Raw genomic sequence first — 115343 nt, 5'->3', positions numbered from 1 at the left:
TCGATCCGCCAGCATGGACCGGGACGCATCCCGGCCCTGTCGACGTCTCAGCCCTTCTTCGCCGCACGAGGGAGGCACGGGCGGTCTGGAACCATGCCCTTGAGGAGGCGGCCCAACTCGCGGACGGGACAGACTTGGGCCTTTCCTCGCGGATACGGTCCCTGAACCAAGCGGAGCCAGATAATGGCTGACACGTTGTCCGTGACCATAGCCAGAAGGATTCGGACGAATGCACCTCAGCGAGATCGCCTGCGAGATCCTGGACCTGTTTCGCGAGACCCACCGGCGGCCCGGTGCCCGGATCATGATTACCACGCTCGATTACCGCTTCGGCACGGACCCCGCGGTCGCGGTGGCCATCGCGGAGCTGAGGGACGCAGGCTTTCTCATAACCCCTGACGCCGAGACGGTCGAACTGACCGCCAAGGGCTTTGATGCGATCCAGGGCCGTAGTTACCACCTGGAAGACGACTGACCACCTGCATCGGCTGCTCTGTTATGTAAGGGTGGGCTGATCGAGGTCGGCCCACGCTGTTTGGTTCCAGCCACGTACCTTCCCTCAGGGATCGACCGGTATGCTTACAGGCCCTCGCAACTGTTACCCTCCACAAATCGCGCCGAAGCGGTGTGCCGCGGCGAGCGTCTGCTGAAATGACAGAACGCCCGTCCGCGACGTGGGATAGCCAGCATGGAGGCATGCCATGGCAGACGGATTGTGTGACATCTGTGGTGTCCGGCCTGCGACCGTTCGAGCGCAGGTGATCAGCAACGGCCAGCGCGAGACCATGGAGCTCTGTGACGTCGATTACCGGCGTTTGGCGCGGCAGCAGCGGCCGAGTTCGCCGCTGGAGTCCCTCTTCGGCGGGCGCGGCAGCCTGTTCGACGACTTCTTCGGTGGCGACGTCGTCGGCGAGAGCCCGCGCGGCAGCGTGGGGAGACTGGCCGATGAGCCTTCCGACACCGGGGATGGCGGCACGCCCATTCCGGTCCGGTCCGGGCGTGGACGCACCCGCGGCCGCGGCGCGGCAGCAGGCATGGCGGACCGTCTGAGCGAGCATGCTGAGGAGATCCTCCAATCAGCCGCACGACGGGCTGGCGACTTCGGCCGCCGCGAGGTCGACACCGAACATCTCCTGCTCGCTCTGACCGAAAGTGACGTCGTCCGCACCATCCTCGACCAGTTCAAGGTCTCGCTCGATGACCTGCGCAACCAGATCGTCCAGGAAAGCCCCCGGGGCGACTTCAACCCAGAGGAAGGCGGCGAGATCGGCGTCTCGCCCCGGGTGAAGAGCGCTCTCTCCCGGGCCTTCTCCGTCTCCGGCGAGTTCGGCCACTCCTATGTCGGACCCGAGCACCTGCTCATCGGCTTGGCCGAGGAGGGGGAAGGCATCGGACCCGATGTCCTTAACCGCTATGGCCTCACCCCTCAGGCCATCCGCCAGCAGGTCGTCAAGGTCGTCGGCCGCGGCGCCGAGGAAGGACGGGTCGATACGCCCACCAACACGCCCAATCTCGACAAATACTCGCGCGATCTCACTAAGCTCGCCCGCGAGGGCAAGCTCGATCCGGTGATCGGCCGCGCCAAGGAGATCGAGACCGCCATCGAGGTGCTGGCCCGGCGCAAGAAGAACAACCCGGTCCTCATCGGCGAGCCGGGTGTCGGCAAGACAGCCATCGTCGAGGGTCTTGCCCAGCGCATCGTTGGCGGCGAAGTGCCGGAGAGCCTGCGCGACAAGCGCCTCGTGGAGCTGTCCATCAACTCCATGGTGGCCGGCTCCAAGTATCGGGGCGAGTTTGAGGAACGCGTTCAGCAGATCCTCAAGGAGGTCACCGAGCGCGAGGACGAGCTGGTCCTGTTCATCGACGAGATCCACACCATCGTGGGGGCCGGCCAGGGCGGCGGCGAAGGCGGGCTCGACATCGCCAACGTGTTCAAGCCGGCGCTTGCCCGCGGCGAGCTCAACCTGATCGGCGCAACGACGCTCAACGAGTATCAGAAGTACATCGAAAAGGATGCCGCCCTGGAGCGCCGCTTCCAGCCGGTCTTCGTGCCCGAGCCGACCGTTGCCCAGACCATCATGATCCTGCGCGGTCTACGGGATACCCTGGAGGCACACCACAAGGTAACGATCACGGACGAGGCCATCATCGCGGCGGCGGAACTGTCCGACCGCTACATCACCGGGCGCTTCCTGCCTGACAAGGCCATCGACCTGATCGACCAAGCCGCTGCGCGCGTAAAGATCTCGGCAACCGCCCGGCCTGTGGACGTCCAGGAAATGGAGGCCGAGGTGCGCCAGCTCAAGCGCGAGCAGGACTACGCCTCCTCCCGCAAGCAATTCGACCGCGCCTCCGAAATCCAGGCCCGGCACGATGCCCGCAACAAGGATCTGCAGGGCGCAAACGAACGGTGGCGGCGTGAACGCGGCTCGGCCTCGACCGAGGTGCGCACAGAGCATATCGCACAGGTGGTGTCCAAGCTCACCGGCGTGCCGGTCAACGAACTCACAACCGAGGAGCGCCAGCGCCTCGTGAAGATGGAAGAGCGCCTGCACCAGCGCGTGATCGGTCAGGAGGAGGCAGTCAGGGCGGTCAGCGACGCCGTGCGCCTGGCGCGCGCTGGCCTGCGGGAGGGGCGCCGTCCCATCGCGACCTTCCTGTTCCTCGGCCCCACCGGCGTCGGCAAGACGGAACTCGCCAAGGCTCTTGCCGAAACCGTCTTCGGCGAGGAGGACGCGATGATCCGCCTCGACATGTCGGAGTACATGGAACGCCACGCGGTCGCCCGCCTCATCGGTGCGCCTCCTGGGTATGTCGGCTACGAGGAAGGCGGACAGCTGACCGAGCGCGTGCGGCGGCGGCCCTATTCCGTCGTGCTTCTCGACGAGATTGAGAAGGCCCATCCGGATGTCTACAACGTGCTGCTGCAGGTGTTCGACGATGGGCGGTTGACCGACGGCAAGGGACGGGTCGTCGACTTCACCAACACGATCCTGATCGCCACGTCGAACCTGGGCTCCGACATCATCCAGCGCCACCTCAACCTGCGCGGCACGGCCGAGGACGATCAGGCCCGTCTGAAGCGCGAGCTGATGGACGTGCTGCGCGGCCACTTCCGGCCGGAGTTCATCAACCGCATCGACGAGATCATCGTCTTCCATGCCCTGGCGCGGAGCGAGATCCGCTCCATCGTCGAGCTTCAGCTGGAGCGCGTCAGGCGGACCGCCCATGGCCAAGGCGTCGAGCTTGATATCGACGGCAGCCTTGTCGACCACTTGGCGGCCGCCGGCTTCCGGCCGGAGTTCGGAGCCCGCGAGCTGCGGCGCCTCATTCGCTCCGAGCTGGAGACCCAGCTTGCCCGCGCAATGCTGGCAAACGAGGTTCAGGAAGGTGACCGGGTGAGCGCACGTTGGGACGGAGACCAGCAGAGGGTAGTGCTGGAGCCGCAGCCCAAGGCAGAGGGTGCGACAAAGGCCGCGGGCGCGACCGATGACCACCGTGATGCGGTCGAGCTGGACCGGGACGCCCAGCGCGGAGCCGGCGACAGCAGGACGGCCGCCGAGTGAGGACAAGGAGGCGCACCAGGCAGCACGCGCGGCGGCGCAAGCACCTAAGTCCGGCAGATCACACATGAGGCAACTATCGGACGAGGGAGACCACCCCCGGACGGAGCGAGACGATCCCCGCTCCACGATGGGAACCGGCCGGCCCGCGAGGGCCATGGACCGCGCCCTTCGCGAGACCCGTGAGGCTTGGCCCATCCTGAGCACCTACGAGCGTTTCGAGCAGGTCGTCTCGCTGGTGCTAACCAGCCTTATCGGGCTGGTGATCGCGGCCGCAATGATCCACCTGGGCTTCCGCATCCTCATGCTGCTGCTATCTGGGCTTCTCGACCCGGCGGAGACGGGCGTGTTCCAGGGGGTCTTTGGCATGATCTTCACGGTGCTGATTGCCCTGGAGTTCAACCATTCGATCATCAGCATCCTTCACCGCAAGGAAAGCATCGTGCAGGTGCGCACAGTGGTGCTGATTGCCCTGCTGGCGCTGGTGCGTAAATTCATCATCCTGGATGCGAGCAAGACCGACCCGCTCACCATCGTCGGGCTGGCCGCGGCTATCCTGGCACTCGGCTCGGTCCATTGGCTCGTGCGCGACCAGGACAGGAAGGATGCCACCGAGCAGGATCAGGCCCGAGGGATTGCCGACTAGGCCGGAGCAGCTCCTGAATTTCAGTGCGGCCACCCGGCCCGATCATCTCGTACTGTGAAAAAGCAAGGTTTCCCATGGCAGCCATTGATCCCCGCAACGAGCAGATGTTTCCGAAATTTGGGACTACGGACATCGGCCGCCTGCGTCGCTTCGGCGAGATCCGACGCCATGCGGCAGGTGAGCCGCTCTTTGTCACCGGCGATGTTGCTCCGGGCATGTTCGTCCTCATCACCGGCTCGGTCAGGGTCGCCCAATGGGACCCTTGGGGGCGTCTGTCCCCGATTGTCGAGCTGGGACCCGGCGACTTCGTCGCCGAGGTGGGGCAGTTGTCAGGCCAGCCAGCGCTGGTCGATGTCCATGCCATTGACGATGTGGAGGCGCAGCTCATTCCGCCCGAAAACCTACGGGCCTTGATGATCGCCGAACCCGCACTGGGCGACAGGATCATGCGGGCGCTCATTCTCAGGCGCGTCGTGCTGATTGAGACGGGTGCAGGCGGCCCGGTCCTGATCGGTCATGAAACCCATCCCGACGTGGTCCGTCTGCAAGGCTTCATGGCCCGCAATGGCTATCCATGCCAGGTGCTCGATCCCGCCCGCGACCGTGACGCGGCGACGCTCATCGAGAGCTATGCGCCGGACACGAAGGATCTACCCCTCGCCGTGTGTCCCAAGGGGACAATTCTCAAGAACCCGACCGAGCGCGCTCTGGCGCAGGCGCTCGGCATGGTGCCCGTCGATGGGCCGGATCGAGCCTATGACGTTGCCATCATCGGAGCGGGGCCTGCTGGTCTCTCGACGGCAGTTTACGCCGCGTCGGAGGGGTTGTCGGTCATCGTCCTGGATGCCGTTGCTTTTGGCGGCCAAGCAGGCGAGAGCGCCCGGATCGAGAACTATCTTGGCTTTCCCACCGGCATCCCCGGCCGGGAGCTTACGGCGCGGGCTTTCGTCCAGGCGCAGAAATTTGGCGCCCAGATGGTGATCCCGGCCGAAGCCGTCGGCCTCGATTGCTCGCAAATGCCGTATGGGATACAACTCGCTGACGGCCGGCGAGTCAAAGGCTCCACGGTGGTTGTAGCCTCGGGCGCCCGTTATCGGCGGCCGGATATTCCTCGCCTGGAGGAGTTCGAGGGGCGCGGCGTGTGGTACTGGGCCTCACCCATTGAAGCGCGCCTGTGCCGGAACGAGGAGGTTGCCCTTGTGGGCGGCGGCAACTCTGCCGGGCAAGCGGCGGTGTTTCTGAGGGACTTTGCCGCGAAGGTGTGGATATTGGTCCGTGGGCCCAGTCTGGCCGAGAGCATGTCGCAATATCTGATCGACAGGATTGCGGCTGCGGACAACATCGAAGTGCTGACCGAAACCGAGATCACCGCCCTCTCGGGTTCGCCGGAGGGGCAGCTTGAGCACGTCTGGTGGCGCAACCGCGTTAGCGGCGCGGAGACGGAGAAGCCGATCCGCAACGTTTTCATCTTCATCGGCGCGGATCCCGCAACGGGCTGGCTCAAGGGCTGCGGCGTGGGCCTGGACGCCAACGGCTTTGTTCGCACAGGTGCGGCTCTACCGGCCACCGGCATGATGGAAGAATGCGGCCCAAGACGCCGCTTTGCGCTGGAAGCGGAAGTCGCCAATGTGTTCGCGGTCGGTGATGTTCGGGCGGGGTCAGTTAAGCGCGTCGGCGCGGCAATTGGTGAAGGCGCGGCGGCGGTAGCTCAGATCCACATCGTTCTCTCAAATGCACCTGTACCGCCGCCCACGACAAGGGAGCAGAGAGCGCGAGGCTGATGAACGCCAGCTTGCCCCAGCTAATCACACAGGCACAATTGCCAGGCCCTTATGAAAATGTCCAAAGGCCTCAAACGGGACCATTGCGGCGCGTGCTATGGCGCTCCTCGATCAGGGGTCGGCAAGTCTGCTCAATGGCCTTCACCGCCAGATCAAGCCGCCTCCTGAGAGTGTCACTGTCCCCTTCGCCCCAGCCAATCGCCGCTTCCCATTGGTTGCGCCTCGCTTCCTCCGAGCCCGTTGGCTCCTGGCCGTAGGTGCGGATCAGGTTGTGGGCCGAGTCGATGACCTCGCTGTGAATGGCCCGAATCTCCTCGAAGGGCCGGGCGGCTTCCTCCCCAAAATAGGCCATGAAGCGGTACCGACTCGCTTGGAGCTCGGAAAACACTTGGCTCTCCTTGGTCAGGCGGTCAACGGGCGTGAATATTTCGCCTCGTTCAAGCTCCTCGTCCTTCGGTCCCGTTCTAGGGCGATCATCCTCCCCACCGTCGTTGTCATCTGGGGCGGGAAAGCGCGCCCATGTTAGGATGTCCCTGGCCCGGTAGAACCCCGCTAGCACCTCCTCGGCGAGCTCAGTCTTGCGCCGGCCGACCATCTCGGTCCGCCAGGCATTGAGCCCGCGGACCCCGGCCCAGCCGGCGACGACGGCCGCCAGGCCTGTCATGAGGTTGGCCAGCGCCGAGATCCATTCAGGCGACAAGATCGCCTCCGTGGGTGCGATCCTCGATCCTTCTGATCACTAATTCCACCATATCGTGAGCACAGATTTCAGAGGATGGTAAGCAGCGATTTCGCGCCAGCGTGAGCAGAGTTTCAGGTGATCTTGAACGCCTTTCATGAGCACCGGGACGCTTCGGCCGACAACCCCCTCTGGTTTTCGCCCCAGAATGCTATCTGTTTTCCCTGAGAACGCGGGAGCCGACGCGGTTGTCCACCGGCGTCACCACCTCCCTCGGATTCCTGCGGGTCGGCGCTTTCGCCACGTTGTCGGCAACAAGCTTTAGCTGCTGATACCAGTCTAACAGGTTGATCAAAGGATGCTGGTCCACGATCGCGGTGATGTTGCAGGAAATGGTTGTCTTGCCGGCGAGCCGGAACTGGCGCGCCAGCCGCTCCGCCGTGTCGAACAGGTGCTCGTGCCCTTTCCTGGTTCCGAAAATCGCGGCGACTTCCTTGAAGAACTGACGCCTGCGACGAGAGCGCTCCTCAGGCGCCAAGGGCCACTCGTCGTAATAGCCCTGCTCGATCCGTCTCCGAACCTCCCAATAGAGACCAAACCTTGGCTCAGTTGGGGCGAGCCCAAAGATGTTGTACGGATTAGCGTCAAGAACCCTGGTGCCTGACGGGAAATCATACTGGACAGCAGCGACGAATTCGGCCTCCTCGCGCGTGCCGGCCTCGACGACTACCGATGACATGCCGCAGTTCTTCGGCAGGAGATAGTGGACGCGGAATTCCAACTTAGTCTCCACACGTGTGAACACAGCTTCAAACCCAGACTCGTTTACCCCTTTGCTACCCTCTTCCGCTCCGGTCCTGCCGCCCATGGAGTGACGGCGGCAAGCCGGCGGCGCGCAGGATGCAAGGTCATGAGACGATGCCGCTTCGACGCCCCTTTACGCCACGACGAGCGTCTTGTTGGGCGAGTCTCCCTCCGTGTCTCCCGACCAATCGCAGAGGCCTAGCGATCACTCTGCAACGGCTCCAGGCCTGCAGAACCCTGACCGTAGTGTCGCTCAGCCGAATAATTGAGAGTTTCCTCTTCAACCAGGTGTTCTCTTCAGGGCCCGCAATCTCGCCCGCTCGGACCCAAGTCGTAATCCGCCGCGTCTCGGTTGTGCCACTCTGCTTTCACGGGAATACCTGTTAGGAACTCCTGTATTGAGCCGTCATGTCCGCAGCTTAGCGGCTTGCTAGGGCTGCGCCGTGGCAGGCTGTAGCAGTGTCGGATCGTAATTCTGTTCTCCCGAACTGCGATCATGGATCCAAATCGCTCGGACATCCTCGGGAAGGGCATCCCGCACTTTTCCAAGCTGACCTTCCGAAACATGATAGGACAGCACACTGAATACGGTTTGTGCGGCATCACGAGGATTGACGGGCCGAACGGGCCCGATGTTCTCGGAAACACGTGTGAGGAACTCGTCTTCGGAGCGATAGCGCTCGGGTTGCACCTCGGGCTGCCATTGATCGTAGTAAATTCCGCGCACTAAAATCGGCAGTTCTGCTCCGAGATGGACGGCGAGCTCCAGCGGAATACGATCGCGCACGGCTCGCAGCACTCCGCCCAGCACGGCCAGGCAACCTGCTTGTCGGGCCCCACGAGCCCAGTAATCTCGTTGAGCCAGATATGGGTGATCTGAAGGGTCTTGTCGAAGACATCGAGTCCGTTCGCACTCATGATGAGCCCCCCTGTTCAAATAATCGCGGGCAGTAAAACGTACTGATCTGTGAAGGCCCACGGCATTGAACTGAATGACAAGGGCCGGGATGATGTTCCTACGGGCTGTCCCTGAGGAAGAGCCCGGTCTGCCCGGAAGGTCGTCGCCAATCGAGGGAAGCATGAGGATCTGTGGGGCCAACAGTGAGAGGGACCCTCTGGAATGCGGCAAGCTGCTCGACGCTCCCGACGAAGCTTGGCTTTTCAGATCTAATCGGTCATCGGCTAGACACCACACCCAACCCAGAGCAGAATCCGATCTCTAACTACTGCACCGAGGGTTCCAGTGGGTCCGCAGGAGCATAAGATTGAGCGACGGCTGGTGGCGATTTTTGCCGCTGACGTGGCTGGTTATTCGCGCCTTATGAGCCTGGATGAGGTTGGAACGCTCCGTACCCTGACTGCCCACCGTCAGATCATGGACCGTCTCATTGCAGACCACGGAGGACGAATCGCGAACGCCGCTGGTGAAAGTGTTTTGGGCGAGTTCCCCAGTGCCGTGGATGCCGTTCAGTGTGCCATAGACGTGCAGCATGCACTTTTTCAGGCGAACCAAGATCTCCCCAAGGAACATACCCTGCGTTTTCGGATCGGGGTGCACGTCGGCGATGTAATGGTGCGGAACGGCGACCTGCTTGGAGACGGCGTAAATATCGCCGCTCGCCTGCAAAGCCTTGCAGATCCAGGTGGCATCTGTCTCTCAGAGGCTGCTTATGAGTACGTGCGCATGAGTGTTCCGCTGAACTTCAGTGATCTCGCGGAGCAGAACGTCAAGAATATAGAGGAAGCAATCCGAGCCTTTGGTCTGCCCCCTGAGAAGTGGTCCTCCCTGATGTATGGCCTTCGAGCCGAGTGGAGAACGAAAGAGAATGAGCAAGAATAGACACGCGGCTGAGGAAATCGTAGCGAGGCTCCGGCAGGTGGATTTTCTGACGGCACAGGGACGGACAGTCACCGAGGCGATCCGGCAGGTCGGCGTGAAGGAGGTCAGCTGCGGGACGAACTGCTCAATGACGAAATCTGCTACACGCTTAAGGAGGATCAGATCGTGATCGAAAGCTGGAGGCGCCATTACAACACCATCCGAACACACTCATCGCTGGGCTACAAGCGCCCGCCCCAGAGGCGGTGCTCTGGCCGGCTGCGCAGTCTGAACCAGCTCCGCCGGTCACCCCGGCCTTAGCGCCACGTCCGATCATGCGCTAACATTGATCCCAGACCACCTCATGGGGGCCGCCCAACCTGGTACATCCCTCTCAACAAGCCGCACATCACCGGTTGGTGTTGCGGTCCTCTCGGCTGGGGACAATCGTTCCAGCGCATCCGGCCGGGCTTCACCGCGCCGATGCTGGCCATCGAGAAAGGCATGGTTGAGACGATCGAGGCGCTGGAAAGCGTTGATCCAAAGGTCGGACCCTACTTTGTCGACGCCACAGACCTCTTCGACACGGATGAGCCCGAGTTCGAAGATGAGGCCAAGGCAAGCTAACTCAGGCACGCGGCATTTGAAGCGATCCTTGTCAGGTCCTGCCATTATTTGGGTTGTCCCGATAATCGCCGCTTTGTACCGCGTCGAAGCCGCGGGCCGTCAGTTCGATTGTCCCGGCGTCGGGCGCGGTCACGTAACCGAGGTGGGTCAACTCGGAAACAGACACTGCAACAGCGGGATCCGTACCGAAGCGCGCCTCCAACGTTGCCATTATCATGCGCGCGCCGGGCTTGCGGTGTGTCTCGCGGAAAAGATCCAGAATCTCACAGGCCGTCTCGCTGAGCTGCATTCTCCGGGTCCCGTAATCTGAGCCATCCGACGAGTGGTGTTCGATTTCTATAAACACCTAAATGCAGCCACTTTATGGGATGCCGACACGGGGAGCGAAGCGCACTCTTGAAGTTGCGATCAGCGTCAGGTTGCAAGCTCTTCATCAATGACACTGAGATGCACCAATTTCTCTCCGAAGCGGGCATGCTTCCCCGGAACCACACAATCTCAGCATCGTTTCCGACAAGACAGGACAAGAACCGAAGGAGGGCTGCCATGGCCAAACTCGGGCGCAAAGACGAATCGCAGAAGAGTAAGCACGGTGGAAATTACAGTGGCCACCACAACAAGGACGACGATCAACCCAAGAGCCCACGCGGCGGCGGCAGTAGCCAAGCTGCGGGCAAGGACCCTCACCGGGGAGATCATGGGCGTCACCGCTGAGGCATCATCGGTTAGGAACTTGGGGCGGCAAAGCTTCACTGGAGCGGCTGGTCCGCAAACAGCCACCAGGTGCATTACGTCTGCCCAAGTCGCAAAGGCTCGGCTCGAGACGTGCGTTGATCGGCAGGGTTGGTGCCGACAGGATGGTGGACGAGCTTTGCAACCTGATCGGGAACGAAGAAGGAGCGTTGGGCCCGCCTCGCTGACTTTAGGCGCTTCAGTTGGCTCTGATGAGCCGCATTGTCGCGGCATCGAGGATCCACAGCACGTTGCTGGAGTGCTTGGCGAACTGCCGTAAACGCTCCTCGGCCTCACGCAGGGCCGGTGGATCCCACCCACGGCCGACCGTTCTCGAACATAGGCCGGCCATGGGTCGAGACCGAGCGCTCGACCCGATCCGCAATCCCGATTACCCGGAAGTCGATGCGGTAGCCCCTATCCCCTGCGGGATTGCTGCACCGGGCAACCGCTGCTGTCAGTAGTGTGGTGAAGGTTCTGCAAATGGCCTGAGCGGGGCGGTTGTGCCAGGATGGTGATGTTCGACGTAACGCACTCCGAGAGGAGCCCCACCATGACCAGCACCAAGGATAAACCTGCTACCGCTGCCATCAAGGACCTTCTGAACCACCACCCGGACAGCCTGCGCGAGATCGTGCGCGCCGTCATGCAGGAGATGCTCGAAGGCGAGATAACAAGAGGAACAAGAGACCCTTGAAGCGGCTCGCGAGCTTGAGGCGTAGCCCGCTTTCGCACGAGAGTATCAGCAGCGCGCCGGGACTGAGGGAACGATATCGGCAGGTGACCGAACCTGCACCTCCGGCGCTCACGCTACATCGGGTTGGCCAAGACGCATCTACAACACGTGCTCACGGCAGCCGCCATGAACCTCGTGCAGCTCGGCGCCTGGTTCCCTAGCACACCACTTGCACGAACGCGTCAATCCGCATCGTCAAGCTCATGATGGCTCGAACCCCAGCGTGATGAATTCGCCAGCAGTATCAGAAGCGTAGCAAGACCATGGTCAGTATCGCTCGCGGTTGTGGAGAATTATGTAGGTTGACTTCCCGATAGGGTTATGCAGTCGTGCCGTCGCCGCGCTCACCTGGCTCCGGAACTGTCTGACTTATCGGCGCGACGCGCGCCCTGTCAAAGTAGTCCCGGTGCACAGTGGGTTGATCAGGATAAGAAGGTGGGGACAATGCCAGGTGCTGTCCCGATGAGCCACAGACCCGGTCAAGCCGGCCAGCGATAGCGTTTGAATCCTATTGACCCGCCGATGTTCAGTTGTCCGCCCGCACCGTGAAGAGATTGGGGTGTGGCCGTGGCTGGGAACGAAGATACTGGGGCGGTGCCTTGACAGAGGCACCGAAATACGCGGCTGCGTGCCAAGGCCAGCGGGGATCGTAGAGTACCGCGCGGGCAAGGGCGATCAGATCCGCATCACCCGTGACCAGAATGGATTCCGCCTGCACATAGTCGGTGATGAGGCCTACGGCGATGACGGGCATTCCGACCGATTTGAGGGAACGGGCCAGCGGTACTTGGTAGCTCGGCCCCACCGGGATCTTCTGCGCCGGCGTCAATCCACCGCTCGACACGTGGATTCCGCTGCCGCCGTGTGCTTTGAGCGCTTTGGCGAAAACCAGCGTCTCTTCGATTGTCCAACCACCCTCGGCCCAATCCGTGCCTGATACGCGCACCGTCACCGGGCGCTCTGCCGGAAAGGCGGCGCGAACGGCGTCGAACACTTCGAGCGGGAAGCGGATCCGGTTCTCCAGGGAGCCGCCATAACTGTCATCCCGCTGGTTCGACAGGGGTGAGAGAAACTGGTGGAGCAGATAGCCGTGCGCCACATAGATCTGAACGGCGTCGATGCCGAGCCGGGCTGCGCGTGTTGCCGCATCGGCAAAGGCATCTCTCACCCGCTTGAGGCCGTCCTCATCAAGGGCCTTCGGCGGAACCTCGCCGACGTCGTGAGGGATCGCCGAAGGCGCTTCTGTCTGCCAACCATTGGCATGGTCGGGCGGGATTTGTTTGCCGCCTTTCCAGGGCACCTCCGTGGAAGCCTTGCGCCCGGCATGGCCCAGTTGGATCGCGATCGGCATGTCGGACCAGCGGCGGATGCCGTCCAGGACGCGTCGCATGGCAGCCTCGCATTCATCGGAATAGAGGCCCACATCCCCATAGGTGATCCTGCCTTCAGGCAGAACTGCCGTCGCCTCGACGGTCAGGAGCGCCGCGCCCGACAGTGCAAGCTGGCCCAAGTGGATCAGGTGCCAGTCGGTCATGCAGCCGTTCTCAGCCGAGTACTGGCACATGGGTGCTATGACGATCCGGTTAGTGAGTTCGAGATCTCCGATCCGGAAGGGGGTGAAGAGTTTTGCGTGCGACATGAGCTGCCTCTTCGGTTGCAGATGATCGTATCTTCGTAAGGAACACAATGACCCTAAAGCCCTCTGTCGTGAGGTTGTTAGGTGGCTCCGTTTGTTTGAACAGCGGTTTTGGTTTGCTAAGTGGAGCGTATGCCGGGGGTACGCTGCCGCGCGTTGCGGGAGCCGCTTGATTAAGCCTGAACGGGTGTCCTCCGGTCGAGGCTCCAATGAGGCCTCCGGGTATTGCAAAAGGTCAGATACAGACCGATCGAATCGCGTGTTTCAACGACACTGTCGTAGGCCTTCAGAAGTAAGATCCGACGACATCGTTTCAACGTTCCAATCGTCAGATCCACCTCTGAGATGCGATGCTGATCCTGTTGCTGCGGTGGACATGACAAGCATAAGGATCTGTGGTGCAGACAGCGAGAGGGACCCTCCGGAAGGCGGCGATCCGGCCCAACCGCAGCAGGGCTTCCGAAAGCCAGAGTTACATGCAACGTTGTTACTCCACATTTCCTTGTGCTCTCTTATTTCAAGAGGATGACACGGGCATCGCCTCCACGCTCCAGCACATTGAGCGACATATCCTGCTCGTGCCGGTGCAAACTCAGGGTAAAGCTTGATGCATTCAGGTGCAGCCCTCGGATCAAAACCTCGCCTAGGAAATCCGGCAGAATCGGATCGTTGAAGTGGACCGTGTTGCCTTGGTAGTCGAGTTCCAGCCCCAAGGTGGCCTGGAGGAGCGCAAACGGCGTTGCCGCAGCCCAAGCCTGCGGCGAGCAGGCCACGGGATACGCTGTCGGTCCACGATGGCGCCGGCGCGTGAAACCGCAGAACAGCTCGGGCAGACGACGGGACTCCTGATAGGTGGCCACCTCGAACATGGCCTTGAAGACTTGCGCCGCGTCAGCCTTCAAGCCATACCGTGCGAGCCCCAGGGCGATCAGCCCGTTGTCATGGGGCCAAACCGAGCCGTTGTGATACGACATCGGATTGTAGCGGGCTTCGCCTCGCGCCAGGGTACGAATGCCCCAGCCGCTGAACAAATCGGGGCTCAGCAGCGTCGTGGCAACGCGGCGGGCGCGGTCCGGAGCGGCAATCCCGGCAAACAAGGCATGCCCGGCATTTGACGTCCGTACGCGACAAGGCCGCTTGGCTCCATCAAGCGCCAAGGCGTAGGTGCCGATCTCCTCGCACCAGAACGCGGCCTCGAACCTCTCCCGAAGGTTGCCGGCTTTTCTGGCAAGTCTGTCGCCGAGATCGTGCCGATGGAGTGCATGCGCAAGTCGCGCCGCCGCCTGTTTGGCCGCGAAGACATAAGCCTGCACCTCGCATAGGGCGATGGGGCCCTCGGCTCCCGAGCCATCGGCGTGGAAGATGGAATCGTGGCTGTCCTTCCAGCCCTGGTTGGCAAGCCCCTTTTCAGTTTCCCGGTGATACTCGACAAAGCCATCGCCATCGCGGTCGCCGTACACATCACACCAGCGCAGGGCCGCTTCGATATTGGGCCAGATCGCCTCGATAGTTTCGCGATCACCAGTGCGCTCGTAGTACTGACCGGCTAGCATGACGAAAAGGGGGGTGGCGTCCACAGTGCCATAGTAGCGCCGGAACGGCACCTCACCGAGCTGGGCCATCTCGCCCAGGCGGCGCTCGTGCAGGATCTTGCCGGGCTGAGCGTCCGCGGCAGGATCGACCTCGGTGGCCTGCATCCCGGCCAAATAGCGCAGCACCCCTTTGGCAATCGATGGATCCGCCCACAGGAGCATCATTGCTGTGATAATCCCGTCGCGTCCGAACACTGTGCTGTACCAGGGTATACCGGCATACGGGTACAACCCATGCTCGGTCGGTGTGACCAGCATGTACATGTCTGATGATGATCGCGAGATGATCTCGTTGAACAGGCTATTCGAGGTCTTCACCTTAGTGATCTGTCGTGTCGCCGCTCGCAAGGCCCGGCGGTTGTCACGCAACGCTTTCAGGAAGTTCGGTGCCCTGGAGCTAATAGCCTCCCCAGACTTCTGCTCCTCACAGGCCACCGTGATCAGGACTGAACGGCGCTCGTCGGGCTCCAGGGCTATCTCGTAGACAACCCGGTCGGCCCCGAGTTGCGTCGGCCATGGCTCGAAGCGCAGCACGGTCTGCCGCACGATCCCGTCGAGTCCCTCGTAGCTGAAGACGACGCGATCGGGAGCCAGCGTCTCGACGGAATGGCGGCCGCGACGCGCCCTCTGCATGCCCCGGACCTCGAACAGATCTCGAAAGTCGGCGGCGAAACGACATTCGAGGTGGAAGACGCGCCGGCGAGTGTCGTAGTTGCGAAGGCCAATCCGCTCGAAGAGGACCCCCTGCCAAAGGAACTTGGTCCGGCTGAGCGCGACAATATCGCGCGGGAGCGCGGTTTCCGTTCCAGGCCGGATGTCGGGGTTCGTCAGATCAACAGTGAGTGCCGCGTTGTCGTCCTGAATGACCGAGCCCAACAGCAGCGGCCGCTTGCCGTCAAACCGCAACACGAACCGTGACAGGTAACGCGTATCCTGAAAGAACAATCCTTCCGGACTGGGCTGCATGATGCCACAGTCTCCATTGCTATCGAGCACGGCGAAGGCGTCGCCGGTCTTCAGCGTTCGCAAGGTGCGCTCCACTAAGGAGTTCTGCGCCTCGATGTAGCCTTCGGAAAGTTGCTCCGAGACAGGCTCTGTGTGGTCCGAAGACGGCCCGGTGACGCGATCGTTCATACCGACCCCCGTTGCTGTTGACGCGCTGGTACCATTCGTCTCGACCAACATCAGCTCGACATTGACTGACTGAATCTGACTGCTGACGTGACGTCAATTAGGCTCTTCTGATCATGGCCATGTCCTGTAGGAAAGGTTCCATAGTGACATAACTCTCCGCTATGCATGTTGCTGGGGAACAACGTTCGAAAGAACACCTGAGCCACTGCTCGCGATCTTCCGAGATGTCATCGCCGGCCCCGCAACTCGGCGGATCGGCTGAGGGCGTTTGCAGGGTATGTCGGCGACGTTAGCTTGACTGGACTTGGGGTGGCACTTCGGTTGAGCAAGAGCTTATAGGCGGCAAGATAGCCTGCCACCATGCGGCAGACGGTGAAGTGCTGCTCGAAGTGAGCCCGAACGGCGGAGCGGTTGATAGCGTCAACGGTCTCAACCGCAGCGACGGCCTCATCAACAGATTCCACTACTCGTCCTGAAACGCCATCGGCAATGACTTCAGGCACCGAACCGTTGCGCCAGGCAATCACAGGCGTGCCAGCCGACATGGCCTCGATCATCACGAGGCCAAACGGCTCGGGCCAGTTGATCGGGAATAGAAGAGCGCGTGCATGCCCGAGGAAGTCGCATTTTGCACTCTCGTCGATCTCCCCGACGAACTCGACGAGCGGATGATCCAGCAGCGGGCGGATGACCTCGAAATACTCTTGGTCCGCCTTGTCGACCTTGGCGGCGATCTTGAGCGGGACACCTGCGCGTTTGGCAATCTCGATGGCCCGGTCGGGCCGCTTTTCGGGCGAAATGCGACCAAGGAAGGCCAGATAGTCGCCACCACGCGCATCGAACGGGCAAACGGTTGAAGGCAGGCCGTGATGAACAGTCGCAAGCCAGCTCACGTCTGGCGGCATGGGGAGCCGCTGACTGTTGGAGATGGACACCAGCGGCATCTCGCGAAAGGTTCGAAACACCGGCATGAAGTCGGGCCAATCAAGTCGTCCATGCAAGGTCGTGAGGCACTTGTGAGCGATGTCCCGGAACAACACGTGCTGGAGGAGGTCGACGTGGAAGTGGATCACGTCAAAGGCATCCGCGCGGGCCCGGACCTTGTCCAGCATCACCAGATGGCTCGCGGTATGATCACGAATGCCGGACAGGCGCAGACTGCACGGGTTACAGGGGACAAGATGAGCCGATGTCACGGAGTCGCCGCTCGCGAAGAGTGTCACCTCGTGTCCCTGAGCCACCAGCTCCTCTGTGAGCCAGGAGACAACCCGTTCGGTGCCGCCGTAGAGCTTGGGCGGTACGGCTTCTGCCAGCGGGGCGACCTGTGCGATGCGCATCGAGTGCTTCTTTCTGCGATCAAGTGGTTTGGGTTATTCAGGAGCCGGGGATCTCACCAGCAGCGATGCTTCATGACCTCGGGCACACAGCATCGGCTTGGCCAAGATCGCCCCCGCGGAAGCTGCTGATTGCGGCGGCGCGGTGGGCTTCACCGATCACCGCCCTGCGTGGGACCGAAGGGACGCTGTTCCACCCTGCCCGGCTCCAGTCGGACGGCACTCATGCCGCCGGCCGTCGTGTGCGGGCCTGGTTGAACAGGCCAATCATGTCGCGGTTGAAGGCTGGGATGTCATCGGGCATGCGGCTGGTAATTAGATTGCCGTCGACGACGCTCGCCTGGTCGACCCAGTGGGCTCCAGCGTTCTCCAGATCGGTTTGGAGTGATGGCCAGGAGGTCATGCGCCGTCCCTGCATCTTGCCGGTCTCGATCAGGGTCCAGGGACCATGGCAGATGCTGGCCACCGGCTTTCCGGCATCAACAAACGCCTGCACGAAGGCGATCGCGTTGTCATCCATCCGCAGCCTGTCGGGATTGATCACGCCGCCTGGCAGCAGAAGGGCGTCGAAGTCGTCAGGCTTCGCTTGGTCGAGGGGCACGTCTACTGCAACCTCATCGCCCCAATCGGTAAAGTTCCAACCTCGCGCTCGGTCGCCTTTGGGTGAAACGACCAGGGTTTCGGCCCCGGCCTCATCCAAGGCCCTTCGGGGTTCGAGCAGTTCGACCTGCTCAAACCCGTCCGTGACCAGAATGGCCACCTTCAGCCCGTTCAGGTTTCCGTCTGCCATGGATCCGTCTCCGTTCAATGCGAGGTGGGTTGATAGGGCAGTGCCTCATGAGCACAGCCCCGTCTGCCAGCACGAGGTGGGGAGAAGCGCCCGAACTGCTATGATTTCCCTTGGCCAGTACGTGCCAGGCCTGCCCAATGAGTGGTCGGTCGAGCCAAGTCATCGGATGTCGAGAAATGATAGGCAGCGGGGTGCCGTTCCTAGGGACTATCACTGAGGGAGCAACCGTCATGGCCAGATAGACATCGCCGTGGTAGGCAATCGCCTAACGCTGGATCACGGATACTTTTGTTGCATCACCTGTTAGGCCACAGGATCTTATGTCCACCCCGGAGGCAAGCCGACAGTTGTTCCTCATCCGGTTGGCGTAACGGATCCTGGGCTGCGGAACGAACGCTGACTACCACCTTTTGCCGGATCCCTAGACCGCCCAAGCCGAACGATCGAGGCTCGCTATGGAAGCCAGAGTGCGGGAACGGAAAGCCCCCGCTAATGAGGCCGGGATGGAAGACCTCGTCGTGACGCGCGCCGAGGGCAGCCTCATCTTCGACGCGAACGGCCGCCGCTATATCAACTTCACGGCCGGCTGGTGCGTTGGCAATCTTGGCTGGAGGCGCAAGGACATCATTGCGGCAATCCGCGACTTCGACGGCCCGACGTACGTCCATCCCTATTATCGCTACCAACCCTGGGCAGAGTTGGTTGACCGCCTGACACAACTCGCGGGCGGTAGGCTGACGCAGTGCTTTCGAGCGGCCGGCGGCAGCGAGGCCGTGGACATCGCCCTGCAGGCGGCGATACTGCATACCGGGCGCAGCAAGTTCGTCGCCATCGAGGGCAGTTATCACGGCAATGCCATTGCTAATCGCGGCGTCGGAGACTCCCATCTCCGCGGGCGCATTCCGGGCCTGCGCCCATCCTCCGCCAAGATCAAGCCACCGCTCGATGCCACGCGCCTGGAGCGCGTCGAGGCTCTTTTGAGTCGGGAGGACGTGGCCGGTTTCATCATGGAGCCTATCATCTGCAATCTCGGCGTCCTCATTCCAGACCGCACTTTCATGCGAGGCGTCCAGAGGTTGTGCCGGCGTTACGGCACACTCCTCATCATCGATGAGGTAGCGACCGGCTTCGGCCGGACGGGTCGCATGTTCGGCTTTGAGCTGTTCGGCCTCAAACCCGACATCGTGTGTCTCGCCAAGGCTGTCACCGCGGGTTACGCTCCCATGGGGGCGACGCTGACCATCCGGGCGGTTGCAGCGGCCATGCAGGAGCTCGGCGTCTATTCGACCTATGGCTGGCATCCGCTCAGCGTCGCGGCGGCTTTGGCGAATCTTCAGATCTGGGCAGAGCAAGGAGACGAGATCCTGGTCGACGTCGCCACTATCGGCGCTTTCATGCGGGAGCGCCTGTTGCAGATGCCATTTGGCCCTCAAACGGAGGTGCGCGTTCAGGGACTGGCGGTCGGGGTCGATATTGGTGATGCCGAATATGCCGAGCGCATTCAGACTCGCTGTCGCGAGAACGGCCTTCTGATCACTACCGAGGACACGACACTGACCTTGTTTCCCGCACTGACCATTGATGACGTGACCGCCGTGGAGGGACTGCGGATACTGGCGCAATGCCTGCAACCTACCGTCAGGGTAAACCCTGTAAGGTGTGATGGCGGAAGAATGCCTGTTGGCGCAGCCGTACCGCTGATCTGTCCATGAGCCCGGGCTCGGCCGAACACGACCTGGACGCGATGTAGGCTGGCTCCGGTGCTCAAGCGGGTGAGCACATCTGCGATCACTTCGCGCTGCACGAGTGCTGGAGCTACCGCAAGGCTGCTGGTGGATATGCGGCCGTGTAATCGCCCGATGCCCTAGGTCCGGCCTCTGTCTGGTGTGAGGAGCGGATTGCGCGTTGGTCTGTCGGCGGAGCCGCAAGCGAAAGGTCTGAGCCTACTCTGGATTTCGCGGCATCTCCCGTCAGGTTCGCGAGAGCCAGTGCCAAGGCATAGGCGTCGAATGGCTTCTCCCAAGTCGCGACGTCTCGATACTCGGCCGGCAGGGAAGCTTGGCTGTAGCCGGTCGCAAAGATGAAGGGAATAACTCGCGCCCTGAGAAAATCGGCGACCGGGAACACCGGTTCGCCATGCAGGTCAATGTCGAGAACGGCAATGTCGACCCTTTCAGACGTCAGCAAGGCCAGCGCTGCCTCCCGGGTCGGAGCCGGTCCGACCACCGCCGCCCCAGCTCGCTCCAGAACTTGTGCGACGTCGTCGGCAATGAAGTACTCGTCCTCGACGATCAGCACGTGGCGGTTGATCAAACTTGCTTGAGAGACTGATAAGGTCACGGGCTTTCCTCGTCCTTTTCCTGGCTGCCTCAGAGCTTCGATGCTGCATGTGGCCCGGCCGATCCGCAGCGGTCCCGGCATGGCCACATGCCCATTGGGGCAGTGTCGGGGATCAGGATGAACGCGGCATCCGGTAGTCACCGGGGATTGTTCCGTATCGTGTTGCAGCGGCGTTCGGGCGATCAGGGCCTGCTGGAACTCAAGGTTTGTCGGCCCCGTCGTCACGGCTCACCTGCGGGCGGGCCTGCACGCCCGCCAGGGCGGCGATCCGCACCAGCTCCGGGATCGTCCTGGCGCCCAGGCGCTGCATGACATGAGCGCGGTGGGTTTCCACCGTGCGCGGGCTGAGGCCGATGGCCCGCCCGATCTGCTTGTTGGTCTGGCCGGCCAGCAGGCCCTCCAGGACCTCGCGTTCGCGAACCGGCATCTCGGCGAAGCGTCCCCGGGCCCGGTGGGCCTCCTGGTCGCGCTCGTCGGCCTGGGAGATGTCAGCGGCGGCCGACGCAAGGGCGGCCAGCAGCTCATCCGGAGCATAGGGGATGGACAGGACGTCCACCGCGCCGGCCTTCATCACCTGCACGGCAGACTTTACATCGCTCTGGAGCGCGCCCAGGACGATCACCGGCAGGCCGATGCGCCGGGCCTTGAGCTCCCGCGGGATGCTCAGACCGCCCGCCTCGGGCTGGCGGATGTCGAGCACCACGCAGCCGGCCGCGAGAGCCGGGGCTGCCTCCAGGAAAGCCTTGCCGGACGGGAAGGCCCTCACGTCATAGCCGGCGTCGCGCAGCCCGCTCGTCAGGATCTGACGCGACACCTCATCGGCATCGACCACGTAGACGAAGCGCCCGTCAGGGCGGGTGATGTCCTGGGCAATGCCGCCGGCACGGCGGATCCGGCCCTGCGCGTCACGTATAGGGAAAAAGGTATCGCGGAGCCAGCGCACCGCCCCATCAGAACGGACGATGCGGAACTCTTCCGTGATCGTCTCTCCCAGCCTGACCTGATCAAGCGCATCGAACACCCGCTGCCGGTCATCCAGATGGAGGAAGCGACCCCAGCGACCGTGATCGCCAAGCGTGCTTTCGATTGTTTCGCCCCAGATGGCCTCAAAGGCGGGGCTCAGGTATTCAAGGTTCATCGTCGCCAAGTCGACGATCCACAGCACGTTGCGGGAGTACTCGGCGAACTGCTGGAAGCGCTCCTCACTCTCTCGCAGGGCCACGTCGGCCCGCTTGCGTTCCGTGATGTCCAAGGCGGCTCCCATGAACGCAACGGGACAGCCATGCTCGAAGGTGGTCCGGCCGTGGGTGGACACCCAACGCTCGATCCCATCCCCGATCCCGATCACGCGGTACTCGATGGCGTAGATCCCAGGACCGGCGGGATCGCTGCACTGGGCGATAGCGGCCTCGACGCGCGGCCGATCTTCGGGATGAATGCCGGATAGCCAAACCTCGTGGTCGACAGGAGCATCCGGGGGCAGGCCCCACATCGCCTTGAGCCGGGCATCCCAGTCCAGCGCTCCCGTGACCGGGTCCCAGGTGTAGGGCGACAGGCTAACAAGATCGATGGCGGCCTGGAGCCGGGTCTCACTCGTTTTTAGGGCAGCCTCGGCCTGCTTGCGGGCGGTGATGTCGAGGCAATATTCCGCAGTTGTTCCATCCCCGAGATCGCGCCCAGCGAACAGCATCCATCGACGTGACCCGTCCTTGAGGATGTATTCCTTCTCGTAGGGGCCAATCCGTCCCGTGGCGGCGAGCTTCTGCATTTGCTCTTCGCTGACCCCTACCCATTCTGCGGGGGTCAGTCGGCGCCAGGTCAGTTCGCGCCGCTCCACCTCGGCGCGGGTATAGCCCATCATGTTCAGGAAGACATCGTTGGCGTCGACGAGCGTGCCGGAATGGTCAAAGAAGATCATGCCAACCGCATCGGTCTCGATGACCCGTTGCAGACGCTGCTCGCTCGCCCGCACTGCCTGCTCGGACCGGTCTCGCTCCATCGCAGCCTTGACACGCCCTGTCGTTTCGAACGCTATGACGTGTGCGCCGCCGACCGCGCCATTCTCATCGAGGACCGGGGTGAGATAGTTGTCGAACCAGGCGGTTTCCGGAACGCCGTGCCTGTTCAAGATCCATTGGCTGTTTTCCAGGACCACCGTCTCGCCCGCGAACACACGCACGTAGAGCGGCCCGGTGACCTCCCAGACCTCCTGCCAGCACTCAGCCGCTGGCTGGCCCAAGCCGGCAGGATGCTTCAGCCCCATGAGCGGCGCATAGGCATCGTTGTAGATCTGGATGAGCTCTGGCCCCCACAACAGGTTCATCGGGAGCGGCGCCGCCAAAACCAGATTGACGAGGCTCTTCAGGCTTTGAGGCCACGTTGCGATGGGGCCAAGGGACGTGGAAGCCCAATCGTGGTGTCGCACGCGTGCGCCCATGATGCCGCCATTGGGCAGAAGCTCGACTGTGCTTTCCATGCTGCTCTCCATACGTGTCGCGACGCGCGGACGCGGAGATACTGAGGCAGCCTACAAGGACTATAAGCCGATCCCTTGATTAATGTTCCGGATAGAGTTGCTGGATGGCCCTCTCCTGACGCCAGCGGAGCATGTCATCCATCCTGTCGGGCTTGACGGGAAACGTCGTCAGTCGTGCGTACATGGTGACCTCCTCAGGGAGGTTAATGGGACTGGCATCAGGCCAGCGCTGCCCTGAACGCGACGCGACGAATCTACACCCTTCCAGCCAGTTTGGATTATGGAAAGCGTCCCATGCGAAGCTCTGGCTATGACGGTAGCATGCCGCGCTCTCTCCAGACATACGCCCCAACCACGGGATGGTCCGCAGTGGGTCAAACGCGGTCCGTGAGGGCAATTGTCTAAACGTCCGCTCCCCAGGCACATGTGGAAGGTCGGATCACCTGATGTCTTGCACCGCAGCGTCAGCCGACGCTGCGGTGCTCGGAGAAGCTCCCTACTTCTGAAGGCTGACTTTGAAGAATTTCAATGCTTCGCCCTTCGCCGCTTGGTCCACCTGTGCGTCGTACCGAAGCGGCAGGTTGAACTTCCGGCCGAGTTCTGTGGCCTCCGGGTTGGTGAAAGCATGCGCCGCCCCAGGATATTCAATGACCCGGTACTCAGCCTTCGCCGCATCGAAGTCCTTCTTAAGCGCCTCGTACTCCTCGCGTTTCACAAACGGATCGTCGGTCCCATTCAGAACAAGGACCTTGGCCTTGACCGTGCCAGGCGCAGGCGCGGGTGTGTTGAGGCCGAGCGTGGCGTGGAATCCGGCCACCGCATCGAGGTCGGCGCCGGCACGAGCCATGTTCAGCACGACAGCGCCACCAAAGCAGTAGCCAACCGCACCGATCTGCGTCGGGTCAACGGAGGGATGTCGAGCAAGTTGAGCTTGCGCGGCACCAAAGCGCGCTTCCATCACCTTCGGGTCCTTCATGACGAGAGTCGCTAAGGCGCCGGCGTCATTGGGATTGTCGGCGACCTTCCCGTCCCCGTACATGTCGGCAATGAACGCGGTGTAGCCCTGTTGCGCGAACTTCTGCGCCTCGGTGTGCATGTGCTTGGTGATGCCCCACCACTCGTGCACCATGATGATACCGGGACGCTTGCCCTGAACTGCATCGTCGTAGACGACGAAGCCCCTCATGGTCGTGGTGCCGTCCTGGTACGTGACCGGCTCCTCCCTGATTGCTGCGTACGAGCTTGTGGTCATCACCAACGCCCAGAATGCTGCTGCCACGATTGTCCTCATGAGGATCTCCTGCTCATTTTCAGGGACGGAAAAGCCTCCACAGCTCCCTAGTACGCAGCGCCTAGCTTCCCTCCCGGGGTGATACTGCTCCTTTCCAAGGGTCATGGCTATCGCCAGGGCACTCAAACAAGGAGGTCTTCGGAAGATTGTGCGAAGGTCCGCTCGCGCTGCGAATGCAGGCGGATGGGCAAGGTCAGCCCCGTGCCATTAGCTGCCATTCCTGCGCCGGCCCCGACAACCTGGGAGATACCGATAACCGCCACCATCAGGCGACCTCGGCGCCGCTTCATGCCACCTTTCGAATGACCGGCGGCCTCCACGAGCCGTCGAGGATGCCTTCCTTGCCCCAATAGGCACGGATGTAGAGCGAGAACGTGCCATCGGGCGCCGGCAGCCAGTTCGAATCCTTGTCCCCGCCCGGCGCCTTCGCGCCGGCATAGAGCGTCAGGGAACCATCGGGGTTGCGCTTGAGGGTCTTGTTCTTGGTCCCGAGCGAGTACCGCTTGAGGTCGTTGGGGTGGAAGAAATGGTGCTCGTTGTACAAGGTCAACGACCAGAAACCATTGACCGGCGGCTCCTGTCCGGCTGCGAACGTAATCTCGTAGTTGCCGCTACCGGTCAACTGACCGCCAGCGCCGTCATGGTCCGTGTAAAAATACTGCGTCTCGTTGGGACGGTTTTCGAACATGTTCGATTTGGACGTCGCTGTCCGGTTGAAGTAATCCACGCCATACTGCGCGTTGTTGAGAGACCGGTTCCAGTTGTTGCCGACCGGGCGCCCGTTATGCCTCCACTCATGGAATGGCTGGATGACATTCTCCTCGGTCTCGACGGCAGTCGCGCTCAGAAGCTTTTTCAGCTCGGGATCGTTCGCCGCCGCATCGAGCAGCAATCGGAATTGTCCATACATCGCCTGTTCGCCCGGCAGAGGGTCGGCAATCGCGATGGCGTCGCCGAGCTGGTCAAAGAATTTCTCGGGAATGACCCACCTGGTTTCGGCGCCGCTGCCACTGTTTTCCGATGCCGGAACGGGAATGTTCGGTTACCTGTCCCATTCGATCGTCTTCATCGTGCCGGTGAAGTCCTTGAGCGGATACACGACGACCTGGTTGATCACCGCCTGGATCGCCTTCCTGTCCTCGGGCGTGTCATCCATGAACACACGCGGAATCGCGTTGCCGAGCGTGGTCGGCGACCGGAAGACCTCCGTGATGCCATTTGGCTTCAGGCCACTCCATCGTGGACCCGCGAGGAGATAGAAGCCGGGTCTCGACCCGTAGGGCTTGCCGAGGTGGCCGAACTGATCGGTTCGTGCATCGTACAGGGCATAGACCCAGAAGCGGTCCCCGAAATCCGGCACCTGGATGACGACCGGCTCCTCATCGAGCGAGAAGAAACCGAGACCGTAGACGACGTCCTGGTTGGGACAGGCGATGAACGTTTGCGACGGCTCGATATAGTCGTGCAGCATCCCGATCTGGCCGCGTGGCGCCGCGGGCAGGATGCCGCCCAGCAACCCTGGATGCGGGGCCTGCGTGATCCTGGCCCTTCGGTTGATCATGTTCACGATCGGCCAGCCCCAGACATAGGCCATCTGGGCGATTGTCCGGGCGTAGCCCGGGTGCATGTCGATGCCGGTGGCTGGCTGCGTGACCGTCGCGCTGGATGCCGGAGCCTCCTGCCCTAGCGCCGTGCCGGCCGTGACGGCAGCCGCGGCCGTCGCTACGGTGGCGGGAACGGCCGCCCGGGCGCCGAGCGCGGCGAGCGATGCCGCGCCGAGGCCGCCCTTCAGGGCGTCGCGACGGGTGGTGGACAGGGTGTCGGGATTTTTCATCGGGCTCTCCGTTGCGGTTCGCTTTGACGCGGCATCGCCCCTGCTTTGACTGCTTCAATTCACTTTCACGACGTCATCCGGCTTCCAGCTCTGGTCAAAGAACGCGGCGCCCGTGCCATAGAGGCGCACCGTGGCGATGAAGTTTCGGCCGTTGATCGTTTGGATGAAGTTCGTGTCCGGTGCATTCGCCCGCTTCGACGGGCCGAACCACAGGTCGATCGAGCCGTCCCCGTTCTTCGCCACGGCCTCATTCAGGCTGTTGACCGACGGCATCAGTTGCGGGGTTTCCACCATGGTTCCGTCGGTGATGTTGTAGAGGGTGACGGCCCAGAACAGCGCGGCCGGCGCATCGGGGGGCAGGCGCAGCCTGTAGGTATTCGAGCCGTTCAGGAACTCGCCGTTCGCGTCCCGGCGCGTCGTGGGATATTTGGATCCCGCGCCCAGCGTGTGCATGACCATGGCCGGCGCGGACGAGAAGGCGATCTGGAAGAAGCCGGCCCGCTGGTCGACATCGAGATAGCTGCTCTGGAGCCATTCGGACGTGGCGCCAGCCCAGACGTTCTCGTACAGCCTGTCGTTGTAATAGAGATTTCGCTCGTCAGGGCGGCCGAGCTGGCGCAGGGCCAGGATCATCTTCGGCGCTGTTTCGACCGCCTTCTTCAGCAGGTCCTTCTGCTTCGCGGTTGGATTGAACGGCTGGCCCTTGACGATGCCGATCGAGGCCAGCACGCCGCGCAACTCGGGATCGATGGCCGAGACGGGCTCGTGGTCGACGAACCCCTTCAGCTTCGTCCAGTAGGCATTATCGACCGGATACATCATCTGGATGCGCTTGCCGCTGCCGTTCGGGAACTGCATGGGCTTCGTGTCCTTTTCCGGAGCCCAGAGCGGGTAGATGCGCGTCTGCTCCGCCAGCGCAACGGCCGGTTTCGGGTCCGGTGCCGTCGCGCCCTTTCCCATGACGGTGCGGAAGAACAGCATGACATTGTAGGTCGGGGACTTGAACGCGAAGTAGCCCTGCGGGATCGCGCCGTCGTAATCCGGCGGCAGCAGGAGATAGAGCCCGCCACGTGCCTGATCGGGGCCGATCAGGCCAACATCGGTGATCGTGCGCTGGAAGATATCGGTGAACATGCCGATGACATCATGCGGCGCGGCGACGACAAGCGGGCCGGTCTCCTTCAGGTCGAGGAAACCCAACGAGTAGATGACGTCGCCATTGGGCGTCGGAATCCAGGTGCGCGAGTCCATCCGCTCCTTCCAGATCGGCAGGACGTTGTAACCCTTGCCGAAGGTCGCTTCCGAGCCGTCGCGCATGCCGATGAGGTTCAGGGCCGGCAGCATGGTGATGTAGGCATGGACGGCCCGCTGGTAGAAGAGCTCGTCGCGCAGCGCCTCGGCCTCGGTCTGCGGCAGCCAGTTGCCCTTGTTGATCTGCTCGACCAAGGGCGGGGCGGCCGGCTGCTGCGCCAGGGCGGGCGGGAACTGGCACAAGGCCGAGGCGAGCAGTGCAAAGGTCAGTGTCGTCGGGTGGCGGGTCATCGTCGTCCTTCTTTCCATGATCAGTCGCTGAATCCGTCATAGCCATCGTCCAGGCGCCATCTCCCGGTTTCGACCCCATCGGCGACCCGTTCCAGCATCTGCGTGATGTCGTGCGCGATGATCGCGCGCTCAGGGTTGTCATAGAGGAACCAGATGATCGGCCCCGCGCGGCCCGAGGGACGGACACGGATGTCGACGCAGTAGTGATCGCCCCGCACACTGCCGAAGAGAGGAAGCCATCCCGTCGACCACTCCGCCGTTACGGCGGCGCCATAGCGACGGCAGAGATCCTCCCAGGTTACGGCCATGACATCGACCGGAAGCCAGCGCTGGTTGAGATAGAGGCTTGGAGCTCCCTCCGGCTGGCCGTCATGGGCGGCATAGAGCATCCGGATGTCGCCAGGCAGCGTCGCCCCGAGCTTGGCCTCGACCCGCTGGAGCGTGCCGGCGGAGGCCCCGGGTCGGAAGAGCGGCAGGCGGTCCGGGTACTCGCGGGCCAGCCAGGCTTCGATCCGCTTGAGGGCACTGACGGGGTCTGGGTCGATCAGCATGGGCACTCCTCACCGAAGAGTGATGGCGTTCGGACGCGACACGAAAGCAGCTTGGGGGCGAGTGTATGCCCACGCCGGCTGGCCTGAAGACCATCTCCGTGCCAAGACTTGACCCAGCGTGCCAAAATCTGCGCGCGGGCAAGATCGAGGCGGGAATCGTGGACCCTTCGACAATCCCCAGCACCCAGTTCGCAACCCGGTACTTCGATGCCTGGCGCGAGGGCATTGCCGTCGTCTACGATGTCGAACCGCCAAGCTACGACGTTGCAGCCGGTTTCGGCGCTAGTGTCGAGGCCTTCCAGCTCGGCGACATGATCGTCACCGACGCCCATCTCGGCGACCAGCGATATGTCCGGTCAACGGCACGGGTGCGCCGGGACGGTCTCGACCACTTCGTGCTCAACCTGTATCGGACCAGGGGATGGAAGGCCCAGACTTCGGACGGCGAGTTCGAGGGAACGGCGGGGCAGGTCAGCGTGGTGGACCTCGCCCGCGAGCTCATCAGCGATGAACCGGATTCCGACCTGGTGGCGCTGTTCGTGCCCAGGGATCTGCTTGAACAGCGGCTGCCCGATCTCACCGCTCTCCACGGCAGTGCACCGACCGGTCCCCATGCGCTGCTCCTGGCCGACTACCTGAACCTGCTGGCGCGGCGCCTCCCCAGCCTGCCGATGGGGGATGGGCGGGTGCTGAGCCGGGCGACGTGCGAAATCCTGACGGCCTGCTTTCAGCCATCGCTCGTCGGGGTGGAAGCCGCACGCCCGGCCTTGAACTACTCCTGCGGCGGCGCGCGATGCGGTTCATCGAGTCCCGTCTCGCTTCCGCCACGTTGAATGTGGATGCCGTCTGCCATGCGGTGGGCGTGTCTCGGCGGACGCTTTATCGGCTGTTCGATCAGGAAGGTGGGGTCCAGCGTTACATCCAGGCAAGACGCCTCGAGCGGGTCCGTTCTGCCCTCATCGATCCAGCGGACACCCGGCGCATCTCCGAGGTCGCGGCCGGTTTCGGCTTTCTGCGTACCGATCATTTCGCCCGGGCCTTCAGGCAACAGTTCGGGCAATCCGCATCCGATGCCCGCCATCAGTCGCGCGGCCCGGAGGTCGACCCTGCGGCCTCGCCAATCGAGTCCGGCACGTGGCGGGACTTCGACGACTGGATCCGGACGCTCCACGCGTGACGGCCATTTGTGGGCGGGCGGCTGTGGGCATCACATTGCCTTGCACCCTGCGGCAAGGTCTGCACCGGGTCAAACTGAGCCGTTAGGCTTGGCCTTTGAAGGTCAGCTTACCCTATGAATACGGAAGTTCGACGTACTTCCGGGATGTGCCATTAGACGACCTTCCGGATCATCATCAATTTCGCATAGGGTCCGTTCGGACAGGCAGTTCAGCCTCTGGCTATTGTCGTTGACGCCCCTCGGGGCCTATCCCATTGCAGGGTTGCGAATATCGCCGGTGTGACGCAATGCACAGTCCCCGTCTGCAACGTGGTTCAAAGTCCAATCATCGCCACCGGAGTACCTGGAGTTCCGGAGTGCGACCTCCGTCCGAGCCGATATCGAGCATTGGTTCGAGGACGAACTCGGCCACGACTGGCTGAACTAAACTGCTGCCATTAGCTCTGCTCGCGTCCACCTAGTGTTTCAGGGCTATCAGGCTCTCGGCAAACGACGGATAATCGGCTGTTGAGTCCAGAAGGAGGGTGTGATGCCCCGCTTCCAGCAACTGGCTGAAGGAGAAAGGCCCGCTGATCCGGAGAAGTTTATCCTCATTGAGGTCATTCGCGAGCCGGCCATTGGCTACTTCTACAGAGTGACCGGCAAAGGCTTGGGTCCCGATTACCAAGGGTCCAGCGGTTCCATGGACTGCACGCTGGACAGGGCGCGCGGACGCGCTCGGGACTTGGCTCAGGCGGCGAAAGTGCCGGTGATCTACCTGAGCAGCGGCATTGCCGCGATGGAAAGATAATTTCGATGGATCGGAGATCTTTCGAGCGCATGCGCGTGGCCCGAACATGGAGATGGCCGTTGACAAAGGACTAAGCGAAGGCGAGGAGAACCTTGACGAGCGCCAAGCCGAGGCCGCCCCCGGCCAAGGCACGACAGCAGTGCCGGGTCCTTTTCTTTCCAGCCAAGCTGAAGCGGGCTGGCGTCTGGTCAGTTGGCAAAGCTGACGGGCAACCCTTTCGCTCCTGGACGAGAGCCCGTCATCAAGAGCAGGCCAGCACGACCGCTCACGCGGGTCCCTTACAGCGGCTGGCGTCTGTTGGCTCATCGGCCGGGCACCTGCCCCGGTTCTGACGAATGGAGGCTCAGATACCGACACCACCAGGGCTGAAGTTCGCAGTGTCCCCACGATGGCTATCGCGGCACGGTGACCGATCCATCCATTGAGAATGGTCTCAGTGCGGCATGCCCGCTACACTATTCACCACGCCTCCCGGCTTGTGATATCCTCCCGATTGCCAGCGAGGTACATCAGCTTGAGGACGGAAGACATCAAGGCTGACCTTCTCCGCAAAGCGGGTGGCACCCTCACTGCGCCCGAGGCAGCCCGCATGCTCGGGACCGATGTCGTCACGCTGCAGGAGCTGGCCGCCGAGGAGGCGATTATTGCCCTGCCTCTGCCGGGCGGCACCGCCTATCCGGCGTGCCAGCTTGAGATCAGCGGCATGGTGACAGGCCTGTCGGAGGCGCTCCGCTCGATGCCGATCCGCTCGCCCTGGATGCGACTTGAGTGGCTGCTGAGCGGGGATCCCGCTCTCGGTGGCGCAGCGCCGATCGAGGCTTTGCGGCGGGGCAACGTCACGGAAGTGATCCAGCTCGCCCGCTTGCATGGGGCCGGATGAACGTTCTCCACTCTGTAGGGGTTCCGAATGAGCCGCGGCCTTCAACCAGGTTAAACCAGGCTGAAGATCTTGGCTGGTTCTTTCCTCACTCATCTACTCGGCCGCCATCTGCCTCCTCTCGGGCCCTCTTCGTGTGGCCATTGGCCCAACCATGCTGGGGCTAGCAAGAACGACTTGGTGAAGGTCGTCGACATGGCGTACGGATTGCAGGGCTTCCAGCATAGGCCCGCAGATCAGGCGCTCGCCACAGGGATCATGGTGACAGACGGGGTCCCACAAGCCCATCGGCGTCCAGATGTCCGGATCATGCCACTCTGGCATGCCGAGTATCGGGTAGAGGCACACGCCGCGGATTGGGACGCCGTCGCGGAGAAGCATCTCCGCTTCATCCGCCACCTCCCGCAGCCAGCGGCCACGACTGTCACCAATATGACTGGTCTCCGTGATCATCACCTCACCGCCGTAACGCTCCCACACCGAACGAACGAGAGCGCTCAGGGACCATCGGCGCGGATCGTCATCGGCGAGCGGCGGGATGACCCCATCCTCTCGGGGTGAGACGCCCCATTCCCACTGGTTGGTCCAATAATAATTGATACCCACCACATCCAGGTGCGTGCGGCTGCCACCCAGTTCCGGCAGAAGGCGTCCGCACAGCATGTCCCAGCTCTGGAACACAAGCCGCTCGTTGAAGTCGCGCACCTCCTCCAGATCGGGACAGTCGAACGGACAGGCCACCCGGCAGAGTGGATCCACATTGACGATGCGTGCCGCCGGGCAGGCCGCCCATAGGGCATTGATGCCCTCAATGGCGGCGCGCGTAAGCGCGACCTTCAGATCCCAGCCGCGTCCGGTCACATGAGGCGCGAACAGGCCCTTCTCGCCCCCCGCATAGGACATGAATGACGGCTCATTGACCGGCGTGAAGGCGTAAGTCCCCTCTCCATGCCAGGCGATGTAGCGGCCGACCGCATGACAGTAATCGGCGAAGCGCTTCGGAAACTCCTCGCCCCAGAGATCCAGCCCCTGCGGATAGCCGTAATGGAACAGGTCCCAGATGATCTCGATGCCATGGCGGCGTGCCGCCTCGACAAACGGCTCAACCGTGGAGAAATCGTAGCGCCCTTTTCCGAGGTCCACCAAGGGCCAGCGGATGGTCTCGCGTGCCGCGTGAAGACCGAGTTTCGCGAGTTCCCGGTAATCCTTATCGACCGTTCCGTCGTGGCCGGTCGCCACCACTTGGTCGAACCAGTGACCGTGTCGGTTGTAACCTGTGGAGCCCTCGAACCCAGCGAGAAAGAAGCTTCGGAACATCCCGTCCTCCCCTTGTCTCAGCGTAGTGCGGCTGCATGGGACGAGGCTTCCATCAGCATGCCGACCGCCTCGATCCCGCCTCTCACGAGTTGCTGGTAGATGTCCACGGCGGGTGTCCGCACCCGGCGCAAGGGATCCGACTCGTCCGGGACAATGTCCCACAAGCCCATCTCGGCCAGATGCTCCGTCACCGGACGGCGACCCTGACGGTAGGCCCAGGTGACGAGGGAGAACATCGGCCACCACGTGTAGCCCACCAGCGGAATGCCCTCCTGGCGGAGCTGCCGCGTGGCGGCGATGGAGGCGTCGAGCCAGTTGAGTCGGCGCCGCAGAGAACCCATTGAGGCCGTCTCCGAGATCATGAGCGGCACGCGATAGCGTTCGTGGTAAAGGCGTCCAAGCCGGATGATGAGATCGGCGCCTGCATAGGGCATGCGGATGCGAAAGCGCCCGCCGGCATCCCGCAGCAGCTTCTTCTGCGTGAACATCGGGTACAGGTTCATGCCGATGACCGGCAGCGCCACGGCATTGTCGAGAAACCAGGCGAGATCGGCCTCCCGCGCTCCGTTCTTCAGCAGCCATGGCCACAGCGCATGGCGCTCGTCGATCCGCCCTGAGACGAGATCAAGAGCAAGGAAGACGACCTCCTGCCGGCGCCGGGCCTCGTCCTCGAATGCCGGATCGTCCGTATCGAAGAGGTCGGTGGCATCAACAAAGTAAGGCACGATCTCGGGATCGACGCTTTCCAGAGCCTTGACCGTCTCGACCATGCCCTTTGCGATGGCCAGCATCAGCGCCACGAAGCCGGGCCAGCTGCGCCGGAACGGCGGCCACCAGCCGAGGCGCCCGCAGTACCAGCTGGTAATGCGGGGCTCATTGAGCGGCGTGTACCAGGTGATCCGTCCTCGAAACCGCTCGGCGAGACGCCCAGCATACTCGGCGACGAGCTTCGGGTAGTCAGGATGCAGGAACGCGTTCTCGATCCAAGCCGGCAGCCCATAATGAACGAGATCAACCTGGGGCTCGACCCCAAGATCAAGCAGCCGCTCCAGGGTCTCATCCGGGAAGGTCCAGTCCCAGGTGTTCGGCTCAGGCTGGATATGATGCCACGGCACGCCATAGCGGGCGCACGGGACGCCCAGTTCAGCCACAAGACCAAGGTCCTCGTGCCAACGGTCGTAGTGGCCGGTCAGCTCGTACTCGTCCAGGGTGCGTCCGGTGACCGGGTGCGGTGCCGTGATGAAGGTGTCTTCAATGCCAGTCGACCACCAGAACGCATCGGGCGCGGACAGGCGCGACAGCTGGGATCGAGGCGGAAGCGCTTGGGTCATGCCGAGGCCGTCCCTTGAGCGTCAGTGCTGCCACTGCTGCACAGCGGTGGGGCCGCGGATGAACCTCGGCCGTCATGTGGTCCAAGGTAGGAAACTGCTCACAGCTAAGAAAGTTGCATCTGATCCGCTGCTTGAGAACCTCCCCTGCTCTCGTGCGTTGGTCGGGGGCGAGTGAGTGATCCGGCTTTCTGCCGGGGGGGAGCGCGGCCATGCCGACCCGGACTGATCCCCTTAACCGTCAGCACCACGCCGGCCCAAAGAGGGTGTCATCCAGGCCGGATAGTGAACAGCTAGTCCATGGGCATGAGAAGGTGCCACCCCCACAGGAAAACCGCGCATCTCGTGGCGGAGCCAATCCGCAGGGACAGCCGGAGCAAACGCCTCTGACCCTGGTCACCCCACCGGCTGGCCTTCGCTATCTCCGAGGCCGGTACTGAGCCGACGTGACGACCACGAAGTGGACAGGACATGACCGATACGATCTCCCAGCCCGACCTCCATCCACGCCCGCAGCTGCGCCGGGAGCGCTGGATCGACCTGTGCGGCCCCTGGGGGTTTGCCCTTGATGATGAGGATAAAGGTAACACCGAGCGCTGGTTTGAGCGGGCGGAGCCCTTCGACCGCGAAATCGTGGTGCCCTTTCCGCCCGAGAGCAAGCTGTCCGGAGTACATGACACAGGCTTTCACCCGGTGGTCTGGTATCGGCGTGAGATCCGGATCGAGGACGCGGACCGTCGGGACCGGTTTCTCCTTCATTTCGGTGCGGTCGACTACAAGGCCGCCGTGTGGGTCAACGGCCGTATGGCGGTCGAGCATGTCGGCGGGCAGACACCATTCTCAGCCGATATCACTCCCCTGCTCATCCCCGGCGAGGCCCAAGTGATCGTTGTGCGTGCCGAGGACGAGCCCCGGGACCTGCAGCAGCCGCGCGGCAAGCAGTACTGGGAGAAGGAGCCCGGCTACATCTGGTATCACCGGACCACCGGCATCTGGCAGCCAGTCTGGCTGGAGCCGGTTCCAGCGGTGGCGATTGCCGAGCTGCGCTGGACACCCGATGTCGACCGCTTCGGTGTCGGCCTGGTCATCAGGTTGGACCAGACGCCGCCCGATGACTGGCGCGTGCGCGTGCAGTTGAGAGGCGACCGGCCGTTGCGCACCCTCGTCGATGATACCTGTCTCCTCACGGGCCGCGAGGTCCGGCGCGACCTGCTTCTGGACATCAACGACGCGGCGGTGCGCCGGCGCCGCACGCTGCTGTGGGCTCCCGAGCATCCCAACCTCGTCGAGGCGACCATCGAACTCATCGATGGGAGTGGCGCCGTCGTCGACCGGGTCGAAAGCTACTTCGGGCTGCGCCGGATCGAGGCTCGTGACGGGCGCTTCATCATCAATGGCATTCCCATCTTCCTGCGGCTCGTCCTGGCGCAGAACTACTGGCCGGATTCGCTTCTGGCTGCCCCGGATGGCGAAGCGCTCAGGCGCGAGGTGGACCTGGCCCAACAACTCGGCTTCAACGGCATCCGGATCCATCAGAAGATCGAGGATCCGCGCTTTCTCTACTGGTGCGACCGGCTCGGCATGCTCGTCTGGAGCGAGGCCGCCAATGCCTATGTTTACTCGGACCGTGCGGCCGAGATGCTCACGCGCGAATGGCAGGAAGCGATCCGCCGCGACTACAATCATCCCGCCATCATCACCTGGGTGCCCCTGAACGAGAGCTGGGGGGTGCCGGACCTCGACCGTTCGGCCCAGCAGCGGCATTTCGTGCGGTCGCTTTACCATCTCACCAAGGCGCTCGACCCGACCCGTCCGGTGATCGGCAATGACGGCTGGCAGCACGCCGTGGGCGACATCTTCGGCGTGCATGACTATGCGCCCACCGGCGCGATGCTGCGCGAGCGGTATGCTGACCGGGAGACCATCGCGCGTACGTTCCGCGAGGTGCGCCCGCACCACCATCCGCTGCTGGGCGAAGGAGCCAAGATCGAGAACGAGCCGATTGTGATCAGCGAGTTCGGGGGATTGGGGTTCGTGCCCCAAGCGACCGAGGACTGGTTCGGCTATGGCCAGTTTTCCAGCGCCGACGAGTTGCTCGTCCGCTATGAGGAGCTCGTTGACGCGCTGCTTGCCTCCACCGCATTGGCCGGGTTCTGCTACACCCAGCTCACCGACACCGCCCAGGAGACCAACGGGCTCCTGACCGTGAACCGCGAGCCGAAGTTCGACATCGAGCGCGTACGCGCCATCAACAGCCGTCCCTCAAAGGCGGTGCCAAGCGAGATCCTGGACGTGCTGATCAAACAGGAGGTGGAACGGCGGCGGCGTGAGCGTGGGCAGGAATAGGCATCTCTCGCCAGCAGGACTGCCTCAATGCCGAATGTCGAGAGAGCTCTTGTCGCAGCGCCGTGGTTTCTGCAACGCTGCGGGATCTTCAGACCGCACGGAGCGCCACCAGTGAATGGACGACGCGACCACACAGCGAATTTGGAAGTACGCAGCCTGGATTGCTCGCGAGCATCGACATATTGAGTGGGCACAAATCTTCGGTCTCCTCGACAGGTTTGAACTTGAAAGCCGTCCACATTTCATCTCACTTGTGGGCCGGCAACTCCGCGCATTCAACCTTCAGTGTTTCACCCGACTGCTCAATGCCTATGATCACCAACCCTGAGAACCGGAGGCCCTGCCATATTGGCCCTCCGCGGTACGGCCTCCCAGCTGACCTACGACCCGGCGGATTTCCTGGAGCTCAACAATGGCAGGTTACCAAGATCGGTGACATTCATGGGCCATTCTGCCTGTTCCAACGCTGGGCCTCGTCCAGAAGCGTGGTCACCTCCCGATCCGAGGTCTGGCGAAAATCTTCATAGTGCTCGCCGACGGCGTAGAACGGTTCCGGCGTCGTCAGGCAGATCACCTCGTCCGCTTCTGTTCGGAGCCGCTCCATGGTGTCCGCGGGCGCGACCGGAACCGCGAGGATCAGCCGGGCAGGCTGGGCCTTGGACACGCCCTTCAGCGCCGCCCGCACGGTGCCGCCGGTGGCGATGCCGTCATCCACCACGATGGCGACACGCCCCTCCACGGCGACGGGCTGCCGGCCCGCCAGATTGTGCTCGCGCCGGCGCCTGATCTCCTTAAGCTGCCGCTGAGTTTCTTCCTCGATGTAGCCGCGTGGCACATTGAAATGCCCAAGAAGCTCATCATTCAGTATGACCTGCGGATGGGCTCCGTCCACGACCGCACCCAGGCCGAACTCGGCTTGGCCAGGCGCCCCATCTTGAGCACGACGATGAGGTCGAGTGGCGCCCGCAAGGCTTTGGCGACCTTGAAGGCCACCGGCACGCCGCCGCGCGGCAACGCCAGCACGACCGGGTTCTGCACCACATTGGCCATCAGACGCTGAGCAAGCTGGCGCCCTGCGTCCGCCCTGTCCCGAAAGCTCAGGTGATCCGATTGCATGGGTCAGGCCTCCTTGGCGCAGCCGTGGAACGAACCAGTCCCACGCCGCTGTTGCCGGATATGGAAAGTTCACTCAAGCGGCCTGTGAGGGAACGCGGTAGGTATCGGCCCCGTTTCCCCCCAACACAAGACAGGAGGAGCGGATGACCGATACCACCGTGAAGAAGGTCAGCAGCGCCCACTCGCCCACAGGTGCTCAAGGCGAGGTCTATCTCGCTTCCGGCAAACGCGTCTCGATGCGGATGTGGCGCGATGAGGAACCGACGCAAGACAAACCCTTGCACAAGCACGAGTACGAAGTGGTCGGCTACGTCATCGCGGGACGGGCCGAGCTGGAGATCGAGGGGCAGACGGTGCGACTGGAGCCAGGCGATTCCTGGGTGGTTCCGGCGGGCGCCGAACACACCTACCGTATCCTGGAAACCTTCACCGCTGTTGAAGCCACAGCCCCGCCGGCGCAGGTGCACGGCCGCGAGTCGTCCTGATCCGACGACCGGCGCTGGAGAACCTGATGGCCGCACTCCCCGGACGCAATGACTCCTGCTGGGTTGCAACAGCCCCGAAGGCAGGCTTTCCGAGCCTGACTGGCTCGCAGAACTGCGATGTGGTGATCGTCGGCGCCGGCATCGTCGGACTGACGGCGGCCCTGTCGCTGTGTGAGGCCGGCAAGTCGGTCGTGGTGCTGGAGGCCCGCCGGGTCGGTGCTCAGGTGACCGGCCGCTCGACGGCCAAGATCACGACGCAGCATAGCCTGATCTACCGCCATTTGATCGATACAGTCGGCCAGGACATTGCTGTATTGTACGCCGAGGCCAATCGCGTCGCCGTCGAACGGATCCGCACCTGGATTGAGACGCTGGGCATCGCGTGCGACTACGAACGTAAAGCGGCCTATGCCTATACCTGTGATCCGCACCGGGTGGATGCCATCCGCCAGGAGGCCGAGGCTGCCCGGATCCTCGGCTTCGAGGCGCAGGTTCTCGACCGAGCACCCCTGCCCTTCCCCACGGCAGGCGCGTTGTGCTTCCCTGACCAGGCCCAGTTCAATCCGGCAAGCTATCTGGTGGCCCTCGCCCAAGCGGTCGAGGCTCGGGGCGGCCGGATCTTTGAGCAGAGCCGGGCCACGTCCTTTGACCAGGACGACGGGTGGCGCATCGGGACTGCACAGGAGACCGTCAAGGCAGCCCACGTGGTCATCGCGACCAACATGACGGCGAAGAGCCCGGTCGGTTACGCCAACCGCACCCAGCCCCGCAGCCATGTCGCCATGGCGTTCCGGCCAGAGGACCCCGCGGCCGTTGATGGCATGTTCATCAGCATCGACGATCCGACGCACTCGATCCGGGCGGGTCGTGATCAGGACGGGCCGTTGCTGATCACGCTGGGACCTCGCTTCAACACGGGCCAGGACGGCGATGTCGCCCGGCGCTTCCTGGAACTGGAGCAGTGGGCTCGGACGAACCTTCCTGTCCGCGAGGTGGTCTGGCGCTGGTGCAACGAGGACTACGACACAGCCGACCGCACGCCGTACGTGGGCCAGCCTGACCCGAAGAAGTCCTCGGGCTTCCATGTGGCGACCGGCTTCAATGGGTGGGGCATCAGCAACGGCACGGCGGCCGGCTTGCAGATCGCCGCTGAGATTGCGACCGGCTCACGCCTCTGGGGCAAGCTCTACGACCCGACGCGGCCTGCGCCCGAAGACTTCCACCAGAGCGGGGGCACACAGTCCCTCGTCGCCAACGTTGCGGAGATTGGACCGGGTGAAGGCGGGGTGATCACCCGCGGCGATGAGAAGATTGCCGTCTGGCGGGATGACAACGGCGATCTCCACGCCGTGTCGGCCAGTTGCACGCACAAGGGCTGCACCGTGACCTGGAACAACGCGGACCGGACCTGGGATTGTCCCTGTCATGGCTCGATGTTCGAAGCTGATGGAACTGTCATTCACGGCCCGGCCCGTGAGCCGCTGCCGCCGCGGGCGATCTGACGCCCGCGGCGGGACGCTATGTCTCTTGGTCGAGGTCCGCCATCCGCCCAAGCCCTTACGGCACCTCGGCGAAGAACAGGGATGCCGCGTCGACTGGAGAGAGGATACCTCTGAACGATCGATCTCAATCTAGCATTGGGCAGCTCAACGGCTTCCACGTTGTATAGCGAGCCGATGCACTTGGCCTGCCTGAACGTCTCATTCGGGTCACGGACTGCCCTTCAGCTTGGTCGTGTGAAGGTCAGCTCACGCCGCCAATACGGAATTGTCGCTAAGGTCAGCCCAGTGCCAGCTCCAGACCTTCCCATATCGCGCAGAACAGTCCGTACGGTGTTCGCACCCGCCGAAGCGCTAGGCATGTCGATACGTTGACCGTCCAGAGCATGACCGATATTCCAGCCCGAACCAAACAACGGAACCGAGTGGTATGTTCGAGACTCCGATCATCGCTGAACCGATCAAGGGGATTGCCCCTGACTTCCGTGCCCTGAGCATTCACGTCGATGCCGAGGGGGCCAAGGAAGGAAGCTTCGACTCCAGCGTCCTGACGACTGCCTGTGAGTTCGTTTCAGCGGGCGGACCATCTTGGGCGGACGCTCACCTGGCCAGTTGGTCGGACGCGTACCAGCGCTTCGGTGCGAAGCCCAACCGGACGCCATGCTCTGCCCAGGCCTTGAGAAAGCGCGTCATCAAGGACGGCCGGATCCCAGCAATCAACCCCGTGGTCGATCTCTACAATGCCGTCAGTCTCCGCTACGCCCTGCCCGTCGGCGGGGAGAACTTCGACGCGTACGTTGGGCGCCCCCACCTGACGGTCGCCGATGGGACGGAAATTTTCGACACCATGATGAATGGGGAAGCGGTCTTGGAGCATCCAGCACCGGGCGAGGTGATCTGGAGGGACGATCTCGGCGTCACGTGTAGGCGATGGAATTGGCGTCAGGGTACCCGCACCCGTCTGGAGACCGCAGCAGGCCGGATGTGGTTCATCCTCGAGGCCCTCGGCACCATGCCGGAGAACGCCCTCGATGAAGCGGGCGACATGCTCGTCCAAGGGTTGTCACAGCTCATGCCAAGCTGCGAAATCCAAAGACAAAGGGTCTCCGTGACCTGAGGCCGAGTCCTTCGATCGTTGGTTCCCCCTGCCCTTTCAGGCATCCCCTCGAACCTGCACGATAGCCTCAGCCAGAAGATGGACGCCCCTCTCAATCCGCCGGGTATCCAGGGCGGAATAGCCCATCACGAGACTGACGTGATCGGCTCGGATGCCGTCCGCGCCCGGACTGTACAGCGGTGAGGTGGAATGCACTCCGACCCCGGCAAGGCGCGCCCGTTCGATGAGGGCGGCCTCCAGGGATTGCGGCAGGTCCTTGAACCGCACAACGATGTGCAACCCGGCGTCCGCTCCATCGACGGCGATCCTGTCCCCAAACTTGAGGCGCAGCACGTTGAGCAGCGTCTGCCGCCGCTCGCCATTGAGGCGGCGTACCCGGCGCACATGCCTTTCATAAGCACCGCCTTCGATGAGCGAGGCCAAAGCCTCCTGCTCGTTGGCGGGAGAATGCCGGTCTGTCAGTCGCTTGGCCACTGCGAACACATCCTGCAAACCGGGCGGGACGACAAGATAGCCGATCCGGAGGGTCGGCGAGAGCGTCTTGGAGATGGTTCCGAGATAGATGACGTTGCCGCTGTCCTCCAGTCCATGCAGCGGGGGAACCGGATTGATGTCGTAGCGGTACTCGCTGTCGTAATCGTCCTCGATCACGTAGGCGTCGTGCTGCCGCGCCCATTCCAGCAACCGGTGGCGCCTCGAAACCGGCATCACGCCTCCGAGCGGGAACTGATGCGACGGCGTGACGTAGACCAGCCCCGCATCGATCCCGGCCAGCAGATCGGTCCTCAACCCATCATCATCGACGGCAATCGGGACGGGTGTGGCGCCCGTGCCGGCGAAGATCTGCCGGGCCATGGCATAACAGGGGTTCTCGATCACGAAGCGGTCGCCCTGATCGAGGATCAGCCGGGCGCACAGGTCCAACCCCTGCTGCGATCCGTTGACGATGATGATCTGCTCCGGATCGCAGCGCAGTGTCCGTGAACGCCAGAGGTAGCCCTGCAAAGCCATGCGCAGCCGTCGCGATCCCCGGGGATCGCCATAGGTCAGTCGCTCCGGTCGCTGCACCATGGCCGCGTTGACCGCGCGTTTCCAAACCGCCGTCGGGAAGTCCGACGGCGCGAGATCGCCATAGCGGAAATCGGCGATCAGCTTGCCTGCCTCCGGCCTGCTCCACGGCGGCGTGGTACGAACGCGTTCCCCATAGGCAGACAGGCGAATCGACCGCGCACTCTTCGATGGCTGGCTGCGTACGTCCCTGTCGACCACGGCCGGCGCGACACGCGGCCGCCTCCCCTGACATACTGTTATGAAACCCTCGGCCAGAAGTTGCTCATGGGCGGCCATGACCGTCGTGCGGGAGACGCCCAGCTCGAGGGCCAGGGCACGGGACGACGGCAAGGGCCCGTCCACCCCGAACACGCCGCCAAGGATCTGATCGCGGAGCGCTTCGTAGATCTGGCGCGCTCCCATCCCGCGGGGACGTTCGATGCCTGTTTCGAACTGGACCACCTACTTTGTCACCAACTGGACGTTCTGCCTGAGCCAGTTTGCCGATATTCCAAGTCAATTCCAAGAGGGATCCGAGCAGTCGATGAGCAGCAACGCCAAGCAACCCGAAGCAGAGTTCCAGGATACGCCACACGACCGGGAGGAACTCGGCTTTGCCACCCGCACCATTCACCACGGTTTCGACCCAGCCGCGTTCTCGAACGCCGTCCAGCCGCCGGTCTTCCTGACCTCCACCTACGGCTTCGCCAGCGTGGCGGCGAACGAAGCCGAAGCGGCGCTCGGCGGCAGGCTCTACGCGCGCGAGCACAACCCGACGACCGAGATCCTCGAGCGGAGGCTTGCCAACATTGAGGGCGCGGAGGCCGGCCTGGTGGTCGCGTCCGGCATGGCCGCCTTCGGGGCGCTGACCCTGTCCCTGCTGTCGCAAGGCGACGAGCTGATCGTGCACCGGACGCTCTATTCGAACACGGTCGCGATGGTCGAGCAGGCCCTTCCGCGCTTCGGCATCAAGGTTGTCCCCGTCGACCTTGCCGAGCCGGCCAATCTCGACGCGGCCATCACCGAGCGGACGCGCCTCGTCTACTTCGAGACGCCCGTGAATCCACTGAGTGCCGTTCTCGACATCGCCGCGATCACCGAGCGCGCCCACGCGCATGGCGTGCAGGTCGCCGTCGACAGCACATTCGCCTCGCCCGCATTGCAGCGCCCGATCGAGCATGGCGCCGATATCGTGCTGCATTCGCTGACCAAGTACATCAACGGCCATGGCGATGCCTTGAGCGGTGCGCTGCTGGGCGATGCCGAGACCCTGCACAAGCTGCATGAGACGGGCCTGCGCTACATCACCGGCGCTGCGATCTCGCCGCTTGCCTCCTTCCTGATCCTGCGTGGCCTCAAGACCCTGACCCTGCGCATGGAGCGCCACAGCGCATCGGCCCTGGCCGTCGCGCGGATGCTGGAGGAGCATCCGGCGGTGGCCTGGGTGAGCTACCCGTTCCTCGACTCCCACCCCGGCCATGCAATCGCCCGCAAGCAGATGTCCAACGGTTCGGGCATGCTGGCCTTCGGGCTTCATGCCGGGTTCGAGGGTGCACGCCGGATGATGGATCGGCTCGGTCTCATCACTCGCGCCGTCAGCCTCGGCGATGCCGACAGCCTCATCTGCCATCCCGCCAGCCTCACCCGTGCCCGCCAGCCAATCCGCAAGGACGCCCACATGGTGGAGGGCGTCGGCGAGGATCTGATCCGCCTCTCCGTCGGCCTCGAAAACCAAGAGGACGTCATTGCCGACCTGCGCCAGGCGATCGAGGCATCATGACAGACGACCGCATGCCGCTTTCTCCGGACGACATCCAGCGCTTCGGGTCCGACCCGCTGTCCTCCTTCCGCGCCAATCTGGCGGCGGTCGAGGAACGCATCGCGCGTGCCTGCGCCCGCGCCGGACGGGACCGCCCGTCCGTGCGGCTCCTTCCAGTCACGAAGACCGTCCCGGCCCACATCCTGCGGCTTGCCTTCGAGGCGGGCATCCACTCCTTCGGCGAGAACAGGATCCAGGAGGCCGTCTCGAAGCGCGAGGCACTGGGCGACCTCGCCATCGACTGGAGCATCGTCGGGCATCTCCAGACGAACAAGGTCAAGGTCCTGACCCGCTTCGCCCGCGAGTTCCACGCGCTCGACAGTCTGCGGCGGGCCGATCTCCTCAACGAACGGCTGGAGCGTGAGGACCGCTTCCTCGACGTCTTCGTGCAGGTCAACACCTCCGGGGAGGAGAGCAAGTTCGGCCTGCACCCGGATGCCCTACTGCCGTTCGTGGACACACTGAAGAGTTTTCCCCGATTGAAGCCGCGCGGGTTGATGACGCTGGCTCTCTTCAGCTCCGACATGGCGAAGGTGCGTCCATGCTTTACCCTGTTGCGCCGCCTGCGCGACGAGGTCGTTCGGCATGACGCAAAGCTGACGGAGCTGTCGATGGGAATGTCCGGCGACTACGAGGAAGCGATCGAGGAAGGTGCCACCGTCGTGCGGGTGGGCCAGGCCATCTTCGGCAAGCGTCCCACCCCCGATGGTCATTATTGGCCGGGTTTCGCGGGTAGTGCACAACCGACGTGAGCTCTAGCCGAACCTCCCCTCGCCTCATCGAGCATTCTGGAGATCCATCATGAGTCTTCCCAACGGTCTATCGGCTTTTCCGATCACGCCCACCGACGCTGCCGGCCGCGTAGACACCACTGTGCTGCGCAGGCTGGTGGCCCGCCTGGTTGCCGCCGAGGTCGATTCCATCGGCCTGCTCGGCAGCACTGGGATCTACATGTACCTGACCCGCGACGAACGGCGGCGGGCGATCGAGGCGGCCCTGGAAGAGGCCTCCGGCCGGACCCCGATCATCGCCGGGATCGGTGCGTTGCGCACCGATGAGGCGGTCGGGCTTGCCCAGGACGCCAGGGACATCGGCGCGGCGGCGGGCCTGCTCTCGGCCGCGTCCTACACGCCGCTCACCGACGACGAGGTGTTCGAGCACTTCTCGACCGTCGCGCGAGAAAGTAGCCTGCCGGTTGTGATCTACGACAACCCAGGCACGACGCACTTCAAGTTCACGACGGAGCTCGTCGCCCGTCTCGCAAAGGTGCCCGGCATCGTGGCCATCAAGAATCCGGGTGTCGGCGCCAATGATACGGCCCAGCACCTGGCTAGCCAGCGTGCGATCGCCCCCCAGGATTTCTCGATCGGGTGCAGCGCGGACTGGACGGCGGCGGAGACCATGCTCGCCGGAGCCGATACCTGGTACAGCGTCCTCGGCGGACTGTTGCCGGGCGTGTGCCTGAAGCTCGTCAGGGCGGCCCAACAGGGCGATGCCGCCGAGGCACGCAGGCTTGACGGCATGCTTGAACCGCTGTGGGCACTCTTCAGGCAGTACTCCAGCCTGCGCGTCGTCTACGAGCTGGCCGAGTTGCTCGACATCTGCCGCACCGAGCCGCCACGGCCCATCCTGCCCCTACCCGACACGGCTAAGCGTCAGGTCGCCGACACGCTGGCACGTCTGCCGACCCACGTCACAGGGTGATCGGAATACCATTCATGATACGTCACGCGACCGATATGCGGCGGCTCTGTCTCCAGGTAGATGGAGCCGCGCAAGAGACGGCTTCCGGTTGACCTATATCCTATGGACGCTCCCCGCAGTCGCGGTCATTGCCGCGATCGCGAATGGGCGGCTCGGCACGCTTGCAGCCTCGCTCCTCGGCCTGTCCGCCGCGCTCCTTGTCGCGCTCACGACGGCCCCGCTTGATTTCCGGGGACCGGATGCCGTGATCGCCCTTGCGCGCGGCGCATGGATCGGCTGGATCGTGGTGCCCTACATCCTCGGCGGCCTGCTGTTCTGGCAAATGGCGATCAGGCCCGGCAACGCCGCCATGCCGGTCGAGGCGACCTTGCCCGATGCGCGCGCCAGACGCCGGCTCCTGTTCACGGCCTGCTTCCTGATCGGCCCTTTCGCGGAATCCGCGACCGGGTTCGGCGTCGGCATCATCGGCACGATGATGCTGGTCCGGCGACTGGACGTGGCACCGATCCCTCTCCTGGCGTTCAGTCTGCTCAGCCAGACCATGATCCTCTGGGGAGGGATGGGCAGCGGTGCCATCGTCGCGGCCGCGTTCGCGCGCACCGACCCGACCACGCTCGCCGTCCATGCGAGCTTCTTCCTCGTCGCCTTCAACGTGCTCTGGCTGCCGCTTTACTGGCGCATGGCCGACAAGGCGGGCATCACTGGGGGCTGGGGCGAGGAAGCCATGGACGCTCTCTTGGGCATGCCTGGGAAGGCGGCGGGACGCTAGAGCCATGGATCCGGAACCGAGATAGGATCAGATGTCAGTCAGATGGCAGGGTGGTTGAAGGCCCCTCGTGCCCCCCTGCACCATGACCTGGCAGACTTCTCCACGATGAACTGCCGTGTGGTGCGCGTGCGAGAGGGGAGTATTCACGTCCCTGGTCGGCCGAGAATCTGGTTCCGGGGATCATGTGTTACCAGGATGTCATAAGCTTATGGATAGATGCCGCTCGCCCACTTCAGGGGATCGGATCATGCGCAAGCTCAATCGGAAAGCCCTTCTGCGCCACCTGCGTGAACAAGGAGAGCCAACGGGGGCACTCCTGATCACCTTCCGTGATGGGCAGCCGCAGATGACGGATCTCATCAATGAGTCTGATCGGGCCGCCGACGCTATGATCACGGCTGTGATAAGCGCGATTCATGAACCTGACTCCGGCGAGGATGTGAACTCTATCGGACCCTGTGCCGGACGGGCGTGACAGGCTATGCAATTGACCGGCCTGTCGAGGGATCCTCAGGACCGCCAGAAAGGTTCAAGCGAAGCGAGCTTCTGATACTGTCCCACTGCATCGGCCAGTAGGCCATCGACCCGGGTTATCTGCTCCTGATGGATGGCGTCGGCGGTCGGCGACGAGTCCATATGGGATCCCACGGCGATGTCGTTGAGCTCCCCCAATGTCTCCTGGAGCGCCTCGAGCGCACTCAAGGCCTTCCGCTTCCTCTTTTTCGCGCCACCGCCTTTGAACAGGCTTTCGAAGAACTCGGTTGCATATCGAAGCTTCTTGATCTCGATCCGCACCTGATGGCGCTCTTCGGGGTCGAGTTCAACAAGGTGCCTGCCGCGCTTGATGATTTTTTTCCGCCTCCGTCCGAGCTCCTCGCCGGCCAGTATCGCGACAGGCCGTGTTCGAAGCTTGCGGGCGGCCTTGCCACCGCCCTCAAGCCAGTCCCCAGCCTCGATCCAGGCCGCCGTCTCCAGAACACTTGTCATGAAGCGAGGAGATGAAATTGTCTCTCGAGCCGTGTCGTATGCCCGGTCGCGCCGTTTCTGGTACTCAGCGAGGAGGCTCTTGTAACTCTGGTCAGTGCCGAACCGATCCCGCGCGGGCTCAAGGACCGTGGTGATATAGACGTCCAGGTCGCGTGCCTCACCCAGCACATTGGCCATCCATTTGAGCTCGGCCCGGATCGGATCCCGCCGCTCGTCCTCGACAACGGCCTTGAACAGGGTAATGGCGGCCCGGAGCCGCCGCAGCGCGACCCGCATCTGATGGACGGCATCGGCCTCTGGCACACGCCGGACGATCGCCTCGTTGGCCATCAGGTGCTGCAGACAGGACGCGGCAATCGTTTGAAAGGCCGTAGCGCTCGTCATTTTGCGCTTGAGGACGACAGGGGCTGCCTTGATGCGTGTCGGCTGTTCGCCCGAGGCGGCCTCGTAGCCACGCTCAGCCTTGGTCTTGAAACTCAAGCGCAGAGGTGTTGCCGTTGAGAGCGCCAAAGCGAGCTGAAACAGCTCGGCCGGTGTTCCATCCTTGAGTTCAAGCTCCAGCTCCCCAAAAGACGTCGTCCGCTCCTTTCCCTCTATCGTGCAGCTGTCGGCCGCAACCTCAATCGCGGAATCCCCATACGCAATGTCGCGGAGCCTTCGTTCTGTGGTCACATGGAAGACCGGTTCGATCCTGTCGCTGTGCTCAAGGAGCGGTTCGAGGGCAGTGCCTTTCGCGAGGGCATAGTCAGGGCTGTCGCTTTCAACTTCGTGTTCCCACTCGTTCCGAGCCACGGCGACGCTATTGGACCGCCGAGCGGCTTTGATCGTCTGGATGCGCCGCTCTCCATCGCGCCTGACCCGGAGCGAGATCCCAGCCTGCCGCAGCGTGTGATCCGGCGTATCGAAATAGGTCGAGTGGAGGGTCTGCGTTCTGGCGCTGTCGGACCTTTCGGTGAGGAGCGGATGAGCCAGCACCCTCCCGAGCTCAGAAGGCATGGCCTCCAGCTTCAGCTCGACTTCCTGGGGAGGGCTCGGTCTGGCTTGCATGGGTCATCTCAGGATCTATCACTGAGGTTCGGAACGTCAAGCCATCAGAGCGGTTCCATGATGAGCGGGACACCGGGAGAGCCGCCAAGCCATGGTCTTGCAGAGAGCATTTCATCCCTTCCGCAAATCCTATCAGCAGTTCGGAGCCCTGCCGTTCAGGTGGAGCGATGATGGCTCTCTCAGGGTAATGCTCGTGACGACCCGCGGACGCAAGCGCTGGATGGTTCCGAAAGGCTGGCCGATCCCAGGGCTTGAGCCTCATGAGAGTGCGGCGCGCGAGGCTTTCGAAGAAGCAGGCTTGGTCGGGTCCGGGGACCCGAGAGCCATAGGGTCGTTTCGGTACCGCAAGCGCCTTGGCCTTGGGCGACAGGTGCCGTGCACCGTCGAGGTCTTCCCGCTCCACGTCGACCATCAGGCGCCACATTGGCCCGAGAAAGGGGAGCGGGAAACAAGATGGATGAGCATCGACAATGCGGCAGGCTTCGTGTCAGAGCCGGAGTTGAAGAAGATCCTCCTCGGCTTTCACCCGAACCGCGATCCATCAGATGAAGCGGGGATCCGGTCCGCGGGTTGAGACTGAGCGACGGTGAAGTGAGTTGGGGCTCAATCATGCCGCTTCTACGGGGTTCATTTCCCTAGAAGGGAATGAGCATCATCGTGAACAACAGGCCAAAGCGCATCGGCTCTCCAGTCGGATCACGTACACGCTTCTTCGGAACCATCTTGAACCCGTCGCTGGAGCCCTCGGGGCAGCCGGTGCATTTCATCGGAACCAAGGTTCTGGCGTATCGGGTATGCAAGCTGGCGCCGCGTGATCCCGGGTCCTTGTCCATAAGCCCAGGGCCAGCTCAAAACCACTCTCCGGTCAGGATATGAGATCTGCCGCCTCTCCGTCAGAACGGCCTTGGGCGAAGCGGGACGATGATCGCCATCTACTCCGCTCCCCGTCGGATCGGTCCGATCTGCGCGAACCGGAACAACGCAGGCATCCATGAGTTCAGCTGATCCGGCGCATACCGGCAGACGGCCATCACGGTGAGCCCTTCACAACGGCTCGGATCATGAGTCCCATGCATGTGGAGAGCGCAATCGAACTCGCCTGCCGCGTGGCGCTGAGCCACCGGGGTGTCGCGCATGTGGCGATTCCCGTGGACGTGCAGGAAGAACCGGAGGCCGAGACGAAGCCTTCGAATCGCAACCTTCCACACCATGCGTCCTTCGCGCAGACACAATCGATCGGAATTCCGAACCCGGATGCCATCGGCCGAGCTCCTGAACGCGGGGTGAAAGGTTGTGAGCCTGGCGGGACAAGGCGCCTATCACGCGCGCTCGCCGAACGCGGCTCGGCCCCGGTGGAGGCGGTCGTCGATCTCACTGACCTGCTCCTGCCCCCCAAGCGCATGGAACAATACGCCAAGAATCTGGACAAGGCTCTGCAGAACGGAACGCCGGGCCGCGATGAGATCAAGCGGGCCCTGGAGGAAGAACCGGCTCGCACGATGCTGCAGGAGTGATGGTCTCAGGTTCTCGCCGTCGAGATAACATGATGGTGGCGGCATCGTGAGAAGGTGGGTCAAAGGGGTCAACATGTCCCGCGAAGGCAGCAGAAGGGAAGTTCATCGTGGAACGACGAGAGCCCCGTCCGGTTGAAGAGCCATGGGAGATGTGCGCGGCACCTCCCCTCCACGACATCGCACAGGAGGCTTCATGCGCTACGCTCCACATCCTGCGACGCTTCTGCTCGGCATCGCTCTCGTGACATCCACAAGCCTCGGTTCCGCCATGGCTCAGCAATCGTCATCGCAGCAGCCCTTCGAACAGGTTGCGACCTTCGACCATCAGGTCACAGGCGTGGCCGTTTCCCAGGACGGGCGCATCTTCGTGAATTTTCCGCGCTGGACCGAGGACTCCCCTGTCTCGGTCGCCGAGGTGATGAAGGACGGTTCTCTCAGGCCATATCCGGATCAAGTCTGGAACGAATGGCGCAATGCCAGGAAGGACGAGATGGCGCCACAGGAGCACTGGGTCTGCGTGCAGAGCGTGGTGGCCGACAGCCAAGGCAATCTCTGGGTGCTCGATCCTGCCGCTCCGGCGCAGGACAAGGTGGTCGCAGGCGGTCCCAAGCTCGTGAAGATCGACCTGAAGACAAACCAGCCGAGTCAGACCATCTCGTTCACTGAGCAGGTCGCGCCACAAGGATCCTATCTTAACGACGTGCGCTTCTCTCCCGACGGGCGCCACGCCTATCTCACGGATTCCGGCGTGAAGGGCGCTCTCATCGTTGTCGATCTGCAAAGCGGCAAGGCCCGTCGCGTGCTCGACGGCCATCCCAGCACCCAGGTTGAGAAGGACGTGCAGGTGAAGGCGGATGGTCAAGTGCTGCGCCGTCCCGATGGGCGTGGCGTCGAATTCGCCGCCGATGGCATCGCCCTGACCCCGGATGGGCGGCACCTCTACTGGCAGGCGATCAAGGGCAAGACGCTCTACCGGATCGCCACGGATGCCCTGGAGAATGCGCAGGGCACGGATCGCGACATCGCGGCCAAAGTCGAAACCGTCGGCGAGAACGGAGTGGCCGATGGTCTGCTGATCACGCGCCGCGGCGACCGGATGATCGTAACCGCGCCGGAAGACGATGCCCTGAAGGTTCGGGTTCTCAGCGGCGCCCAGGGCAGCCGCCCCACCATTCTGGTCCGGGACAAGCAGCTTCGCTGGCCGGACAGCCTCGCCGAAGGGCCGGATGGCACGCTCTACTTCACGACCTCGCGCATCCAGGACTCGGCCACCTACAAGCCCGACGCTCCGAAGAACCTGCCGACCCAGCTTTGGCGCATGAAGCTCGACAGCGCCGAAGCGACCGGGTCCCTCAACACGCCGGCGCAGCCGCAGCAGTAACGCCCCGTTTGCAAGGACCACGACGATGGCTCAGGATTTCCCGAAACCACCTTTCCCCGATCAGAAGCAGCCCATGCCCGGCTCCAGCGCCGCCATGGACCCGCAGCCCGACTATGGCGAGGACAGCTACAAGGGCTCCGGACGTCTGGCTGACAAGAAGGCGATCATCACCGGCGGCGACAGCGGCATCGGGCGCGCCGTGGCTCTCGCTTATGCCCGCGAGGGTGCAGATGTGCTGATCAGCTATTACAACGAGGAGGAGGACGCCCGCGAGACACAGCGCCTCGTCGAGGCGGCCGGTCGCAAGGCCCTCCTCATGCCCGGCGACATCAAGGATCCGGCCCATTGCCGCGCCATCGTCGATCGCGCCGTGAAGGAGTTCGGCCGCATCGACATTCTGGTCAACAACGCGGCCCATCAGGCCTCGTTCACCTCCATCGAGGAGATCAGCGACGAGGAATGGGACGTTACCTTCCGCACCAACATCCACGCGATGTTCTATCTCTGCAAGGCTGCCGTGCCGCACATGCCTGAAGGCAGCGCGATCATCAACACCACCTCCGTGAACGCCGACACGCCGAGCCCGCAGCTCCTGGCCTATGCCACCACCAAGGGAGCCATCCAGAATTTCACCGGCGGTCTGGCGCAGCTGCTCGCCGAGAAAAACATTCGCGTGAACTGCGTGGCTCCCGGTCCGATCTGGACACCTCTCATCCCCTCCACCATGCCGCCGGAGAAGGTGAAGGAGTTCGGCTCGCAGGTGCCGATGAAGCGTCCCGGGCAGCCAAGAGAGCTGGCATCCGCTTATGTAATGCTGGCGGAGCCGGATTCGAGCTATGTCTCAGGCGCCACCATTGCGGTGACCGGCGGCAAGCCGATCCTCTAAATTTGCAGAGATCGCAACTCGTTCGGCGTGTCGATGTCCTGGAGGATGGATGGGCTCTTCACGGGCCATTCCACCACTCCCGGATGGTCGCGCAGGATCCGGCCCGCCCCGGCATCGCCTGACAGCTCTCTGATGGGATCTTCCAAAGCTCTCGAGAGGACGACCGGATTTCCTCTCTGCCCATCGAACACCGGGATCAGGGCCGCGGGCTGTCCCGATCCGCGCCAGGCGGCCGCAAGTTCGTCGATGAGGTCCGCCGTCACCAGCGGCATGTCTCCCAACAGGACGATGGCCGCCTCGATGCCGGGGGGCAATGCTGAAAAGCCGGCCAGAAGCGACGTTGAGAGACCATCGGCGAAAACGCTGTTGCGCGTCACTTGGACTGGTTGTGTCCTGACCGCCGCTTCCACGTCATCCGCGCGATGGCCCGTCACGACGATCACCGGCCTGGCCGAGGATCGGACGGCTGCCTCCGTCACGTGTCGGACCAGGGGTGTTCCGTCGAGGAGCGCCAGCAGTTTGGGGGCGGGGCCGAACCGCGTTCCGCGTCCCGCCGCCAGGATGATCGCCGCGATGGTGTTCATCGCGACGCGGCCTCGCGCGCGATCCTGCGCTCCCTGCGCAGGAGGGAGATGATCTCGGCCAGGATGGAGACGGCGATCTCCGCCGGAGACACTGCCCCGATGTTGAGACCCACCGGCCCATGAATGCGGGCAAGATCCTCCTCTCCGAAACCGCCCGCGCGCAGGCGATCCAGCCGCTGCGCATGGGACTTCCGCGACCCGAGCGCACCGATGTAGAAGCAGTCGGACCTGAGGGCCTCCACAAGGGCACGATCGTCGATCTTCGGATCATGCGTGAGCGTCAGAACTGCCGTATGGCGGTCGAGACCGATGCGCGTCAGAGCGTCATCCGGCCATTCCGGCAGCAGGTTCACACCCGGAAAGCGCTCAGGCGTGGCAAAGGCGCTGCGCGGATCGATAATCGTGACGGCAAGGTCGAGCCCCGCCGCCATCGGGGCGAGCGCCTGGCCCACATGAACCGCCCCGATGACGAGGAGCTTGATGGACGGAACCTGCACGTTCAGAAAGAACTGTCGTCCGTCCTGCTCAACGAGGCCGCTCTTGCGAAGGTCGAGGTGCTCCTCAAGGCGGTGGCGCAGGGGATCGCCTGCAACGTCCGTCTCGCGGACGAGGCGCTGACGTCCGGTGTCCACCTCCGTGATCAGAACAGCCGCACGGCGAGCGGCGCCTTCCTTGTTCAGGGCCGTGAGAAGATCGAGGTTCATCGAAGCGCCCGATCCGAGCCATGACCCCATGCAGGGCCCGCGGACCCGTCCTCAACTCGCTCGAGATAAATGCGAATGCGCCCGCCGCAGGTGAGCCCGACCTGCCAGGCGGTCTCGTCCGCGACCCCGAACTCCAGCACCCTGGCCCGTCCGTCGGCGATCACATCCATGGCTTCCGTGATGACCGCGCCCTCGACGCAGCCGCCCGAGACGGAACCGAGGAAATTGGCGTCATGGTCGATGACGAGATGGCTGCCGACGGGACGGGGCGCGGATCCCCAGGTCTCGATGACGGTGGCCACCGCAACGCCCCGGCCGGAGCGCTTCCAGTCTTCGGCTTCCTTCAGGATGTCCGCATCGCTCGTGATCATGCCGGCTCCAAGTAGAACGCCGTGGCCCGAAGGCAATCCGCCGTTCCGAACATACCGGACAGCTCAGCCTATCCGAGCAGCTTGTCGATGGTGATCGGGTATTCGCGGACACGTTTTCCCGTGGCATGGAAGATCGCGTTTCCGATCGCCGCGGCGGTTCCGACGACGCCGATTTCGCCCACGCCCTTGATGCCCAGAGGGTTCAGCTTCTCCTCGTGCTCGGACACGAAGATCACGTCGATCTCGTGGATGTCCGCATTCACCGGAACGTGGTACTCGGCAAGATTGTGGTTCATGAAGCGCCCGAGATCATGGTCGAGCATGGATTCCTCTTCCAGCGCCATGCCGATGCCGAACACGACGCCGCCCATGATCTGGCTGCGCGCCGTCTTGGGGTTGAGGATCGTCCCGGCCGCAACGGCATTGACGATCCTGGTCACCCGGATGGTGCCCAGCTCCTCGTCGACCCTGACCTCCGCGAAGATGGCAGAATGGGAGTAGCCGGAATAGCGCATGTTCGTCAGCATGCCGGGGCTGGCCTTTTCCTCCGCTTCGATCCTGTCGACGCCGCCGGCCTGCATGGCCTGCGCAAAGGTCACGAAGGCAGTCGGGTCGCTCATCAGCTGGATCCGCCCGTCGGCGAACGTCACCTGCTCGAGGCTGGAATTGGCCAGAGGCGAGTCGTCCATCTGACGGGCATGCTTGAAGAGCTGCTCCCGAATCGTCTGGCAGGCCTTCTGCACCGCCGAGCCCGAGGAGGCGGCCGTCCATGACCCACCCTGGACGGGCGATTTCGGCAGGCTGGAGTCCCCGATCTTCGCGGTCACCGCCGCCATGGGAAGCCCCAGGGTCTCTGCAGCGATCTGGGTCAGGATCGTGTAGGTGCCGGTGCCGATATCCGTGGTCGCGGTGGCGACTTCGAGCGTGCCGTCAAGGGTTAGGACCGCACGCGCTGCGGTCTTCTGCATGATGGCTTCCCACACGCCTGTCGCCATGCCCCAGCCGACGAGTTCGCGCCCCTCGCGCATGGAGCGGGGCTCGGGGTTGCGCTTGGCCCAGCCGAAGCGCTCGGCCCCTACCTGGTAGCAGGCCCTGAGCTCCTTGCTCGTGAAGGTCTTCTTGTCGGCCTCATCCACCTCGGCGTAATTCCGCAGCCGCAGCTCGATGGGATCGATGCCGGCCGCATAGGCCAGTTCGTCCATGGCGGTTTCGATAGCCGCGACGCCGATGGCCGCTCCAGGAGCACGCATGTCGATGGGCGTGTAGGTATCCACCTGCGCCAGCTTGTAGGTCAGCTTGACGTTGTCGCAATGGTAGAGGAGGTTCGCCCAGTTCACGACGACCTCCTGATAATCCTCGAAGGTGGAGGTGGTCTGGATGGCATCGTGCATGATGGACACGAGCTTCCCGTCCGGGTTGGCTCCCAGCGAGACCGTCTGGATCGTCAGGGGCCTGTAGCCGAAGGTGAACATCTGGTCGCGGGTCAGGACCACGCGGACCGAGCGCTTGAGCTCGAGCGCCGCCATGACGGCCAGGAACAGCTGGTATTGCGGGCGCAGGCCGGATCCGAAGGCTCCGCCGATGAAGGGCGACACCACGCGAACCTGGTCGCTGGAGAGGCCGAAGACGCTCGACACGTAGCTCTGGCTGTTCTGCGCTCCTTGTGTCTTGTCGTGGATGGTGAGCGAGCCGTCGTCTCCGTAGACGACCGTCGAGGCATGAGGCTCCATCGGATTGTGGTGCTCGATGGCGACCCGGTATTCCGCATGGACCTTCACGGGCGCCTGGGCGAAGGCGTCTTCGGCATCGCCGCGCGGGCTCGGCGGCGCCTTGACGCCCGAGCGCTTCTTCGGCGGCACATAGGCCTCGCTCCGCCGGAGATCGAGATCGGTCATGTGGGCGTCGGTCTCGTACGCGACCCGCACGAGCGAGGCCGCATGGGCGGCAAGCTCGAACGACTCGGCGATGACGAGGGCGACTGGCTGGCCGCTATAAATCACCTTGTCGTCATAAAGCGGCCGGAAGGGCGATCCTGGGGGCGCCGTCTCGTCCCGGAACTTGTGGTCGAACCAGGCCGTCCGGGGCCGGTTCTCGTGCGTGAAGACCTGCAGCACGCCCGGCACGGCGAGCGCCGCTGACGTGTCAATCGACGCGATCCGCCCCTTGGCAATGGCGCCCGAGACAACGATCCCGTAGGCGAGGTCCGGCGCGTCGAATTCCGCCGCGTATTTCGCCTCGCCCGTGACCTTGGCGCGGCCGTCCACGCGGTTCTGAGGAGTGCCGATGTAAGCGTTTGCCTGCTGCATGGGCCCTGCCCTCACTGGATCCGCTTGTCGGTTTGAGACTGGGGCGTTCCGGCCGCAGCCTGCGAGAGGGCGCGAATGATTGCCCGTCTGGCGAGATCGATCTTGAACGCGTTGTCCTCGTGGCCCTTGGCATCCTTCAGGATGTGGTCGGCAACCGCGCTGAAGCGATCGCGGGTAGCCGGTTGTCCGTGCAGGAGAGCTTCCGCCTCCCGGTCGCGCCAGGGTTTGTGCGCAACGCCGCCGAGCGCGAGCCTCGCCTCGGCGATGGTGTCTCCCTCCATGCGGAGGGCAGCCGCGACGGAGACGAGCGCGAAAGCATAGGAGAGGCGGTCGCGCAGCTTGAGATAGGTATAGTTGCGGCTGAAATCCGCCGGCGGCAGTTCCACGGACGTGATGATCTCCCCATGCCGCAGGGTGGTGTCGATCTCGGGCCGGTCGTCCGGCAGGCGGTGGAAATCGGACACCGGGATCGCCCGCTCGCCGTCGGGACCCGTCACGTGGACTACGGCCTCCAGGGCCGCCATCGCGACTGCCATGTCGGACGGATGCGTGGCGATGCAGTGCTCGCTGGTTCCCAGAATGGCGTGGATGCGGTTGCGGCCCGTGATCGCCGGGCAGCCCGTGCCCGGCTCGCGCTTGTTGCAGGGCGTGCCGGGGTCGTAGAAATAATAGCAGCGGGTCCGCTGCAGGAGATTGCCGCCCGTCGTCGCGGCATTGCGCAGCTGCGGCGATGCTCCGGCCAGGATGGCGCTGGACAGAAGCGGGTAGCGGTCCGTGACGCGCTTATCGTAGGCGGCCTGGTCGTTTGTCACCAGGGCGCCGATCCGCAGGCCGCCGCCATCCGTCTCGGCGATCTGATCCAGGGGCAGCCGCGTGATGTCGATCAGCCGTTCGGGACGCTCCACGTTGTACTTCATCAGATCGATGAGATTGGTACCGCCGGCGATGAAGCGGACCGTCGGATCGGCCGCGGCCTCCCGGACAGCTTGCTCGACGCTCGACGCGCGCAGGTAGGAAAAACGGTTCATCGCCCGGCCTCCCCGTCGAACCCGATCACCTGTTCGATGGCATCGACGATGTTCGTATAGGCCCCGCAGCGGCAGATGTTGCCGCTCATGAGCTCGCGGATCTCGTCGCGCGTGCGCGCCCGCCCCTCCTCGATCAGAGCGACCCCCGAGCAGATCTGCCCGGGCGTGCAGTAGCCGCATTGAAAGGCATCGTGATCGATGAAAGCCTGCTGCAGGGGATGCAGGTCTCCCCCCTTCGCCAAGCCCTCGACCGTGGTGATGTGTGCTCCGTCCTTCATGGCCGCGAAGGCCATGCAGGAGTTGATCCGCCGGCCGTCGACGATCACCGTGCAGGCTCCGCATTGTCCGTGATCGCAGCCCTTCTTGGTTCCGGTCAGGCCGAGATGATCCCGCAGCAGGTCGAGCAGAACCGTCCAGGGCAGCACGTCGAGCTGCCGGGCTTCGCCGTTGACCGTCAGGGTGATGGAAATTGTTTCCGGCAGAGGCGCGCTTGACTGGCTTGCACTCACCCTGAGCCTCCTCGAGATGAAAAGCGATCGTTCAGGCCAGGACGGAACAGGCTGAGGCGATGGCGGCCACAGGGACGACGACCGTCCGCAGCCACCTTTCAACGGTTCAAATCTGCCCAGGTTCCTGGTGAGCGCTGGCGATGAGGCGTGGCGGATGGCGGCGCTTCGATCCACCTGTCGGGAGCATCACGGCTCCGGAAAGAGCACGCCGCCCAGGATCTCGAGACCGATCTCCTCGCCTTGACGCAGGCTCGTCGCCAGAGGAACCTCGACCTCGAGCTTCGCCCCGTCGGCGTGCGAGACCTCGACCCGCCGCATGGACCCGAGCCGTCGAACCCCGCTGATGGTGCCCGTCTGGTGACCCTGGCCGGGAGCCGTCGGCTTCAGGTGCCAGGGACGGCAATAGAGATGGGACGAGCCGCCGACGGATCTCGCAGGAGCGACCGGCACAGGCTTTCCATGGACCAGCACCCGTCCGTCGCGGATGTCCGCCGGGAACCGGGCGGCCTGGCCGAGAAAAGTCATGACGAAAGGCGTCGCAGGATGATCCTGCATGTCGTCGGGGCTACCGACCTGCTCCACCCTGCCCTGATTAAGGACCGCGACGCGGTCCGCCAGCTCGAGGGCCTCGTCCTGATCGTGCGTGACGAAGACCGTGGTCTTTCCGGTGCGCTCATGGATGTCGCGCAGCCAGGCGCGGAGGTCCTTGCGCACCTTGGCGTCGAGGGCGCCGAAGGGCTCGTCGAGCAAGAGGACGCGTGGCTCGACGGCCAGCGCGCGGGCCAGGGCGACGCGCTGCCGCTGGCCGCCGGAGAGCTGCGCCGGGAACCGGCTTTCATAGCCGGACAGCTGAACCAGATCGAGCAGCTCCGAGGTGCGGCGCCGGATCTCGGCCTTGGGCGGGCGGTTCGCCCGCGTGCGAACATGCAGCCCGTAGGCGATGTTGTCGGCGACGCTCATGTGCTTGAACAGAGCATAATGCTGGAAGACGAAACCGACCTGACGCTTCTGCACCGGCAGCGTGGTGGCATCCAAGCCGCCGAAGAAGACCTGCCCGCGATCCGCCTCCACCAATCCCGCGATGATGCGCAGGAGCGTGGTCTTTCCGGAGCCCGACGGCCCGAGCAGGGCCAGGAGTTCTCCGGGTCGGACGGCGAGGTCGACGTCGTGGAGAGCGGCGGCGCCCGCGAACGCCTTCGTCACGCCGGCAACCCGGATGCCCACGGCCTGGCTCTGATCAGCGATGCGGGCCTCCGGCGAGATCGGCTCCGTGACGCCATTCGAGGAAAGACTTGAGCGCCAATGTGAGGAGGGCGAGGCAAGCGAGGAGCGAGGCGACGGCAAAGGCCGCAACGAAGTTGTACTCATTGTAGAGAATCTCCACATGGAGCGGGATGGTGTTGGTCAGGCCGCGGATGTGCCCCGAGACGACGGATACGGCGCCGAACTCGCCCATGGCGCGGGCATTGCAGAGCAGGACGCCGTAGAGCAGTCCCCATTTGATGTTGGGCAGCGTCACGGTGAGGAAGGTGCGCCAGCCGCTCGCGCCTAGCGTCAGGGCGGCCTCCTCGTCCGCGGTGCCCTGCTCCTGCATGAGCGGGATCAACTGTCGCGCCACGAAGGGGAACGTCACGAAGATGGTGGCCAGCACGATGCCCGGCAGCGCGAAGGCGATCTTGATGCCATGCGCCATGATCCATGATCCCCACAGCCCCTGAGCGCCGAAAAGGAGCAGGTAGATGAGGCCGGAGACGACCGGCGAGACGGAGAACGGCAGGTCGATCAGGGTGATCAGCAGGCTCTTGCCCTTGAACTCGAACTTGGCGATAGCCCACGAGGCCGCGAGGCCGAACGCGACGTTCGCCGGAACGGAGATCGCCGCGACCGTCAGCGTGAGCCTGATCGCCGCCTGTGCGTCCGCCTCCTGGAAGGCCGCGAGGTAGCCGGCCCATCCACGACGGAACGCTTCCACGAAGATGACGGCGAGCGGAAGGATCAGGAACAGGAACAGGAAGATGAGCGCGACCGCGATGGTCAGCCGCCGCACCCAGCGCCGCTCCGTCACGACCGGGACTGACGACGAAGGCGGGGCGAGAAGGGCAACGCTCGCGTCAGACATGACCGAACCTCCTCCGGCTCCAGGCTTGAAGCAGGTTGATCACCAGCAGCGCCGCAAACGAGATCGCCAGCATGATCGTCGCGATCACCGTCGCTCCGGTATAGTCGTATTCGGACAGCTTGATCACGATCAGCAGCGGGGCGATCTCCGACACATAGGGCAGGTTCCCCGCGATGAAAATCACCGAGCCGTATTCGCCCACGGCGCGGGCGAAGGCGAGCGCGAAACCGGTCAGTACGCCGGGGAGGAGCGGCGGGAGAAGTATGCTCCAGACGGTCCGCCACCGGGACGCCCCCAGCAGTGCGGAGGCCTCCTCCAGTTCGCGCTCGCTTTCGGCGATCAGGGGCTGAACCGTCCGGACCGCGAAGGGCAGCCCGATGAACACCAGGGCGACGAAGATGCCGAGAGGCGTATAGGCCACCTTGAGGCCGAGAGGCTCGAGGAAAGAGCCCACCCAGCCGTTCGGCGCGTAGAGCGCCGCCAGCGCGATGCCGGCCACGGCGGTCGGAAGGGCGAAAGGCAGATCGACGATCGCGTCGACGATCCTGCGGCCGGGAAAGTCGTATCGGGTCAGGACCCAGGCGACCAGGAGCCCGAACAGGGACGCCACGGCGGCCGCGACGAGCGAGATGCTGAAGCTCGTCCAGAGCGCAGTCGCAACCCGGGGCTCGGCGGCGACCGCGACGATGCCGGACAGGCCGATCCCCGAGGCCTTGGCGATGAGCGCGCCGAGCGGCAGGAGCACGAGGAGGCTGAGATAGATCAGAGTGTAGCCGAGCGTGATGCCGAAGCCCGGCATCACGCTCGCTTGTTTCAGAGGCAGAAGGGTGCCGGACCGCATGGATCAACGCTTGCTGATCTGGTCGAAGAGCCCGCCCGAGTCGAAATTGTTCTTCTGGATATCGTCCCAGTTACCCTGCAGGGATTCGATTGTGAACAGCTTCAGGTTCGGCAGGGCCGCGAGGTCCTCAGGCTTGGCCGCCTCGGCCTTGCTCGGACGGTAATGGTGCTTGGCGAAGATCGCCTGAGCCTTATCGGAATAGAGGAACTTGAGGTAACCCTCGGCGACCTTGCGCGTGCCTTTGGCGTCCACGTTCGCATCGACGAGCGCCACCGGAGGCTCGGCGAGAATCGACAGGGTCGGCACCACGATCTCGAACTTGTCGCGACCGAACTCGTCGAGCACGAGGAAGGCCTCGTTCTCCCAGGCCGGCAGCACGTCCCCGAGCGCGCGCTGCGCGAAGGTCACGGTCGATCCGCGCGCCCCGGTATCGAGCACGGGCACGTTCCTGTAGAGCGCGGTGACGAACTCTTTCGCCTTGTCGGCGCTCCCGTCCTTCGCGTGGGAATAGCCCCAGGCGGCGAGGAAATTCCAACGTCCGCCGGCAGACGTCTTCGGATTCGGCGTGATGACCTGAATGCCCGGCTTCACCAGATCATCCCAGTCCTTGATGCCCTTCGGATTCCCCTTGCGGACCAGGAAGACGACGGTCGACGTGTAGGGCAGTGAATTGTTGGGCAGCCTGCTGCGCCAGTCGGTCGGGATCTTCTTGGTGGCCTTGGCAATCGCGTCGATGTCGGAGGGAATGCCGAGCGTCACCACATCGGCGTCGATCCCGTCGATCACCGTGCGGGCCTGCGCGCCCGATCCGCCGTGCGACGCGCGGACATTGACCGCCTCGCCGGTCTGCGCCTTCCACTCGTCCGCGAAGGCCTGATTGATCTCGCGGTAAAGCTCACGGGTCGGATCGTAGGACACGTTCAGCAGTTGCGTCTGCGCCGACACCGCGCCGGACAAGGTCAGGAGACCAGCGCCGCCGATCACCAGCGCAGCCACGACGGACCGCAGGCGGAAGGGTCGGCTCTCACTGGCGATATTCAAGAACCTGCCTTGCGAGACTCTGTTTTGCACGTGACCCTCCTGGGCTTTGACCGCGGCGGCTCGATCTATGAAACGTCCGACCGACGCTTGTCTGGAACGAAGCAAAGAACTATCCGTTAAAAAGAACGATTGTCAAATTGAGCGAGGCGGCCCCTTCTCAATTTCGAGATCAATGATGCCGTTGATGCACCTCGGACTGGCCTGATCGTGGAAATCTATTTCAGTCCGGCAAGTCATTCGAAGGAAAATCGTTCTCGTTTGTGCCTCCACAACGCACGATCATTCTTATTTCAGCCGCCGTTGCGGAAGCCGGCGATTTCTTGTCTGGTTTGAGCCAAAACTACGCTCTTCGAGAACGTTGTGCCACGAAGGCTCCGTTCCGGAGATGAATCTTACCCTAAAAAGTTGTTCTTTAAAAAGAACATTTTTATTGACTCCTGCTCCCGCTGGAACAACACTTCCATCAGGCCAGTCGGGCGCGAGAACATGCACCGGCTGGCCCGCACCGTCTCGTCAGGCACTGGGGTCGTTTCGACTCTCGTGCCGGGCTCCGCGAGGGTTTGTAACTTGCTTCTTGGGAACGACCGCGAATCGGCAGCGCGCACGGGATCGGAAGAGTGAGACTGCACCCTGCTTTGTAGACTTGACGATCAGCCAACAGATGCACTGCGCAGAAGGAATCCCGCGATGACACTTCAAATCGGACAGACCGCCCCTGACTTCGAAACGGTCACGACGGATGGCCCCATCCGTTTCCATGAGTGGATCGGCGATTCCTGGGCGGTACTGTTTTCTCATCCGAAAAACTTCACGCCCGTCTGCACCACCGAATTGGGCGAAGTGGCGCGCCTGAAGCCGGAATTCGACCGACGCGGCGTGAAGGTGATCGGCTTTTCCGTCGATCCGGTCGAGAAGCACGCGGCCTGGGCGCGCGACATCGAAGAGACGCAAGGGGCGGCCGTCAATTATCCGATCATCGGCGACCAGGACCTCTCGATTTCAAAGCTCTATGGCATGCTGCCGGCCCAAGCAGGCGACACGGCGGAGGGGCGGACGGCCGCCGACAACCAGACGGTCCGCAACGTCTTCATCATCGGCCCGGACAAGAAGATCAAGCTGGTCCTGGTCTATCCCATGACCACGGGCCGCAACTTCGACGAGGTGCTGCGGGTCATCGACTCCCTCCAGCTCACGGCAAAGCATCGCGTTGCGACTCCGGCGAACTGGAAGCAAGGCGAGGACGTCATCATCGCGGGCTCGGTCTCGGACGAGGAGGCCAAGGGACTCTATCCGGGCGGCTGGAAGGCGCCCAAGCCCTATCTGCGCATCGTGCCGCAGCCGAAGGCGAACTGATCCCATCCCTGTCCCTGCTCTCGGCCTCTGCTGACCATGACCACGGCACCGCTCGTCTCTCTCGAATGGCTCACCGGTCGTCCCGGCGATCGATCGATCCTGGTCGTGGATATCCGGTCGACGGAGAGCGGCGGCCGGGCGTCCTTCGAGGCGGGGCACATCCCCGGCGCCGTTCACAGCGACTACGCCGCGGACGGCTGGCGTGTCGCGGCGGGAGGCGCCGGCGGCCTTCTGCCGGACATTGCGCACTTATCCGGCATCCTGAGCCGCATCGGCCTCACACCCGAGCGCCAGGCGATCATTGTGTCGGCCGGAGAGGCTCCATCCGATTTCAGTGCGGCGGCCCGGGTCTTCTGGACCTTGAAGACCGCAGGTCATGAGCGGGTCTCGATCCTCGACGGCGGCTACCGGGCCTGGCACGACAGCGGAAATGCAGTCGAAACAGGACCGGCGGTGCCGACGGAAAGCGCCCCTTACCCCGTCCGGCTCGACGAAGGCTCGAGAGCCAAGATCGATGCCGTCGAGACGGCCCTTGAGCGAACCGAAGCGACACTTCTCGACGGGCGCTCGCAGGCGCAGTTCGAGGGCCGAGACAAAAGTCCGCAAGTCGCCCGCGCCGGCCGCCTGCCGGGCGCCGTCCATCTGGATCAGGCGAAGGCCTTCCAGCCGGGCACGGGTCAGTTGCGGCCCTTCGCCGACCTCGAACGGCTCTTCGGCGACATACCGCCCGGACCGGTGATCAGCTACTGCAACACCGGCCACCTCGCCTCGACCAACTGGTTCGTTCTCTCGGCATTGCTCGGGCGGCCGGACGTCAGGCTCTACGACGGCTCGATGTCGGAATGGGCGCAGGATTCCAGCAGGCCCGTCGTCACGGATCCGGACCTCGTCCGATAACCATCAAACCGGCTCGAGCGCCTGCAGCAGATCGTCGATCAGGTCATCCTCGTGCTCAAGGCCAATCGACAGCCTGACCAGCCCTTCGGAGACTCCCATCTCCGCCCTCTCCTCCGGTGTGAAGCGCTGGTGCGTCGTCGTGGCCGGATGGGTGATGAGGCTCTTGGCATCGCCGAGATTGTTGGAGATCCGGATGAGTTCGAGGGCGTTCAGGAAGCGGAAGGCCCCGGCCTTGCCTCCTTCGATCTCCAGGGCGATCAGGGTCGAGCCGCCCGTCATCTGCCGGGCAATGATGTCCGCCTGCGGATGATCGGCCCGGCCCGGATAGATCAGGCGGCGGATCTTGGAATGTCCCGCCAGGGCATCGGCGACGGCGGCGGCCGTCAGGGTCTGGCGCTCCACCCGCAGGGGCAGCGTTTCCAGGCTCTTCAGAAGCACCCAGGCGTTGAACGGCGACATCGACGGGCCGGTCTGCCGCAGCAGGGTGTGAACGTGGGTCTGGATGAACTCCTCGGAGGCAAGAATTACGCCGCCGAGGCAGCGCCCCTGCCCGTCGATATGCTTGGTGGCCGAATACACCACGCAATCGGCACCGAGCCGCAGCGGCTTTTGCCAGATCGGGGATGAGAACACGTTGTCGACCACGAATTTCGCTCCGGCCCGGCGGGCGATGCCCGCGACGGCTTCGATGTCGATGACTTCGAGCGTGGGATTGGCCGGGCTTTCCAGGAAAAACACTTTCGTCTCCGGCCGCACCGCGTTGCGCCACGCATCGAGATCCGTTCCGTCGACCAGAGTGGCGGCCACGCCGAATCGCGGCAGGAGTTCGGCCACGACATAGCGGCAGGAGCCGAAGAGGGCCCGGGCCGCAACGATGTGGTCGCCCGCCTGCAGCAGGCCCATGAGGGCCGCCGTCACGGCGGCCATGCCGGTCGCGGTCGCGCGCGCGGCTTCAGCGCCTTCGAAGGAGGCCATCCGCTGCTCGAACATCGTGACGGTCGGGTTCGAGAAGCGGGCGTAGAGAAACCCGGGACTCTCCCCGGTAAAGCGGGCTTCGCAGTCCTCGGCGCTTTCATAGACGTGGCCCTGCGTGAGGAAGAGCGCCTCGGAGGTCTCGCCGAAATCCGAGCGCAGCGTGCCGTCATGGACAAGTCGGGTCTGCGCATGCAGGGACCGGTTTCGCGGGGAACGCTCGCTCATGGGTCTTCCTTCAACCTTGCCCGGCCACGGCCTCCCGACGGCTCAGGGCATTTGACACGATGATGAATGTGCGGGGCGAGGATCGCGCCTCTAATTGACGCTCGAGCTCTGCGGCCCGCCGCCATGCTTCCCGGTGGCGACGGACAGGCCGTAGCGGATGCGGGCCCACAGGCGCTCGTGGCCGTAATATAGCACGAGCTTGGTCACGACCTCGGTCGCGCCGATCGCTGCCGCCAGGCGAACGTCCTGGGTCAGGACGACCGCGGCACCGATGGTTGCAACGGATCCGATGACCCGCCACGACATGGCCTTGAGAGCGCTCCGCCGCTTTTGCTCGCCGGTCCACTTGATCCAGGCCAGCGGAGCATTGGTCCGGACCACGTCGAGATTGACCGGCTGTTCCGAAGCGGCGCCATCCACGAGACCAATCGCAACCGTGTCGAAACTCTCCCGGTCGATGAGGATGAAGCCGCCGGTGCGACGGCTCTGCGCGTACGGGTCGAAGGCGACAGGCTGGTCCAGGGCGAGAACCACGTGGCCGATATCGTTGGGCCCGAGCGACGACACGGGCACGGAGGCGAGCGATGCGAGATCGATTCGCTGCCGCACGCGCACGACCCGCGCGGGCACGGCCGCTGCCCCGAGCTTCAGAAGAAACTGATCGCCTTCTTTCAAATGCTCCGTGGCCATCCAGAACAGGCGGGCTTCGATCCTGTCGGAAACCTGCGCCTGTCGCTCCACCGAAGCGATGACGTCTCCTCGGGAGATATCCACCTCGTCGGACAGGGTGAGTGTGACGGATTGCCCGGTAATCGCCTCGGCCAGGTCGCCGTCCATCGTCACGATCCGGTCAACGGCAGTCTCAAGCCCGGAGGGCAGGATCCGCACTCGCGATCCCGGCCGGATCCGACCGCTCGTGACGATGCCGGCGAACCCGCGGAAGTTCGGGCTCGGCCGATTGACCCACTGGACCGGCATGCGGAACGGCTCCGCATCGGCCTTCTGCTCGACCTCGATGGTTTCGAGATAGGCAAGCAGCGTCGGCCCCTCGTACCAGCCGGCCTGTGACGACGGTTCGACCACGTTGTCGCCGTTGAGAGCCGATACCGGGATGGCGTCGATCCGATCGAAGCCCAGATTGACCGCGAAGGCCCGGAACTCCGCTCCGATCTGGTCGAATTTCTCCCTGGACCACGCCACGAGATCCATCTTGTTGATCGCCAGGGCCACGTGACGGATCCCGAGCATCGACACGAGAAGGGCGTGGCGGCGCGTCTGGCGCGTGATGCCCTTGCGCGCATCGATGAGCAGGATGGCGACATCGGCCGTCGACGCACCCGTGGCCATGTTGCGCGTGTATTGCTCATGGCCGGGAGTGTCGGCCACGATGAAGCTCCGCTGGTCTGTCGAGAAGAAGCGATAGGCGACATCGATGGTGATGCCCTGCTCGCGTTCACTGGCCAGCCCATCGACCAGAAGGGCAAAGTCGATGCCGCCATCCTGCGTTCCGTGCCTGCGCGAGTCGCGCTCGAGCGTTGCGAGCTGGTCGTCGAACAAACGCTTGGACTCGTACAGCAGGCGGCCGATCAGCGTGGACTTTCCATCGTCGACGGAGCCGCAGGTGATGAACCGCAACAGGCTCTTGCGCTCATGCGCCGCGAGATAATCCTCCAGCTTGAAACTCTCGGGTTCGAGATGAACCGACATCAGAAGTAGCCCTCTTGCTTCTTGCGTTCCATGGACGCCGCGGTGTCCTTGTCGATGGCGCGTCCATGGCGTTCGGACGTCCGCGCCTCGAGCGTCTCGCGAATGATGTCGGGGAGAGTGGACGCGGTGCTCTCCACGGCCCCGGTCAGGGGGTAGCAGCCGAGCGTCCTGAACCGCACGGACCGCAGTTGCGGCCGCTCGCCCGGATGAAGCGGCAATCTTTCATCATCCACGAGGATGAGCATGCCGTCCCGCTCCACAACCGGACGCTCGGCGGCAAAATAGAGCGGAACGATGGGGATGTTCTCCCGGTGGATGTAGAGCCAGATGTCGAGCTCAGTCCAATTGGAGAGTGGAAAGACGCGCAGGCTCTCGCCTCGGCGCTTGCGTCCGTTATAGAGCTGCCAGGGCTCGGGCCGCTGGCGCTTGGGATCCCAGCGGTGATGGGCGTTGCGCAGCGAGAACACCCGTTCCTTGGCTCGCGACTTCTCCTCGTCGCGACGGGCGCCGCCGAACGCGGCATCGAACTCGTACTGCTCGAGCGCCTGCTTGAGCGCCTGGGTTTTCATGACGTCGGTATGCACTTCCGAGCCATGGCTGATCGGACCGATGTTGCGGGCAAGACCGTCCTGATTGGTGTGCACCAGAAGATCAATCCCGAGTTCGCGCGCGCGTCGGTCCCGGAAAGCGATCATTTCGCGAAACTTCCAGGTCGTGTCCACATGCAGAAGGGGAAACGGCAGCCTTGCCGGATAGAACGCCTTGAGAGCAAGGTGCAGCAGGACCGAAGAGTCCTTGCCGATGGAATACAGCATGACGGGATTGTCGCTTTCGGCGACGGCCTCGCGCATGATGTAGATGCTTTCCGCTTCAAGGCGGTCGAGATGGGTCAAGTCCGACCGCAGCCCCTTGCCCTCGGACAGAGCCCCTTGAGGCTCGGACCGCTTTGCGTAGCGCACATCTCCCGCGTCACGCCCGCCGATCATGGGAATGCTCCTGAATTCTCTGGGTCGGCACGAGATGCAGGCCACATTCCTTCTTGGCCTCCTGCTCCCACCACCAGCGGCCTGCACGCTCGGGCTCGCCGAGACGAACCGCCCGGGTGCAGGGTGCGCAGCCGATGGATGGGTATCCCTGGTCGTGCAGCGGATTGTAAGGAACGGCGTTGTCGGTGACATAGCGGACGAGGTCCTGTCGGCTCCAATCCGCCAGGGGATTGAGCTTGATCAGGCGATACCCTTCGTCCTGCAAGGCCAGCGGCACGGCCGCGCGAAAGGCGGATTGTTCGGCGCGAAGACCCGTGACCCATCCGGCCGCCCCAGCGAGAGCCCGGCCCAGGGGCTCGACCTTGCGGATGTCGCAGCAGGCTTTCCGGGCCTCGACCGAGTGACGGAAACCGTTGACGCCCTGGCGGGCCACCAGGGCCTCCAGGTCGGAACAGTCGGGACTGACCGCGTTGATCCGACGCCCGTAGCGCTCCTCCGTCTGCGCCCAGAGGTCATAGGTCTCGGGAAACAGCCGGCCGGTGTCGAGAGTCACGAGCTCGATGTGAATGTCGAGACCCGCCCTGAAGATCGCATGGGTGATCGCCTGGTCTTCAAGACCGAAGCTGGTCGTGAAGACCAGCCGGCCGTTGATCGCACGCGACGCGAGGGCAAGGCGTTCCGCGAGGCCCACTTCTTTCATGGCGCGGGCCAAAGCGTCGGCCTGCACGCCTCCTGAGCCCATATCCATCGTCAAATTCTCCAAAGCGCAAAATCGAACTTGTTCTTAATAACGAACGGTGTCAAGGTCAGGCTGTACTGAACCGGGGCGCGGACCGCTCGCCGTCTCGGCCAGGACGTCGCAAGAAGAGAATATTTTTCCCTGAAACGTGAAAAGCGAGGGGAGCAATATTCATCGAAGTACGGGATGCAGAGATGGACCGCATCGACCGAAAAATTTTAGATCTTCTTCAGCAAGATGGCACACTTTCTGTCGCTGACATCGGCCACCGGGTCGGCCTCTCCCAAACTCCGTGCTGGAAACGCATCCAGCGCCTCGAAGCCCAGGGGGTGATTCAACGCCGGGTGGCCCTTCTGGACCCGGAGAAGCTCGGGCTTGGCCTGACGGTCTTCGTCTGCGTCGAGGCCGGCGACCACACGCAGGAATCCTTGGAGCGCTTCGCAACGACGATCTCGACCATGAGTGAGGTGGTCGAGTTCCACCGCATGGCCGGGGACGTGGATTACCTGCTGCGGGTGGTCGTTCCGGACGTCAAGGCCTACGACCTGTTCTACAAGCGTTTGATCGGCATCGTCCCCTTGAAGAACGTCAGTTCGCGCTTCAGCGTCGAACGGGTGAAGTCCACGACGGCACTGCCGATCGAGATCACGGCCTGAGGCCTGACACGGTCCCGAGCCGGGTGCGCACCTACCCCTTTCTAGCCAAGCCCCGGGTTCCGCAGAATTCTCTTCTCCGCGGGCCAGCCGAGACAAAAGAATTTTCTTCCGGAACTGGTTCTTTAAAAAGAACGTTTCATTGACTTCATCCAGAGCTGAGCGCGAAACTGAAGCCATGTCAGCATTTGCTCTTCTGCCTCAAACCGCGCCCTTCGGGGACGACGACCGGCTCAGCCTCGATCGCGTCCTGAGCGCCGCTTCTCCCATTCAGCGCGCATGGCTCGCGGGCTTCCTGGCCGGGATCGATGCGGGTCAGGCGCCCCTCCCCCGGGTGGATGCACCTGCCCGTGCGTCAGAGCCGCTCACGATCCTCTTCGCCAGCGAGTCGGGCAATGCGGAGCGGCTGGCCCAGGACGTGGCGAAGCTCGCCCGCAAGGACGGCTTCAAGCCGAAGATCGTCGATTTCGCCGATCTCGACGTGGCCGACCTGCCGCAGCACGGAAAGCTGGTGGTGATCGCCGCCACCTGGGGCGAAGGCGAGCCGCCGGGGCGTGCTGCCCGGGCCTATGCGGCTCTCATGGGACCATCGGCGCCTCGTCTCGAAGGTACGAGCTTCGCCGTCCTGGCGCTGGGCGACACCGCCTATGCGGAATTCTGCGGCGTCGGCAAAGCCCTCGATGCGCGGCTGGCCGAACTCGGCGCCGTACGCGCGGCAGACAGGGTCGATTGCGACCTGGATTTCGAGGCGCCCGCCGCGGCCTGGATCAAGACCACGCTCGCAGCCTTCGCACCGGCCCAGGAGAGTCCGGCCCAGGAGAGTTCGGGCAACGTGGTGTCGGTCGATTTCGGCCCCCGCGTCAGCGTCGAGCCGAGCCGGGATGCCGTGATCGGCGAGGTGATCGAGCATGTCAACCTGAGTTCCTCGCGCTCCGACAAGGAGACGATTCACCTGGCGCTCGGCTTCGACGGCGCCGCGCCGGCTTATGAGCCCGGCGACGCGCTCGAGCTGTTTCCCGAGAACGACCCGGCCCTCGTGGACGCCGTTCTCGCGGCGACAGGACTGCAGGCCGATGACAGCTTGCGCACCACATTGACGACCGAGCGCGACATCACGACCCTCGCGGTCAAGACCCTCGAAACCTTCGCGGCCGAGACCGGCCATGCGGAGCTCCGCAGGCTCCTGGATGAGGGACAGGCGCGCTCCTGGATCGACGGACGCCAGTTCATCGATCTCGTCGAAGCCTACCCCGTCACGCTGACCGCCCAGCAACTCACGGCGCTCACCCGGCCTCTCCCGCCGCGGGCCTATTCCATCGCGTCCTCGCGCAGGGAGGTCGGCGACGAGGCGCATCTTCTCATCGCAGCTGTCCGCTATGAAGCCCATGGGCGCGTGCGCCGGGGTGTCGCGTCGACCTTCGTGGCGGACCGCCTCAAGGCGGGCGCGGCCGCCCGCGTTCGCCTAAAGCCCAACAAGCATTTCCGGCTGCCAGAGCCTTCCACCGACATCATCATGATCGGCCCGGGAACCGGCATTGCTCCCTTCCGCGCCTTCGTGCAGGAACGGCGTGCCCTTGGAGCAGGCGGCAGATCCTGGCTGTTCTTCGGCGACCGGCGCTACACGCACGATTTCCTCTATCAGCTGGAATGGCAGGATGCCCTGAGGGACGGATCGCTCGCCCGGCTCGACCTCGCCTTCTCGCGCGACACGCCACAGAAGGTATATGTGCAGCACCGCCTCTGGGAGCAGCGCCGCGACCTCGTCGACTGGCTGGACAACGGTGCGCAGGTCTATGTCTGCGGCGACGCCAAGGCGATGGCGAAGGATGTTCGCGCCGCCCTCGTTGCAGCCTTCGCCGACGTGAAGGCCCTTTCCCCCGAGGCGGCCGAACACGCCGTCACGGAACTCGAGCGCGGCCGGCGCTATCACCAAGACGTTTATTGAGAAGCACGAACGATGTCCAAGGAACTCTCGCGCAACGAGCGCATCAAAGAGGCAAGCGGCTATCTGCGCGGGACGCTCGCGGAAGGCCTCACCGACATCGTCACCGGGGCAATCACCGAAGACGACCAGCAGCTGGTCAAGTTCCACGGCATGTATCTGCAGGACGACCGGGATCTGCGGGCCGAGCGGACGAAGAAGAAGCTCGAGAAGGCCTTTTCGTTCATGATCCGCCTGCGCATACCGGGCGGCGTCTGCACGCCGGCCCAGTGGCTGCAGCTCGATCGGATCGCCCAGGATTACGCCAATGGAACGTTGCGCCTGACGACCCGGCAGACGTTCCAGTTCCATGGCGTGATCAAGTCGAACCTGAAGGCAACCATGAAGGCCATCGACGCGGCCCTTCTCGATACGCTCGCCGCCTGCGGCGACGTCAACCGCAACGTGCTGGCCTCGACCAATCCGCATCAGTCCCGCGCCCACGCGGCGGCCCTTGATCTCGCCCGGTCGATCTCCGAGCATCTCCTGCCGCAAACGCCGGCCTATCGGGAGATCTGGCTCGACGGGGAGAAGGTCGTCGGCGGAGAAGAGGTCATCGAACCCGTCTACGGTCGGACCTACCTGCCGCGGAAGTTCAAGACGGTGGTGGCGGTTCCGCCGTCGAACGAGGTCGACATCTTCGCACAGGATCTCGGCTTCATCGCGATCCTCGGCAAGAAGGGCGAGGTCAAGGGCTGGAACGTGACGGTCGGCGGCGGCATGGGCATGACCCACGGTGAGGAGGACACCTATCCCCGCACGGCCGACGTGCTGGGCTTCTGCCGGCCCGAAGACGCCCTTGCCGTGGCGGAGGCTGTGGTGACGGTGCAGCGCGACTGGGGCGACCGCACGCTCCGCAAGCATGCGCGCCTCAAGTACACCATCGAGGATCGGGGCCTCGACGCGTTCCGCGCCGAGGTCGAGCGTCGCATCGGCAAAGCCCTGGGCAAGCCGCAGCCTTTCCGGTTCGACAACAACGGCGATCGCTACGGGTGGGTCGAGGGCGAAGACGGCCGCTCCCACTTGACGCTCTTCATCGAGAACGGCCGTCTGCGCGACATTCCGGGCGGCCCTTCCCTCCTGACGGGCTTCCGTCGGATCGCCGAGATCCACGACGGCGAGTTCCGCCTCACGGCGAACCAGAACGTGATCGTGGCCAATGTCTCACCGGGGAAGCGCGCGCAGATCGAAGCGCTCGTCGAGGATCATGGCCTGACGAGCCATGCCACGGCGCTGCGGCGCAACGCGATGGCCTGCGTGGCCCTGCCGACCTGCGGTCTGGCGCTGGCCGAGAGCGAGCGCTACCTGCCCTCGCTCGTGACGGCGCTCGAGGAGCGCCTCAGCCTTCGCGGCCTCGCCGAGGACGAGATCACGATCCGCATGACCGGTTGCCCCAATGGCTGCGCCCGCCCGTATATCGCGGAGATCGGCCTCGTGGGCAAAGGCCCGGGTCGGTACAATCTCTATCTCGGCGGCGCCTTCGACGGGTCCCGCCTCTCGAAGCTCTATGCGGCCGACCTGCAGCACGACGAGATCATCGCCGCTCTCGACCCGCTCTTCGCGGCCTACGCCCATGGCCGAAAGGTCGCCGAGAGGTTCGGGGATTTCGTCATCCGCGCCGGGATCGTGGCCGCAACGGGCAACGGTCGCGATTTTCACGCCAACACGGGCCCTCTGGCCGAGGCGGCGGAATGAGCGTGCCCGCTCGCGCCGACGATCGGCGTCCCGCACGCCTCAACGCCCTGCCGAAGCTGCCGCTCTTCGTCGATCTCGCCGGGCGCTCGATTCTTGTCGTTGGAGGATCGGACGGCATCGCCTGGAAGGCCGAACTCCTCGCGGCAGCCGGCGGCACCGTCAGGATCGTTGCGGAGAACCCCTCGCCTGAGCTTCGCTCCGTCGTTCGAAACGATCCGACGCGCCTCACCCTGATGCGACGTTCGTGGCGTGAGGCGGATCTCGCCGGAGTCTCTGTCGCGATCGCGGACATCGAGGACCGGCAGGACGCCGCAAACTTCGCCGAAGCGGCGCGCCGGCACGGCGCGCTCGTCAACGTCGTCGACAAACCGGCCTTCTGCGATTTCCAGTTCGGCACCATCGTCAATCGCGCTCCGGTCGTCGTGTCCATATCGACCGATGGCGCGGCTCCCATCCTGGGCCAGGCCATTCGTCGCCGCATCGAGGCGGTTCTGCCTCCCTCGCTCGGCGCGTGGGCGCAGGCTGCAAAGGCCTTCCGTGATCGCCTGCGGGACATCGTCCCGTCGAAGTCGGGTCGACGTCGGTTCTGGGAGCAGTTCGTCGATGTCGCATTCGCGAACGGATCGCAAGACCGAAACGGGACTTTGGATCGCCTCGCACGCGAGCTTGGCGAAGAAGGATCGGAGAGGCGAGGACCAGGTGAGGTTGTCATCGTCGGCGCGGGTCCGGGCGATCCCGAACTCCTGACCCTGAAGGCGATGCGCGAGCTGCAGGCGGCCGACGTGATCGTCTACGACCGCCTTGTCACGCCGGCCATCCTCGAACTGGCGCGCCGGGAGGCCCGCCGGGTCCATGTCGGCAAGGAGGGCCATGGCGCATCATGCCGCCAGGACGACATCAACGCCCTCATCGTCGATCTGGCGCTTGCAGGCGAGCGCGTCGTTCGTCTCAAGGGCGGGGATCCCGCCATCTTCGGCCGCACCGGCGAGGAGGTCGCGGCCTGCCGGGAAGCCGGCGTTCCGGTTCGGGTCGTTCCCGGCATCACGACCGCGAGCGCAGCGGCGGCCTCACTCAACGCTTCTCTGACCCATCGCGATCATGCTCAACGGGTGCAGTTCATCACCGCGCATGACCGGCATGGGGATCTACCCGAGAGCCTGAATCTTGCAGCCCTGGCGGACCCTCTTGCGACGACGGTCGTCTATATGGGCCGGCGCACGGCATCCAAGCTGGCGACCCGGATGGTCGAGAGCGGCCTTCCGTCCGACACGCCGGTCGTGGCCATCAGCAACGTGTCGCGAGACGATCAGGACAGCGTGCATTCGACGATCGGGAATGTGGCGCGCGGCATCGATCTGCCCGAGGACGGTCCATTGATCATCGCCATCGGGGCATCCGTTGCCGCACCGAACGACATCCAGGAGCGGTCGCTCAACGCTTCCCACGCGCAGAAGCCGCTCTCCCCCGCCAACGAACAGTTTGTTCGCGCAGTGTTGAATCACTGAAAAGCGGCTGGAGGCTCCGTCAGAGCGGCCTTGCCGTGGCAGTCGCGGTGATCTGATCGAAATAGGCAACCCTGCCGGCGACGGCTGCTCCGACGGCGAGCCAGAACACAAGTATTCCGAGAATCATCTTGCGCGGTGAGCGCGAATGTCCCTGAGACATGGTGTCGTCTGTACCTGCTGCCATCTCCCTTCAATTTACAGGTCGCGCAGTCAAACGGACAGCATCTTCGAGGCAATGAGTGAAATTCAGAAGATCGTTCTCATCATGGCCCGGCACGCGTCGAGACCGTTCTATGGATCCTATTCGGAGCAGCATAAAATTCTAAGGCTCACCGGCCGTGGGTGAGCCTTGTTGAAGACCACGCTGTCGGAGTGGATCATTGCCGTCTCGCGACGGGGGACACTCATGCGAGCTTGGCGAAATCGATCGGCTTGGTGCGGTCGAGAGACGCGTGCATCGGCGGCAGGGGATATTTCAGACCGGTCGCGCAATTGAACAGCACGACACGCTCATCCCTGCGCACCCGGCCGTCGGTGAGCGCCTGTCGATAGGCCACAACGGTTGCGCCTCCTTCCGGGCTCAGCAGGAGGCCGTCGTCGCGCGCGACGGATGCGACCGCGTCCGTGATGGCCTCGTCCGAGACCGCCATGGCGAAACCACCGCTGTCCCTCACCGCGCGTAGAATGAGAAAGTCGCCCACGGCCTGCGGCACGCGAATTCCCCATGCGAGCGTGTGGGCATTCTCCCAGCGCGTGGCCGTCTCCGTGCCGTCTTCGAAGGCCCGGACCATCGGAGCGCAGCCTTCCGCCTGAACGGCAACCATGCGCGGACGCTTGCTGCCGATGAAGCCGATAGCCTCCAGCTCGTCGAAAGCCTTCCACATACCGATCAGGCCGGTGCCGCCACCCGTGGGATAGAAGATCACGTCGGGAAGCTCCCAGCCGAGCTGTTCCGCAAGCTCCAGCCCCATCGTCTTCTTGCCCTCGATCCGGTAGGGCTCTTTGAGCGTCGAGACGTCGAACCATCCTGTCGTCTCGCGGCCCTGCGCAACGAGCTTTCCGCAATCGTCGATCAGGCCGTTGACGCGATAGACGGAGGCTCCCTGGAGGGCGATCTCGGATAGATTGATCTCCGGCGTATCCTCCGGGCAGAAGACGGTGGCGCGCATGCCCGCGCGACTGGCATAGGCGGCAAGCGCCGCTCCGGCATTGCCGTTGCTCGGCATCGCCAGATGCCCGATCCCGAAAGCCTTGGCCATAGACACGGCCATCACGAGGCCACGGGCCTTGAACGATCCCGTGGGAAGACGGCCCTCGTCCTTCACGAGCACCTCCCCGCCTCCACCGACCTTGGACCGTGCAAGAGGAACGAGCGGAGTGGTCGTTTCTCCGAGGCTCACGATGTCCGCGGCGCGGCGTACCGGCAGAAGCTCGCGCCACCGCCACAGATCGTTCGGGCGCTGGGACAGCTCGTCCTTGCTCAGAGCGGCGCGTACACCCTTAAGATCGTAGCGGACCAGCAGGGGCTTGCCGGCACGGGACAGATTGTGCGGCTTGTCCGCCTCGTAGATCTCGCCGGTCCACGAACACTCGAGATGGGTGACGAAGGTCGGCCGCTCAGTGATGAGATTTGCGTTGGCATTCATGAGATCGCCTTTTGACATCTTGATGGGAGCCATCGTGATGGGCCGCAGCTTCGCAAGCGGCACGGGACGTGAATGAATACCGGATTCGCCGCGACTCGGACATCACTGATCGCGATGCAGGAGTCACAATGGCGCGCACTGCTCCCGGCGAGTGCGCCAGCACTCGCTTGAATACCCGACTGAAGAAGAGCGTCGTCGCGCTGCATAGCGCGACGACGCTCTTTCTGCTGCCTATCAACCGAATGACCGCAGCTCTCTGCTTTCCCGTCTCTCCTATCGCCGCCAGTTGACAACGGCGACGCCTGCGAGCGCCATTACGCCGCCGACGGCCCCGAGCAGGGTCGGGGCCTCGCCGAGCCAGACAAAGCCCAGAAGAGTCGCGACCGGCGGCACGCAGTACATGAAGTTCGACGCGCGGCTCGCCGGCAGGCGCGACAGGGCGATCGCCCAGGTGCCGTACGCGATGAGGCTCGGGACAACGCCGAGATAGATGACCGCCATGATCCCCGACGAAGGCGCGACGATGAACTGGCCGGCGCCACTCGGGAGCCACGGGGCGAGGACCAATGCGCCGAGCACCATGTTCCATGCCGAGACCGTAAGCGGCTTATGCCGGGCAAAGAGCGGCTTCTGCACGACCGTGGTCACCGAGTTGCAGAGCGCCGCGCCGAGGATGAGCAGGGCTCCGGTCTCGAGGCGCATTCCGTCGCCTTCCCCAAGAGCGATGAGCCCGATGCCGGCGAACGATACCGCCGTCCCGACCCAGGCTCCGGCGCTGAACCGCTCTCCCAGGACGAGCATCGCCAGCGCGGCCGTCATGATGGGGTTCGTGTTGATGATGAAGCTTGCCGCTCCAGCCGAGACGGTCATCTCGCCTATGTTGAGAAGCCCCGTATAGAGCGCCACGAACAGAAGCCCGCCGGCTGCCAGGCGGACGAAGTCGGCCGGTGTCGGCCAGCCCGGACGGGTGAGGACGAGGAAGAGAGCGGCCGGCAGAGCTGCGATCGCAAACCGCAGGGCGCCGAGCTCGATGGGGCCGAAGGCCTGCAGGCCTGCCCGGATGGCCGGGAAGGCCGACGCCCAGGCGAGGATCGTGACGATCACCGCAGCGACCGTCACGTGGTCGGAGGATAGGGGTTTGGAGGGATGGACGGCACCGATGCTCATGGGACACTCGCGATGGAAATGGCGAGCCCGAGAATTCGTCGATCCGAGCTGATTGACAATCGAACAATTCAACTGTCAGCTGTGAGCATGAGTCATAGCTCGACGCCCTTGCCACCGCTTGATGCCCTGCGGGCCTTCGAGGCCGCAGCCCGGCTCGGCAGCTTCTCGGCCGCGGCGAACGATCTCCACCTCACCCATGGCGCCATCAGCCGCCAAGTGGCCAAGCTTGAGCATTGGCTGGGAGAACGGCTGTTCGACCGGCAGGCGCGCGGCGTCGCCCTGACGCCGCAGGGGCAGCGCCTCCACCAGCGGACGAGCGAGGCCTTCGCGCTGATCGCGGACAGCTCCGACCGCTGGATCGAGCGGCGCGGCGCGGCCATCGTCCGTCTGACGTCGATCCCGTCGGTCAGCAGCCTCTGGCTGATGCCGCGCCTGAAGGCCTTCGAGGACGGCGACCCGTCCCTGCGCATCGAGTTCGTGGTGGAGCACCGCAACATCGACCTCGAAGCCGAGGGAATCGATCTGGCGATCCGCTGCGGGCGCGGCATCCTCCCCGGACGGATGTCCGTGCGCCTGTTCGAGGAGCAGTGCTTCCCGATCGCGTCACCGGCTCTGGCAGGCGCACTCGGTGCCGGAGCTCCGGAACGGCTTCTGGATTATCCGCTGGTCCATGATTCCGATGCTTCCGCATGGCGGGCGTGGTTTGCCGCGCAGGGGATGGATTACCGCCCTCGCCCACAGGATCGCCGCTTCGAAGATTACAACCTCGTGCTCGATGCCGCCGCCCACGGCCTCGGCATCGCGCTGGCCCGCCCTCCCCTGGCGGGCGATGCCTTGCGCACCGGGCGTGTCGCGGCGGTGGATTCACGGATGGTCGTCAATCCCGTATCGTACTGGCTCGACCGTACGCCAAGTCGCCTCCGGCCGTCCGCAGCCGAACTCGCCCGGCGCATCATGGCGGAGGCCGGGGTGAACGGTGCGGATGCCCGGACATTCCTGAGTGCGTAAAGTCTCAGCGCATCCTGATCTCCATACAGATCAGGATGAATTATCTTGGCGCTGTCCTGGCTCCTGACAGCATTGCAACGCATCAAGGATGATGTGCCCCTACGGCCTTTCTCTATCCCCTGACGCCTATGTGAGAGAGCCGGTCTCGACGGCGCTTGGGATGGTGCGGCTTGCCTTGTCGAGCCAGAACACGGCCCGCTCGTACCGCCAGTCGAGCCGAATGGCACGCCGGAAATCTCTGATCGCTCGGTCGTGCTGGCCAAGACCAAGGAGAATGCGGCCGCGGATGACATGAAAACGGGCGGAATGAGGCCGGCTCGCGTTCATGGTCTTGGAGTGGAAAAGCCCCTGGGTCCAGTCGGGGGCGAGGCGCGGAAGCATTCCTTTTGGCCGGTGGACGCTGCTTTGATGGCAGGACATGGTTTCTCGCGTAGGATGCATGGTGCTCGTGGCCGCCTCAGTTCGGGACAGCGGATCGCTTTCCCGGATGACCAGGAGAGAATGTCGTGGATCGTCCGCGGCAGAAATCGGAGGAGCGTAAAGCCTGTCGGAAAAGCGCAGGAATCGTACTTTCCCCAAGCGAACAACGTATCATAGTCGCCCGAGCGGACCTGATCGCTGGTTCAGCCCCGCTGCAGGGCGTTTCCCTGCGCATCGAACACATGAAGCGCATCGGGCGGCAGCGCGACCCCGATGCGTTCGCCGATGGCATAGCGCCGCTGGCCAGGTGCCGAGACCGTGAAGATTTCGCCCTCGTCCGTCCTGCCGTGCAGGATGGTCTCTGCCCCGAGCTGCTCGACGAGGGACAGTTCGAGCGCGATCACTCCCTGATCGACATCGGTCACCGTGGCGGCATGAGGGCGAATGCCGATCGCGATTTTGGAACCCGGCGCTACGTCGAGGTGTGGCAGCTTCTGCGGACGGCCATTCACCTGCACGCCCGTGCCGCCCTCCAGCGGAACGGCCTCGGCCTCGATGAAGTTCATGCGGGGAGAGCCGATGAAACCCGCGACGAACCGGTTGGCGGGATTGTTGTAGAGCTCGAGCGGCGTTCCGACCTGCTCGATCCGCCCGTCGCGCAGGACGACGATGCGGTCGGCGAGCGTCATCGCCTCGGTCTGGTCATGGGTGACGTAGATCATCGTGGCGTTGAGCCGCTTGTGAAGGGCGGCGAGTTCGGCGCGCATCACCACGCGCAGCTCCGCATCGAGGTTCGACAGGGGCTCGTCGAGAAGGAAGATCCCGGGGCGGCGCACGATGGCGCGGCCGATCGCAACGCGCTGGCGCTGTCCGCCGGACAGCTGGCGCGGCTTGCGGTGCAGGAGCGGCTCGATCAGCAGCATCCGGGCCGCCTCCATCACGCGTCTCTCGATCTCGTCCCTCGGCATGCGGCTGTTCTCAAGCCCGAAGGCGAGATTCTGCCGCACGCTCATGTGCGGGTAGAGCGCATAGGACTGGAACACCATGGCGAGCCCCCGGTCGGCCGCCGACACGTCGTTGACGATCCGGTCGTCGAGCTTGATCTCGCCCGAGCTCGCGCGCTCGAGTCCCGCGATGGTGCGCAGAAGCGTGGACTTGCCGCAGCCGGACGGTCCGACGAAGACCACGAATTCGCCGTCCCTGACTTCGAGGTCGATTCCGTGCAGGACGCGAACGGATCCGAACTCCTTGGCGACCTGGCGCAGAACGAGATGGCTCACGATGGGCTCTTTCCAGTGTTGCTCGACCCTACTTCAGGCCGGTATTCGCGATGCCCGCGGTGATGTAGCGTTGAAGGAACAGGAAGATCAGGGCGACCGGGACGATCGACAGGACCGTCATGGCAAGCACGTAGTGCCATTGCACGTTCAGCTCGCCCGAGAACGCGTTGAGACCGACCTGCAGGGTGTAATGCTCCTTGCGCGAGAGGACGATCAAGGGCCACAGGAAGTCGTTCCAGCGCCACATGACCGAGAAGATCGCCAGGACGGCCAGGGCGGGCGCGGCCAGCGGCAGGACGATACGCCAGTAGATCTGCCACTCGGACGCCTTGTCCATGCGGGCCGCGTCGATCAGCTCGTCGGGAATCGTGAGCATGTACTGCCGCAGCAGGAAGACACCGGTGGGCGTCGCCACCGTCGGCAGGATCACGCCCCAGAGCGTGTCGAACAGGTTGAGCGAGTTCACCACGAGATAGAGCGGAACGACGATGACCGACAAAGGCACCATCAGGGTTGCGAGGATGATGCCGAGCACCGCCGTGCGCCCCTTGAACTCGTATTTCGACAAGGCGAAAGCCGCCATGGAATTCACCACGAGCGTGATGAGCGTCGCCATGACCGTGACGAAGAGCGAGTTCCGGAAATAGCGCAGGAAGTCGAATTGCTGCAGCGGTTCGGCATAGTTCGCCGTAGCGAATTTGATCTCCCGCACGGGCGTTCTCCTGTCGATCGGCACGCGGATGACGGGACCCGGGTTCTGCGGATCGACCATCTGGGCCATGATGCCGACGCGCCGCACTTGAGCGAGGATAGTCGCGCTGCCGTCGTCGAGGATCACGCGAAAGAGCGGCAGCGGCTGCTCATAGCCTTGAACCCGGACTACCTGGGCGTCGAGCGGCATGAAGGTAGGCGGGAACTCGGCCAGGTTCGCGGGTGTCTTGAAGGACGAGACCGCAAGCCACAGGACCGGGCCGAACATCAGGACGAGACCAAGGCCGAGCCAGACAGTGGCCAGCACGTCGGTCCAGTGCCAGCCGGCGCCTCCGCGCCGGCGCAGGAGGAAGGTGGCCAGGGCGTTCATGCGGCCTCCTTCCGGGCGCGCCTGTTCGACGCCAGGAGCTGCAGGGCCGTGAGAGCGACAAGGACGATCCCCATGAGGATCGAGGCCGCCGATGCGAGCCCGAGATTGCGCAGCACGTGGGCGAAGCCTGTCTCATAGATGTACTGGGTGATGAACATGGTGCTGGTGCCCGGGCCGCCGCCGGTGAGCACGAAGGCCTCGTCGAAGATCTGCACGGCCTTGATGAGGGCCAGGATGATGACGACGAGGAGATTCGGCCACAGGAGCGGCAGGGTGATGCGCCGGAAGGTGCGCATGCGGCCGGTACCGTCCATCATGGCAGCCTCGTAGAGATCGCGCGGAATGGCCTGGAGACCGGCGAGCAGGATGAGCGCATAGAAGCCGAGATGGGCCCAGACGGACACGAAGATGGCCCAGAACATGGCCCAGTTCCGCTCGGCCAGCCAGAGGGTGCGCTCGAAGCCGAGGTCCAGGAGAAGCGCATTGAGCAGCCCGTCGCGCTGCAGGATCCATTTCCAGATCAGGCCGACGACCACCGGCGAGAGCAGGACGGGAAAGAAGAAGACGCCGCGCCAGAAGCCCCGGGCGCGCATCTCGCGGTTGAGGACAAGCGCCGTCGCCAGGGAGGCGAGCACGAGCAGCGTGACCTGCAGTACGACGAAAAGCGCCGTGTTGTGCAGGCTCTGCCAGAAGGCATCCTGCAGGCAGGTGGCCGGGACGGTATAGTCCCCGCAGGTGAGCAGCGTCTTGTACTGGTCGAGACCGACGAAGTAGCGGCCTTCGAAGAAGATGGCGGTTCCGCCGGTCAGGGAATAGGCGAGGTTGATGGCGACGGGAATGAGCACGAAGACGCCGAAGATCAGCATGTTCGGGGCCAGGAAAACGGCCCCCATGCCGCCGATGCCGAACCGACGCTGAACGGCACTCATGGGAGCGTTGAGGGCTCCCATCAGGACGCGGAAGGGCAAGGCGAGCATGGAGGACAGGCCGGCCGCCCGCCCTCCCGACACCTGGGTGGTGATGCTCATCGCGCGTGCCCTCGGCTAGCGCGACGCTTCCGCAACCTTCTGCTTGATGTCGTCCTCGATGCGGGCATAAGCGTCGGAGAGTTGCGTCTCGCCGGCGACCACCTGACCGAGACGGCTGATGACAGCCGCGTAGATCGTGCCCGACCATTTATAACTCTGCATCTTCAGGGCGAGCGGATCGGCGGTCTGGGTCGCGTTGAGGAAGATGTCGAGCGACTTCTTCACGTTCGGATCGCTCGACTTGAAGTCGACGCCCTTGGCCGCGACGCCCTGATGCGCCGGCAGGAACAGGGTGCGTTCGGAGAACTCGCGCACCACGGGCTCGCTCGCGAGATATTCGACGACCCGGGCCACCTCCTTCGGGTTCTGCGTGTACTTCACGGCCACGAGGCCGGCGCCGCCCGGCATGCCCGTGCAGGCGGCAGGCCCGCAGGGCTCGGGGGCCGCCGACCAGTCGAACGCGTCCTTGATCTTCTGGGAGAACTGGGCGACCTGCCAGGAGCCGGAGAAGTAGACCGCAACCTGGCCGTTCACGAACTCCTCATTGGCGCCCTTGTAGGTCGTTCCGGCGACGCCGCCCCAGATCTCGCGCGGCATGATGCCGTTCTTGTGCCAGTCGGCGATGCGCTGGGCCATGGCCTTGAAGCCCTCGTCCACGACGGCGGGCTTGCCGTCAGGGCCGATCACCTTCGCGCCCATGGAGATGGCCGGTCCCATGAAGCGGTGGCCCGAACGGTCGAACGCCAGCGCGATCGGGATCTTCTGGCTGTCGGCCACCTTCTTGGCGGCCGCCGCCCACTCGTCCCAGGTCGCCTTCGAACCGGGAACGGGCACGCCCGCCTGCTCGAACAGCGTGGTGTTCACGAGCGGGCCCGTGATGGTGAGCTGGGTCATGAAGCCGGGCAGCGCCTGGCTGCCGTCCTCGCGCATCCAGTCGAGGGTGTTGCTGAAGTTCTTTTCGAAGGTCGCGGCATCCTTTAGGTGCGGGCGCAGATCGAGCCAGTGCTTGGCCTGCGACTTCAGCTCCACCACGCGCACGATATCGGGTCCGCGCCCGGCTTCGAGCTGAACGGGCAGCTGATCCTTGATGACGCCGAACGCAACGTTGTCGACCACGACCTTGATATCGGGATTCTGGGATTCGAAGCGCTTGACGAGGTCCTGCAGGACCTCGCCCTCGTTGCCGTCCGAGTACCACATGATGCGCACTTCGGTGGCCGCTTGCGCGATGGAGGCGCTCAATGCGAGCGCGAGGGCACCGAAGGCCAGGTGTTTCAGTTGTTTCATCACTTTCCTCCCATGATGAATTCTTGGTTCAGGCAATCTCGCGTTGCTCTTGTTTGGTCTGTTGGGAAGGCAGCGGCACGTGCGCTCCTTCCGGAAAAACCGTCAGGGTCCCGGACAAGGTCCAGGTCTTCGGATCGATGGTTTCCTTGGGCGTCTTCACCGCCCCGTCGGGATGACACCCCACAGGGCCGAAATCGGGATCCTGGACCAGAATGACGCCATCGCTGCGCTCCTCGGCGGAGAGGTTTGCGAAGCGCTCGCCGAAGGCGGCCAGGCTAGCCTCGGTCGCGATGTCCGACAGGCGCACGATCCAGCGGCCCGCATATCCCGGAAGGCGCACTTCGCATCCGGCCGTCGGGCCCGTCGCGACCCGTTCCAAGGGGCCACTCGCGACGATGAGGCAGAGCCCTTCACCGGAGCGCACCAGGATTCGGTTGCCCAGGTGGATCACCTCATCCATCTCGGCTTCCGGCAGCCAGGCATGGGTGAAGTCCGGCTGGGCCGGATGCGCGGCGAAGTCCACGAGCGCCAGGGAGCGGAACTGATGCACGCGCGGCACCGTTCCGCAGCCGCCCCAATAGGACGGGCGGCCGTAACCGCTGTGGATCACCTCGCCGGGATGGTTGATCCAGATCTGGGCTTCCGGAGTTTCCCCGAGGCGAAGATGCAGAACGGTCTCCTGATAGCCCCACTCGCCCCAGCGATAGGCCGCGATGCTGCCCAGCGCGTAATCCTTCGACTTGAAGTGATAGAGGGACGCGATGCCGTTCTCGCCCTGCTTGTAGCGCCATTCATACGCTCCGGCGCTCCGATGATCGGAGAATGCGGCCAGGCGCGGGTCGATCGTGAGGCCATGCTCGGCGAAGCACAGGGCGAGCTGAGGCACGGCATGGAAGCGGCGGCCGAGCGAACCCTGCCCGAAGGCGAGATAGGAGATGCCCGAGAGTTCGAGCGTGCGCCCGGGGCGCAGCGTGTGCTCATAGCTGCGGCCCTGCGAGGCGGTCATCATGCCATGATGGCTCGACAGGGCCATGATCTCGAGCAGGCGCCGGATGGCGGCGCCGGACCGCTCCCGGATGCCGGCGTCGGGCGAGAGGGCGTAGAGCGCGCACAGGCCCTTCAGGTCGATGGGGAAGTACGGCGCCGAATTCCATTCGGCCATCTCGCAGGCCTCGAAATGGGTCAGCCATTCGACGAGCCTCTGCCGGCCGATCTCCGCCTGCTCGCGGCCCCTGCGCCCGGACCGTGTGAAGGTCGCATCCGGAAACAGCGAGCCCGCGAGATGGCAAGCCGTGTGGAACAGCAGCGCGTGGTTCTCACTGAAGTACCACATCACGTCGTTGCCGGGCTCGTCCATCCAGTAGCGGAAGCGCAGGATCACGTCGTCCATGCCGGCCCGCGTGTCCGAAGCGATCCGCTCCGGCCAGGCCATGCGGGACCAGAGGAGCGGCACCAGCAGGAAGTCCGCGCAATCGTGGCAATCGCCGACGATGGGCAGGCAGGACTCGATGATGCGGTCCGTGTCCGGCCCGCCCCGGTCGAGCGCGAGGCGCGCCAGCACGGCCACCATATCGCGCTCCCCGCGCTCCGACACGTGGTCGAGCACGGCCCGCGCCCTGACCCCGATGTCGGGAGACGCGGGCGGCTGCCGGTCGAGGTGGCAGATCTCGACGCCCAGCACCCGCGTTGCCGCAAAGGAGCCGTCGCGCAGGGTGATGTCGAAATGCCGGAAATCGGCCGGGAGTTCGCTCGTATCGGCGATAGCGATCCGAGCCGCGCCGGCCGGCAGCGCCTTGTCGAACGCGAGCGTATCTTCCGTGGACATGAAGTCGCCGCGCACCGCGACCCGCACGTCGAGCGGATAGGTCGCGGCATGATCGAACACGATGGCGACCTCGCCCCGTCCATAAGACGGCCTCTCGAAGCGCATGCCCTCCAGCATGCTCTCCACGGCGGCCGCGCGCGCCTCATCGACGGCGATCGGCAATCCGACCGACAGACCCTCGCCGGATACCAGCTCGAGACTGAAGTAATAGCGGGCATCCCGCTCGCAGAGGTCGGCGAACCAGACCCGCAGCTCGTTCCGGCCTGTCTTGAGGGCAATGTCGATCTCGACGCGCTCCTCGAAATTGCGCTGGTACCGGGCAAGCTCCGCCACACGGCGTCCATTGACCTCAAGGAAGGCACCGCCGCAGGTGGCGAAGCTGAATCGCGCCGTTTGATCACGTGGGGACTCGATCGTGGTCCGGGCCCAGCATTCGACCCGCGTGGCCCTGAACCAGAATCCCGACAGGTCGACCCGGGGAGAGCCGAACGGCAGCCAGACCCGCGTCGGCGCGAAGTGCGTGACGGGCTGCGGGGTCTTGCCGCGATAAGCTTCGATGAAATCCGTCCGGCAGGCATATTGATGAGGGATGAAGTTCCGGTCCTTGGTCAGGAAGAAGAAGGCGTCCATCTTCCCTTTCATGGTACGGTCCGGAACGTCGTACCGCTCCTCGTGCACGTCGCCGAGCTGCCAATGGCCGACAGTCCGGCCGGTCGTCAGAGGATGGGTCAGATACGTCTCGCTTGCCATGACTGCCCTTACCCCAGTCTGCCCGCCACGCGCGCCCGACACGGCAGCGTGAGACCCGGGCTCCGTTTCCGGGGCAGCCGATCAGCTCGGCTGACCGGCTGACTTGTCCGGCTGCTGGAGCGGATGTCACCAGCCAACGAGCGGCCACGATGAGCCTCATGGAACGTGGCGGCGTCGCGGCTGGGACGCATTCTGTCCCTCATGTGCACTGCCTCCCAGGCATCGGCTTGTCGTTCGTGGGATTTTTCATGAGCGCCGGAGATTGCGCAACATGAAAATTTTTTGCAGCATCGCTCTCATGTCGAAGAAACCAACCTTGCCTTCGAAGACTCCGGGCCGCACCCGGCTGGGCGACATCGCCCTTGCGTGCAACGTCTCCATTAGCACCGTGTCGCGTGCCCTGACCGGCCAGAAAGGCGTTCGGGACGACATCCGCGAGCGGATCCTCGACGCCGCCAGGAGGGCTCGATATCCGCTTCCCAACAGAATACAGGGCGCGCGTATCGCGGTCTTTGCCAGCACGGCCGCCATGACGGATTACCGGCGTACGCAGTTCACCTGGCATGTGCTCGAGGGATTGAAGGCGGCCGCGACGGCGAAGGAGATCGAGATCTCCCTGGTGCCTCTGCCGGACTCCGACGAGAACCACGCTCCGCTCCGGGATGTGCTCGACAGCCAGAGCATCCTGGGCGCTCTCCTGCTCACGATCGACGACATGCAGGTGATGGAGCGCATCCAGGAGAGCGGGAAGCCTGCGGTTCTCATCAACGGGGACGATCCCCTCATGCGCATCTCCAGCGTCAGCCCCTGCAATCGCTCCGCCTCGCGCATGGCCTGCGATTATCTGATCGGCCTGGGTCACCAGCGCATCGGCTTCGTCATGCGCCCCGGCCGCACCACCATCCGGCGGCGTCTGGAAGGCTGGCGCGACGCTCTCGCCGAACATGGCCTGCCGTGCCCGGACGAGAACGTGATCGACGTCGAGGACTGGACCCCCGAATGCGCCGAACAGGCCATCGGCGAGCGTCTCGACAGAGGCGCCCTCGATGTGACGGCGCTCCTGTGCGCCGCCGACAGCCTTGCACTCGGCGCCCTCTCGGCTCTCACGGCCCGCCAGATAGCATGCCCGGACGAGATGTCGATCATGGGCATGGACGATCTGCCGATCTCGGACCTGCTCACGCCGCGGCTGACCACCATGCACATTCCCGCCCGCGAGCTGGGCGAAACGGCCGTCGACATGCTGGTCGAACTCGCGACGCACGGCGAGCGGGTCGTCCGCCGCACGGAGCTCGCCTGTTGCCTCGTCGAGCGCGATTCGACAGCACCGCCGATGCGTGAGATTGCATCGGGGGGCGCATCGGCAGACGCAGGACGCCGGATCCGGTTCTGACGGACGTCCGCGCCGATCGCCAGCGCCACTCTCCGACTCCCGCTCCGCGAGACAGGCTCCTCAGATGAAGAACAGCTCCTTGTGGATGAATTTCTTCATCGCATTCTTGTCGAAGGTCGCGATCACGACAGCCGCCTTGGAGCCGCTGCCGTCGGCATCGTAGGACAGGGTGAACTTCTTGGTGTTCAAAATGAAGAAGTCATCCTTGTCCTTTGCCTTCGAGCCGATCGTGAAGAATTTCTTCGCCAGGGCGGCGGGCTTTGCCTCCGTGCCCTTGCCGACCGCCTTGTAAAGGACCTTGTTGGCTTTCACCAGGGCGTTCTCGATCAAGATCCGGTCATCGGCGGGATTGTACGCGACGATCTTGTCGGCATCCGCCTTCGTGATGCGGCTGTCGAAGACGAAGCTGTCCGCACCCGCATCGCCCTGCAGGACATCCTTGCCGATCCCGCCGGCAAGGCGGTCACTGCCGAGGCCGCCCGAGAGGGTGTCGCTGCCGAGATGGCCGGTCAGGACATCGTCCCCGCCCATGCCGGACAGCGCGTTGGCGCCGTAGTTGCCCGAGACCGCATTGGCGGTGTCGCTCCCGGTGAGGTTGATGGCGTTCGTGCCGGCTTTCGCCATCAGGATTTCGACTTCCGCGGACGCGCCGAGCGCGAAGCTTTCCGATGCCGTCACCGTATCGATGCCCTGGCCGGCGAGTTCCGTCACCAGGTCGAGCCCATCGACCAGATAGGTGTCGTTGCCGACGCCGCCGCGCAGATCGTCCTTGCCGGCGCCCCCGTCGATCACGTCGTCGCCCTTCCAGTCGCTGATCGTGTCGTCCCCGGCGCCGCCGAGCAGGCGGTCCGCCCCTTCGCCGCCGTCGATCTGGTCGCGCCCCGCGCCGCCGTCCAGGGTGTTGGCCCCGGTATTGCCGTAGAGGGTGTTGTCGAGCTCGTTGCCGGTACCGGAGAAATTGCCGCTGCCTTCGAAGGCGAGGTATTCCAGGTTGGCCCCGAGCGTGTAATCGGCCGATGCGAGAACCCGGTCGAAGCCCACGCCGGAATCGACGATCACGTCGGCCTTGTTGTCGACCCAGTAGAGATCGCTGCCGGCCCCGCCGTCCATGCGGTCCGCGCCGGCGCCGCCGTGGAGGGAATCGTCCCCGTTTCCTCCCGCGAGCGTGTCGTTGCCGGCGCCGCCCCGGATGAAGTTGTGCTGATCGTTGCCGGTGCCGGCGAAGTTGCCCGCGCCGGTGAAGGTCATGTCCTCGACATTGTCCGTGAGCCTATAGACCGCGAAGCCGACCCGGACCGTGTCCCGGCCTTCGCCCGCCTCCTCGTGCACGCTGTCCTGGTCATCGATGGTGTAGGTGTCGTCGCCCTGGCCGCCCTTGAGATCGTCAGCCCCCGCGCCGCCATCCAGGGTGTCGCTGCCGAGCCCGCCTTTCAGCGTGTCGTTGCCGTCAAGTCCGGAGAGGCTGTTGCTGCCGCTGTTGCCGACGATCTCATTGGCGAGACCGTCTCCGGTCGCTTTGAGATTGGCGGAGCCGAGGAGTTCCAGATACTCCACGTTGGCGCCCTGCATGCTCAAGTTGAGGCTGGCCCGCGAGTAGATCCTGTCGTAGCCCTGATTGGCCAGCTCCGAAACGAAGTCGAGATCGATGTCGACATAATAGGTGTCATTGCCCTCCCCGCCGGTCAGGCCATCGGCCCCGCCACCGCCGTCGAGCGTGTCGTCCCCCTTCCCGCCATCAAGACCGTCGTTGCTGTTGTCGCCCCCGGTCAGGCGGTTGGCGAGATCGTTGCCTGTCGCGGATCCTCCCCGGGTCAAGACGAGGTTCTCGATCTGCGTTCCAACGAGCGTGTAGTCGATGTCGCCAGTGACGATAACGGTATCGTTACCCTCGCCGGCCTGCTCGATGACGGTATCGAGATCGCTGTCGACGTAGTAGGTGTCGTTCCCTTCTCCACCCGTGAGAACATCGTCTCCCAGTCCGCCGACGAGTGTGTCGTTGCCCTTGCCGCCGCTGAGATTGTCGTCGAGGTCGCTGCCGAGGAGATGATTGTCGAGATCGTTGCCGCTCGCCGACCCTCCGGCCGTCAGCACGATGTTCTCGATCTGGGTTCCGAGGATCGTATAGTCCATATTGACCGTGACGATCACGGTGTCGTTGCCTTCGTCGGCACCTTCGTTGATAAACTCGCTGCCGTCGACGAGATAGGTGTCGTTGCCGGCGCCGCCATCGAGCTGGTCGTCACCGTCGCCGCCGTCGAGGGTGTCGTTCCCGTCGCCGCCGATCAGATGGTCGTCGTCCAGGCCGCCGGCGAGGCTGTCGTCGCCGTCGCGCCCGTCGAGGGTATTGCTGCCGTCATTGCCCAGGATGGTGTTGCCGAGGGCATTGCCGAAGCCGTCGAGGTCGGCCGCGCCCTCCAGGGTCAGGTTTTCGATGTCGGGATAGTCTTCCAGGTCGATCGTTGAGTCCGACAGGATGGTGTCGTCACCGCCGCCATTCGCGGCATCCTCGCCTTCGATCGCGTCGTCGCCGCCTGCGAGACGGTAGACATCGTCGCCGAGGCCGCCCCGCAAGGTATCGGCGCCGGTGCCGCCGTCGAGCGTGTCGTCGCCGGCGAGGCCGACCAGGAGGTTTTTGCCGTCGTTGCCGGTCAGGATGTTGTCGAGGCCGTTGCCGATCACGTCGGCGTCGCCGTCCTGCGGCGCCAGAGCGAAATTCAGCTCTCCCGGAAGGAGGGTATAGGTGTTCGAGTCCGGATCGCGATTGGCCATGATGAAGCGCCTCTTATCAATATTATCACGTTTCATACGCCGCCTCGGGCGCGGCGGCAAGCCGTGCGATGCGCCGGCGGGCCCTCCGGCATGGACTGCCGTTTCACCCCGGGCGTCCCGACCCGTCAGGAACGTCACGGGCTCGATCCACAAGCGGAGATGAACGGAGCCGGCATCGTGCCGGCGGACCAACGAAAATCCCCGGCAGGTTGCCCTGCCGGGGTGAAAGGCGCCGCCGGAGCAGCCCGTCAGATGATGAAGATATCAGCGGCCTTGAGGCTCTTGATCTTCGCGATCTCGACCTCGCCTCCTTTGCCCGATCCGTTGGCGTCGTAATACAGCACGCCCTTCTTGTAGACCAGATAATCGTTCTTGTCCGTGGCCTTGTTGGCTTTGAACATGGTCGCGTCGAGCTTCAAGGGCGCTTCCATCGTGCCGAGCACGCCGAGCTTCTTGAACACGGCATTGTCGAGGAAGACCTTGTCCTGACCGGACTTGAAATCCACGACCTGGTCGAGATTGGCCGACTTGCTGGGCTTCTTGGTGAACACGAAGGCATCGTTGCCCGCGCCGCCATAGAGCTTGTCGTTGCCGGCCTCGCCGAAGAGCATGTCGTCGCCGTCCTCGCCCTTGATGACATCGTTGCCCGCGCCGCCAAAGAGCTTGTCGTTGTCGCGGCCGCCGAAGAGGTTGTCGTTGCCGGCATCGCCCGTGAGGGTATCGCGGCCGTTCTCGCCCTTCAGGGTGTCGTTGCCCGCGCCGCCGAAGAGGCTGTCGATGCCGTCGCCGCCTAGAAGCGAGTCGTTGCCGCCCTCGCCGTAGAGCTTGTCGTCACCGGCCAGCCCCTTGATGGTGTCCTTGGCATTGCCGGAGCCGCCTTTCAGATTGTCGTCGAGGGCGCGACCTTTCAGCGTCTCGGCCTTCTTCGTGCCGCGCTTGGTCAGGTCGGTCTGGTCCTCGACCTTGACGGTGAAGACCTGCTGGGTCGTGACCTTGCCGTCGCTCACCTCGACCTTGATCTGGTGGGACGCCATGTCCTCGAAGTTGACGCCCGGTCCCGCCAGCACGAGCTTGTTGCCCTTGATGTCGAACCGGCCGCCGGCGGTGTCGAGCAGCTTGTAGGTGAGCGTATCTCCATCCGCATCGGTCGCCGAGAGCGTGCCGACTTCCTGACCGACGGCGGTGAACTCCTTCACCGCGTTGTTCGGGATGGTCAGCGACAGGTTGGTGGGAGCTTGGTTTGTAGACGTCTCCTTCACCTTCACGGTGACCGTCTGCTCCGTCATGTCGGTTCCGTCGGAGACCCGGACCTTCAAGGCGTATGGCGTGTCGCCGTTGACCGGCAGCTTGCTGGCGTCGGCGATCCGGATCTTGCCGGCGGCGTCGATCGTGAACAGGCCGTTATAGGTGTTCTCCAGGGAATAGGAGAGCGTCCGGCCGTCTATAGCGGCGTCCTGGTCGGACGCCGTCACCGAGCCGATCTCCACGGCACCGGCGGTCTCCTGGACCAGGATCATCCCCGCCTCGGCGCCAGCTCCCGCCTGACCGCTGCCAGAATGAGCGATGGAGTTGATTTTCGGGCCGAGGTTGTCCTTGACGGTGATCGTGGCGCTGCCCTGAACGGTATAGGTCCCGTCGGAGGCCAAAAGCACGTAGGTCTGCTGCCCGACCATGGAGAGGTCCCTGACGACGATCTTGTTGCCGACGATCTCGAACCGGCCGTCACCGCTGATCTTCCCGTCCGAATTGGCCTGAGCTCCGAAGAACTGATAATCGATAATCTTGCCCTCGGGGTCGAGGTCGTCCATCGTCCCCACGACCAAGCCGGGAGCCTTGCTCTCGTGGATTGTGGCCAGGACGCTCGGTCGATCCGGCGCCTGGTTGCCTGGGAACTCGCCGAGAACGGTGATCTTGTCGCCGAAGGCTCTGGGGTTAGCCCCGTCGGTCAGCGTGAAGGAGAACGACGTGTTGGCGTTCGCGATGGAAGGCTTGAAGCTCCGCGCCGCCAGGAAGTTCTCGATATCGGCGGCGGTGCCGACCAGGGTGAACTGCCGGAAGCCGCCGGGATTGGTGCCGTTATCGGCCACCACGACACCGTTGGAGGTGCCGTCGGTCATGCCCGCATCGAACGAGCCGTTCGCGTTCAGGAAGGACACCGTGAGCGTGAGCTGCTCGCCGGCCCCGTCGAGGTCGTCCAGGTTGACGCCCGCGAGAACGCCGGCGATCGCCGTCCCGGTCGGTCCGTGGAAGTAGTCCTCGCCGGGGTCGATGACCAGGGTCGGCGCGTGATCGTCGTTGGTGATGGTGCCCATGGCGCTCTTGGCATTCTGGTTGATGGCGGCCCCTGTCGGCTCCGACAGGGTGACCGTGAAGGTTTCGTTCAGTTCGGCGATCCGGTCGCCCTTGACAAGCAGGACGATGTCCTGGAACTCGTCATCCGCGTCGAAGGTGAGGGTGCCCTGGAGCGCATCGAAGTCGCTGGCGTCGATGCCGGCACCTGTCGCGACCGTCCACTTCACCGTTGACTCCCGTCCGATCGACTCGCGTCTCACCGTGAAACGGTACTCCACCGTTCCGCTGTCACTCTCCGTGACTGCCGCGGACGCCGGGGCCGCGATCGACAGGACGGGCACGTTCTTCACCGTGATGGACACGTTGCCCGTGACAGTGCCGTTCGGAGCGCCGTCCGTGGCGACGACCGCATAGGCCGGCAGGGGCGTGTCCCCTCCCACTTCGGACAGCGTCCCGTTGACGACGATCGTGTTGCCCACGATCCGGAACTTCCCGTCCTGGCTGATCGTGTGGGCGGCATCCAGCGCATCGGCGAAGGTGTAGGTGATCGTATCGCCGTCGAGGTCTTTGAGGGCCATGGTGTGCACGAGCGTGCTGTCGGGCGAGCGCTCGTCGACACTCGCAGGGCCGGCCGGACTGGGAGGCGGCGTGTTCGCCGCCGCCGCCACGACGTTGAACGATCCCGAGCCTACGGCCACCGTGCCGTGCTGGCCGGCACCGCTGAAGGCATCGATCACGCTCACCGTGAACGCCTTGGTGCCGGCCGCGGCCGGCGTGTACTGCACCGTATCGATCAGGCTCGCCACGTCGACGGCCTTGCCGGTGAAGGTGAGGATGCGCGTGCCCGTGGTGGCCCCATTGTCGGTCACGTTCACGGCGTTCGGACCGGTCGTGCTCGCCGGCACCACCCAGGTCCCGCCGGCGGCAAACGAGATCGTCAGCGTGACCGCGTCGTTCTCCTCGTCCGTCACCGTGATGCCGGTGAACGGGTTCATGGCCGTGTTGGCCGTCGCCGCCACGTTCGTGGTCGGGATGGTTCCCGTGGCGTTGTCGTTGAAGTCCGCCGCCACCGTCACGGTGCCGCCATCCGACCACTGGTTCGCCGCTGCGGGCTTGACCTGCACGGTGAACACCGTGTTTGCCGCCGTGCTGAAACTGTCCGTCGGGTTGAACTGCATGCCGGACAGGATGGTGTTCAGCTGATCCCGGGTCAGGCCGGTGAACGTGTAGGTGCGCGTGGTGCCGCTATCCGACGGGTTTACCCCGTTGACCGTGCCGAAGGTGCCGTTGGCCAGCGCGAACGACACCTCGACCGTCAGCGCGTCGGTGTTGTTGGCATAGGCGACCGCCAGGTTGTTCTCAAACGGCTTGATCGTTCCCGTCGACTCCCCGTCAACCTGCTGCCGAACCCCCGTGATCGTCGGAGCCGCAATCTGGGTATCGTCGTTCTCGATGGTACCGGTGGCGGTGTTCTTCGTGCCGATCGAGGCATTGGTGTTGCCTGTCGTTCCCAGCGTGATCGTGAAGTTCTCGTCCGCTTCGAAGCCCGAATCCTTGCGCACCTTCACCACGAGTTGCGTGGTCAGTGCGTTGCCCACGAAAGTCGCCGTCCCCGCCAGGGCCTCGAAGTCGCCGGTATCGATCCCCGTGCCGTTGATCGACCAGGTCACGATCGAGTTGCCGCCGGTCGCGATATCGCGCACCAAATCATACGTGTACGTCGTCCAGTCGCCCGCCGTCGAGGAGGTTCCTTCCTGTTGGGAGATGTTCACCGTTGACGGGGCGAACTGAACCTTCGGAACATCGTCCGCCGTATTGTTGGTGACCACGAAGCGGAACTGTCGATCGAACGTGAGATTGGTATCATCGATCGCCCGGATCGTATGCTGGAAGTACTTGGCGTTGTCAGGAAGCGAATCGTAGTCGTACAACGAAGCATTGTTGATGACGACACGCCATCTTACTTGGTTGAATTGGTTTAAGAAGGATTCGATCTTGAAGACGCCGTCGCTGCTGGTCAACCCGTCTGAGGTCGAGGAATTCACGAACTTGTATGTGTGAGTGAGCGCATTGCTCGTGCCGTCTTCATCTTCTGAAACCAGCTGACCGATAATACCGGTGGAATGTTCGACCGATGGATATCCAGCCGGAGGAGTGGCCGGAGTGGTATCCCCGCCATTGACACCTCCAAAGGTGGTAATTCCCAGCTTCGTCGGAGCCTCGGCAACGTTACGCATCGTCACGACAGAAGACCCGACATCCTTTCGGGGCTCGCTGGCAGTGCCGCCGGAAATGGCGATCTCATGGGTAAAGTCGCCCCCCTCCCTGTCGAAAATGACGTCGCCGCCTTTGCCTGTAGCGACGAAGATTCGCAGGTATGTGCCGGCAGGTTGCCCGATCGGGTCGATGACCCGTTCAAAGTCGTAGGCCCCGCCCCAGTTCAGGGTCGTGGTGCCCTGCACATCCCAATTGTAAGTGAATGCCGGATCGATCTTGACATATCCGATGGTCGTACCATCGAGGATGTTTTCGTTGATCAGCACGTTGTTCAGGCCGCTCTGCTGCGGATTGCCGTCGCCGGTGGAGGGGGCTGAAGTAAAAGTCAGGGCGGTCATAGGAACCTCTTGGAAAGCCGGTTTATGAGCGGGATCTTACTACACGGTATAACGTCTAAGGAAACGCTATACTATTAGCTAATTTGAGTAAAGAACGCCATTAAGGGCAGGCGGCCGGGGGCCGCCTGCCCTTAATCAGATGATGATGAAGTGCTCATGAGTCAGCTGAAATCCCGACGGAACGTTGGAAAGAATGGCGATCACGATTGAGGGCGCCGCCTCCCCGCTGAATCCGTCCGGATCGTATACCAATGCCCCTGACGTCTCGTCGTACAGCAGCTGGAAGTCCCCAACCGGATCCGAACCCGCGTAGAACACGAGGGGATCGACTGTCCCGTCTAGTCCAGCAATCAACTCCTGGAAGATCGCGCTGCTCAACTGGATCCTGTCCTGCGTCGGATCGAAATCCTGGATATCGACAGGGTTGAGCGGATCGAGAGGAGCGTCGAATACGAAGGTATCCGCGCCGTCACCGCCGTTCAGCACATCCGCGCCGCCGCCGCCGTGCAGGATGTCGTCGCCGCCGCCGCCGGACAGGTTGTCGTCTTGACCACCGCCGATGATGGTGTTGGCGTCATCGTTGCCGACTACGGACTCGAACAGCATGTTCTCCACGAAGATCCTCACCTCGATCAATTCGGAGGTAGCACCGTTCGAGTCGGTAACCTTCAAGGTGATCAGGTGGCTGACGTCCTGCTCGAAATCGAGCTTCAGGCCGTCAGCCACGATAATGCGCCAGCCGGTCGTGCGGCTGCCTTCGAGAGCAAAGCGTCCATCCGCATTGTCTATCATTTGGACGTCCCACGGACCTGTGTCGCCGGGGTCCACAACCGTGATTTCTCCGACCGGAGTGATCAAGCTTTCGGAGAACTCGCGGACGATATTCTGGGATAGTACGATGCCAGTCGGCGCCGTATTCGGTCCCCCCGCGGCCACCGAGTGCACGGTCGCCGTGCCGCTCTGGCCCAGGCCGTCCGTCGGGTGCGTGAAGTCCGTCAGCGTCACGTTGAAGGCGATGTCCTCGAACTGGCCGGCATTCAGCGGGCGCGGATCGAAGCTCAGGGCCCGCAGCTTAGTCTGCAGGTCGGCCGCATCAGTGCCCGTCACCGTGTAGGTAGAGATGCCATTGCCGTCCGTGCCCACCAAGATCAGATGGTCGCCGACGAGGTCGCCCAGGTCTTCCCGGAACGTGATCGTCGCCATGGTCCATTGGCCGTCATCGTTGTCGATGAGCACCGAGCCGAACGGCGCCACCGTGCCCGAGTTCGCATCGGCATCGACAGTGCCCAGGCCCCCGATCGTCGGCACGTCGTCGCCCGGATCCTCGTTGCCGGCCGCCGAGTGCACGGTCACCGTGCCGGTCTGATCGACATTGGCCGTGGGATGGCCGCTGTCCGTCACCTTCACGGTGAAGACGACGTTCTCGGACGCCCCCATGGCCAATTGACGCGGATTGAAGCTCAGCCCGCGCAGCAGGGCCTGCAGGTTGATCGCATCCGTGCCCGTCACCGTGTAGGTGACGATGCCGTTACCGTCCACGCCCCCCGGGGTCAGGCCGTTGCCGGTGAGTTCGCCCAGGATGTTCAGGAACGTGATCGTCGCGGTGGTGGCCTGGCCGACCTCGTTGCCGATCGTCACCGAACCGAACGGCGCCACCGTGCCCGAGTTGGCCGTGGCCTCGATGGCCGCCGCCGGAAGGCCGCCGATCGTCGGCGCCTCGTCCCCCGCCGGCGGCCCCGTCACCGTGGTCTCGACCTTCACGTCCTGGTTGGCGGCCGGGAAGGCGTGGTGGTGGTCGTCCAGCGTGATGGTGAAGGTCGTGATGATCGGAACCGGGCTCTGAGCGGGTTGCTCCGATGCGTTGAAGGTGAGCTGGCCCAGGATGACGCGGAGGGCCGTCAGCGTGCCTTCGAACGTCCAGGTGATGCGATGAGCCGCATCGTCCTTGACGAACGTTCCGCCGATGCCGGGCGCATCGCCGTTCAGGAGACCTTCGCGGCTGTCGAAGCTGATCTTCAGCGTCAGGATTTCGCTGCCGCTGTCGGTGTCCTCGAGCGTGACCCCAAGGAACGGGTTCACGGGATCCGCCGCCCAGTCGGTCGTCTTCGTCACGGCTCTCAGCGGGTCGACGATGATCGTCGGCGCCACGTCGTCGGGGCCGCCCGTGACAGTCGCGTTCACCGTCACATGCCTCGTCGTGTAGGTGCTCTCGTCTTGAGCCGTGACGGAGAAGTCGATCGGAACCACGGAACCCAATGGTCCGAGATTGTTCGCGGGATTGAAGGCCAGGAGCTTGATGTAGGCGGTGATGAGGGCCTGGTTGCCGATCACCGTGACATTCTCGTCGGTCTTGAAGATCGTAAGGTCCGGGAAGTCGTCATCGTCCGGACAAATGAATGCACCGCCATTGAGGGTATTCAGAGTGATGTTCACGAGGATCGAGGCATCGTCCTCATCGAAGAAGGTCAGATCCTGGAAGGGCGCGACGGTGTCGCTGTCTTCCACGGGCCATTCGGTCTTGCCATTCGGATCGACCAGGATCACCGGAGCGATGTTGTCCACATCCTGAACGAAGATCTGCAGCACCTGGGGCGTGGACCAGGCACGGCCGTCGGAAGCCTTGACCTTGATCTCGTACCACTTGAGGCCATTCCCCTCATGCGGAGCGTTGGCGAAGTCGAGGGCGTCCTTGACATAGACGTTCCAAACGTCACCCTCCCGCATGATGTAGAACTTGTCCGCCAGATCCTCGTCCAGCACGTATTCGACGATGGGGTCCCCGTTGTCGTCATAGGCACTCAGCTGGCCGATGAACTGGTACGCGCCGATGTCGTCGTTGACCATCGGGATCATGCCGCCTGCCCAACCGATCAGATCCGGCGCGCGGTTGGCGACCACGGACTTGACCGTGATGTTCGGGTCGTACGAGACGAGGGCGCCGGCGTTATCCTGGACTTTGATCTCGAACGTGACGACATCGGTCGTACCGGCCGCGACCCCATGCCGGTCGGTCGGATTGAACTTCAGCGCCCGCACGGCATCGAGAACGTCCTGGACAGAGCCCCCGAACGTGTAAGTCCCGGTGAAGATGTTGCCATTCGCATCGATGAAGGCGCCGCCGTGATCGCCGCCGGCCGTGATGGTCACGGTGATGAAGTCGTTGGCGTTGGTATCGCCGATCGTGACGTTCGTGAAAGGCGTCACGAGATTGACGGTTTCGTTGTCGGCGATGGACAGGTCGTCGCCGCCGCCGCTGATCGTGGGATCGCGGTTCGCGACGATGGAATTCACCGCCACGGTGTCGTTGGTGGCGATCTCGGCCCCTGTGGCTTCATCGACCAGAGCCATATGGAACGTGGTCTTCAAGGAGTTCCCGACCTCGCCATCCGGACGATCGTTAGGGTTGAACCGCACGTGAGGCAGGGCGGAGATGATGTCCTGCATCGACCCCTTGAGCTTCAGGACGCCAGCAGCCTCATCGTATTCCCACGCATCATACATGATCGACAGTTCGCTGAGGTCGAGTCTGCCCTCGGTCGGATCGAACCGGATCTCCAGGTAAAGCCCGGCCCGGTTGGCATCCGACACCATGATGCTCGTGAACGGCGAGGCGATGCCGTTGTCGGCCACGTCCGTTTCAGGATCCTGAGTCCAGATATAGGGCGAGGAAGCGCTCTGGACCGTGAACTGATAGGTTGCCGTGACGAACGCAGCCGGCTGACCTTCGTCGTAGGTGATGACCGTCAGGGTGTGCTGATGGGCATCGAGCGGCGTCAATGCCTCCTTCAAGGTGATCTCGCCGGTCTCGGCATTGATCTTGAACTTCCCGAACTCCAGAGAGCCGTCCGCGAACTTGTACCTGTTCTTGAGGAAGTTGCTGTTGTTGTTGCCGTTGTTCCGGTCGGGGTCGATCGCCTCCGCACGGATGATGGGCGAACCGGCTCCCATGCCGATGACGACCTCGGGCGGTGCGTCCTTGAACTGGATTCCGGTCGGCAGGTCGTTATCGTCGGTGACGTAGATCTTCACGATGGTGGGGGTGCTGGCATGTCCGGACTGGTCCTTGGCGACCACCTTCAGGGCGTAGTACTTGCCCTTCCCGTCCTTGTCGTCCTTCAGCTCCTGCGCCTCGTAGTCGAGCGTCTTGGTGGGATTCAGCGTGATCTTGCCATCTGCCGCGATAACGAAGAGCCCGCCCGGATTCGCGTCGGCCGCCGTGTCGAAATCATAGGACACGGCCGCATTCTCGGGATCCACGGATCCCGTCACGGTCAACAGCGCGGCCGACGGCACGACGTTCTCGGTCCATGACGCGGACAGTCCCGGGGTCGGCGCGTTCGGCGCTTCGTCCACGTTGGTGACGAAGATCTTCACCAGCCTCTCGGCCGAGGAATTTCCGGCCGGGTCCTTGGCCACGACCTTGACGATGTAGTATTTGGGGCCGTTGGGCGTATCCTGACGCAGATCGGCCGCCTCGTAGTCCAGGGTCTTGGTGGGCGCCAAGGTGATCTTGCCATCGAGGCTGACCTGGAACCGGTTGCCGGGATTGGCATCGCCCGCGCTCGAGAGATGATAATTGACGTTCATCTGCTCCGGATCGATCGATCCCCGAACCTGCGCCAGGGTGACACCCGGGCCGGTCCCTTCCGCCCAAGTCTGGGGGCCGGGGTCATTCGGGATGCTCGGCGCTTCATCGACGGGCGAGACATAGATCCGGACATCCTTGATCGAAGACCCATGATTTTTGCCGTCCGAGGCGACCACCCTGACGACGTAGTACTTGCCGCCATCAAAGGGATCCTCGTTGAGATCGGCAGCCTCGTAATCGAGCGTGACGTTCGGCGCCAAGGTGATCTTGCCGTCCGCACTCACCAGGAAGCGATTGTTCGGATTGGCGTCGGGCACCTGTGCCAGGGAGAAAGTGACCGGATCGCCTTCCGGATCGACGCTGCTCAATTGGACGATGGGCTGGGTCGGGACGGTGTTCTCGACCACCGTCGGCTTGCCGGAATAGCTCGGGATGGACGGCTCTTCATCGTCGTTCGTGACATAGATCTTGACCGGCGTGACGGCCGACTGATTGCCGGCCGGGTCCTTTGCCACGACCTTGACGATGAAGTAGCGCTCGGCCCCGTCCTTGACGATTGAGCTCGCCTCGTAGTCGAGCGATCCGTTAGGCTGCGCCAAGGTGATTGCGCCATTGGCACTGACGACGAAGAGCCCGCCGGGATTGGCGTCGGCATCCGTCGCGAGCGCATAAGTAACCACGTTCCCTTGCTCGGGATCCAAGGCGCCGCCCAACGTCACCAGAGATCCGGCAATGGGCTTGTTTTCGAGGAAGGTCGGCTTGCCGGAATATTGCGGAGCACTCGGCGCCTCGTCCACGCCGTTGATGTAGATCTTAAAGCTCTCCTGGGAGCTGTATTTTCCCCCGGAGGTTTCGACCGCCCGGACGTCGACGACGAAGTACTTCCTGCCCTGCCCGTCGGTGAGAAGGCCGGAGAACGGATCTTCGAAGTCGATTTTCGTCTTGAGCGCGATGTCGCCGCTGTCGGGATCGATGCTGAACTTGTCCTGATGCGTCAGGAGCTCATATTTCAGCGGCCCGCCGACATTGTCGGGATCCCTCGCCCAGACCTGCGCGACGAACCCGGTGAGGTTCTCGTCGATGGACGAGGATCCCCTGATGACGACGGGCTTGTCCGGCCCGTAATCGACGCTGCCAGCGCCTCTTGTAAAGACATGCTCGATATTCGCGAGCTTCCGGCCGTCGAAATTGGCGACATAGATATAGGCCGTATCGTGGGCCCCTTCGATCGTCGTCCGGAATTCGCGGGGATCGTCGTCGATATTGCGGATATGGTAGGTGTCGTCGCCGAGGCCGCCGATCATCGTGTCGACGCCGCCGCCGCCTTCGAATTCGTTGTTTCCGCTATTGCCTGTCAGGATGTTGTTGCCGGCATTGCCGGTCAGCTTGACGTTCGCGGTTCCCTCCGCCTTCAGGTTCTCGACAAAACCGGCCTTGGCGCCCAGATTGTAATCGATCGTGGTGTGGATGAGATCCTTCGCGCCTCCGGTGATGACCTCGACCACGACATCGCCGTCATTGTCCACCCAGTACTCGTCGTCGCCATTGCCGCCAACCATGGAATCGATGCCGACGTCCCCGAACAGCTGATCATCGCCGTTGCCGCCGTAGAGGGAATCGTTGTGATCACCACCCGACAACTTGTCCTTTCCCTCACCCCCTTCGAGGCTGTCATTGCCTTTGTCGCCGAAGAGGTAATCGTCTCCATCTGCGCCGAGAAGATGATTGGCGTTGGCATTACCCAGAATTTCGTCCGACTGGTTCGTTCCCTGCGCGTGGTCGATATTCTTGACGTCGTCAGTGGCGGTCGTGCTGCCGATCGTTTTGACGGCTTTCTGGGTGGCGAGATTGATCTTGACCGAACCACCCAGCGAAACGTAGTCGACGACGCCGCCGTCAACGTCACCGTCGATCAGGTCGGAGCCCGCGGAGCCGTAGAAGAAGTCAAAACCGGATCCGCCAATCAGCGTATCGTTTCCGGCGCCGCCATAGAACTTGTCGTCCCCGCCGCCACCATTGAACCAGGCGCTGGAACTGTCGGCAGTCAGAGTGTCACTGCCGTTGCCCGTGCTGACTTGCCAGATGTCGATCAGGGTGTCCGTATAGGTACCGTCCGTCACCTTGCGGGTGGTGAGGTTCACGTTTAGGTTAACTGAGGTACTGTAAGTGAAGGTGAACCGCGCGCCAGCGGCTGACGTGTAGGTGTAATCGCCATAGAAGGCCCAGCCACCTATGAGTGTGTCATTGCCGTCGCCGCCAAACAGGAGATCGTTGGAATTGCCTTCCAGTCGGTCATTCCCGCTGCCGCCCCACAGGACGTCTCGGACGTTGTCATTGAAACCTTGACTGGCGAAAAGCACATCGTCGCCGTCCCCGCCCTGCAATCCGTCCGCGTCCCATCCGCCGTCGAGCGTATCGTTGCCGAGTCCGGCCTTGAGATCGTCGCTTCCGGCCATTCCGAACCACTGCCAGGACTTTTGTGCTGAATCGTACTGCGTCTCGATCCAGAACTGATCATTGCCTCCTTGATTTTTCTGATCACGATTGGTGCCGATGATCTTCTCGATATCCGCAGCCACGTGAGCGTATGGACCGCCGAGTCCCGATGCAAGCCAAAAGCCTTGGCCTGTTTGCCCGTTGAAGGTCATGCGACCGGCGTTTTTTCGCTTCCCCATAGCGAGAAGTCGACAGTGTCGATACCCGTACCTCCAGAGTAGTTGTCGCCGTATTGACCGTCGTCTATGTTTGAGAAAAACCGGCCATAGATCATGTCATTGCCAGCGCCGCCGTCGATGGAAGCGTCCCCGGCTCCGCCGGCCCAGATCGTGTCGTTTCCGGCCAACAGATCGGCGCGCACGGAAAATGCAATTCCACGCAAGTCAATCGAGTCGGGATCGTTGGGATCGTCCTTGCCTTGAAGATAAATCGACGAGAAGGTCATCACAGGCCCTGCGCTATCGGCAGACTTGTCGGATGCGAGGAACGATGGCTGATCAGAAAGAGTTGCAGCCTTCCCCTTGGCGTGCGATGTCTCAGCAGCCTTCGCCGCCGTGCCGCCGGCCCCATGCTCCTGATGATTAATTGCATTGGCGAGAGCGGATGAGTTCCGCTGAACTGCCTCATTCGAGAGCCTGTCGCTGGAGAAGCGATCCTCCAGCACGGGCTCGGATTTCACGAGCGGCGTCAGCCGCTCGATCGCGTGCGCCGCCTTATCGTCTTCCTTAAGCGTCGCGGGAGCCTCCATCGAGCGCCGACCGTCCTTCTCATCCTGCGGCAGCGCGAGACCCGGCGCCCGGCTCGGGTGGTCGTCCAGGGGGGGAGCCATGTCGGGTGCGGCCATGTACGCTGCCGCACCGCCGGCGAGCGTGTCGTCAAGCACATTGCCGACGTCGATTCGATCGCCGATGACGTTCTCGAAAACGGGCTTGTTCATGATCATGTCCCCCTTGCCTGGACCGCTACGCAACCGTGTCGGAGCCGACGGGCTCCTTAGAAATGAATTAATATTACGTAACATATCCGAGGGAACCAGAAAGGCAACGCTGTTACGCAAAAATGCTTAATCGCTCTCTGGTTGCCGATTGTCGCAGGCCCGTCCCTATCAGAGGTTGTCTGATTCCATTCTGAAGCCAGGAAAATAGACCCTGAAGTTGCAGTCCCGTGCCGGCGTGATCGGGCGGAACGCCTTGCTTTTCATAAGAAAAACGCAGAGCCGGAACGCGGCCTGCCTGTCTCTTGACGGGTCCTGCCGATAGCAATCACGAGCCGTCGCCTGCCGGTGCGAGACATCATACGCATTTGCAAGCTGGACTTTGCCAAATTGCAATCTCGTTGCCATTCCAGGACCGCCGGCCCGGAACGCGTTCCTGACCCGGTCGAGCCTGCCGGCAGGCCGATGCCCTCCTGGATCGCCCCCATCGGCCCTGGTCCAGGATGCTCAAGCCCTTCCGGTCAAGGCCTTCGGGCACCGGGCTCATTCCCCGCATGCGAACGGGCGGGTTCTCTCATCCCCGGCCGGTGCCGGCCACCCTCCGCGTCATGGCATCCCCGCTCGTCTTGGCGCCCTCTCCCGTCTTGGCGCCCCCCCGCCTGTCCTGGCCACCCTCCGTCATTCCACCCCCGACGTCATGGCCGGGCTTGTCCCGGCCATCCCGATCATGTGAAGCGCGGCGTTTCGTGCCATCGGGATCACCGGGACAAGCCCGGTGATGACGTGCGGAGGATGAGCATGAGACGGAGAGTTCGAGACGATGCGATGATGTTCTTATTTCGTTCTTGACAATCCTCCTAACCTGAGCTATATCATTACTCAGATCGGTTCCGACGAGGGGCGCGCTCGAGGCGTTCGCAGCGGAGGGAACCGGCACGGTCCTGCGACAGGCTTCGCAAACCTGGGCGCGCAGGAGGCCGACCTTGGGCTCCGTCCAGCTGGTCCGCCTGAAAAGAACCGTGCGCGAGGGGCGGTCCTGCTCTTCCATCCCACCCATAGCATCGAGCCGGGCCGCCACTCGCGCCACCCTCGACTGCCTTCAAACCCGGGGCCTGTCCGGCCCCGGGCCGAAGACCCGTGCCTGTGCGCACGCCTCTTTATCCATTCCTTGCAGCCATTCCTCACCACCATCATTGCCGAGAGACCCATCATGATCCAGGACAGCGACATCCCCCTGTTCAACATGCCCGACTACGACGACACCCTGCGCCGCCTGTCCGATCTGCTCATGGCGCACAGCATCTGCCGCAGGCGCACGTGTCAGAAGAACGAAAGCTGCCAGGGCGGGTATGGGCCGCCGTGCTATCTGCAGCAGCGCCATCTCTTCGCCGATGCGGTCCTCTACGAACTCGACCAGTATCGGGGGTACTGGCACAAGCAGCGGGAGGCCGCGAAGGCGGCTCTGCGGCGGTGACGAACCCGCCGACGGGCCGACCAGGCTGCATCCTGGCCGGGCGTGTCCCGCCGGCCCCGATCGAACAGCCGCGCCCCGCATGACCGGAAGCACCGGCACGGGGCCCACGACGGCGACCGGGGCGTCGTTCCCGGTCCGGCAGGAGGAGGCGCAACGCGGCCCGCCGTGCCTTCTCCTGCCGTGCGGCAATTTTTTGCCGGCGAAACGCTCCGCTCGGCCCAAAAATGGTCTACAGAAGCGCCCGCGGGATCGGCCGGGGAACGAGGGACGAGCGACATGGCATCCAAAGGCTGGGCGGCCTTCCGCCACAGGGATTTCCGGCTGTTCTGCGCGGCCCGGTTCGCCATGGCGCTGGCCGTGCAGGTCCAGACGGTCGCGGTCGCCTGGCTGGTCTACGATGCCAGCGGCAGCGCGCTCAACCTCGGCCTGGTCGGGCTCGCGTCGTTCCTGCCCACCATGGCCCTCGTGCTCGTGACCGGCCTCGTGGCCGACCGGTACAGCCGGCGCTGGATCCTCATGCTGGTCTTCTCGGCCATGATGCTGACCTCGCTGGGCCTGCTCACGCAAGTGCAGGCGGGCGTGCCGGCGCTCTGGCCGATCTACGGTCTCCTGGTGGCCTTCGGGGCCGCCCGGGCCTTCGGCAATCCCGCCGCCCAGGCCATCGTGCCGGGCCTCGTGCCGTCCGGCGACCTCGCCAACGCGATCGCCTGGAACTCCTCGGTCCAGCAGGTGGCCACCATCAGCGGCCCGGCGGTCGGGGGCATCCTGTACGCGGTCCATCCGACGGCGCCGTTCATGGGATCGACCGTGTGCTTCGGGCTCGCCGCCCTGCTCGTGGCGGCCCTGCGCCTGCGCCCGGCCGACGCCAAGCGGGAGCCGGTGACCTGGTCCCGCCTCGTGGCGGGCCTCGTCTTCCTGCGCACGCGGCCGCTTCTCCTCGGGGCGATCTCCCTGGACCTCTTCGCCGTCCTCCTCGGCGGGGCCACGGCCCTGATGCCGATCTTCGCCCGCGACGTGTTCCATGTGGGCCCCTGGGGGCTCGGCCTCCTGCGATCCATGCCGGCGGTCGGGGCCGTCATCATGGCGGTGGTCCTGGCCCATTCGTCGCTCCTGTCGCGCCGGGCGGGCCTGCGCATGCTGCAGGCGGTCGGCGTCTTCGGCCTCGCGACCGTGGGGTTCGGCCTGTCCACGAGCTTCGGCCTGACCCTGGTGCTGCTCGCCATCCTGGGGGCGGCCGACATGGTCAGCGTCGTGGTGCGCCAGACCCTCGTCCAGGCGGAGACGCCGGACGATCTGCGCGGGCGCGTGGCCGCCGTCAACACGGTGTTCATCGGCGCGTCGAACGAGCTCGGCGAGTTCGAGTCGGGAACGCTCGCCTGGCTCGTGGGGGCCTCGCCCGCCGTCGTGATCGGGGGCATCGGGACCCTCATGCTCGCAGGGCTCTGGCGGTTCTGGTTTCCGGATCTCGCCCAGCGCGATCAGCTCGTCCGCAGCGAGGTAGCGCCGGAGGCCACGCCGCAGAAGACCTGATCAAGGCTAGCGCATCGTGCGGAAACGTGGATCCGGTTTTCGCTGACGCGGCCCTTCGGGTCCGCTCGAACGACGCGCTCTTCAAAACAGGCAGGAGCATCGGAAAAGGCAGGAGCATCGGAACGGATGCTCAAGGTCATTTGGACGATGCGGGAGCCTCGATCTGATGCCGGATTCGCTTTATGTAGAAGTCGTGGTAGTCGTCGAGCCCGAAAACCTTGCCGGTCTCCCGACCGAGCAGGATCGTCTCGAGGGCCTGCGACCATTCCCTGGCCCGATAGGCCGCGAGCATCGCGTCGTTCCGCTCCAGCAGGCCGACGAAGTCGGGATCCGAGGCCATGTCGGCCCGTCCGAGCAGCGCGAAGATGCGCTCGGGCTCCTGCTTTCCGCGGACCTGCAGATGATCCAGTTCGAGAACGGCAAACCGCGAGCGCACCGCCTGGGCGGTCTTCTCCCCGACGATGATCGAGACGCCGTACTGCTTCGTCAGCCCCTCCAGGCGGGATGCCAGATTGACCGTGTCGCCCAGGACGGAATAGTTGAAGTGCAGGTCGGAGCCGAAATTGCCGACCACGCAGACACCCGTGTTCAGGCCGATCCCGATCCGGAGCGGCGCGACCCACTGCGTCGGGTCGGCCTCCCGCCGGCGCTCCTCGTTCAGAATCTCGAGGCTCTCCTGCATGGTGAGAGCGGCCTCGCAGGCATGCGCTTCATGGGAGATGTCGTCGAGCGGGGCGTTCCAGAACGCCATGATGGCATCGCCCATATATTTGTCGATGGTTCCCCGATGCTTCACGATGTCCTTGGTCAGGGGCGTGAAGAGGCGATTGATCAGAGCGGTCAATCCCTGCGGATCGTCCTTGTACGCCTCCGAGATGGCCGTGAAGCCGCGGATGTCGGAGAACAGCACGGTGAGCTCGCGCTGCTCGCCACCGAGCTTCAGCCGCTCGGGCGAATGCGCCAGCTGCTCGACGAGATCGGGGGAGATGTATTGGCTGAAGGCCGACCTGATCCAGCGGCGATCCGCCGACACGGTCATGTAGTTCGTGCATACCAGGACGGCATAGACGAGGAAGCTCGAGGTCAGCGGGAACGTGTAGTCGATCAGAAGATCGAGATACGAGAAGCAGTACCACGACATGCCCAGGATCAGGGCCGCGATCAGGCCGCCGAGCACGAAGAGCGGCCCGGCGCTCACCGTGGGCGCCAACCCGATGACCGTCAGACCGAGCAGGGCTGCCAGCAGGATTTCGGCGAAGGCCGTGTAGCTGGGGCGGCTCAGGGTCGATCGCGTCAGAGCGCTCTCGAGCAGTTGCGCGTGCAGTTCGACTCCGGGAAGCGCCGGATGGACCGGCGTCACCTTGAGATCGAGCAGCCCGGCCGCCGAGGTCCCGATCAGCACCATCTTTCCAGCGATCCGGTCGGCCGGAACACGGCCTTCCAGCAGGTCGATGGCGGAGATGTACTTGCTCAGATCGGGAGCCGAGAAATGAATCCAGATCCGTCCCTTGCCATCGGTCGGGATCTCGAAATCCTGCACGCTGACGCTTCGCACGCCGCTCAGATCCGTCTTGACGAGGATGCCTCCGGCTCCCGTGGCAACCCGCAGCATTTCGAGAGACAGCGACGGAACCACGGTTTGGTTCGCCACGGCGACGACCGGAACGCGGCGGACTGTTCCATCCCCTTCCGGGCTGATCGAGAAAAGGCCATGCCCCTGCGCTGCATCGTCCAGGATGGGCAGGTTGCGCAGAAGCTGCGGGAAATCCACCAGGAATGCGCGTGGATCCGGGCCCAGCGTGGCGATCGGCGCCTGGCTGGCTGGCCGGGCGCTCAGCGCCGCTCCCGATACGCGATAGCCCGACTGTCCGAGAACGACCTTCGCGTCGCGTATCGCCTCGGCAAAAATCGCATCGTTGCCGGGGAGACGCCGAAGCCTCTCCATCGTGGCATCGTCCAGTCCCTGAAAAGTTTTCGCCGCAACGCCCGGAGAGCTGCGATCCTCTTCGGGAAAAAGCACGTCGAATCCGATGACCTCTCCGCCGAGTGCCACGATCTTCGAGATCATCTCGGCCATGACCGTGCGAGGCCAGGGCCATTGTCCCAGAATCCTCAGACTCTGCTCGTCGATATCGATGATGCTGACGAGATCCTTGCGTTCGGTGCGAGGATGCATGAGCTGATAGATATCGAAGGATTTCTGGCGCAGCGCCTCCACCGGGCCGGGATCCCAGACCCGCAAGGCCAGAAGGCTGACGAGAAGCAGCAGGCTGACGATCCGCCCGATCCCGAGGCGCCGCAGCTTTTTGAGGATCACGGTCACTGGGCTGGATCCGTGGAGCTACGGATCCATCGGACGGTCCCGCTTCCTTGGATGCTTGTGCCAGACAGCTTGCAGAAGGGAATGAAGAGACATGTCGGTCGGGTCATGAGTCCCTCACAGGATGAGGTCCGTCGAACGAGGGAGAGCACCCGCGATCGTCAACTCCGTCGTCAGGACCTCGCCGCTGGCGAAAGTGACAATGGCAGACACCGTGTTCCCATCGCCTGCCAACCGTCTCAGGCCTCCGACCGAGGCGTCGAGGACAAACCCGCTCGATGTCGCGACGAGGTCTTCGGGACCAAACTCCGGAACTTCGATTCCGTTCACGAAGACGTCGAGATCGCTGACGACCCCGCTCGGGAGCGGTGCTCCGAGGGCGGAGACATCGATCTGATCTGGCGCCGTCAGGCGCGAGGCCCCGCCCGTATTGTCGATCACGTTCAGCTGGGAAAGGTTTGCACTGGCGCCAACGCCAAGGGCTGTGATCCTCGCCTCATGGACGTCGTTCAGAGTGGCGAGTTCCGCATTGAACGCGCCTTGCCCGTTGCCGTCGGAGAGGAAGTACAGAAAGTTTTTCTCTCCTCCCTGGTCCAAATCCTGCAGCCGTTCGTTGGCTGCCCGCAGCGCGTCTGCGAAATTCGTGCCGCCTCCTGCGTTCAACCCTCTCAGATGGCTCGCAATCGCGCCTTCGCCTATGCTCCCGAGGCTGAACGTCATGGCGTTCACGGTTCCTCCAGCCGAGGCTTCGGCCGGGTCGGCGCTGCCATTGAACGGGATCACTGTCACCGTGACGTCAGCTGGGGAAAACCCCAATCCTCTGATCCGCTCGGTCAGCGCGATCAAACTGGCGATTTCAGCATCCAGAACCGTATCGGCGCGCCCGTCGCCATTCAGATCGCCGACCGGCGCTCCCTCAAACAGACCCGACGTACTGCCCGAGATATCGACGAGGTAAAGGACATTCATTTGTGGCTGCAGAACCGGTCCCAGACTGACGACGAGATCGAGGTCCGCTGTTGCTGTCGTCGTTGCCGACGGCGCATCGATGGTGAGAGAGACCGGCTGGTTGTTGAACCCGAGGGAGCCACCGCTCGAAGCCGACACATGGGGCGACGAAAACGTTCCCGTGCCGTGGACCTGCACGGTGACGTCCGCCGTATCGCTCCCTCCCTTCGCGTCGGAGATCGTGTAGGTGAATGTCACCGTCGCGGTCTCACCCGCGCTGAGCGCCTGGAATTCCGTTCCCGGATCGAAAACGAGATCTCCGGACGGGTTCCGGAAGACCGAGCCCTCGAGCGGAGCAGTCCAGCTCGTGATATGGATCTTATTGCCATCCACATCACGGTCGTTCTCGCGCACAGCCAAGACCCGTCGCCCGAGCTCCGCAACATCGAGAATGCGGTCGCTCACAGCATTCGGAGCGTCGTTGCGACCAATGACGGTCCAAGACACCGAAGCGGGAATGCGGACGTTTTCGTCGATCTGCAGGACGTAGTCGACGGTGACGACTTGGAATTCGCCTTCTCCCAGGTGCTGGTAGGCTGGGTGCGACGGATTGAGGGAAAAACTCCGCGAACCGGCGAGATATCGCACGCCCGCAGGCAGCCCGGTTGGTACGATCAAGACCGGCAGCCCCGCCGCTTCCCGGATCAGAGTGTCGGGCAATGCGCCGAGCCGGGCAAGCGGCCCATCCTCGATTGCCTCGCCGAGAACTTCGGCAGGAGCCGTTATGATCGCCGGAATGATCAGGTTGGAGGGCGTTGCGCGCCCCGTGCCGGAAGGGGTGATGACGCTGAACTGCGATGGGTCGGGTGTTTCGACCGGTTGGGGCAGGTTCACCGGAACGATCGGCGCGTCCTCGAAATCGCTGCTGCCCCTCCTCTGTCGCTGCTCCTGGGAGAACACCTGAAAGAGATCCCGGACGAAGTCGCTTTCGCCACGGATGTCGTCGCCTGTTTTCGCGATCTGCGTCATTCGCGGTTCAGAGCCGGAAACAGGGGTCAGAAGCGTCGACGTGCGGGCGTCCGACATCGCGGTGATCACCTGCGATGGGTTAACTTTGTCGAGCAGGAGGAAGGAGCCGACCGTTCCGTCCGGCTCAGTGAGCAGCGAGAACCGCGTAGCGCCGCTGACGGCGGCGACCTCTGCTTGTACGGCGGTTCCCCTGATGGCCATGGTGGCAACGGGCGTGTCGACCTTGAGATCACCTGTCTTGGCGATCCGACCCGCAACAAACCCGATCAGACCTTGCACGAGGGTGAACAGCGCCGAATTCGAACTCGAATCCGCAGCGTAGATCATGTCGTTCAGCACCATCCGGGCGCTGGCAGACAGATTGAAGACCGCCCCGTCGTTGAATTTGATCGTCAATGAGGACGCCGTTCCCGTTTGGACGACGTCACCTTTTGCGACCGTGTCGCCGACCTGCAGGTCGACCGACACACCATTTCGCAGAACCGTCGCCGTTCCCGACACCTTCTCGACCCGCCCGATCGGCGTGCGACCAGCAGGAGTACCCGAGAGCTGGGCATATTGTCCTGGCAGATCGGCCCCTGCCAGCAACTCGATCGTCTGTGCCGTCAGGCTCGCTCCTTCGGGGGTCGTGATGTTCAGGCGTCTGTCCCCGCTGAAATAATCGAGAATGACTGCTTTAGCGTCATGCCTCGCCAGCAGAAGATCGGTTCCAGATCGCCTGAATTCCGCATTAAAAAGGAGGTCTTTGTCTGGAAAGACAACGGCTGCTTCAGGGTCAGCGCGGCTCTCCGACGCCTCGGCGGCGTCGACCCAGATGTCGAAAACACTGGCGCCGTCCCGAGACTGGTACACAGCCGAACCTTTGTGTTCCAAGGAATGATAGCTCTTTCGACCGTTCATTCCTACCGGAACGAAATCTTACGATTAGGTATCTTGGCTGCTGATCCCCGCGGCTGACGAGGCTCTTCTAAGCGGCCCATATTCGTCCATGTCTATTCCGCCTCTCGAATCGTTCCCATTCGTGGAGCGGCGCGCGTACGGCGCTGGACGCCCTGAGAAAATCGTCTCGCCGTCATAGTGCAGCAATCTCGCTGGTAGAGGGCGCCGTCCCTTCAAGGCCCTTCAGACTTGTCCCCTCGGAAACCTTGCCATGTTGATCGAGCCGGACCCGCTGCGCTCACCCTGTTGGATGTTACTACCGTCTCCTACGGCGCTACTTCCTCCGGAATTTCCGCTTTCGCCCGCGCTTATAACTGGCGTGACAAGAAGGCCGCTCCGAGGGAAAGAACAACGGATGCTGCCCGTGAACCGGTTCGGTGCATTGCTTCATGGCGACGCGTCATGGTGTCCTTCTGGAAGAAAGTCGTCCACGCACTCAGAGCATCGCTACATCGGATGCCGCCCCTCCCGGCAGCGCTTCAGGAATTCGTAGGCATTACACTCCTTGGTGCATTTTCAACTTGCCCTGGGCGGCACAACGGAACGTCGAAGACGACGCGGCAGTGTCCGTTGCTTTCAATCTCCGCATCGATTCCGTACTCATTCAGGATATCCTCCACGATGCCGAGGCCAATTCCGCTTGAACCTGGCTCCAACCGCCCTGGAACGCCCCTCTCAGGTCTTTGCCCCTGTCCTTTGCCGGAGAAGCCAGGGCCATCATCCGTGACGCTGATCCTTGCCCTATCGTTTAATCTTTCTACCTGGATGGCGACACATGCATTTGCCCATTTGCGCGCGTTGTCGAGCAGATTACCCATGACCTCACCGAAATCGTGAGGATCCATATCGATGGCCACATCGCCTGGGATATCGGTTTGCCACATCAGCCGCTCACCTCTCGGCATGTGCTGCATCAATCGCAGAAGACGAGCAACGGTCGGCTCGACCTGCGTATACGCCCCACAGGCGGCCGGCGCGCCGCTCGTGCGAACCCGTGCGAGTTCGCGCTCCACATGCGTGTAGATCAATCGAAGCTGGTCCTGCATGCATTCGGCGGCCTCTTGAAGCCCCGCCTGCTCGAGGCGCCGCACCTCACCGCCCAATATTGTCAAAGGCGTTTTCAAGCCGTGAGCCAGCGCGCCGGCGCGGTCGCGCGCTTTGCGGACGAGATCTTCCTGACGGTCAAGGAGATTGTTGATGCTATCGACAAGCGGGGACAGCTCGTCGGGAAAGGGTCGCGTCATACGCCGGATCTGGCCGGTCCGAACTGCATTCAGCTCCTGTCCAACGGACCTTAGCGGACGCAACCCCAGCCAGAGCTGAAGCCAGGCGAACAGCACAAGCACAGCGGCAATCGGGATGAGGACCCGCGTCACATCCCATCCAAAAGCCTGACGCAGCTCTACGATCTGATCGTGATCGAGGGCGACGGCGAGACTCACACGACGTGGGCCCTGCGGGCCATCGGTCGCGACCTCTCGTTCAATGATGTAGAGTTCAGAGCCGTCGGGCCCCTCAACCTCGAATGCGCGGTCGTGTTCACCGCGCTCTCGATGTCCATTCGTTGGAAGCTCCTTATCCCATAGCGAACGCGACCGCACGATCGCTCGTCCACCCTCGGAGACCTGCCAATAAGCTCCGCCATAGGGTTGGTGATAGCGCGGGTCCGTCAGCTTCTCTCTGATCTGGTCCTCGCCTCCTGCACCGAAAGCCGTTGCCAGTTCCGTCCAGTGAATGTTAAGGTCCTGCTCGACATACCGGAGAATCTGTCGCTCGAAGAAGAAGACGAGGGATGCTCCTGCGACCGCAATCGTTGCGACGATCGACATGACGGCGACGAACAGGAGCCGGAGCCTTATCGAATTTCGTGTCATAACGCGGGCGTCTCCATGATGTATCCGTGACCGCGCCGGGTTCCGATCGCTTTCGCTCCAATTTTGCGGCGCAGGCGAGCCACGAGGGCCTCAACGGCATTACTCTCCGGCTCGTCCGAGCCATATACATGCTCGACGAGCTCACCCTGAGTGACGACGCGATCTCGGTTATGGGCCAAGTATCTGAGCAAGCGGAACTCAAGCGGTGATAGCTCGATCGCCCTGCCGTTGAGCAGGACTCTCAAACGCCGCGTGTCGATATGCAGAGCGCCAATTTCAATAAGAGGTGTAACGTGGCGCCCCACCCGCCGCAGCAGCGCAGCCAATCGGGCCAGGAGCTCCTCCATCTCGAAGGGTTTCGTCAGATAATCATCGGCTCCAGCGTCGATGCCCTCAACTCGTTGAAGCCATGATCCTCGGGCCGTCAAAACCAGGATTGGAACTGTGCTGGCCTCCTCTCGCAATCGCCGTACCACAGATAGGCCGTTGAGCTTCGGCAGTCCGAGATCGAGGATCAGCGCATCGTATTCCTCGGTCGATGCCCGGAACCATGCTTCCTCGCCATCCCGGGCGATGTCGACTACATATCCAGTTTCAGCCAAAGCATGATGGATGTCCCGGGCGATAGCCGCCTCATCTTCGACGAGAAGTATTCTCATCAGCGTCTCCTGATTTGCAGGATCCGGCTGTTCCGTGCATCGACGACGACCTCCTGATACCGACGGTCGCGCGTGAGAATGAGGAATTCATAACGCCATTCACCAGTCCAGGATTGGCGCAGATCAACCTCCAAAACCTGACCCGGAACAGCTCGCGAGACCATGGGAAGCACAGTACTCAAAGCAAGGGCCCACCCCTGCGAGACCGCCTCCCTGGCACTCTCGGGGGAGGTGCTGCCCCAGCCGCGTGACGTAGAGATTTCGTCGTCGTCACTCCCACGACCGCGCCCACGACCAGAACTGTCATCTCCACCACGACCTTGACCTTCTCCGCTTGACCTATTGCCAGAGCCACTGTTGTCGCTGCCCCGGCCGCTGTTATCTCCGCTGCCGTGTCCTCCTCCATCACCGCCTCCGCCCCCACCGCCATCTTTTGCGAACGTGATCGTTGGGTGACTGGTCTGCACAGCGGCAGCAGTCAAGGCCGCAACAATGAAGACGAGGAAGTGGCGCCGGATCATAGGAACATCCAAAGTTCCTCAGCTTAGCATATCCAACCTGATATTTCGCTGACATGCCCTGTCAGGTTTGTATGTCTAGCTTCACCCATGCTGTCTCTCACCAGCGCTTGTTGCGCTTCGGATGAAGGGAGAGAGACGATGTTGAAGCGAGTTGCGACAAAGACGAGCATTCTGGCTCTTGGGACAGTTCTGGCGTCGTTGACCGCTGCCATACCGGCCGTGGTCATACACGCAACGTTATCACCAGCGCTCGCCCGTGGCGGTGATGATCACGGCGGAAGCCGCGGAGGTGATGATCATGGAGGCAATCGCGGAGGCAGCGACCACGATGGTCGTGGAGGTCAGGGCGGCGATGACCGAGGCGGACGTTCCGATGGCGATGGCGGACGCGGGGGCCGCGGCGGAGACAATGGTGGAAGAGGCGCGGAACGTGACAGAGGCGATCAAGGGGGTCCTCGCGCACAGGGCGGCGAGCGACGCGGCCATGGGGCGGATGATGGCGCGAGAGCCGCAATGTCGTCGATAGACCGAACAAGGGAGCAGCATCAAACACGTACACGCACCCGCGGGGCAGATGATCGCATGGAGGTGATGCAGGTTCGCGGGCGTGGCGCCGATGATGCAGGCACACTGGATGACAAGGGAGGCCGCCTCAGCCGTGACAGACGCTTTGAGCCTGGCGATGATCGCAGGGTCAATGGCCGATGAGATTGTGATGTTGGAGCCGACCGTGGGGACATTCCCGCCCACGGTCGGAGCAACGAGACTGTCGGCGATCGTCTCCTCGCCCCGGAGCAGATGTCCTCAAGACGGGCGTGTGCCCGTTAGACAGGAGAATGCACGAGACCGTCCAACTCCGTCACGAGCCCGAAGCCAGTGAGGCACGATACCTTACCGCTGGTTCGGGTTGAAGTGCTTCTGCAGCTTATGCCCGTAAGCGGCATAGTCCTTCTGCAGAGCCTCACTACCGGCGGCAAAGGCAGTCACCTTCTGTGGGAAGCGTGTCTCGAACATGAACGCCATCGTGCCTTCCAGCCGATGCGGTTTGAGTTCTACGTTGCTCGCCTTCTCGAACGCGTCGACGTCCGGCCCATGCGGCAGCATCATATTGTGGAGTGAGATTCCGCCCGGCATGAAGCCTCCTCCAGTCTTCGCATCATAAACGCCGTAGATCAGGCCCATGAACTCGCTCATCACGTTCATGTGGTACCATGGCGGGCGGAAAGTGTTTTCCGCCACCAGCCAGCGATCCGGGAAAATCACAAAGTCGATGTTGGCCGTACCCGGCGTCTCGGACGGTGAAGTCAAGACCGTGAAAATCGACGGATCAGCATGGTCGTACAGCACGGGCCCTACGGGCGAGTAGCGCCGGAGATTATACTTGTAAGGGGCGTAGTTGCCGTGCCAAGCCACCACGTCGAGCGGCGAGTGGTCCATGTCTGCAGCCCAGAGTGCCCCTCCCCACTTCACGTACATCTTGGATGGTGCGTCCTTATCCTCATAGGCCGCCACGGGCGTGAGGAAGTCGCGAGGGTTGGCCAAGCAGTTGGCGCCGATCGGCCCGCGCTCCGGCAAGGTGAATGCGCCACCGTAATTCTCACAGAAATATCCCCGAGCCGGTCCGGTCGTGAGCTCGACCCGGATCTTCACGCCTCGAGGGATCACTGCAATCTCGCCCGGTTCAATGTCGATAATGCCGAACTCGGTCCACAGGCGGATGCCGCCCTGCTGCGGCACGAACAGCATCTCGCCATCGGCATTATAGAAATATTCGTCCACCATGGACCGGGTGATCAGGTAGACATGCGCACCCATCCCCGCCTGAGAACCGGCATCACCCGCCGTGGTGATGGTGTGGACGCCCTCCAGAAAGGATACGCTCTCAGCCGGCAATGGGATCGGACTCCAGCGCATGGGCGCGATCGGCACCTCAACCTCGACGGCAGGCGCCGTGCGCCACAGACCGATCTCCGCCTTCCGGAACTCTCCCCAGTGGGTCACAGTTGGTCGGATCCGGTACAGCCAAGAGCGCTCGTTTGTAGTGCGAGGCGCTGTAAAGGGCGACCCGGACAGCTGCTCGGCATAGAGGCCGTAGGAGCATTTCTGAGGGGAGTTGCGGCCGATGGGAAGAGCCC

84 protein-coding genes and 7 pseudogenes (1 of these 91 only partly in view) are annotated in these 115343 nt (G+C 63.6%); 38 read left to right on the top strand and 53 right to left on the bottom strand.

What is annotated here, in order from left to right; all coding sequences use genetic code 11:
- Window positions 1-229: 229 nt before the first annotated feature.
- The 4 genes from HPT29_RS04970 to HPT29_RS04955 all read left to right on the top strand — a co-directional run bounded on the left by HPT29_RS04970 (window position 230) and on the right by HPT29_RS04955 (window position 5990).
- Entirely contained in the window at window positions 230-475 is a 246-nt protein-coding gene (locus HPT29_RS04970) for a hypothetical protein (protein WP_173947668.1), read from the top strand.
- Window positions 476-701: 226 nt separating this feature from the next.
- The gene (locus HPT29_RS04965) at window positions 702-3566 is read left to right on the top strand and encodes an ATP-dependent Clp protease ATP-binding subunit (RefSeq protein ID WP_173947667.1); all 2865 of its coding nucleotides are present in this window, start codon (window positions 702-704) and stop codon (window positions 3564-3566) included.
- 127 nt (window positions 3567-3693) lie between these two features.
- Window positions 3694-4209 (top strand): phosphate-starvation-inducible PsiE family protein, encoded by a 516-nt coding sequence (locus HPT29_RS04960; protein ID WP_371823137.1) that lies wholly within the window; start codon window positions 3694-3696, stop codon window positions 4207-4209.
- Between the two features lie 74 nt (window positions 4210-4283).
- On the top strand, window positions 4284-5990 hold the full coding sequence (locus HPT29_RS04955) for an FAD-dependent oxidoreductase (RefSeq protein WP_173947666.1): 1707 nt from the start codon (window positions 4284-4286) through the stop codon (window positions 5988-5990).
- A 70-nt stretch (window positions 5991-6060) separates the two neighbouring features.
- Here HPT29_RS04955 and HPT29_RS04950 read toward each other — a convergent pair whose 3' ends face one another.
- The 3 genes and pseudogenes from HPT29_RS04950 to HPT29_RS04940 form a co-directional block, all read right to left on the bottom strand.
- Window positions 6061-6690, bottom strand: coding sequence for a hypothetical protein (locus HPT29_RS04950; RefSeq protein ID WP_173947665.1), 630 nt, complete (start codon window positions 6688-6690; stop codon window positions 6061-6063).
- Between the two features lie 190 nt (window positions 6691-6880).
- Window positions 6881-7450 (bottom strand): hypothetical protein, encoded by a 570-nt coding sequence (locus tag HPT29_RS04945; protein WP_173947664.1) that lies wholly within the window; start codon window positions 7448-7450, stop codon window positions 6881-6883.
- 453 nt (window positions 7451-7903) lie between these two features.
- Window positions 7904-8391 (bottom strand): annotated as a pseudogene (locus HPT29_RS04940) (DUF2267 domain-containing protein).
- 361 nt (window positions 8392-8752) lie between these two features.
- Here HPT29_RS04940 and HPT29_RS04935 point away from each other — a divergent pair.
- The 4 genes and pseudogenes from HPT29_RS04935 to HPT29_RS04925 all read left to right on the top strand — a co-directional run bounded on the left by HPT29_RS04935 (window position 8753) and on the right by HPT29_RS04925 (window position 9919).
- Window positions 8753-9313, top strand: a complete 561-nt coding sequence (locus tag HPT29_RS04935; protein ID WP_259060485.1) for an adenylate/guanylate cyclase domain-containing protein — start codon at window positions 8753-8755, stop codon at window positions 9311-9313.
- A pseudogene (locus HPT29_RS28800) lies at window positions 9300-9422 on the top strand (IS3 family transposase); the annotation flags it as partial. The gene HPT29_RS04935 and the pseudogene HPT29_RS28800, both read left to right, overlap by 14 nt.
- Window positions 9416-9636: pseudogene (locus HPT29_RS04930) on the top strand (integrase core domain-containing protein); the annotation flags it as partial. The pseudogenes HPT29_RS28800 and HPT29_RS04930, both read left to right, overlap by 7 nt.
- A gap of 160 nt (window positions 9637-9796) precedes the next feature.
- The gene (locus HPT29_RS04925; RefSeq protein ID WP_256439458.1) at window positions 9797-9919 is read left to right on the top strand and encodes a hypothetical protein; all 123 of its coding nucleotides are present in this window, start codon (window positions 9797-9799) and stop codon (window positions 9917-9919) included.
- A 31-nt stretch (window positions 9920-9950) separates the two neighbouring features.
- On the opposite strand, the gene HPT29_RS04920 is transcribed toward HPT29_RS04925, so the two are convergent.
- On the bottom strand, window positions 9951-10208 hold the full coding sequence (locus HPT29_RS04920; protein WP_173947662.1) for a hypothetical protein: 258 nt from the start codon (window positions 10206-10208) through the stop codon (window positions 9951-9953).
- Window positions 10209-11204: 996 nt separating this feature from the next.
- On the opposite strand from HPT29_RS04920, the pseudogene HPT29_RS04915 reads away from it, so the two are divergent.
- Together HPT29_RS04915 and HPT29_RS28795 are read left to right on the top strand one after the other, a co-directional pair.
- A pseudogene (locus HPT29_RS04915) lies at window positions 11205-11327 on the top strand (IS256 family transposase); the annotation flags it as partial.
- Window positions 11326-11614: pseudogene (locus HPT29_RS28795) on the top strand (transposase); the annotation flags it as partial. The pseudogenes HPT29_RS04915 and HPT29_RS28795, both read left to right, overlap by 2 nt.
- 299 nt (window positions 11615-11913) lie before the next feature.
- Here HPT29_RS28795 and HPT29_RS04905 read toward each other — a convergent pair.
- From HPT29_RS04905 to HPT29_RS04885, 4 genes are all read right to left on the bottom strand, one after another.
- Window positions 11914-13026 carry an NADH:flavin oxidoreductase/NADH oxidase gene (locus tag HPT29_RS04905; protein WP_173947661.1) on the bottom strand — a complete coding sequence of 371 codons (1113 nt, stop codon included), beginning with the start codon at window positions 13024-13026 and terminating at the stop codon, window positions 11914-11916.
- Between the two features lie 509 nt (window positions 13027-13535).
- Window positions 13536-15749, bottom strand: coding sequence for an amylo-alpha-1,6-glucosidase (locus tag HPT29_RS04895; protein ID WP_173947660.1), 2214 nt, complete (start codon window positions 15747-15749; stop codon window positions 13536-13538).
- 227 nt (window positions 15750-15976) lie between these two features.
- Window positions 15977-17086 (bottom strand): glycosyltransferase family 4 protein, encoded by a 1110-nt coding sequence (locus tag HPT29_RS04890; protein ID WP_173947659.1) that lies wholly within the window; start codon window positions 17084-17086, stop codon window positions 15977-15979.
- A gap of 220 nt (window positions 17087-17306) precedes the next feature.
- On the bottom strand, window positions 17307-17873 hold the full coding sequence (locus tag HPT29_RS04885) for a type 1 glutamine amidotransferase domain-containing protein (RefSeq protein ID WP_173947658.1): 567 nt from the start codon (window positions 17871-17873) through the stop codon (window positions 17307-17309).
- Window positions 17874-18376: 503 nt separating this feature from the next.
- On the opposite strand from HPT29_RS04885, the gene HPT29_RS04880 reads away from it, so the two are divergent.
- On the top strand, window positions 18377-19585 hold the full coding sequence (locus HPT29_RS04880; protein ID WP_173947657.1) for a class-III pyridoxal-phosphate-dependent aminotransferase: 1209 nt from the start codon (window positions 18377-18379) through the stop codon (window positions 19583-19585).
- A gap of 103 nt (window positions 19586-19688) precedes the next feature.
- Here the strand turns inward: HPT29_RS04880 and HPT29_RS04875 are convergent, their stop codons facing one another.
- From HPT29_RS04875 to HPT29_RS04845, 6 genes and pseudogenes are all read right to left on the bottom strand, one after another.
- Window positions 19689-20213, bottom strand: coding sequence for a response regulator (locus HPT29_RS04875; RefSeq protein ID WP_259060484.1), 525 nt, complete (start codon window positions 20211-20213; stop codon window positions 19689-19691).
- Window positions 20214-20412: 199 nt separating this feature from the next.
- The gene (locus tag HPT29_RS04870; protein ID WP_259060483.1) at window positions 20413-22689 is read right to left on the bottom strand and encodes a PAS domain S-box protein; all 2277 of its coding nucleotides are present in this window, start codon (window positions 22687-22689) and stop codon (window positions 20413-20415) included.
- Between the two features lie 496 nt (window positions 22690-23185).
- On the bottom strand, window positions 23186-23980 hold the full coding sequence (locus HPT29_RS04865; protein ID WP_247654102.1) for a dienelactone hydrolase family protein: 795 nt from the start codon (window positions 23978-23980) through the stop codon (window positions 23186-23188).
- A 286-nt stretch (window positions 23981-24266) separates the two neighbouring features.
- A pseudogene (locus HPT29_RS28790) lies at window positions 24267-25814 on the bottom strand (DUF1254 domain-containing protein).
- 54 nt (window positions 25815-25868) lie between these two features.
- Window positions 25869-27356, bottom strand: a complete 1488-nt coding sequence (locus HPT29_RS04850) for a DUF1254 domain-containing protein (RefSeq protein WP_173947914.1) — start codon at window positions 27354-27356, stop codon at window positions 25869-25871.
- 20 nt (window positions 27357-27376) lie between these two features.
- The gene (locus HPT29_RS04845; protein WP_173947913.1) at window positions 27377-27907 is read right to left on the bottom strand and encodes an SMI1/KNR4 family protein; all 531 of its coding nucleotides are present in this window, start codon (window positions 27905-27907) and stop codon (window positions 27377-27379) included.
- Between the two features lie 158 nt (window positions 27908-28065).
- Here HPT29_RS04845 and HPT29_RS04840 point away from each other — a divergent pair, with 158 nt between their 5' ends.
- The 4 genes from HPT29_RS04840 (at window position 28066) to HPT29_RS04825 (ending at window position 30754) form a co-directional block, all read left to right on the top strand.
- The gene (locus HPT29_RS04840) at window positions 28066-28740 is read left to right on the top strand and encodes a cupin domain-containing protein (RefSeq protein ID WP_259060480.1); all 675 of its coding nucleotides are present in this window, start codon (window positions 28066-28068) and stop codon (window positions 28738-28740) included.
- Window positions 28701-29084: a helix-turn-helix transcriptional regulator gene (locus HPT29_RS04835; RefSeq protein WP_259060479.1), complete on the top strand. Its 384-nt coding sequence runs from the start codon at window positions 28701-28703 to the stop codon at window positions 29082-29084. Before HPT29_RS04840 ends, HPT29_RS04835 begins: the two co-directional genes overlap by 40 nt.
- Before the next feature lie 529 nt (window positions 29085-29613).
- The gene (locus HPT29_RS04830; protein WP_173947912.1) at window positions 29614-29874 is read left to right on the top strand and encodes a hypothetical protein; all 261 of its coding nucleotides are present in this window, start codon (window positions 29614-29616) and stop codon (window positions 29872-29874) included.
- Between the two features lie 514 nt (window positions 29875-30388).
- The gene (locus HPT29_RS04825; protein WP_259060478.1) at window positions 30389-30754 is read left to right on the top strand and encodes an Rv2175c family DNA-binding protein; all 366 of its coding nucleotides are present in this window, start codon (window positions 30389-30391) and stop codon (window positions 30752-30754) included.
- A gap of 93 nt (window positions 30755-30847) precedes the next feature.
- On the opposite strand, the gene HPT29_RS04820 is transcribed toward HPT29_RS04825, so the two are convergent.
- Window positions 30848-32068, bottom strand: coding sequence for a glycoside hydrolase family 1 protein (locus tag HPT29_RS04820; protein WP_173947910.1), 1221 nt, complete (start codon window positions 32066-32068; stop codon window positions 30848-30850).
- 17 nt (window positions 32069-32085) lie between these two features.
- Complete coding sequence (locus tag HPT29_RS04815; RefSeq protein ID WP_173947909.1) at window positions 32086-33399, bottom strand: family 1 glycosylhydrolase; 1314 nt, start codon at window positions 33397-33399, stop codon at window positions 32086-32088.
- A 468-nt stretch (window positions 33400-33867) separates the two neighbouring features.
- Between HPT29_RS04815 and HPT29_RS04810 the strand changes: the two genes are divergently transcribed.
- Entirely contained in the window at window positions 33868-35742 is a 1875-nt protein-coding gene (locus tag HPT29_RS04810) for a sugar-binding domain-containing protein (RefSeq protein ID WP_173947908.1), read from the top strand.
- A 439-nt stretch (window positions 35743-36181) separates the two neighbouring features.
- Here the strand turns inward: HPT29_RS04810 and HPT29_RS04805 are convergent, their stop codons facing one another.
- Window positions 36182-36634, bottom strand: a complete 453-nt coding sequence (locus HPT29_RS04805) for a phosphoribosyltransferase (RefSeq protein ID WP_349774711.1) — start codon at window positions 36632-36634, stop codon at window positions 36182-36184.
- Complete coding sequence (locus HPT29_RS28690) at window positions 36604-36858, bottom strand: hypothetical protein (RefSeq protein ID WP_349774710.1); 255 nt, start codon at window positions 36856-36858, stop codon at window positions 36604-36606. The genes HPT29_RS04805 and HPT29_RS28690 overlap by 31 nt, the downstream gene beginning before the upstream one ends.
- Window positions 36859-37001: 143 nt before the next feature.
- Between HPT29_RS28690 and HPT29_RS04800 the strand changes: the two genes are divergently transcribed.
- The 3 genes from HPT29_RS04800 to HPT29_RS04790 all read left to right on the top strand — a co-directional run bounded on the left by HPT29_RS04800 (window position 37002) and on the right by HPT29_RS04790 (window position 39959).
- Window positions 37002-37343, top strand: a complete 342-nt coding sequence (locus HPT29_RS04800; protein WP_173947907.1) for a cupin domain-containing protein — start codon at window positions 37002-37004, stop codon at window positions 37341-37343.
- 26 nt (window positions 37344-37369) lie between these two features.
- Window positions 37370-38845 carry an FAD-dependent oxidoreductase gene (locus tag HPT29_RS04795; protein ID WP_173947906.1) on the top strand — a complete coding sequence of 492 codons (1476 nt, stop codon included), beginning with the start codon at window positions 37370-37372 and terminating at the stop codon, window positions 38843-38845.
- Window positions 38846-39272: 427 nt separating this feature from the next.
- Window positions 39273-39959, top strand: coding sequence for a B3/B4 domain-containing protein (locus tag HPT29_RS04790; RefSeq protein WP_173947905.1), 687 nt, complete (start codon window positions 39273-39275; stop codon window positions 39957-39959).
- 36 nt (window positions 39960-39995) lie between these two features.
- Here the strand turns inward: HPT29_RS04790 and pdxR are convergent, their stop codons facing one another.
- The gene (gene pdxR / locus HPT29_RS04785) at window positions 39996-41432 is read right to left on the bottom strand and encodes a MocR-like pyridoxine biosynthesis transcription factor PdxR (protein ID WP_173947922.1); all 1437 of its coding nucleotides are present in this window, start codon (window positions 41430-41432) and stop codon (window positions 39996-39998) included.
- Window positions 41433-41553: 121 nt separating this feature from the next.
- Here pdxR and HPT29_RS04780 point away from each other — a divergent pair, with 121 nt between their 5' ends.
- From HPT29_RS04780 to HPT29_RS04760, 5 genes are all read left to right on the top strand, one after another.
- The gene (locus HPT29_RS04780; protein WP_173947921.1) at window positions 41554-42789 is read left to right on the top strand and encodes a trans-sulfuration enzyme family protein; all 1236 of its coding nucleotides are present in this window, start codon (window positions 41554-41556) and stop codon (window positions 42787-42789) included.
- Window positions 42786-43580 (top strand): YggS family pyridoxal phosphate-dependent enzyme, encoded by a 795-nt coding sequence (locus tag HPT29_RS04775; protein WP_259060477.1) that lies wholly within the window; start codon window positions 42786-42788, stop codon window positions 43578-43580. Before HPT29_RS04780 ends, HPT29_RS04775 begins: the two co-directional genes overlap by 4 nt.
- 49 nt (window positions 43581-43629) lie before the next feature.
- Window positions 43630-44532: a dihydrodipicolinate synthase family protein gene (locus HPT29_RS04770; protein WP_173947904.1), complete on the top strand. Its 903-nt coding sequence runs from the start codon at window positions 43630-43632 to the stop codon at window positions 44530-44532.
- Between the two features lie 88 nt (window positions 44533-44620).
- Window positions 44621-45301, top strand: coding sequence for a hypothetical protein (locus HPT29_RS04765; RefSeq protein WP_173947903.1), 681 nt, complete (start codon window positions 44621-44623; stop codon window positions 45299-45301).
- A gap of 247 nt (window positions 45302-45548) precedes the next feature.
- Window positions 45549-45776, top strand: coding sequence for a hypothetical protein (locus tag HPT29_RS04760; RefSeq protein WP_173947902.1), 228 nt, complete (start codon window positions 45549-45551; stop codon window positions 45774-45776).
- 35 nt (window positions 45777-45811) lie between these two features.
- On the opposite strand, the gene HPT29_RS04755 is transcribed toward HPT29_RS04760, so the two are convergent.
- Window positions 45812-47335 carry a CYTH and CHAD domain-containing protein gene (locus tag HPT29_RS04755; protein ID WP_173947901.1) on the bottom strand — a complete coding sequence of 508 codons (1524 nt, stop codon included), beginning with the start codon at window positions 47333-47335 and terminating at the stop codon, window positions 45812-45814.
- Between the two features lie 91 nt (window positions 47336-47426).
- Here HPT29_RS04755 and HPT29_RS04750 point away from each other — a divergent pair, with 91 nt between their 5' ends.
- From HPT29_RS04750 to HPT29_RS04735, 4 genes are all read left to right on the top strand, one after another.
- Complete coding sequence (locus HPT29_RS04750) at window positions 47427-47909, top strand: NUDIX hydrolase (RefSeq protein WP_173947900.1); 483 nt, start codon at window positions 47427-47429, stop codon at window positions 47907-47909.
- A 487-nt stretch (window positions 47910-48396) separates the two neighbouring features.
- On the top strand, window positions 48397-48849 hold the full coding sequence (locus tag HPT29_RS04745; protein ID WP_173947899.1) for a hypothetical protein: 453 nt from the start codon (window positions 48397-48399) through the stop codon (window positions 48847-48849).
- Between the two features lie 193 nt (window positions 48850-49042).
- Window positions 49043-50230: an SMP-30/gluconolactonase/LRE family protein gene (locus HPT29_RS04740; protein WP_173947898.1), complete on the top strand. Its 1188-nt coding sequence runs from the start codon at window positions 49043-49045 to the stop codon at window positions 50228-50230.
- A gap of 25 nt (window positions 50231-50255) precedes the next feature.
- Window positions 50256-51116 carry a glucose 1-dehydrogenase gene (locus HPT29_RS04735; RefSeq protein WP_173947897.1) on the top strand — a complete coding sequence of 287 codons (861 nt, stop codon included), beginning with the start codon at window positions 50256-50258 and terminating at the stop codon, window positions 51114-51116.
- Here the strand turns inward: HPT29_RS04735 and HPT29_RS04730 are convergent.
- The 10 genes from HPT29_RS04730 to HPT29_RS04685 all read right to left on the bottom strand — a co-directional run bounded on the left by HPT29_RS04730 (window position 51113) and on the right by HPT29_RS04685 (window position 60613).
- On the bottom strand, window positions 51113-51700 hold the full coding sequence (locus tag HPT29_RS04730) for a nucleotidyltransferase family protein (protein ID WP_173947896.1): 588 nt from the start codon (window positions 51698-51700) through the stop codon (window positions 51113-51115). The two genes, HPT29_RS04735 and HPT29_RS04730, sit on opposite strands and share 4 nt — an antisense overlap.
- Window positions 51697-52404 carry an XdhC family protein gene (locus HPT29_RS04725; RefSeq protein WP_173947895.1) on the bottom strand — a complete coding sequence of 236 codons (708 nt, stop codon included), beginning with the start codon at window positions 52402-52404 and terminating at the stop codon, window positions 51697-51699. Before HPT29_RS04725 ends, HPT29_RS04730 begins: the two co-directional genes overlap by 4 nt.
- Window positions 52401-52775, bottom strand: a complete 375-nt coding sequence (locus tag HPT29_RS04720) for an XdhC family protein (protein ID WP_173947894.1) — start codon at window positions 52773-52775, stop codon at window positions 52401-52403. The genes HPT29_RS04725 and HPT29_RS04720 overlap by 4 nt, the downstream gene beginning before the upstream one ends.
- A 68-nt stretch (window positions 52776-52843) precedes the next feature.
- Window positions 52844-55081, bottom strand: a complete 2238-nt coding sequence (locus HPT29_RS04715; RefSeq protein ID WP_173947893.1) for a xanthine dehydrogenase family protein molybdopterin-binding subunit — start codon at window positions 55079-55081, stop codon at window positions 52844-52846.
- Window positions 55082-55092: 11 nt separating this feature from the next.
- Window positions 55093-56109 (bottom strand): FAD binding domain-containing protein, encoded by a 1017-nt coding sequence (locus HPT29_RS04710; protein WP_173947892.1) that lies wholly within the window; start codon window positions 56107-56109, stop codon window positions 55093-55095.
- The gene (locus tag HPT29_RS04705) at window positions 56106-56618 is read right to left on the bottom strand and encodes a (2Fe-2S)-binding protein (protein WP_259060476.1); all 513 of its coding nucleotides are present in this window, start codon (window positions 56616-56618) and stop codon (window positions 56106-56108) included. The genes HPT29_RS04710 and HPT29_RS04705 overlap by 4 nt, the downstream gene beginning before the upstream one ends.
- Window positions 56619-56804: 186 nt before the next feature.
- Entirely contained in the window at window positions 56805-57842 is a 1038-nt protein-coding gene (locus HPT29_RS04700; protein WP_210811492.1) for a sulfate/molybdate ABC transporter ATP-binding protein, read from the bottom strand.
- A 13-nt stretch (window positions 57843-57855) separates the two neighbouring features.
- Window positions 57856-58737 carry a sulfate ABC transporter permease subunit CysW gene (cysW, locus tag HPT29_RS04695; RefSeq protein WP_173947891.1) on the bottom strand — a complete coding sequence of 294 codons (882 nt, stop codon included), beginning with the start codon at window positions 58735-58737 and terminating at the stop codon, window positions 57856-57858.
- Window positions 58730-59578, bottom strand: coding sequence for a sulfate ABC transporter permease subunit CysT (gene cysT / locus HPT29_RS04690; RefSeq protein ID WP_173947890.1), 849 nt, complete (start codon window positions 59576-59578; stop codon window positions 58730-58732). Before cysT ends, cysW begins: the two co-directional genes overlap by 8 nt.
- Before the next feature lie 3 nt (window positions 59579-59581).
- Window positions 59582-60613 (bottom strand): sulfate ABC transporter substrate-binding protein, encoded by a 1032-nt coding sequence (locus tag HPT29_RS04685; RefSeq protein ID WP_371823200.1) that lies wholly within the window; start codon window positions 60611-60613, stop codon window positions 59582-59584.
- Window positions 60614-61306: 693 nt separating this feature from the next.
- On the opposite strand from HPT29_RS04685, the gene HPT29_RS04680 reads away from it, so the two are divergent.
- Window positions 61307-61972 (top strand): peroxiredoxin, encoded by a 666-nt coding sequence (locus HPT29_RS04680; RefSeq protein WP_173947889.1) that lies wholly within the window; start codon window positions 61307-61309, stop codon window positions 61970-61972.
- Window positions 61973-62008: 36 nt separating this feature from the next.
- Entirely contained in the window at window positions 62009-62869 is an 861-nt protein-coding gene (locus HPT29_RS04675) for a sulfurtransferase (protein WP_173947888.1), read from the top strand.
- Window positions 62870-62872: 3 nt separating this feature from the next.
- On the opposite strand, the gene HPT29_RS04670 is transcribed toward HPT29_RS04675, so the two are convergent.
- From HPT29_RS04670 to HPT29_RS04655, 4 genes are all read right to left on the bottom strand, one after another.
- Window positions 62873-64069 carry an O-succinylhomoserine sulfhydrylase gene (locus HPT29_RS04670; protein WP_173947887.1) on the bottom strand — a complete coding sequence of 399 codons (1197 nt, stop codon included), beginning with the start codon at window positions 64067-64069 and terminating at the stop codon, window positions 62873-62875.
- Window positions 64070-64159: 90 nt separating this feature from the next.
- Entirely contained in the window at window positions 64160-65776 is a 1617-nt protein-coding gene (gene cysN, locus HPT29_RS04665) for a sulfate adenylyltransferase subunit CysN (RefSeq protein WP_173947886.1), read from the bottom strand.
- On the bottom strand, window positions 65776-66627 hold the full coding sequence (gene cysD, locus HPT29_RS04660) for a sulfate adenylyltransferase subunit CysD (RefSeq protein WP_259060664.1): 852 nt from the start codon (window positions 66625-66627) through the stop codon (window positions 65776-65778). Before cysD ends, cysN begins: the two co-directional genes overlap by 1 nt.
- 118 nt (window positions 66628-66745) lie before the next feature.
- Complete coding sequence (locus HPT29_RS04655) at window positions 66746-67504, bottom strand: phosphoadenylyl-sulfate reductase (protein WP_173947915.1); 759 nt, start codon at window positions 67502-67504, stop codon at window positions 66746-66748.
- A 191-nt stretch (window positions 67505-67695) separates the two neighbouring features.
- Here HPT29_RS04655 and HPT29_RS04650 point away from each other — a divergent pair, with 191 nt between their 5' ends.
- From HPT29_RS04650 to cysG, 4 genes and pseudogenes are all read left to right on the top strand, one after another.
- A complete protein-coding gene (locus tag HPT29_RS04650; RefSeq protein ID WP_173947885.1) occupies window positions 67696-68157 on the top strand; it encodes an Lrp/AsnC family transcriptional regulator in 462 nt (153 codons plus the stop codon).
- A gap of 175 nt (window positions 68158-68332) precedes the next feature.
- Window positions 68333-70099, top strand: coding sequence for a diflavin oxidoreductase (locus tag HPT29_RS04645; protein ID WP_173947884.1), 1767 nt, complete (start codon window positions 68333-68335; stop codon window positions 70097-70099).
- 24 nt (window positions 70100-70123) lie between these two features.
- A pseudogene (locus HPT29_RS04640) lies at window positions 70124-71830 on the top strand (NADPH-dependent assimilatory sulfite reductase hemoprotein subunit); the annotation flags it as partial.
- A complete protein-coding gene (gene cysG / locus HPT29_RS04635) occupies window positions 71827-73335 on the top strand; it encodes a siroheme synthase CysG (RefSeq protein WP_173947882.1) in 1509 nt (502 codons plus the stop codon). The pseudogene HPT29_RS04640 and the gene cysG, both read left to right, overlap by 4 nt.
- A 19-nt stretch (window positions 73336-73354) precedes the next feature.
- Here the strand turns inward: cysG and HPT29_RS04630 are convergent, their stop codons facing one another.
- From HPT29_RS04630 to HPT29_RS04620, 3 genes are all read right to left on the bottom strand, one after another.
- On the bottom strand, window positions 73355-73519 hold the full coding sequence (locus HPT29_RS04630) for a hypothetical protein (protein WP_210272147.1): 165 nt from the start codon (window positions 73517-73519) through the stop codon (window positions 73355-73357).
- A 220-nt stretch (window positions 73520-73739) separates the two neighbouring features.
- A complete protein-coding gene (locus HPT29_RS04625) occupies window positions 73740-74981 on the bottom strand; it encodes a threonine synthase (protein WP_173947880.1) in 1242 nt (413 codons plus the stop codon).
- 273 nt (window positions 74982-75254) lie between these two features.
- Window positions 75255-76148 (bottom strand): DMT family transporter, encoded by an 894-nt coding sequence (locus tag HPT29_RS04620; RefSeq protein WP_173947879.1) that lies wholly within the window; start codon window positions 76146-76148, stop codon window positions 75255-75257.
- 87 nt (window positions 76149-76235) lie between these two features.
- On the opposite strand from HPT29_RS04620, the gene HPT29_RS04615 reads away from it, so the two are divergent.
- Entirely contained in the window at window positions 76236-77156 is a 921-nt protein-coding gene (locus tag HPT29_RS04615; protein WP_173947878.1) for a LysR substrate-binding domain-containing protein, read from the top strand.
- A 126-nt stretch (window positions 77157-77282) separates the two neighbouring features.
- On the opposite strand, the gene HPT29_RS04610 is transcribed toward HPT29_RS04615, so the two are convergent.
- From HPT29_RS04610 to HPT29_RS04585, 6 genes are all read right to left on the bottom strand, one after another.
- The gene (locus tag HPT29_RS04610; RefSeq protein ID WP_173947877.1) at window positions 77283-77537 is read right to left on the bottom strand and encodes a tetratricopeptide repeat protein; all 255 of its coding nucleotides are present in this window, start codon (window positions 77535-77537) and stop codon (window positions 77283-77285) included.
- Window positions 77538-77779: 242 nt separating this feature from the next.
- A complete protein-coding gene (locus tag HPT29_RS04605; protein WP_173947876.1) occupies window positions 77780-78856 on the bottom strand; it encodes an ABC transporter ATP-binding protein in 1077 nt (358 codons plus the stop codon).
- 28 nt (window positions 78857-78884) lie between these two features.
- Window positions 78885-79937: a carbohydrate ABC transporter permease gene (locus HPT29_RS04600; RefSeq protein ID WP_173947875.1), complete on the bottom strand. Its 1053-nt coding sequence runs from the start codon at window positions 79935-79937 to the stop codon at window positions 78885-78887.
- Window positions 79934-80965 (bottom strand): carbohydrate ABC transporter permease, encoded by a 1032-nt coding sequence (locus HPT29_RS04595; RefSeq protein ID WP_173947874.1) that lies wholly within the window; start codon window positions 80963-80965, stop codon window positions 79934-79936. Before HPT29_RS04595 ends, HPT29_RS04600 begins: the two co-directional genes overlap by 4 nt.
- A gap of 15 nt (window positions 80966-80980) precedes the next feature.
- Window positions 80981-82252: an ABC transporter substrate-binding protein gene (locus HPT29_RS04590; protein WP_173947873.1), complete on the bottom strand. Its 1272-nt coding sequence runs from the start codon at window positions 82250-82252 to the stop codon at window positions 80981-80983.
- A 28-nt stretch (window positions 82253-82280) separates the two neighbouring features.
- Window positions 82281-84827 carry a hypothetical protein gene (locus tag HPT29_RS04585; protein WP_173947872.1) on the bottom strand — a complete coding sequence of 849 codons (2547 nt, stop codon included), beginning with the start codon at window positions 84825-84827 and terminating at the stop codon, window positions 82281-82283.
- 298 nt (window positions 84828-85125) lie between these two features.
- On the opposite strand from HPT29_RS04585, the gene HPT29_RS04580 reads away from it, so the two are divergent.
- On the top strand, window positions 85126-86220 hold the full coding sequence (locus tag HPT29_RS04580) for a LacI family DNA-binding transcriptional regulator (RefSeq protein WP_173947871.1): 1095 nt from the start codon (window positions 85126-85128) through the stop codon (window positions 86218-86220).
- A gap of 60 nt (window positions 86221-86280) precedes the next feature.
- On the opposite strand, the gene HPT29_RS04575 is transcribed toward HPT29_RS04580, so the two are convergent.
- From HPT29_RS04575 to HPT29_RS04555, 4 genes are all read right to left on the bottom strand, one after another.
- On the bottom strand, window positions 86281-88989 hold the full coding sequence (locus HPT29_RS04575) for a calcium-binding protein (protein ID WP_173947870.1): 2709 nt from the start codon (window positions 88987-88989) through the stop codon (window positions 86281-86283).
- Between the two features lie 248 nt (window positions 88990-89237).
- Window positions 89238-93896 carry a Calx-beta domain-containing protein gene (locus HPT29_RS04565; protein ID WP_173947869.1) on the bottom strand — a complete coding sequence of 1553 codons (4659 nt, stop codon included), beginning with the start codon at window positions 93894-93896 and terminating at the stop codon, window positions 89238-89240.
- Window positions 93897-94031: 135 nt separating this feature from the next.
- The gene (locus HPT29_RS04560; protein ID WP_173947868.1) at window positions 94032-101063 is read right to left on the bottom strand and encodes a hypothetical protein; all 7032 of its coding nucleotides are present in this window, start codon (window positions 101061-101063) and stop codon (window positions 94032-94034) included.
- Between the two features lie 65 nt (window positions 101064-101128).
- Window positions 101129-101917: a hypothetical protein gene (locus HPT29_RS04555; protein WP_173947867.1), complete on the bottom strand. Its 789-nt coding sequence runs from the start codon at window positions 101915-101917 to the stop codon at window positions 101129-101131.
- Window positions 101918-103124: 1207 nt separating this feature from the next.
- On the opposite strand from HPT29_RS04555, the gene HPT29_RS04550 reads away from it, so the two are divergent.
- Entirely contained in the window at window positions 103125-103388 is a 264-nt protein-coding gene (locus HPT29_RS04550; RefSeq protein WP_173950209.1) for a hypothetical protein, read from the top strand.
- 276 nt (window positions 103389-103664) lie between these two features.
- Window positions 103665-104918, top strand: coding sequence for an MFS transporter (locus HPT29_RS04545; protein WP_173950208.1), 1254 nt, complete (start codon window positions 103665-103667; stop codon window positions 104916-104918).
- Window positions 104919-105054: 136 nt separating this feature from the next.
- Here the strand turns inward: HPT29_RS04545 and HPT29_RS04540 are convergent, their stop codons facing one another.
- The 6 genes from HPT29_RS04540 to hmgA form a co-directional block, all read right to left on the bottom strand.
- Window positions 105055-107241 (bottom strand): CHASE2 domain-containing protein, encoded by a 2187-nt coding sequence (locus HPT29_RS04540; protein WP_173950207.1) that lies wholly within the window; start codon window positions 107239-107241, stop codon window positions 105055-105057.
- A 114-nt stretch (window positions 107242-107355) separates the two neighbouring features.
- Window positions 107356-110088: a cadherin-like domain-containing protein gene (locus HPT29_RS04535; RefSeq protein ID WP_173950206.1), complete on the bottom strand. Its 2733-nt coding sequence runs from the start codon at window positions 110086-110088 to the stop codon at window positions 107356-107358.
- A 545-nt stretch (window positions 110089-110633) separates the two neighbouring features.
- A complete protein-coding gene (locus HPT29_RS04530; protein WP_173950205.1) occupies window positions 110634-112028 on the bottom strand; it encodes a sensor histidine kinase in 1395 nt (464 codons plus the stop codon).
- Complete coding sequence (locus HPT29_RS04525) at window positions 112025-112687, bottom strand: response regulator transcription factor (protein WP_173950204.1); 663 nt, start codon at window positions 112685-112687, stop codon at window positions 112025-112027. Before HPT29_RS04525 ends, HPT29_RS04530 begins: the two co-directional genes overlap by 4 nt.
- Window positions 112688-113448: 761 nt before the next feature.
- The gene (locus HPT29_RS04520; RefSeq protein WP_173950203.1) at window positions 113449-113655 is read right to left on the bottom strand and encodes a hypothetical protein; all 207 of its coding nucleotides are present in this window, start codon (window positions 113653-113655) and stop codon (window positions 113449-113451) included.
- A 444-nt stretch (window positions 113656-114099) separates the two neighbouring features.
- Window positions 114100-115343: the 3' portion of a homogentisate 1,2-dioxygenase gene (gene hmgA, locus HPT29_RS04515; RefSeq protein ID WP_173950202.1), read on the bottom strand. Its footprint extends 115 nt past the window's final position; 1244 of the gene's 1359 nt are visible here — the last part of the coding sequence; the start codon falls outside the window, past its right edge — the gene reads right to left on this strand; it ends in the stop codon at window positions 114100-114102.

It is taken from the genome of Microvirga terrae (assembly GCF_013307435.2).
In the GTDB taxonomy this organism is placed as follows: Bacteria; Pseudomonadota; Alphaproteobacteria; order Rhizobiales; family Beijerinckiaceae; genus Microvirga; species Microvirga terrae.
The sequence above is the reverse complement of the archived record's forward strand: the minus strand, read 5'-3'. Positions and strand labels throughout refer to the sequence as shown.

Coding starts and splice junctions, on each gene's coding strand:
- HPT29_RS04675 (WP_173947888.1), top strand. CDS start 62,009: ATGACCACGGCACCGCTCGTCTCTCTCGAATGGCTCACCGGTCGTCCC.
- HPT29_RS04590 (WP_173947873.1), bottom strand. CDS start 82,252: ATGAAACAACTGAAACACCTGGCCTTCGGTGCCCTCGCGCTCGCATTG.
- HPT29_RS04770 (WP_173947904.1), top strand. CDS start 43,630: ATGAGTCTTCCCAACGGTCTATCGGCTTTTCCGATCACGCCCACCGAC.
- HPT29_RS04895 (WP_173947660.1), bottom strand. CDS start 15,749: ATGAACGATCGCGTCACCGGGCCGTCTTCGGACCACACAGAGCCTGTC.
- HPT29_RS04870 (WP_259060483.1), bottom strand. CDS start 22,689: ATGGAAAGCACAGTCGAGCTTCTGCCCAATGGCGGCATCATGGGCGCA.
- HPT29_RS04735 (WP_173947897.1), top strand. CDS start 50,256: ATGGCTCAGGATTTCCCGAAACCACCTTTCCCCGATCAGAAGCAGCCC.
- cysN (WP_173947886.1), bottom strand. CDS start 65,776: ATGTCGGTTCATCTCGAACCCGAGAGTTTCAAGCTGGAGGATTATCTC.
- HPT29_RS04670 (WP_173947887.1), bottom strand. CDS start 64,069: ATGAGCGAGCGTTCCCCGCGAAACCGGTCCCTGCATGCGCAGACCCGA.
- HPT29_RS04720 (WP_173947894.1), bottom strand. CDS start 52,775: ATGATCACGAGCGATGCGGACATCCTGAAGGAAGCCGAAGACTGGAAG.
- HPT29_RS04740 (WP_173947898.1), top strand. CDS start 49,043: ATGCGCTACGCTCCACATCCTGCGACGCTTCTGCTCGGCATCGCTCTC.
- HPT29_RS04620 (WP_173947879.1), bottom strand. CDS start 76,148: ATGAGCATCGGTGCCGTCCATCCCTCCAAACCCCTATCCTCCGACCAC.
- HPT29_RS04580 (WP_173947871.1), top strand. CDS start 85,126: ATGTCGAAGAAACCAACCTTGCCTTCGAAGACTCCGGGCCGCACCCGG.
- HPT29_RS04755 (WP_173947901.1), bottom strand. CDS start 47,335: ATGCAAGCCAGACCGAGCCCTCCCCAGGAAGTCGAGCTGAAGCTGGAG.
- HPT29_RS04725 (WP_173947895.1), bottom strand. CDS start 52,404: ATGAACCTCGATCTTCTCACGGCCCTGAACAAGGAAGGCGCCGCTCGC.
- HPT29_RS04795 (WP_173947906.1), top strand. CDS start 37,370: ATGGCCGCACTCCCCGGACGCAATGACTCCTGCTGGGTTGCAACAGCC.
- HPT29_RS04960 (WP_371823137.1), top strand. CDS start 3,694: ATGGGAACCGGCCGGCCCGCGAGGGCCATGGACCGCGCCCTTCGCGAG.
- HPT29_RS04905 (WP_173947661.1), bottom strand. CDS start 13,026: ATGTCGCACGCAAAACTCTTCACCCCCTTCCGGATCGGAGATCTCGAA.
- HPT29_RS04850 (WP_173947914.1), bottom strand. CDS start 27,356: ATGACCCGCCACCCGACGACACTGACCTTTGCACTGCTCGCCTCGGCC.
- HPT29_RS04830 (WP_173947912.1), top strand. CDS start 29,614: ATGCCCCGCTTCCAGCAACTGGCTGAAGGAGAAAGGCCCGCTGATCCG.
- HPT29_RS04575 (WP_173947870.1), bottom strand. CDS start 88,989: ATGGCCAATCGCGATCCGGACTCGAACACCTATACCCTCCTTCCGGGA.
- HPT29_RS04530 (WP_173950205.1), bottom strand. CDS start 112,028: ATGACACGAAATTCGATAAGGCTCCGGCTCCTGTTCGTCGCCGTCATG.
- HPT29_RS04545 (WP_173950208.1), top strand. CDS start 103,665: ATGGCATCCAAAGGCTGGGCGGCCTTCCGCCACAGGGATTTCCGGCTG.
- HPT29_RS04835 (WP_259060479.1), top strand. CDS start 28,701: ATGCGGTTCATCGAGTCCCGTCTCGCTTCCGCCACGTTGAATGTGGAT.
- HPT29_RS04585 (WP_173947872.1), bottom strand. CDS start 84,827: ATGGCAAGCGAGACGTATCTGACCCATCCTCTGACGACCGGCCGGACT.
- HPT29_RS04655 (WP_173947915.1), bottom strand. CDS start 67,504: ATGGGCTCAGGAGGCGTGCAGGCCGACGCTTTGGCCCGCGCCATGAAA.
- HPT29_RS04615 (WP_173947878.1), top strand. CDS start 76,236: ATGAGTCATAGCTCGACGCCCTTGCCACCGCTTGATGCCCTGCGGGCC.
- HPT29_RS04880 (WP_173947657.1), top strand. CDS start 18,377: ATGGAAGACCTCGTCGTGACGCGCGCCGAGGGCAGCCTCATCTTCGAC.
- HPT29_RS04730 (WP_173947896.1), bottom strand. CDS start 51,700: ATGAACACCATCGCGGCGATCATCCTGGCGGCGGGACGCGGAACGCGG.
- HPT29_RS04925 (WP_256439458.1), top strand. CDS start 9,797: ATGGTTGAGACGATCGAGGCGCTGGAAAGCGTTGATCCAAAGGTCGGA.
- HPT29_RS04970 (WP_173947668.1), top strand. CDS start 230: ATGCACCTCAGCGAGATCGCCTGCGAGATCCTGGACCTGTTTCGCGAG.
- HPT29_RS04710 (WP_173947892.1), bottom strand. CDS start 56,109: ATGAACCGTTTTTCCTACCTGCGCGCGTCGAGCGTCGAGCAAGCTGTC.
- HPT29_RS04745 (WP_173947899.1), top strand. CDS start 48,397: ATGAGTCCCATGCATGTGGAGAGCGCAATCGAACTCGCCTGCCGCGTG.
- HPT29_RS04815 (WP_173947909.1), bottom strand. CDS start 33,399: ATGACCCAAGCGCTTCCGCCTCGATCCCAGCTGTCGCGCCTGTCCGCG.
- HPT29_RS04550 (WP_173950209.1), top strand. CDS start 103,125: ATGATCCAGGACAGCGACATCCCCCTGTTCAACATGCCCGACTACGAC.
- HPT29_RS04630 (WP_210272147.1), bottom strand. CDS start 73,519: ATGGCAGCAGGTACAGACGACACCATGTCTCAGGGACATTCGCGCTCA.
- HPT29_RS04800 (WP_173947907.1), top strand. CDS start 37,002: ATGACCGATACCACCGTGAAGAAGGTCAGCAGCGCCCACTCGCCCACA.
- HPT29_RS04955 (WP_173947666.1), top strand. CDS start 4,284: ATGGCAGCCATTGATCCCCGCAACGAGCAGATGTTTCCGAAATTTGGG.
- pdxR (WP_173947922.1), bottom strand. CDS start 41,432: ATGGGAGCGCGCCAGATCTACGAAGCGCTCCGCGATCAGATCCTTGGC.
- cysG (WP_173947882.1), top strand. CDS start 71,827: ATGAGCGTGCCCGCTCGCGCCGACGATCGGCGTCCCGCACGCCTCAAC.
- HPT29_RS04885 (WP_173947658.1), bottom strand. CDS start 17,873: ATGGCAGACGGAAACCTGAACGGGCTGAAGGTGGCCATTCTGGTCACG.
- HPT29_RS04820 (WP_173947910.1), bottom strand. CDS start 32,068: ATGTTCCGAAGCTTCTTTCTCGCTGGGTTCGAGGGCTCCACAGGTTAC.
- HPT29_RS04650 (WP_173947885.1), top strand. CDS start 67,696: ATGGACCGCATCGACCGAAAAATTTTAGATCTTCTTCAGCAAGATGGC.
- HPT29_RS04645 (WP_173947884.1), top strand. CDS start 68,333: ATGTCAGCATTTGCTCTTCTGCCTCAAACCGCGCCCTTCGGGGACGAC.
- HPT29_RS04865 (WP_247654102.1), bottom strand. CDS start 23,980: ATGAGGACAATCGTGGCAGCAGCATTCTGGGCGTTGGTGATGACCACA.
- HPT29_RS04890 (WP_173947659.1), bottom strand. CDS start 17,086: ATGCGCATCGCACAGGTCGCCCCGCTGGCAGAAGCCGTACCGCCCAAG.
- HPT29_RS04750 (WP_173947900.1), top strand. CDS start 47,427: ATGGTCTTGCAGAGAGCATTTCATCCCTTCCGCAAATCCTATCAGCAG.
- HPT29_RS04565 (WP_173947869.1), bottom strand. CDS start 93,896: ATGACCGCCCTGACTTTTACTTCAGCCCCCTCCACCGGCGACGGCAAT.
- HPT29_RS04845 (WP_173947913.1), bottom strand. CDS start 27,907: ATGCTGATCGACCCAGACCCCGTCAGTGCCCTCAAGCGGATCGAAGCC.
- HPT29_RS04625 (WP_173947880.1), bottom strand. CDS start 74,981: ATGAATGCCAACGCAAATCTCATCACTGAGCGGCCGACCTTCGTCACC.
- HPT29_RS28690 (WP_349774710.1), bottom strand. CDS start 36,858: ATGCAATCGGATCACCTGAGCTTTCGGGACAGGGCGGACGCAGGGCGC.
- HPT29_RS04965 (WP_173947667.1), top strand. CDS start 702: ATGGCAGACGGATTGTGTGACATCTGTGGTGTCCGGCCTGCGACCGTT.
- HPT29_RS04600 (WP_173947875.1), bottom strand. CDS start 79,937: ATGAACGCCCTGGCCACCTTCCTCCTGCGCCGGCGCGGAGGCGCCGGC.
- HPT29_RS04920 (WP_173947662.1), bottom strand. CDS start 10,208: ATGCAGCTCAGCGAGACGGCCTGTGAGATTCTGGATCTTTTCCGCGAG.
- HPT29_RS04555 (WP_173947867.1), bottom strand. CDS start 101,917: ATGAACAAGCCCGTTTTCGAGAACGTCATCGGCGATCGAATCGACGTC.
- cysD (WP_259060664.1), bottom strand. CDS start 66,627: ATGCGCGAGGCCGTCGCCGAAAGCGACAATCCCGTCATGCTGTATTCC.
- HPT29_RS04525 (WP_173950204.1), bottom strand. CDS start 112,687: ATGAGAATACTTCTCGTCGAAGATGAGGCGGCTATCGCCCGGGACATC.
- HPT29_RS04680 (WP_173947889.1), top strand. CDS start 61,307: ATGACACTTCAAATCGGACAGACCGCCCCTGACTTCGAAACGGTCACG.
- HPT29_RS04715 (WP_173947893.1), bottom strand. CDS start 55,081: ATGCAGCAGGCAAACGCTTACATCGGCACTCCTCAGAACCGCGTGGAC.
- HPT29_RS04790 (WP_173947905.1), top strand. CDS start 39,273: ATGTTCGAGACTCCGATCATCGCTGAACCGATCAAGGGGATTGCCCCT.
- HPT29_RS04760 (WP_173947902.1), top strand. CDS start 45,549: ATGCGCAAGCTCAATCGGAAAGCCCTTCTGCGCCACCTGCGTGAACAA.
- HPT29_RS04780 (WP_173947921.1), top strand. CDS start 41,554: ATGAGCAGCAACGCCAAGCAACCCGAAGCAGAGTTCCAGGATACGCCA.
- HPT29_RS04610 (WP_173947877.1), bottom strand. CDS start 77,537: ATGCTTCCGCGCCTCGCCCCCGACTGGACCCAGGGGCTTTTCCACTCC.
- HPT29_RS04810 (WP_173947908.1), top strand. CDS start 33,868: ATGACCGATACGATCTCCCAGCCCGACCTCCATCCACGCCCGCAGCTG.
- cysT (WP_173947890.1), bottom strand. CDS start 59,578: ATGCGGTCCGGCACCCTTCTGCCTCTGAAACAAGCGAGCGTGATGCCG.
- HPT29_RS04595 (WP_173947874.1), bottom strand. CDS start 80,965: ATGAGCATCACCACCCAGGTGTCGGGAGGGCGGGCGGCCGGCCTGTCC.
- HPT29_RS04775 (WP_259060477.1), top strand. CDS start 42,786: ATGACAGACGACCGCATGCCGCTTTCTCCGGACGACATCCAGCGCTTC.
- cysW (WP_173947891.1), bottom strand. CDS start 58,737: ATGTCTGACGCGAGCGTTGCCCTTCTCGCCCCGCCTTCGTCGTCAGTC.